We start from the raw sequence: 108,906 nt of genomic DNA, 5'->3' as shown, positions 1-108,906 counted from the left end.
GTGCTCTTCCGATCTGTGGATCTTGGTCGTCCGGCCCCCACGCGACGGGCCGATGGCCTGCGCTTTGCCCCCCCTTTACCGCCGTGGGCGGAGCGATGCGCTTTGACGTAAGTGCTGTCGATGGCTGCCGCTTCGCCCGACCACCCGGCCTTGGCCAAGGCGGCCAGCATCGCYCGCCAGAACCCGCGCCGAGACCACCGGTTGAAGCGATTGTAGACCGTGGTGCGTGGACCGTACTCCGCCGGGCAATCTTGCCAGCGGCAGCCTGAGGTGAGCACATGCAGCATGCCCGAGATGATCTTCCGRTCGTCCTTGCGCTCGGGGCCGGGTTGGTTGACCGGCATGAACGGCTCGATCACCGTCCACTGATCATCCGAGAGCCAGAACAGGTCYRCCATCATCGCCTCCATGCTGAAAACCGCGAACGTGAATCAYAAAACTGCAGCCTCAGCAATATCTTGGTTCGGTTCAGACCCTAGTCATACTCTCCACGACAGGTTGTGAGGCTGATTCATTGGGCTCCTGAGGTGAGCACATGCAGCATGCCCGAGATGATCTTCCGATCGTCCTTGCGCTCGGGGCCGGGTTGGTTGACCGGCATGAACGKCTCGATCACCGTCCACTGATCATCCGAGAGCCAGAACAGGTCCACCATCATCGCCTCCATGCTGAAAACCGCGAACGTGAATCACAAAACTGCAGCCTCAGCAATATCTTGGTTCGGTTCAGACCCTAATGTGACAACGAGCCTTGATCCCCTTTTGATTTTCGCGAGTCACCTCAATAAGTTCTTTTCACTGGGCGACCGTTTTGCTGAAATGAAGAAGCCCTACTATGTGAAGCCACATTGACAACGCGCTACGAGTTTTCATATCTTACTCTTATGCAGATGAATCCTTAAAAATGAGCTCATCAAGCACTTTTCGGCCTTAAATCGCGGCAGATTTATTGTTGTATTGGACAACCGGACTACACCCGCAGGCGGCATAATAAATGATTGAATTGACTGTCATTTATCTGAAATTCAAATTTTTCTATTTTTAGTCAGAAACGATTTCCTAGATTCTGAGGTTGTCACTCCAGCTAAGAATTATATCTTACAAAAGTCTCGCCTACCGTCGCCCCGAGTGGAAGCGGTAACGCCAGCCCTCCTCAAGCCTACGTTCCTCCGCGCTTTCCTCTGGGACAGGTTCCAGACGCAGCAGGATCATCGCGAAGCCGTTCTGCTGGAGATACACCTGCTCGTAGAGGGCCGGCGCGCGGAGGTCGCGCTTCACATTGATCCATAGGTCAGGACTGCACGCGGCGATGTCGCTCGCGATATCCGGCCGATGCGAACTGCTGTGATAGAGCGAGTACAGCGGGACCGGGCTTCCACCCGCGCAGATGATATCCGGAAAGGAGAGGCTGCGGTAGCACCGCTGCACCCGGCCGTTGCCCACCACGACGATGGCGATCCGCTCGGGGTGGTACTGCACGTAGGCCCGCGCCGCCGTCTCCTTACCGACTGCGAAGTCGCGTGCGAGCGTAAGAACCTGCTGCAGATTGGGCTCGCGAAAGGCCGCCATGGCCCCTCGCAGCAGGTGCGGTGGCATCAACACGAGTGTGGCGAAGCGGTTGGCCTCGACTTCCCTGCGCTGCCGCTGGTCGCCCTCCTTCGCATGCACGCGCAGTAGGTCAGAACTCTTGCACAGGAACCGGCCGGGCTGATCCGGGACGTGGTGCGCCATCAGGAAGTGGCCGAGTTCGTGCGCGATGGTGAAGCGGCGACGCGGTTCGCCCCCGCGCTTGGCGAGGATGGTTCCTTCGGACCGCTTCGCGTTGGTGACGAGGCCGCCCTCGAACCCGTCAGCGTTCAGGTCCTCGATCCTAAAGATCCCGAGGCGTGCACACATCTCCTGGATCGGCACGGGCACCGAAAGGTTCGGCTCGGCCTGTAGAATGCGTTTGACGAGGGCCTCCGGCGAGCCCGCGCCCCCGAGGTCTATCCTGCTGGTCGCCATCCACGCAGCGCCTTCCCGTTCCTAAGCCGATTCATCAGGCTGCCACGCACACGTCATTCCGAAACCGAACTGCGGGAAGTTCGTGCAGGCCGTGATCCGATGTCGCCGCGCGCCTTGAGCGGTTGCCCGCTCTTCAAACGCATCCTCCCGGTCGGGGATCATCGCCTTTGGGCAAAAAGTCGCGTTAGTCGAAACGCTGCCATGCATCGCAAACGCTCGGCCTCGCGCGCGTGAGGCGAAGTCCAGCGAGATCCAGCTTTAGCCGACACAAGCCGATACAAAATGTGGGGTGAATTGGGGGTGGTCGCTCGTCGTTGGGCCAAATTCCGCAACGATTACAATGGTTCGGCTTGGTCAAATGGCGGAGGGAGCGGGATTCGAACCCGCGATACCGTTTCCGGTATACACACTTTCCAGGCGTGCGCCTTCAACCACTCGGCCACCCCTCCAGTCTCTCACATCGTTGCCAGCTTTTGCAGCGGCGGAGGTGAGCGAGTGGCGTGCTGTACAAGCCGAGTTCCTCCCGTGCAAGGGACCAGCGTACCGATCCGGTGAGGAAACACGCGATTTTCCGGTTGCCGCCGGATGCCTGTGTCCCATCGGCACCGGGGCGGCCGCGCCTGAGCGCGGCGATTGCGTCACCGATCGAGGATCACGCCTGCCGAGGGCGATGCGTTGAAGGAAGCCACGGGCAGGTGGGATACTGCCTGCTCGGGGGATCGGACTTGCCATTGCCCGGGATCCTACCGGATCGGGAGCGGCGCGAGCCAAAACAGGTTTTCTCGACCTCTACCGTGCCTCGTTAACTCTTCGCTAACCCTGAGCCCGGCAATTCTTGCCGGGTCCGCGTGGGACACGAGGGTTCGAGTATGAGCGAGACGGGCGCCGCCGCGCCGGCTCCGGGGATGAGCGTCTCGCAATTTGCGAGCTTCGCGATCCCGAACCGTGCCAACCTGACCGCGCTTTCGAAGCGTACGGACCTGTTCTTCGCCACCGCCGTGATGGGCATCCTCACGGTGCTCATCTTCCCGCTGCCCGCGTTCCTGCTCGACCTCCTGCTCGCCGTCTCGATCATCATCTCGGTGCTGATCATGATGACGGGGCTGTTCATCGACAACCCTCTCGAGTTCACCGTCTTCCCGACCCTGCTCCTCGTCGCGACCCTGCTGCGGCTGGCCCTGAACCTCGCCTCGACGCGGCTCATCCTCGGCCATGGCCACGAGGGCACGGCGGCGGCGGGCCACGTCATCGAAGCCTTCGGCAACTTCGTGATGGGCGGCAACTTCGTCATCGGTATCATCGTGTTCGCGATCCTGATCATCGTGAACTTCGTCGTCATCACCAAGGGTTCGGGCCGTATCGCGGAAGTCGCCGCCCGCTTCACCCTTGACGCCATGCCCGGCAAGCAGATGGCGATCGATGCCGACCTCTCGGCCGGCCTCATCGACGAGAAGGTGGCGAAGGCCCGACGCGCCGCGCTGGAGGAAGAATCCTCCTTCTTCGGCGCCATGGACGGTGCCTCGAAATTCGTGCGCGGAGATGCCATCGCCGCGCTGCTCATCACCTTCATCAACGTGATCGGCGGCATCATCATCGGCGTCGCCCAGCAGGGCATGCCCTTCGGCGCGGCCGCGAAGTCCTACACGCTGCTCACCATCGGCGACGGCCTCGCGAGCCAGGTGCCGGCCCTCATCGTCTCGACGGCGGCGGGTATCCTCGTCTCCAAGGCGGGTGTGAAGGGCTCGGCCGACAAGGCGCTGGGCAAGCAGCTCGCCAACTACCCGAAGGCGCTCGGCATGTCGTCGGGCGTGATGGTGCTGCTCTCGTTCCTGCCGGGCATGCCGATGCTGCCCTTCCTCGCCCTCGCGGGGGCCTCGGGCTACGCCGCATGGCACTTCGCCAAGATCGCCCGCGAGGCCCCTCCCCTCGACTCCGATGGTGCGCCGATGGACGCCACCGCGGTGGCTGCGGCCCAGGCCGCCAAGGAGGAGACGGTGACCGATCTCCTCAAGCTCGACGACCTCAAGCTCGAAATGGGCTACGCGCTCCTCGCCCTCGTCAACGGACAGGAGGGTCAGGATCGGCTGACGGACCAGATCAAGGCCCTGCGCCGCCAGCTCGCGGCGGAACTCGGCTTCGTCATGCCTTCGGTCCGCATCCTCGACAACGTCCAGCTCGACTCCAACGCCTACGTCGTGCGGGTGAAGGAGATCGAAGCCGGCACGGGGCAGATCTTCCCCGGCCAGTTCATGGCCATGGACCCGATGGGCGGACAGGTGCAGCTGCCCGGCCAGCACATGCTCGAGCCGACCTTCGGCCTGCCCGCCACGTGGATCGACGCCTCCCTGCGCGATCAGGCGCAGCTCAAGGGCTACACCGTGGTGGATGCGGCGACGGTGGTCTCGACCCATCTCACCGAGATCATCAAGGCGCATGTCTCGGAACTGCTGAATCACGTGGAGGTCCAGAAGCTCCTGAAGGAACTCTCGAAGGACCATGCCGACCTTCTCAAGGAGGTGGTGCCCTCGCAGATCGGCACCACGGGTATCCAGCGCGTGCTGCAGTTCCTGCTGGCCGAGCGGGTCTCGATCCGCGACCTCGGCTCCATCGTCGAGGGCATCGCCGAGGTGGCGGGCCATGTGAAGAATCCGCGCGACATCGTCGAGCATGTCCGTGCCCGCCTCGGCCGTCAGATCTGCGCGCAGTACCAGGGCCATGACGGCATGCTGCCGATCATCACCCTGTCACCGGCCTGGGAGCAGGCCTTCCTCGAATCCATCGCGGGCGAGCGCGACGAGCGCTACCTCGCCATGCAGCCGTCCAAACTCTCGGAATTCGTCAACACGGTGCGCGACCGCTTCGAACAGGCAGCACGCATGGGCGAGATGCCGGTCCTCGTCACCTCGGCTCAGGCCCGGCCTTTCGTGCGTTCCATCATCGAGCGCTTCCGCCGTGAGACGGCGGTGATGAGCCAGGCGGAAATCCACCCGCGCGCCCGGCTGCGGACGGTGGGTTCGGTCTGAGGCCGAGATCCGAATTTACCGTGAGCGTCTGCCTGCCGCCGAGTCCGGAGACAGACCCTCCGGACCGGCCCTGAGGCTATAGCGTCGAACTGGCCGAACCCTTGCTCGGTTCCTGGCGGAACTGCCGCCGGACCCGAAGTGAGATGTGTCTGTGAGCGGGGACCTGTCCGCCCGACCGTATCGCGGCGGACGGGCCTCGAGCCGCTTGGCCTCGGCGCTCGGCTTTCACGTGACGTGGTGTGGAGCCGTTTGAGGGACTGTTTCTTTCGTTCTCGCAGCGCTCCACCTCATCCTGAAGCGCCGCCTTGCGGCCTCGAAGGAGACTTCCGGAGATCGCGCTACGACGACCACCGCAGGTCTCCTTGGAGGCCTTCCCTGCGCTTCGGCACCTCAGGATGAGGTGGTCTGATTGGATGATGGACCTTCGTGAGAGTACCCGCTGAGACATCCGATCGAGCGGAGGCTCAGAGCGGCTTCTTCTCCAGCTTCTTCTTGATCCTGGTCGGATCGAGACCGGGCGCGACGACCGGCGGTGCTGGCACGGCCGAGGCCTGCGGCGCTCTGGCGAGGTCGGCGAGGCGTGAGCGCTCGTAGAGCAGGACGACCACCACCGAAATCAGCGCCGGGATCCAGAAATAGAACACCCGGAACACGATGACGGCCGCGATGATCGCATCCTTCTGTCCGGGATCGGTGATCTGCATCGCCGTGATGAAGACCAGTTCGAAGACGCCGAGCCCGCCCGGTGCGTTCGAGACCAAAGCGACGGAGAACGAGGCGAGGAAGATCGCGATGACGGCGATGGGGCCGGGATTCACTGCTTCCGGCAGGGCGAAATATAGGATGCCGGCCGCGCCGAGCAGTTCGAGCGGTGCCGCTAGAAGCTGGCGCCCCATGATCGCCGGGCGCGGATATTCGAGCTTGAACTTGCGGATGTGGAGCGGCGGGAGGCGCAGGATCGACCCGGCGACGTAGAGCGCGACGAAGGCGAGAAGGCCGATGCCGACGATGAGCGCGGTCTTCGGGTCGGTGAGAAAACCGGGCAGGATCCCCTTGAGCCGCGAGAGCAGCTGCGGTTCGATCACCAGGACGACGCCACCGAGCAGGATCGTCCCGAGGAAGAAGGTGAACGAGCACAAAGCCACCAGCACCGCCACCTGGGCGGCCGAGAGGCCCTTGGCCGTGTAGGCTCGGTACCTCACCAGGGCGCCCGAGAAGACCGAGGCGCCGATATTGTGGGAGAGCGCGTAGGTCGTGAACGAGCACACCGCTACGAAGAACCACGAGATTCCGCGCACGCCGAGATGCAGCAGCGCGATCCGGTCGTACCAGGCGAGGGCCGCATAGGCGACGAGGGTCGAGAGCCCCGCCAGGGCCATGCGATGGGGCGGGATGGCGACGATGGCCCCCCATACCGCCGCCATCGATGTGGTCTTCAGCTCCTGGTAGAGAAAGTAGCCGGAGATCGCGATCGCCAGGATGCCGATGAGCGGCCAGGCGAAATCCTTGATTGTCTTCATTGCGAACCGGTCATGCCCCCACAGCCCAGACTACCTGCACGACCGCGCTGAGCATCGCAAGCGAGACGGCCGGCTAAGGCATTCCCCGGACAGATGTCATGTGAACATGACGACTTCGTGCCGCCCGCGCCGACGGATCGCTCAAGCGCGAATGCGGGAGAGGCCGATGCCGTCCATGGCGGCCTGGTCGCGGGCCGCTTCTGCGACGCGTTCGGCCGTGCGCTCGCGATCCTCGAGGATCTCAATCTTCTTGAGCTCCTCGAACGCCTCGCCGAGTTCGGCCTTGGCATCGGTGAGCTGGCTCTCGAGGGCGAGCGCGGATTGGCGCATGTTGTCCCGGCGCGTCGCGGCGGCGCGGGCGTAGGTGGGATAGGCGAAATGGCCGGTATCGGTGATGCCGGCGCGGCCTTCCTCGTAGGCGACCTCGCGGTCGAGTTCGGATGCCATCCGGTTGAAATCGGCCATCATCATCTCGATTTGCGTCACCCGCCGACGCTTCTCGTCGACCTGGAAGCGGCGCAGCCGGATCAACGTGTCACGCGATTTCATATTGAGGGTCCCATTCCACGCCACGCACGAAAGGCCGGTGCTGTCGGCGCCTGAAGCGAATGAGATGACGTTCCGAACGTCACTCAGGCGCTTCCGACGATCGCTGCCAACCGTTGATAACCCTCGCCTATCGAGGTTGCTTCTTCCTTACTCTGACCCAGAAAAGCCTCGATACTTGGCATCAACGCCACCGCCTCGTCGACTTCCGCCGACGCGCCGGCCCTGTAGGCACCGAGCCGGATCAGCTCTTCCATGTCGGCATAGGTGGACAGGATGCGCCTCGCGCGCCTCACGGTGGGCAGATGGACGGGATCGCAGGACCGGGGCATCGTCCTGGAGACCGAGCGCAGCACGTTGATGGCGGGGTAGCGTCCCCGCTCGGCGATGCCGCGCTCCATGACGATATGGCCGTCGAGGATGCCGCGCACCGCGTCGGCCACCGGTTCGTTGTGGTCGTCGCCTTCCACCAGCACCGTGAAGAGGCCCGAGATCGCGCCCTGCCCCGTTCCGGGGCCGGCGCGCTCGAGCAGGCGCGGCAACTCACTGAAGACCGTCGGCGTGTAGCCCTTGGCGGTCGGCGGCTCGCCCGCGGCGAGGCCGATATCGCGTTGGGCCATGGCGAATCGGGTGATCGAATCGATCATGCACAGAACCTGCGCGCCCTGATCGCGAAAATACTCGGCCATGGCCAGGGTGACGTAGGCGGCGTTGCGCCGCATGAGCGCCGGCTCGTCCGACGTCGCCACCACCACCACGGACCGGGCGAGGCCGGCGGGGCCGAGATCGTCCTGCAGGAACTCCTGCACCTCGCGCCCGCGCTCGCCCACGAGGCCGATCACCGCCACGTCCGCCGCCGTGTAGCGCGCCAGCATGGACAGGAGGACGGATTTGCCGACTCCGGAGCCGGCGAAGATGCCCATGCGCTGGCCGGCGCACATGGTGATGAAGGTGTTGATGCAGCGGATGCCCAGATCCAGGGGCGGGCCGACCCTGCGCCGGGCATGGGCCGGTGGCGGGTCCGCGCGCAGGGGGTAGATGGCCGGGCCGGGCGGCAGCGGGCCGAGACCGTCCACGGGTCGACCGAGGGCGTCGATGGTTCGCCCGAGCCAGCCGGCGGACGGACGAATCGCGCCGGCGGCCTCGTCGCGCACCATCGCCGGACATCCGCGACGGACGCCCTCAAGGGATCCGAACGGCATCGCCAGTGCCCGGTCGCCTTGAAAACCGATGATCTCGCAGGGAACGGCGCCCGTGGCGTTCTCGACCATGATGTCGAGGCGCCCTCCAAGGCGCATGGCGCCCACCGGCCCTGCGACCTCGACCAGCAGCCCCTTGATGGCGACCACGCGTCCATAGGTCTCCAGCGTCTCGATTCCGGCCAGGGCGGCCTGGGCCGAGGCCAGATTGAGTGTGGAGGAAACCCGGGGTCGCACGGTCATCTGCGCTTCTCGCAACGTTTCGTTTACCTCCCTCCTTAACACTGCGTATATCGGGCACGAAGCGGTGCGTCGTCATTGGGTGGCGGATGCCTTTCGGTACCGGTCACGATGTGCCGCTTGGGAGTGTCTCTTGAGTTACATGTGACGACAAAGGCAAAGCGATCAAGTGCTTAGCGGAATGTTTTGATGTAATGCATCTGCCGGCTCCTCACCTCGCGGGGCCAAACGACCGATCTTCGGCAGCATCATTTCTCGAGACATTCAAATCTGTGCTTGCCACCGAGAATCAGGTTTTGTTAACGATTAACCATTAGCGTTTCACGTCTATGACGAGGGAGCGTCCGCCACGGGCCGGTGGTGGACGAACGGCGGGGGCTTGCCCGAACGCTGAATACGGCCGGCTGGGCTGGGGACCGACGATGCGGGTACTTCTGATCGAAGACGACAGCGCGACCGCGCAGAGCATCGAACTGATGCTCAAGTCGGAGAGCTTCAACACCTACACGACGGATCTCGGCGAGGAAGGAATCGACCTCGGCAAGCTCTACGACTACGATATCATCCTTCTCGACCTGAACCTTCCCGACATGTCGGGCTACGAGGTGCTGCGCAACCTGCGCGTGGCGAAGGTCAAGACGCCGATCCTGATCCTCTCCGGCATGGCCGGCATCGAGGACAAGGTTAAGGGCCTCGGCTTCGGAGCCGATGACTACCTCACCAAACCTTTCCATAAGGATGAGCTGGTCGCTCGCATTCACGCGATCGTCCGCCGTTCGAAGGGCCACGCCCAGTCGGTCATCACCACCGGTGACCTGATCGTGAATCTCGATCAGAAGACCGTCGAGGTGACCGGCAGCCGTGTTCATCTCACCGGCAAAGAATATCAGATGCTGGAGCTTCTCTCGCTGCGGAAGGGCACGACCCTGACGAAGGAGATGTTCCTCAACCACCTCTATGGCGGCATGGACGAGCCTGAGCTGAAGATCATCGACGTCTTCATCTGCAAGCTGCGCAAGAAGCTCGCCAACGCCTCCTCCGGCAAGAACTACATCGAGACCGTCTGGGGACGCGGCTACGTGCTGCGCGAGCCCAACGAAGGCGAAGAGCGCATCGCCGTCTGATCCTCCTCGCTTCGGAACTCGAAAAAGGCCTCGCGTGAGCGGGGCTTTTTTGTTGGGCGATGGTCGCGATGACGCCCAGTCGGAGAACACGTACGGTTCGAGCGGCTTCAACCCGGTGCAGTTCGTCGCGTGCGGTGATTTTATCCGGCCATGCCCAGCGCTCGATGGAAGAAGTCGATCAGGCAGCGGTTGTAGGAATTCTCATCCTCACCTATCGGATTATGGTCTTGCTCGGATAGGAAGTGCACCTCCGGTGTACGACCGTGCTGCCGCAATCGTGCTTCCAGGCGCCGAGTCATCGAGACAGACCACATCGTGTCTTTCATCCCGTGCGTCAGGAGCAATGGTCCCTCGTACCGCTCGATCTCGATCGGCATCGTCGGCAACAGATCGTCCGAAACTCCCCGCCACGTCCAAGCACGTTGGGCCGGATCCCAACTCTGCCAGCCAGGATCTCCGCTGTCCCGCCAATTCGCACCGATAAAGGCGCCGCAGATGACGTCGGAGGCAGCATGGGCTGCAACGGCATCGGGGAGACCCGGAACTTTGTCCCGCGCCATCAACGCCGTCACGAGCAGGGCGTGTTCGGCACCTCGGGACACGCCGTAGAGGCCGACCTTCCCCGATACCGGTAGAGCACGAAGAGTCGCGAGGACCTCAGCAGTTCGATCGAGGGGCACGTTCAGGATATCGCCCGCATTCCAGGCGTTGCCACCCACGGAGTAGCCGAAAGGGACGGCCAAAAATCCATGTGCAGCCAGTATGGCGGCGGACAGATAGCTGTAACCGGACCAAGCACCCTCAGAGCCGTGAAGCACCATGACGGTGGGGAATGGCCCTTCGCCTGGTGGGCTGTAGCAATGGCCCAGGCCGGGCAGTGGGCGATTGATGATCCTGAGCATCACCATCCGAACCGAAGGAGGAACATACGAGAGCGCATGTCGGTTCATGCCCACAAGATCCGCTCACCAATTTGAGCGAACCGTCCGTCAACGCAATGGACGCGGCGCCCCCGACGGCAAACATGCGTTCGTGGAAACCTCGTTGCCCGGCCTGATTTCATCAGCCGTTCGGGCGAACCTCGCGGTATGAATGCCGCTACCCGAAAGCTCGTATGCGGGCGCACGGCGCGCCGGGGATGTATCGGGGCATCATGCTGGCGCTACGCAGCTTCCTGGCCTCGATCGGCCCCGGCCGGCAGGTCCCCGGGCTACAATCCCACGACTTTCCGCAGCGGAAGCAGCGGCTGCGTGGTCAGGCCCGGCCGTGCGGCGCTTGGCGCCTGGCCGTAGAGCCCGCGATGCTGCGGGTGCGGTACGAGCCGGTCGGTGAGACCGATGACCGTCTCGGCGGCGCCCAGAAGGACGACGCCGTCCGGGGTCAGGCTGGAACTAAGACGTCCCAAGACGTCGCCCTTCGTCGGCGCGTCGAAATAGATCAGCACGTTGCGGCAATAGATGATGTCGAACGTCCCGAGCGAATCGAAAGGATTCAGCAGGTTCAGGGGGCGGAAATCCACCATCTGGCGCAGGCTCGCGGAGATCCGCCATTGCTCGCCCACCTGCTCGAAATGCTTCAGCAGGGATTGCACCGGCAGTCCGCGCTGCACCTCGAAATGGCTGTAGAGGCCGGCCTTGGCCTTATCCAGCACTTCGGTGGAGAGGTCAGTGGCGACGATATCCACCTGCCATCCGACGAGGCGCGGCGCCGCGTCCTGGATCAGCATGGCCAGGGAATACGGCTCCTGGCCCGTGGAGGACGCCGCACACCAGATCCGCAGGCGGCGCTGGGCCGCGCGGCGGACCAGGGCCTCCGGCAGCAACACGTCCCGGAACAGGTCGAAGGGGACGCGGTCGCGGAAGAAGAAGGTCTCGTTCGTGGTCATCGCCTCGACTACCGCGCGTTCCAGGCTCTGGTCGCGCGATGCTTTCAGCATGGTGACGAGATCGTGGAGGGTCGCGAGATTGAAGCGGCGGCAAACCGGCGTGAGCCGGCTTTCGATGAGGTAGCGCTTCTCGGCGCTGAGGGCGAGGCCCGAGCGCGTCTTGAGGTAGCTGCGCAGGAAGTCGAACTCGAGCTCGGTCATGCGCCATGCCCCGTCAGGAGGTTGCGGAGTGCCGGTCCGAGCTCACCGAGCGGCAGGACGGCCTGGGCGAGGCCCGCCTTGGCGACGCTGCCGGGCATGCCCCAGACGGTGCTGGTCGCCTCGTCCTGGGCGAGCACCGGCGCACCGGCATCCGTGAGGGAGCGCGCGCCGTTGGTCCCGTCGGATCCCATTCCGGTGAGGATCACGGCGAGGGCCGCCGCGCCGTAGAGGGCGGCGGCATCGTGGAAAAGCACGTCCACCGCGGGCCGGCAGAAATTCACGACTGGTCCGTCGTCGAGCCGGATCGAGAGGTCGTTCCGGCTTCCCTGCAGGCCCATATGGCGGCCCCCCGGCGCCACGTAGATGCGGCCCGGCTGGATACGCTCGTCGGGCTTCCCTTCCGCGGCCGGCAGGCCGACTCTGGCGCCGAGATGTTCGGCAAAGACCGCCGTGAAGACCGGGGGCATGTGCTGGACGATCAGCACCGGGAACTGGCGCAGGGTGGCGCTGCCGATTTTCTCCAGCACTTCGCCGACCGCGCGCGGTCCGCCCGTAGAGGAACCGATGAGCAGGCAGCGCGGTGGGGTCCCGGTGCGGGCCTTCGGGCGCAGGACGAAGGGTGTCGCCGGTCGTTGAGCCGGCGCCGGGGCGATCTGGACCGCTCCCACGGCAACGGGAGCGGCATGCGATCGTCGCCGGGCACGGGCGGCTCCGAACACGCGGACGCGTTCGATCAGTTCGGCGCGGAACGTGTCCGAGGTGGTCACGCCGCGATTGCTTTCCGGCTTGGCAAGGTAGTCTACGGCGCCGAGGGCGAGACATCGCAGGGAGATGTCGGCGTTGCGCGTCGTCAGCGTCGACATCATGACAACTTGGATGCCCGGGCTCTTGGCGAGAATCAGAGGCAGGGCCTGCGTCCCGTCGAGTTCCGGCATGTCGATGTCGAGGAGCACCACGTCGGGATCGGTGCGCGCCATGGAGTCCAGGGCGATCCGGCCGTTTGAGGCGGTCGCCACCACCTCGAATCCCGCCTCGCCGATCCATCGGGCGACGAGACCGCGAACGACCGCCGAATCATCGGCGATCATGACGCGCACACGAGCGGAGTTGCTCGCGGTGCCTCCCGCGGAGGGAGCGAAGACTGGAACGGAGGCGGCAGCGGCCATGGAACTCTACGCTTCGTCGTGATGACGGGGATTGTTCAGCGACGATCCTGCGAGACCAGAGATCCGCGCCGCCTTCCGTGTCAGGCGGCATCGGCCTCCTGGCCGAATCCCACCTGTTCGAGCTTGGCCGTGACGATGTCGCGGTCGAAAGGCTTCATGATGTACTCGTCGGCGCCGGCATGCAGGGCCCTGGCGATGGCGCCGACGTCGTTCTCGGTGGTGCAGAACAAAACCTTGGGCACCATCCCGCCGGGAGTCTGGCGCAGAGCGCGGAGGAACTCGTAGCCGTCCATAGTCGGCATGTTCCAGTCGAGCAGGATCACGTCGGGCATCGCTTCGATGCAGGCCGTGAGGGCCTTGGCGCCATCCTCGGCTTCACCGACCTTGAAATTCATGGTCTCGAGGATGCGCCGCGCGACCTTCCGGATGACGGCGGAATCGTCGACGACGAGACAGTTCTTCATGGGGCTGTCCTCGATCTGGAAGGTCAGGCGGCGCCAGCGATGTCGCGCTGCGTTCCGAAGGCGAGGAGCGCATCGACATCGAGAATGACGAGGAGCCGGCCATCGAGGCGGTGCACACCGAGGGAGAGATTCCGCCAGCGGGAATCGAGGTTGATCGGCACCGGCTCGTGCGTGTCGCCTCCCAGCTTCAGCACCTCGCCGACACCGTCGACCACGAGGGCGAAAGTTTCTCCGCCCTGCTCGAGCCCGATCGCCATCTTCTGGCTATCGTCGGCACGATCTGGGAGACCGAGACGGCGGCGCAGGCACAGGGCCGTGACCACGCGTCCGCGCAGGTTTAGGAGACCGACGATCTCCGGCGGAGCCAGCGGTACGGGCGTCACCCCGGCGGGGATGAAGACGTCGTGAACCCGGTCGATGGCGAGGCCGAACATGGTGTCGGCGACGAAGACCGTGATGAAGTCGGTGATGGCGCCGGTCTCGACGCCCTTATTGCTGTTGGCGGCCTGCATCATGGCTCAGATTGTCCGATCTCGTTCGAGGGCCAAGTTCAGGCGGCTTTGGGAAGGCTGACGATGTCGACTTCGCCGAGGGCCGAAATCAGCCCGCTGCGATCGAACTTCGCCACCAGATCGAGGATCGAGAGGGAGCGAGCCCGCTCGATGGCATCGATGCCGACCGTCCCGGACAGGCCGATGACCGGTAGCTGGGAGAGACGCTCGTCACCCTTCCGCATGGCGGCGACGAGGTCGAAGCCGTTTCGGCCCGGCATTTCCAGGTCGCACACCACCACGTCGATACGGCCGTTGGCCATCAACGTGGTGAGGGCGGCTTCCGCGCTTCCGGCGGTGATCACGTTGTAGCCTGCGGCCTTCAGGACCGGGCTGAGCATGTCGCGGAAGAAGGCCGAATCGTCCACGAGAAGCAGCGTCGCATTGCGCTTCTCGGGCTTGTGCGCGCCCCGGGCCCAGTCGTCATAGGCCAGCGGGAGGAAGTGGGCGATGTTGATGATCTCGGTGGCGCGACCGCGCAGGACCGCCGAACCGATGAGGTCCGAACGCTCGGCTGCGATCTCCACGTCGAGACGCTCCTCGACGATGTCGATGATTTCGTCGACCACGAGGCCCATGGCGCGTTCGCCGTCCGAGAAGACCACCAGGGCCTGTGTCCCCTCGCTCCTGATCTCGATCGACTGATCGGCCGGGACCAGCGGCATGAGCCGGCCACGGTACTGGATCAGCGGGCGTCCGCCGACCCACTCGATCTTGCTCGCCTCGATTTCCTCGAGCCGTGTCACGAGCGAGAGCGGCACCGCCTTGAAGCTGCCTCCGCCGCCCTTGAACACCAGCAGCGTCGCCTTGGCGTCGGCGGCATCGGTCTCCTCCGGCTCTGCATCCACCGGGATGGCGCCGGTCTGCGTGCCCTGGCTGACCTGACGGGCGATGCCGTTGGGATCGACGATCAGGACCACGGCACCGTCGCCGAGAATGGTGTTGCCGGCGAACAGCGGCAGATGGCGCAGCTTGGACGACATCGGCTTCACGACGATCTCTTCCGTGTGGAAGACCTCGTCCACCAGGATGCCGAAGCGCTGACGGCCGACCTGTGCGACCACCACGAAACCGGAATCGATGCTCTCGGCATTCTCCTTCTGCCCCAGCACCCCGGTGAGGGTCACGATCGGGAGGAGTCGCTCGCGCAGGCGCAGCACCGGCGAGCCATTGATGCGTTCCACCTTCTGGGCGGTGGCCTTGTCGACGCGCACGAGTTCCAGCACGGCCACCTGCGGCACGGCGTAGCGCAGGTCGCCGGCCTTGACGATGAGGGCGGCGATGATCGCCAGCGTCAGCGGGATCTTGATGGTGAAGGTGGTGCCGCGGCCGAGCTGCGTGTTGATGTCGATGACACCGCCGATCAGTTCGATATTGGTCTTCACCACATCCATGCCGACTCCGCGGCCGGAGACGGAGGTGACCGCCTTCGCGGTGGAGAAGCCGGGATGGAAGATGAACTTCGCCACCTGGGCGTCGGTCATCTTGTCGATATCGCTCTGGCTCGCGACGTTGCGCTCCACGGCCTTACGGCGGATGGCGGAGAGATCGAGGCCCTTGCCGTCATCGGCGATCTCGATCGTGATCGTGCCACCCTCGTGATAGGCGGCGAGACGGATCGTGCCACGGGCGGGCTTGCCCGCCGCCTTCCGGTCGGCGGTGGATTCGATGCCGTGGTCGGCCGAGTTGCGCACCATGTGGGTGAGCGGGTCCTTGATGACCTCGAGGACCTGACGGTCGAGCTCGGTCTCGGCGCCGCTCATGATGAGCTCGATCTGCTTGCCGAGTTCCGACGACAGGTCGCGAACCACGCGCGGCAGCTTCTGCCAAGCATTGCCGATCGGCTGCATACGCGTCTTCATGACGCCTTCCTGCAGCTCGGCCGTCACGTGGCTGAGGCGCTGCAGGGGAACCTTGTAGGTCGAGTCGTCGTGGCGGCGGGCGATCTCGAGGAGTTGGTTGCGAGTCAGTACCAGCTCGGAGACCATCGTCATGAGGTGTTCGAGCGTGTCGACGTTGACACGGATGCTCTGGACCTTCGAGGCGCCGCCCTCGGATTCACCGGAGGGAGCGTCCGACCCGTTCTTCCGGTTGGCGCTTTTGGAGGACGAATCCTCGGCGAGCGACGCAGGTTCGAACTCGGGAGCGGTGAATTCGGGCTGCTTCGGTTCGGCCATGGCGACGGGTGCCGGCTCCAGGGGGAGCGGCTCCGACAGGTCGGGACCTTCGGCTTCGAGGAAGGCGCGCTCCAACTCGTCGAGGGAGACTTCGCCGGGCTTGAGCTCACGCACGACGGGGTCGGGGAGCTTTGTCTCGACCACGGGGGCCGGCGCTACGAACGGGGCGGCCGACATCGCATCGAGGGCGTTGATCAGGTCGTCGTCGTTGCCGGTCGGCTCGGTGCCGGTGATCTCGAGATCGCCGAGGATCTGCTTGAGCCGGTCGAGCGTCACGAGGATGAGACTGACGGCGGGGCTGCTGACGGGCATGCCGTCGCGGAACTGCCCCATCAGCGTCTCGGCCGCGTGCGCCAGCGCTTCGAGGCGCGGCAGGCCGAGGAAGCCGCACGTCCCCTTGATCGTGTGAACGAGGCGGAAAATGTTCCGGAGGATCGTCTGGTTGTTGGGATCCTGCTCGAAGCGGACGAGTTCGGCGTCCACGGTATCGAGATGCTCTGCGCTCTCGGTCAGAAACTCACGCAGCAAGTCATCCATTAGAGGCACTCGGTCCAGACGCGCACTAGGTTTGTGCGAGTTCCACCTTGAGGCCGACAGGTTAGTGAAGAGTTTCGAAAGAGAGACAAATTCACAAGTCGCGGCAGGATTTGATTGAGCCCTGCCGCGACAGTCAGGCCCGCGATCAGGCGAGCGAGGTTTCGGGGGGCTCGCTGTCGGAGGGGCGGGTATCTTCGACAGGGGCAGCGGCGGGTGCCGCAGCCGGTGCAACGGTGGCGGCCACGGGCTCGGCGCGGATCGTCACCTCGTCGCCCTCGATTCCGAAGCGGACGTTCATCGCGGCCGCGCGGGCCACGAGCCCGGCATAGAACGGCAGGATGCTGTGGGCGTCCACCGCGCCGTTCTCCGGCGTTCCCGCGATCAGGTCCTCCACATGGGCAGGAATGCGGGCGTGCGACCCCTTCGACGTGATGACAATGGAGGGTGCCTCCCCGTCGCCGCCGACGACCACGTCGATCCGGCCGCCACGGGGAATGGTGGTGGTGGCGATCATGACGAGGTTGAGGAGGAGTTTGACCTTGTTCTTCGGATAGAGCGCCTGCGGTGCGCTCCAGGCCAGCTGGGTCTTCTCGTCGCCGAACATCCCGCGCGAGACTTTCTCGGCATCGGCCAGGTCGATCGACGCGCCCGCGGATCCGGCGGCGCCGAATGCGATGCGGGCGAATTGCAGCCGTGCCGAGGCCTGCTTTGCGCTTTTGCCGATCAGTTCGAGGGCGAATTCCCGCATTGAGGTGTCGCTCTCGTCCTCCAGGACTTCGAGTCCGTTCACGATGGCGCCGACCGGGCTGATGACGTCGTGGCAGACGCGCGAGCAAAGCAGCGCGGAGAGATCGAGGGAATCGAGATCGACGGGGGTCATCGTGCTCTCCGCACAGGGCAATGAAGGGGCCGCGGATGCGGCCGGTCCGTCGGCTTCGAGAGATGAAACCAACCGAGGGCGGCACCGATAGACGGCACAGGATGCTTTGAAAAGCGACGCGAGGAGTGCGTAGTCCGCTTCGGAGCCGACTCTAGAGTCGACAAGGCGCGGCTCGCAAGGCAAGACTTTCCTATGCCCCTCGATCCGCGGATGCGCGACAGCATCGCGACGACATTGACCGACATCGCCTGCGAAGCCGGCGACATCCTCCGACGACATCATGGTGGCGACTGCGCGCACGTGATCAAGCCGGACGGGACTCCGTCGAGCGTCGCCGACATCGCATCCGAAAAGCTGATCTTCGATGCCCTGAGGCAACGCTACCCGACGATTCCCATCGTCTCCGAGGAATCCACTCACGACCTGCCGCCGGCCGACTTGTTCTTTCTGGTCGACCCGCTGGACGGCACGCGCGATTTTCTGGCCGGAAACCCGGATTACAGCGTCAATATCTGCCTGATCGAAGGGAACAGGCCGGTCGCATCGGCCGTGGCGGGTCCGGGCATCGGCCGCGTCTGGGGGGCCGGCGCCACCGCGTTCGAGGCGGCGATCCATCGCGGGCGACCGACGACGCGGAACGCGATCCGGGTCCGGAAGGTACCGGAGGACGGGCTCGTCGCCCTCGTCAGCCGGCGCCACGGCGATACCGAGACGGAAGCCTGCCTCGCGGGACTTCCCATCGGCCAGAGGCGCGGGGTCGCGTCGGCCCTGAAATTCTGCCTCATCGCGTCCGGCGAAGCCGACATCTATGTCCGCTGCGGCCCGACCATGGAATGGGACACCGCGGCCGGGGACCATGTGCTGACCACCGCCGGCGGCTGCGTCATCGTGCCGTCGGGGCGCGAGATCACCTATGGCCATTACGGCATTTTCTACCGTAACGGCCCTTTCGCGGCCCTCGGCGATCCGAGTTATACGGGCCGCCTCGGCCTGCCCGATCGCGGGCCGAGCCTGAGCACGGTCCGCCAGGGACCTGCCGCGCAGACCACGCCCCCGGTGTGAGAAAGCCTTCTCAAGGCGGCGCGCCATCCTCGGTGAGCTTGCGCAGGGCCGGCCATTTCTCTTCCGCCGCCACGACGATGGCCGGTGACGCCACGACCCTCGAACGGTGTTCCCGATTGCGGAACAGGTAGAGCCCCTCCCCCGCCGGACCGGCCAGTATCGCGAAAATCTGCGGGTCCGTGTCCACGATCCGGCCATCGAGCACCCCGATCGGATCGTAGCCGGACAGACGCGGTGCATAGGCGGAGGGTGCATCGCGGAAGGCTGCGAGGTTTCCCAGCCGCGAGAAACGCCAGGTCCGGCCTTTCCAATCCCATTCGAAGGCCGGTTTGCCCGGTACCGGCTCTCCCTCGGGATCAAGGAAATAGCTGACCGCGTCGAACCCATCGAGGGCGATGAGTCCCTGCCGCGCGAAGGAGGCGCAAGGTGCAACGAGGCACGATGCCAGCGCGATTCCTGCGAGGTTACGGCGCGTTAACCCTATCATGCGGTACTTCATGCTCTAATCGACGCTACGCGGGCTCGTGCCTCCGCTTGTCCCGGCTCGGACAAATCCAGCCAGGAGAATGTCGGCGAACGGGACGGATGTCGAACCTTGTGATGGGCGAACATGGTGCTCCGGATGACAGATCCTTCGAACCCCCTCGCCGCATCGGTCGAGCCTTCGCCGCTCGCGGCCCGGCGCCGCGCGCTCATCCTCGGCGCAGCCGCGGCCGTTCTGCTCATCGCGGCGCCCGTCGCTCCGGCGCTGGCCTTCGACGAGCCGCCCCCCGGACGGTTCCGGCCCGCCGAGATCGTGGATAACGGGCATAAGTTCTTCGGCTCCATGTCGCGCGGCCTCGCCCTCACCGTGGAAGAGGCGACCCGGCGCTGGGGCGAGCCCAACGGCTACATCCTCGGACAGGAAGCGTCCGGCGCCATCGTCGGCGGCGTTCGCTACGGCGAAGGCACGCTCTACACCCGCAATGCCGGGCAGCGCCGGATCTACTGGCAGGGACCGTCCATCGGGTTCGACCTCGGCGGCGACGGCGATCGCACGATGATGCTCCTCTACAACATGCCCTCGGTCTCCGGCCTCTACCGGCGCTTTGCCGGAGTCGACGGCTCCGCCTATTTCATCGGCGGGTTCGGGATGACCGCCGTGACGAATGACGGAATGGTGGTGGTGCCGATCAGGACCGGCGTCGGTGCGCGCCTCGGAATCAATGTCGGCTATCTGAAATTCACCCCGAAGCCGACCTGGAACCCCTTCTGATCCCACCCGACTCGTGGGCCTCGACCGGCGGCGGTTCGTCTCGAACCCTTCAAAGGATTGGTCTCGCCTGGGGGAAATGGTCTAAAGACATGCACGTCGCGGTTTTTCCGACCGCGCCAGGGGCTAGGAAGAGCATTCCCGCGTGATCGAAACCGTGATGATCTTCGCGCTCGGCTTCCTCGCGGCGAGCCTGTGCGCCCTCATGGTCCTGCCGGCCGTCAACGCTCGGGCGACCCGCCTGGCCAAGCGCCGGCTCGAAGGCCTCGTTCCCCTTTCCGCCTCGGAAATCGCCGCCGAGAAGGACTATCTGCGCGCGCGGTTCGCCGTCACCCAGCGCCGCCTCGAGCGGAAGGTGGAAGCGGCGCGCTCCAGCCGCCACGCGGATATGGCGGCCATCGGCGCGCGGACCCTCGAGATCGCCGCCCTGTCGCGGAACGTGGAGGAGCGGGAGGCCGCCCTAGCATCGACGCGGGTGAACCTGGACGGCGTCGAGCGCGACCTCGCCACCGCCCGCGCGGAGGGAACCCTCAGCCTCGCCACGCTCGAAGTACTTGAGAACGCCCATCGCGATCTCCTCGACGATCTCCACGTCCTGCGCGAGGCGAGGGCGGCGCAGGCTGAGGCGGCCGCCGATGACGACGCAGGGCAGGATCTGCAGGCGCGCTACTCGGCGCTCCTCGCCGAATGTGAGGCCCTGCGCACGGCAAAGGCGTCTCCCGACGCTGAGATCGCCGCCCTTCGCCAGCGCATCGTTGAGGTGGCTGATTCGCTGCTTCGACAGAACCGGCTTCCGTCCGTCGATGTTTTCGCCATGCCGGGCTCGCAGGCCGGTTCGATTCCGGTGAAGCGGACCGAACCCGTCTGATTCACCGGCGGGTGGAGTGAGGGCCGTTGCAGGCGGCCGGAGGAGTGGCGTAGAAGCCGCGTCTTCATGGGATGACCACCGGCGTGCCTTGTTTCGACCATGCAAAGGCATCATCGGGTTCGTTACATCCTCACTGTCTGAGACGGATCACGTTCCCTATGACTTCCAAGATGACTTCGCTTGCTCTCGCACTCGTGACAGTGTCCGTGTTCTCGTCGGCGGCGGCCTTCGCCCAAGCCGCTCCCCAGACGAAGCGGGGCAACGAGACGCTCAAGAAGTATTGCACCGGCGATTACCTCACCTATTGCGGGAACCTCTCCGCCGACGATCCGGCGGTGGACAAGTGCTTCCAGACCAACTGGACCAAGCTGTCCGAGAATTGCCGCCGCGCTATCGACGCCTATGAGAAGACGGGCGGCAAGAAGGGCTGATCCCCTTCAGTGAGGCCACGGTGCCTCAGGCAGCATAAAGCGTGGCCGTTGCGCTCGCATCAGCGGGAAGCAACGGCTATGATGCCGACGCCCGAGGCTCCGGACCCACGTTGATGTTGTTTCGTTCCCGACTGACGTTGCTCCTCGTTCTGGGCTGCGTGTCCCTAGCCGGCTCTGGCTGCGGCCGACGCGGTGCCCTGCAGGCCCCCGATACGCGGGCTCCGGTGCAATCCTCCGGAGTCGGGCTCGGATCGTCCCCGGTGGTGGATTCCACCGCCGTGGCCGACGGCGACGACCTCGACCCCTCGGCGATTTCCGGCACGCCTCAGGCGATCAAGGAAGCGCCCGTGCAGACATCGAAGGGCGTCAAGCGCGGCTACACCATTCCCAAACAGCCCTTCATCCTCGATCCGCTGCTGTAGAGGATCGCCGGCGGGCTGACCGCCGCGCTCTCCTTTTCAGATGCGCGTTTCAGGATCCGCGTCCCAAGGCCCGTCGATGCACCATTTCCATTATCGCGACGGCCTGCTGGCGGCCGAGGATGTCGATCTGACCGGCCTGGCCGCCGAGGTCGGGACCCCGTTCTATTGCTACTCCACCGCGACGCTCGAGCGGCATTACCGCGTCTTCGCCGAGGCCTTCGCCGGGGACGACGCCCTCGTCTGCTATGCGATGAAGGCGAATTCCAACCAGGCCGTGCTCACCACGCTGGCGCGTCTCGGCGCGGGGATGGACATCGTCTCCGAGGGCGAGCTGCGCCGCGCCCTTGCCGCCGGCGTCGATCCGCAGCGGATTGTGTTCTCCGGCGTGGGCAAGACCAGCGAGGAGATGGCGGCGGCGCTACATGCCGGCATCTACTGCTTCAACGTGGAGAGCGAGCCCGAGCTCGAAACCCTGTCGGAGGTGGCCTCTTCCCTGGGCGCGACTGCTCCGGTCTCCGTCCGGGTCAACCCGGACGTGGATGCCGGGACCCATGCCAAGATCTCCACCGGAAAATCCGAGAACAAGTTCGGTATCCCCATCGGGCGCGCGGCCGATGTCTATGCCCGCGCCGCCTCCCTGCCGGGGATCGCGGTGTCCGGCGTCGACATGCATATCGGCAGTCAGATCACCGATCTCGCGCCCTTCGCCCATGCGGCCGGACTGCTGGCGGAACTGGCGCGCAGCCTAATGGCGCAGGGTCATCCCCTGCATCACATCGACTTCGGCGGCGGTCTCGGCATTCCCTATCGCGAGGACAACGCCCCTCCCCCGGAGCCCGCCGCCCTGGCGGAGATCCTGCGCCCGCACTACCGGTCCCTCGGTCTGCGCCCGGTCTTCGAGATCGGTCGCATGATCGCCGGTAATGCCGGCATCCTGGTCACCCGCGTCCTCTACGTGAAGCGCACGGAGGGCCGGACCTTCGTCATCGTCGACGCGGCGATGAACGATCTGATCCGCCCAACGCTCTACGAGGCCTACCACGCCCTTCGCCCGGTCATCGAGCCCGGTGCCGACACTCCCCGCCTCGTCGCCGACGTGGTCGGACCGGTCTGTGAGAGCGGCGACTATATCGCGCTGGCCCGGGATATCCCCGATGTCGCACCGGGCGACCTCGTCGCCGTGATGACGGCGGGCGCCTACGGGGCGGTCCAGGCCGGAACCTACAACACCCGCCGCCTCGTGGCCGAGGTTCTAGTGAGCGGGGACCGCGCCGCCATCGTCCGGCCGCGCCAGACCTACGACGACCTCATCGGCCTCGACCGCGTGCCCGACTGGCTGCGGTCGGAATAGCCGCGCACCCGCGATGCGGGTGGGCCGATTTGACCCGATCGCCGCGCGCCGCCACCATGCTAGGCTGACAAGGCGGGATGCCGGGAGCATTCCCCGCCTCGGGAGCCCAAACAGAATGGATGAGGCCGACGCGACGACCTCCAAAGCGGCCCAAATGACGACGCCGAAGCCGCCGGCAACCCGAAGCCGGCTCGATCGGCTTGTGTCGCAATCGCAGACCGCCGGGCTGTGGGAGCGGGCATGGCCCCTACTCTGGCGCGGGCTCGCCGTGGTCCTGGCTTTCCTCGCGGCCTCGTGGCTCGGGCTCTGGCTCGATCTGCCGCCGTTCTGGCGGATCGCCGGCCTCGCCGTCTTCGCCTTAGCCTTCCTCGCCGCTCTGGTACCGCTGGTCCGCCTATCCCGTCCGAGCCGCCGCGAGGCACTCGCTCGCCTCGACCGCGACGCCGCCGACGGCACTTCGTCCCACAACCCGGCCTCCGCCATCGAGGATACGCTCGCCGTCGGGACGACGGATCCGGCGACTCAGGCCCTATGGGCGCTGCACCAGCGCCGTGCGGCCGCGGCGGTCGCACGATTGAACGTTGGCCTGCCCCGTCCGGGCATGCCGCGCCGAGACCCCTTCGCCCTGCGCGCGGGCCTCGTCGTGGCGGCGGTCGCCAGCCTGTTCGTCGCCGGCCCGGAATGGCGCCAGCGCATCGGCAGCGCGTTCGACTGGCACGAGGCCGCCGGCCCTGGGCCGAACTTTCGCGTCGACGGCTGGATCGATCCGCCTCTTTATACCCGGCTGCCGCCCCTCGTCGTCACGATGAGCGGGACCGAGCAGCGCCTGCGCGCACCGGTCAACTCCACGCTGATCGTCCGGATCGCCGGCCAAGGCGATGTCGTGCTGACGCCGAATGCGGGATTCAAGCCTCTGCCCGGCAAGGAAGCGCGTCCCGATCTTCGCGAGGATCGCTTCCAGCTCGTTGGCGGCACCGCCGATCTCGTCATCGCCGCGGGCTCCGCGCCCAAGCAGCATCTCATCGTCGAGACCATTCCGGATCTAGCCCCGGAAGTCCGGCGCGTCGGCGCATTAGAGGTCAATGCTCGCGGCACCTTCAACCTGACCTACCGTGCCAAGGACGATTACGGCATCGCCTCGGCCGATGGGATCATCGAGCCCCTGGCCGGCGGTCGCTCCCTGGTTCCGGTGCCGAAGATGCCCCTCGCCCTGCCCTCGGATGCCAGCGGGGACACCGACACGAAGACGCTGGTGGACCTGACCGACAATCCCTGGTCCGGCGCGCGTGTCCGCCTCACCCTCGTGGTGAAGGACGAGGCCGGTCAGGAGGGGCGGACCGAGACGGCGGAGATCACGCTGCCGGCCCGGCCGTTCCGCGAGCCACTGGCGCGCGCCCTGGCCGAGGAGCGCCGGCGCCTCGTCACCGCTCCCGATGAGAGTCGGCGCCGGGTCCAGACCGCCCTCGACGCGCTGATGATCGCGCCGGACCAGTTCACGCCGCAGCCCTCGATCTTCCTCGGGCTGCGCACCGCGTCCCGCCGGCTCAAGGCGGCACGGACCGACGAAGCCCTGATCGAGGTGGCCGACCTGTTGTGGGAGATGGCGCTCAAGATCGAGGACGGCGATCTGTCCGACGCGGAGAAGAGCCTGCGCGCTGCCCAGGACAAGCTGAAGGACGCCATCGACCGCAACGCGCCGGACGAGGAGATCAAGAAGCTGACGGAAGACCTGAAACAGGCCCTCGACAAATTCATGAAGCAGATGGCCGAGCGCCAGCAGAAGCAGCCTCAGCAGCAGGGCGAGAAGGGCAAGTCGCAGCAGAACGCCAAGACCGTCACCCCGGACGATCTGAACAAGATGCTGAAGGACATGGAAGAGGCGATGAAGCGCGGCGACACCGCCGAGGCGCAACGCCTGCTCGAACAGCTTCGCAGCATCCTCGAAAATCTTCAGACCGCCGAGCCCGGATCGAAATCCGACCCGAATGGCCGGGAGATGAGCAAGCAGGCCGAGGAACTCGACAAGATGTCCCGCGAGCAGCAGGCGCTCCGCGACGAGACCTTCAAGGACGGTCAGAACAAGCGTGGCCAGCAGCCCGGGCAGAAGCAGGGCCAGAAACCTCAGCGCGGCCAGCAGGGCCAGCAGCAGAATGGCGACCAGGGTCAGCAGGGCGGCGAGCAGGGCCAGCAAGGGCAACAAGGCCAGAAGGGTCAGAAAGGCCAGAAGGGCGAGCAGGGCCAGGGCGGCGCTGGCGAACGCCAACAGGCCCTGCGCCAGCGGCTCGAGGATCTGCAGAAGCGGATGAAGGAGCTCGGGATGCAGGGCGAGGAAGGCCTCGCCGATGCCGAAGAAGCGATGCGCGACGCCGAAGGCGCCCTCGGCGAGGGCAAGGAAGGCGATGCCGTCGACGCTCAGGGCCGCGCCCTCGATGGGCTCAAGCGCGGCGCGGACGGCATGCAGAAGCAGATGGAGGAGATGGCCCAGGGCGAGGGTGAAGGCGAGGGTGAGCAGGAGGGCGGCGAGAACCCGAGCCAGCAGGGGCAGGCCGGCAACCGCGACGACGATCCGCTCGGCCGTCCGACCAAGGGCCGCGACCTCTCCGACGGCCGTGGCAAGGTTCCGACGGCCGACGAATCCGCGGTCCAGCGCACGCGCCGGATCATGGAGGAGCTGCGCCGCAAGCTCGGCGATCCGAGCCGCCCAAGGGAAGAACTCGACTATTTCGAGCGCTTGCTCCGGCGAAACTGAAGGTCGCGCCCGTTCCGCGGGTGCGATGCCCTGCCCTATGGGCTAGGGAAACACCGGAGCCATATGGGCTTCGTCCCCGCGTTCCGAGCCCGAGCCGTCATGTCCTCGAACTCCCTCGTCCTCGTCGCCTGTCTCGCCGTGGCCGTCGTGCTGTTGCTCGGCCTCGTCAACATGATGCGCGGCGGCAGCGCCAACACGTCCCAACGCCTCATGCGTCTGCGCGTATTGCTGCAGTTTCTGGCGATCGTCTTCATCATGGGCGTGGTGTGGTGGCGCTCCGCCTGAGCCACGATCACATCTCGGTGAGTGTGGCGGACGAGCCTCACACGCGATCTAACACGATGACGGGACGGGATTACTGAGCCGCCGGACTGCCGCCAGCGTATTTCAGCGTGGTAGGAAGGTTCCGTTCACTTTGGATCCGTCATCGATGCAAGCCATCTGTTCTCGCCTGGTCGCCGGCATTCTCGCCCTGCCCGTCGTGTGTTCCGCCCAGGCCGCCGATCTCGGATCGCCGCCTCCCGCCGCGGCCTACGTGACGCCTGTCCAGCCGCTGAGCATCGTCTCCGAGGTGCGTATCGGCGGGGCCGTCCAGGATCCCGGCAGCGCCGAGAAGAACACCAACGCCATCAACGGCGAGATCCTGTTCTACAAGCCTGTGGTGAGCCTCGACCCGTTCTGGCAGGCCTTCGTGCCGCGCCCGACCGTGGGCGGCAGCTACAATTTCGATGGCCGCACCAGCTACGCCTATATCGGTGCGACCTGGACGGTGGACCTTTTCCCGCAGACCCTGAACAACCGGGTCTTCCTCGAAGGCTTCTTCGGCGCGGGCGCGCATAACGGTTATACCGGTCTGAAGGCCAACGCACCGGCGGGCTTCAACGCCCTGGGTTGTAATCCGCTGTTCCGCGAAGCGGCGGCGCTCGGCTATCGTCTGACCGAGCATTGGAGCATCATGGCCACCGTCGAGCACATGTCGAATGCCGGCCTGTGCCACGAGAACCGTGGCCTGACGAATTTCGGCGGCAAGATCGGTTACACGTTCTGAGCCCGACCCCCGGATCTGAGATCGGATAACCCTTGGTCACCCTGAACCGCATCTACACGCGCACCGGCGACAAGGGCTCCACGGCGCTCGCCAATGGCGAACGTCGCTCCAAAGCGGATCTTCGGGTCGAGGCCTACGGGACGGTCGATGAGACCAATGCCTGCATTGGCCTCGTCCGGCTCCATGCCGATATCGTCCTCGACGCGATGCTCGGCCGCATCCAGAACGACCTGTTCGATCTCGGTGCCGATCTCGCCACCCCGGAAAGTGACGAGCCGCCGGCCTACGAGCCCCTGCGCATCGTCGCGAGCCAGGTGAAGCGCATCGAGGCGGATATCGACCTGCTCAACGCCGAGCTGTCGCCGCTGAAATCCTTCGTGCTCCCCGGCGGTTCGGCGGCTTCCGCTGCGCTCCATCTCGCCCGCACGATCTGCCGCCGGGCCGAGCGCCTGACGGTGGCCCTCGCGGCCGTGGAAGGCGAGCGCGTCTCGCCGGAGGCGCTGCAATACCTGAACCGCTTGTCGGACTTTCTCTTCGTCGCGAGCCGCACGGCCAATGCCAATGGAGCCGACGACGTGCTCTGGGTTCCGGGCAAGAACCGCTGAGGCGGGATATCTGGTAGACCGCATACAAGCGAACGTGGATTACGGATCGCATGTGTTCGACGCGGGGCTAGACTGTCGCACTCGTTGACAAGTCTGAAATCCCCCCGTTACGGTCCGCCGCTTCATTCCAAGAGGGTGCCCGGACCTTCGACCGCGTCGAAGGCCCTTCGCGCGCTGCGCCGGCCCTTGCCAAGAAAATCATTGGAGGATTGTGACCGCCATGAAGGTTCTGGTGCCCGTCAAGCGGGTCGTCGACTACAACGTGAAGATCCGCGTCAAGGCCGACGGTTCGGGCGTTGAACTCGCCAACGTCAAGATGTCGATGAACCCCTTCGACGAGATCGCCGTCGAAGAAGCGATCCGTCTCAAGGAGAAGGGCAAGGCGACCGAGATCGTCGCCGTGTCCATCGGCCCGCAGCAGGCGCAGGAGACGTTGCGCACGGCTCTGGCCATGGGCGCCGACCGGGCGATCCTGGTGAAGACCGATGGTCTCGTGGAGCCGCTGGCCGTGGCTAAGATCCTGAAGGCCGTCGTCGAGAAGGAGGCCCCCGGCCTCGTCATCCTCGGCAAGCAGGCGATCGACGACGATTCCAACCAGACCGGACAGATGCTGGCCGCGCTGCTCGACTGGCCGCAGGGCACCTTCGCCTTCAAGCTCGAATTCGGCGAGGGTTCGATTGACGTCACCCGTGAGGTCGATGGCGGCCTGCAGACCGTCACCCTGGCCCTGCCGGCGATCGTGACCACGGATCTGCGCCTGAACGAGCCGCGTTACGCGTCGCTGCCCAACATCATGAAGGCGAAGAAGAAGCCTCTCGAGGAGCTCAGCCCCGATGCCCTCGGCGTCGATGTGACGCCCCGGGTCAAGGTGCTGAAGACCGTCGAGCCGGCCGGACGCAAGGCGGGCATCAAGGTCGGCTCCGCGGCCGAACTCGTCCAGAAGTTGAAGGGCGAAGCCTCGGTCATCTGAGCTTCGTGCTCGCGCATCGGCCGTCGCAGGATGGCCGGCGCCGGCCCACAATCCTTATCCTCGGCCGCAGACCGGCGCGACGCCGCGACGGATGCCAGGCCGCCCCGCAACGAGGTTCGACGCATAGCATGGCCATTCTCCTCCTCATCGAGCACGATAACGGCGCCGTGCGCGACGCCAGCCTGAAGGCGCTCTCCGCCGCTAAGGAGATCGGCGGACCGATCCACGCTCTGGTCGCCGGTGCCGGAAGCCGGCCGGCGGCGGACGCCGCCGCCGCCCTTGACGGAGTCGAGAAAGTGCTGCTGGCCGAGGATGCCGCCTACGACCACGCCCTGGCCGAACCGACGGCAGCGCTGATCGTCTCGCTCGCGGGCGATTACGACGTGATCATCGCGGCGGCCTCCACCACGGGCAAGAACGTACTGCCGCGCGTGGCTGCCCTCCTCGACGTGGCTCAGATCTCGGACATCATGAGCGTTATCTCGCCCGACACGTTCGACCGGCCGATCTACGCCGGCAACGCGATCCAGACCGTCCAGGCCGCCGAGGGCAAGAAGGTCATCACCGTGCGCATGGCGGCGTTCAAGGCCGCCGCCGCCGGGGGATCGACGGCTCCGGTGGAGCCGGTCTCGCCGAGCGCGTCCCCTTCTTCCAAATCGACCTTCAAGGGCGAGGAAATCGCCCAGTCCGACCGGCCCGAACTGGCTGCCGCCAAGATCATCGTCTCGGGCGGCCGCTCGCTCGGCTCCTCGGACAAGTTCAAGGAGCTGATTGAGCCGCTGGCCGACGCCCTCGGCGCGGCGGTGGGCGCCTCGCGCGCCGCCGTCGATGCAGGCTACGCTCCCAACGACTGGCAGGTCGGCCAGACAGGCAAGGTCGTGGCGCCGGATCTTTACGTGGCGGTGGGCATCTCCGGCGCGATCCAGCATCTGGCCGGCATGAAGGATTCGAAGGTCATCGTCGCCATCAACAAGGACGAGGACGCACCGATCTTCCAAGTGGCGGATTACGGCCTCGTCGGCGACCTGTTCCAGATCGTCCCCGAGCTTCAGGCTGAGATCGCCAAAGCCAAGGGCTGATCCCGGGTCCTGGAACCACGACAGGACTTCGCCGCGGGCATCCGCGGCGGAGTTCTTTTCCCATTTAAGCGCTTGCCCGGGCTGCACCTCAGCGAGAAAATGATCTAGGAATTTTGTGCGCCGCATTTCAATTGCGGCGCCAACGCCTCGGTCGCTAGGCGGGCGTTCTGCGGCCGAACCGGCCGCGCCTCAGGGGTGCGAGTTCAAGCGATGGCCATCGAGATCAAGACCGTCGGAATCATCGGCGCCGGCCAGATGGGAAGCGGCATCGCCCATGTCTGCGCCATGGCCGGGCTGGACGTGCGGCTGAACGACCGCGACACCGCCCGCATCCATAGCGGGCTCGCGACGATCGACGGCAATCTGGCGCGCCAAGTCTCCAAGGGCACGATCACCGACGAGCAGAGGCGCAGCGGCGTCGCTCGTATCCTGGCCGCCGAAAGCTACGACGACCTCGCGCTCTGCGATCTCGTCATCGAGGCGGCGACGGAAGACGAGGCGACCAAGCGCCAGATCTTCACGGCCCTGTGCCCGTCGCTGAACCCCGACGCCATCGTCGCGACCAACACCTCGTCGATTTCGATCACGCGCCTCGCCGCCGCCACCGACAGGCCGGAGCGGTTCATCGGCATCCATTTCATGAATCCGGTCCCGGTCATGCAGCTCGTGGAGCTGATCCGGGGAATCGCCACGGCCGATCCGACCTACGTCTCTGCCAAGGCCTTCATCGCCAAGCTCGGCAAGACCTCCACCATGTCGGAGGATTTCCCGGCCTTCATCGTCAACCGCATCCTGCTGCCGATGATCAACGAGGCGATCTATACGCTCTATGAGGGGGTCGGCTCCGTGGAGGCCATCGACACCGCGATGAAGCTCGGTGCCAACCATCCGATGGGCCCGCTGCAGCTGGCGGATTTCATCGGCCTCGATACCTGTCTGTCGGTGATGCAGGTTCTGTACGAAGGCCTGGCCGATTCGAAGTACCGCCCCTGCCCGCTTCTGGTGAAGTATGTCGAGGCCGGCTGGCTTGGCCGAAAGACGAAGCGCGGCTTCTATGATTATCGTGGCGAAGTCCCGGTTCCGACCCGCTGAGAGCAGGCGGAACGTGAAGGCTTAGGCCCCGAGTGGCGGTCGTAGCTCTTCAGGCAAAGACCTCTTGCAAAAGGTCTTCCCAGATCCACCGTGCTTCCCAGCGAAAACGCTACGGCTTCGAAGCGGATGGGTCCGCCGCAATGCCGTAGCGCGCTGTCATTATTGCGGTCGTCAGGACCGACATGACGTCCGGATTATTTCTGGCCGCCATTGGCCGAAGGCTGGGCCGGCGCCGGGTAGGCCGGGTTTCCGGCGGGAACGTTGCCGGTGTTCGCCGATGAGGTGCCATTTCCCGACCCGTTCACGGAACCGGTGACTTGGCCGCGGGAGGCGTCCTGGCTCTGCGAGGCGTAGTCCTTCGGGGAATTCGCCCCCTGCCAGGTCATCAGACCGGTGATGGCGATGGCGAGGAGAACGAGGCTGCCGATCAGGACGTAGAGGACCGGCTTGCCCTTCTTGCCCTGACGCGCGTCCTGGCCTTCGAGTCGTTCTGCCATGGGATACCTTTCGATGCTCGGCCTGGGCGGCCGTCATGTTCAACCTGGGACTAGGATGTCCCATCTGGTGGATTGAACGCGACGGCCGAGCTCCCTGTTCCGAGGTGATCGGTTCCTACGGTGACGACCGACGGAAAAGCCGCACCGGCATCGGGATCGAGCGCTGGTTCAGCGCCCGGTGGTCAGCATGATCTTGCCGAGATGCGTGCTCGATTCCATCAGCGCATGGGCCTCCGACGCCTTCTCGAGGGGGAAAGTGGCGTGGATGATCGGCTTCATCCGGCCATCGGCGAGCAGGGGCCAGATGTCGCGGCGCAGGCCCTCGGCAATGGCCGCCTTCTCCGCCTTCGGACGTGCCCGCAGGGTCGCGCCGGTGAAGGTGAGCCGCTTCATCATGATCGGCGTCATGCTGAAGCTCTCGACCTTGTAGCCCTGCATGAAGGCGATCTGGACGAGGCGTCCCTCGATCGCCAGGGAGGCGAGATTGCGGGCGAGGTAGGGAGCGCCCACCATGTCGAGGATGACGTCGACGCCCTTGCCCTCGGTGAGGCGCTTGATCTCCTCGGCGAAATCCGCCTCGCGGTAATTGATCGCCTCATCGGCGCCGAGCTCCTTGCAGAAGGCGCATTTCTCGGCCGAACCGGCGGTGGCGAACACCCGCGCGCCGTGGAGTTTCGCCATCTGGATCGCCGTGGAGCCGATTCCGCTCGATCCGCCATGGACGAGGAAGCTTTCGCCGGGATTCAGCCGCCCGCGCTCGATGACGTTGCTGTATACGGTGAAATAGGTCTCCGGCAGTCCGGCGGCCTCGATCAGCGAGAGTGGAGCCGGGCGAGGCAGGCATTGCCCGGTCTCGGCAACGGCGAATTCGGCATACCCGCCGCTGATGGTGAGAGCACAAACCTCGTCGCCTATGGCGAAACCACTGACCCCCTCGCCGAGGGAAGCGATCCGGCCGGCGACTTCCAGGCCCGGGATCTCGGTGGCGCCCTTCGGCGGCGGATACTTGCCCTCGCGCTGCTGGATATCGGGCCGGTTGACGCCGGCCGACACCACCTCGATCAGCACTTGGCCGGGGCCGGGCTGGGGCAGCGGTACCGTCTCGACGGTGAGGACGTCCGGCCCACCTGCTCCCGCGAACCGGATCTGGCGCATGGTCTCGGGCAGGTCTGGGCTTGACGTCATCGCATCACATCTCCGGTTGGCGTGACCCGTCATGTGCGGCCGGAGGGCGGGTTGGCAAGGGCGCAGTTGGTAAGCGAGGAATGTCTCAGCGTGTGCCGTACATCCGGTCGCCGGCATCGCCCAGGCCGGGCACGATGTAACCGTGATCGTTGAGGTGACTGTCGATGGAGGCGGTCCAGACCGGCACGTCGGGATGCCTTGATTGGAGCTTGGCGACGCCTTCCGGAGCCGCCAGGAGGCAGACGAAGCGCAGATCCCGCGCACCCCGCTGCTTCAGGAGATCGATGGCCGCGATGGCGGAATTTGCCGTGGCGAGCATCGGGTCGAGGACGAGAACGGTGCGATCGGCGAGGTCGGACGGCGCCTTGAAGTAATATTCCACCGCCTCCAGCGTGTCGGGATCGCGATAGAGACCGACATGGGCCACGCGCGCCGAGGGCACCAGGGACAACATCCCGTCGAGGAAACCGACGCCCGCGCGGAGGATCGGGGCGAGAACCAGCTTCTTGCCGGCGATCTGCGGTGCCTCCATCGCCTGGATCGGTGTCTCGATCGTGACCCGCTCCAGGGGAAGGTCGCGGGTAACCTCGTAGGCGAGGAGCATCCCGATCTCGTTGAGGATCTGGCGGAAGCCCTTGGTCGAGCGTTCCTTCTGCCGGAGCAGGGTCAGCTTGTGCTGGACCAGGGGATGGTCGACCACCGTGACCGTTGCGCGGATCTCCGTGCCGGGACCGTCCGTCTTCGCCATCGCCTTCACCCCCTGAGGAACCGGCCCACCGTGCCATGGACGCCACCGGACAGCCCCCACGCTCTTTTGAACTCTTGCCCTTATGGCCCCCCGGACCATGAAAATCCGATAAAGAAGCGCGGCCATGACGCGGTGGGGGGCGCGTCCCGGTCGTCGGAGCGAGGCAAACAGGGTGGTCCGGATCGTCGATGAAACTTATCCGAAACAGCACGCCCATGAGCAAGTCCGCCCGGAACGACAGGGTCCGCTATCGCGCGACGTTTCTCAACACGCTCGGGGCGTCCCTGGTGATGGTCGGCTTCTTCCTGCCGGGGATGCGGCTCTACGAAGGGTATGACCACCGCCTGTCCCGCGCCGAGGCGTGGAGCGTTTCGCTGCGGTTCTTCCAGACCGAGCCGGGTGCGGTGAGCGTGACGGCGCTGATCCTCGGCTTCTGCCTGCACTTCATCGCCCTGCATCACCTGAAGAAACTCCAGGATTGATCGGGCCGCTGGACGAACGAAAAGGGGCTCCCGGCATCTCTGCCGGAAGCCCTCCGTGACCCCGGATGGGGGATCGGTCAGACGCTCTGCGTCGGGCCGCTCGTGTTGCGCTTGGCCATGAAGGCGTCGAACTGCTCGCGGTCCTTGGCGCGCTTCAGTTCCTCCACGAACTCGGCGAAGGCGCGGCTCTCCTCCTGCAGCGCCTTGCGCTGGGCGTTGAGCCGGTCGAGCTCGGCGCGGCGGTAATCGTCGAAGGCGAGGTTGCCGGTGCCACGCAGATCTGCGGCCTCGAACGCCTGGGCGAAGCGCGACTTACGCATGCCCGCCTGCCAATCCGATCCGCGGCCGATCATGCCGCGCAGTTCGGACAATGCCGGGTAACCCGCCACCTTCCAGGCGATGTAGGCCGCCGCCAACGGCCACCAGTAGAAGAACGCGACGACGACGGCGCCGATCTCGAAAGAGCGGCGGGGAAACGGACCGCTGCGGCAGGCTTTGCCGGTGGCCCAGGGAGAGGTCGAGGAAAAGCTCACGGCTCACAGCTCCGATGTTAATGTGAACCACATTTACTTGCGGATGCGACGTAACGGTTTCAAGGGTCGTTTTCAGGAGAGTGTCAGGCCGAAGATCGGGGGCGTCCCGCGCCATGGACGAGGGCCAGCACTCCGGCGCGAAGCAACTCATACTTGTCCGGCATGCCCGGCCCCTTCGGAAGATGGCCGGAGGCCGAGAGTGTTGCGAGTCCGTGCGAGAGTGCCCAGACTTCCAGGGCGACGAATCGAGGCTCGACCCCGCCGAATCCATCTGGAAACGTTGATTTCAGCGCTTCGAGCAGAAGGTCGAAGGGGCTGGGCCTCGGCGGGGCGTCGGAGGCTGCAGGGTCCGCTGCCATTGGTGCACCACGCGTCTCGAAGATCGCGGCATAATAGCCGGGCTCTTCCTCTGCGAAAGCCAGATAGGCCTCCCCCATTCGGGTGAAGCGCTCCAGTGGTGTTCCTCGTGAGGTGAGGGAGCGTGCCAGGCGCTCGGCGAGGTCGGTGAAGCCACGGCCGGCCACCTCCTCCAGCAGAGCTTCGCGACCCCGGAAATGGCGATAGAGCGCGGCCGGTGTCACGCCGACGAGGCGTGCCGCATCGACCAGGGTGAAACCGCCCACACCACGTTCGGCGATGAACCGGCGCGCCGCTTCGATCAGCGCCTCTTTGAGGTTGCCGTGATGGTAGCTTCGCCGGTCTCCCGGTCCTTCTCGCCAGGGTCGCACTGGATTCCATCCTCGGGCGATCGCCGGCCAGCGGCTGCACCTTTGCCGCGACTCTGCCGGGATGGCCCTCCCCTAACACGCGGAGCGCGCATTTCGACCCTCCTCTGTCTACCCCTGGACAGAGATTTTCGAACGGCGATTGACAGGCACGATCCTACAAAATGTAATGGTATTACATTGCATCATGGATGTCCGATGAGCCATCGCGATCACCGTCTCCCCGTTACCGTCCTTTCCGGCTTTCTCGGTGCCGGCAAGACGACGCTGTTGAACCATATTCTTAACAACCGCGACGGGCGACGCGTCGCCGTGATCGTCAACGACATGAGTGAGGTGAATATCGACGCCGCCTTGATCCGCGAGGGCAGCGCCAACCTCTCTCGCACCGACGAACGCCTGGTGGAGATGAGCAATGGATGCATCTGCTGCACGCTGCGGGACGACCTCCTGGACGAAGTCCGGACGCTCGCGGAAGAAGGGCGGTTCGATTACCTCCTGATCGAAGGCACGGGCATCGCCGAACCGCTGCCGGTGGCGAGCACCTTCTCGTTCCGCGATGAAGACGGGACTGCGCTGAGTGACGTCGCCCGCCTCGACACCATGGTCACCGTGGTCGACGCGGTGAGTCTCCTGCGCGATTACAGTTCGACGGCGTTCCTGCGCGACCGGGGCCAGACCGCGGGAGAGGAAGATGCCAGGACCCTCGTCGACCTCCTCGTGGAGCAGATCGAGTTCGCCGATGTGGTCGTCATGAACAAGGCCGGCGATGTCGGGGCGGATCAGCTCGCTCTGGTCCGCTCGGTGATACGCGGGCTCAATGCCGATGCCCGCATCGTCGAGGCCTCCTATGGCCGCATCCCCCTCGATCGGGTTCTGGATACCGGCCTCTTCAGCGAGGAAAGGGCGCAGGAACATCCGCTCTGGTTCAAGGAACTCTACGGCGCCGCCGATCACGTGCCCGAAACCGAGGAATACGGGATCGGCTCCTTCGTCTACCGAGCCCGCCGCCCTTTCGCGCCCGAGGCGTTCGATGCCTTCACCAAGGCGACGTGGCCGGGCCTCATCCGCGCGAAGGGGCATTTCTGGTTGGCGACACGGCCGGACTGGGTCGGTGAATTTTCCCTCGCCGGTGCCATCGCGCGGGTCTCGCCGATGGGGGCGTGGTGGGCCTGCGTGCCGAAGGCCCGCTGGCCGGAGGATGCGGAGTGGCGCCGTCAACTGTCCCGGAACTGGAGCGAGCCCTGGGGCGACCGTCGCCAGGAACTCGTCTTCATCGGGACGAGTCTCGACCAGGCAGCGATTACCACCGCACTCGACGCCTGCCTGGTCGGTTCCGAGGAGGTGACGCGGTTCGATCCGGCGCCGTACCGCGCCCTGCCCGATCCGTTTCCCGCCTGGTCGCGTGCCGCTGCCTGATGGCATTCTTTTCCCTCAAGGATGCCCGCGCTCGCTCGGCCGCACGGTTGGCCGATGCGGCGAGGCTCAAGGGCGAGCTTCGCCTGGGTCTCGGGCTCGGCGAGGATGACGTCCTCGCCGTCAACGAAATCGCCTGTGGCGAGCCCGGCTGCGCCGATCGCGAGACCATCGTCCTGGTGATGCGCGTCGGCGAGCCAACGCGGGCGCTGAAGATCGCGCGTGGTCTGGAGGCGGTCGAGGCCGACGACATCGCGCGGCTGGGCGAGGAGGAGGACGCCATGAGGCGGGTAGGCGCGGCCCCGCCCAAAGATTCCGTGCCTAGAGTTTGAAAATCGAGGATGCCCGGTCCAGGGCGGTCTTCTTGCCCGTTCGGGCCGATTCCAGCCGCTCGATCTCGGCGCGCAGCAGGGCGATCCGTTCGGCGATCTCGTCGAGGGAGAGGGTGTCGAGGCTTTCGCCGATCGTATGGGAGACCGTGCGCTTCGGCCGGTCCGTGTCGTCGTCGCGCATGGCTTGTCCCCCTATCATCCGGCGCTAGCCTAACGGTCCCATCGCGAAACCGAACGAACGTGCTGCTGAGTGCCGGCATATTGCTTGAGGAATGTCGTCATTTCCGACAGTTCCGGCGCTTTCGAGCGGAAGGTGACCGAGAGGGCCAGAAGCGTGTCGGCATGGTCGAGGCCGGGATAGATCCGCTCCTGCACCGGCACGCGCACCGCGCGCAGCCGCGCCGCGAGGCTTTGGGTATTCTGCGGGCGCACGATGGTGTCGTTGTCTCCGCTGGCGAGGAAGGCTGGAGGCGAATGAGGACCGGCGAAGGTGATCGGCTGCGTCGCTGCCGGATCGGGGGCCTGTCCAAACACGTCCCGCGAGGTGTCCTGGTCGAAAGGATGGAAGTCATAGGGGCCGGACAGCCCGGCCACGGCCCGGATCACCTTCGGGTCGACCCCCACCTTGCGCAGGTAGCGCGGATCGAGCCCGAGCATCAGGGCATTGTAGGCCCCGGCCGAATGGCCCGCGAGAACGATGCGGCGCGGGTCGCCGCCATAGTCTGCGATGTTGTCGCGGACCCAGGCGATGGCGGCGGCACCATCATCGAGGAAGTCTGGGAACCGCACTTCCGGGTAGACTCGGTAATCGGGGATGACGGTGACGAAACCCTGGGCCGCCAGGGCCTGGCCGACGAATTCGTAATCGTCCTTCGCGCCCGATTTCCATGAGCCGCCATAGAAAAACACCAGCACCGTCGCATCCGCCGCGCCGCCGACGGGCGTGAAGACATCGAGGCGCTGCCGCGGATGGGTGCCGAAGGCGGCGCTCTTCTGGGCGAGCCGGCCGCCCTGGTCGCGTGGGCCGATGGCATCGAAGAGGGCGAGGGGCGAACAGGCCGTGACCCCGAAGGCGGCCAGAGCGAGGCAGGCGAGAGTGGCGAAGGCGGCGAATGCGCGGGTCATGCATCTCTCAAACGGGGAAACGAAGACCCGAATGACACGTGCCGCACGGCGGATTCATGACCGGAAAAAGGGTTTTTCGGATTCAGGTGCGCAGCACGATGCAGGCGCCCCCGACCTTGCGGATGCGGCCGCACAGGATATCGCCCGCCGCCCGGCTCTCGGCCGGGATGCGGATCCGGTAGAAGGCACGCGTGCCGCGACTGCGCAGGCGCGTCCCGATGATCATCGGCCGCACCTCGCCGATCACGCCGGCGTAGAGTTTCCGGGTGCGGGAGAAGCTCTGGAGGGCGAGGGATTTCGAGAAGTTGCCGGCGAGCTGAATGCCCCAAGGGGCGGCCGGCCCTTCGTTGCCGCCGAGGGCGAAGCGATCGCCGCGTGAGGGAATCCGCAACGCGGCGGTGACCTGCAGGCAGGTCTTCGGCGCTTCCGCCTTCGATGCTTCCTTCTTGGGGGCATCAGACTCTCCGTCGGCTCCGTTGACGGCCGCGCCTCCGCGCCAATCCTCGGCCGGCGCGCCGGTGATCGCCATGACATAGGCGCGCGTCTCGGCGGGCAGGCCGCCCGTTCCGGCGAGCCAGCCCGAGACCCGGCCGGCGCCGCCATTATAGGCCGCAGCCGCGAGGCCGAGATTGCCGAACTGGCGATTGAGATCGGCGAGGAGATGGGCGGCATGGGGGATCGCCTGTTCGGGATCGAACGGGTCGGTCAGCCCGCGCTCGCGTGCCGTGCCCGGCATGAACTGCGCGACGCCCTGCGCACCGACCGGGCTCACGGCCGTGACGCGAAAACTGCTTTCCCGCCAGATCAGCCGCGTTAGGAACGGCACGGGCAGGCCGCGCACCCTCGCAGAATCCTCGATCAGGCGGCAGAGCGCCTGCTCCACGGTTTCCGTCGCCACCTCGGCCGAGGCCGGTGCGGCGGCAAGGAGACAACAGGCGAGGATCAGGCTGCGGAGGGATGTCACGGGGCGTTTGTAATGCCGTCTGGCGCCGGATCAATCGCCGTTCGCCGATCTCATCGCGCCGCGCTATAAGAACCTCGGCTTCCCCTCTCCGCGGACCCGGTGCCCTCCCCTCGATGACTGACACGCTGCTCGACGTCCAGGACCTGTCGGTCGCCTTCCGCTCGCGTGAGCGTGAGGCGCTGGCAGTGGATCGCGTGAGCTTCACGATTCACAGGGGTGAGACCGTGGCCCTGGTGGGCGAGTCCGGGTCGGGCAAGTCGGTGACGGCACTCTCCATCCTGCGTCTCCTCGATGGCAGCGCCATCCATCCCGGCGGCCGCATCCTGTTCAAGGGACGGGACATTCTGGCCTTGCCGGAGCCGGAGCTGCGCAAGATCCGTGGTGCCGACATCACCATGGTGTTCCAGGAGCCGATGACCTCGCTCAATCCGCTGCACACGATCCAGCGGCAGATCGGCGAGGTTCTGGAGGTCCATCGCGGCCTGTCCGGCCGCAAGGCCCGCGCCCGCATCCTCGAATTGCTCGAACTCGTCGGCGTCCGCGATGCCGAGCGGCGCATGGGCGCCTATCCGCACGAATTGTCGGGCGGCCAGCGCCAGCGCGTCATGATCGCCATGGCGCTCGCCTGCGAACCGGACCTTCTGGTGGCGGACGAGCCAACCACCGCTCTCGACGTCACCGTCCAGGCGCAGATTCTTACTCTCCTGGCCGACCTGCAGAAGCGCCTCGGCATGTCGATGCTGTTCATCACCCACGATCTCGGCATCGTGCAGCGCATCGCCTCGCGGGTCTGCGTCATGCTCGCCGGCCGCATCGTCGAAGCGGGGCCGGTGGACGAGATCTTCGCCCGCCCGAAACACGAATATACGCGGCGCCTGCTCGCCTCGGAGCCGAAGGGGCGCGCGAACCCGGTGGCGGACGACGCTCCGCGCCTGTTGGAAGCCGGCCCACTTAAGGTGTGGTTCCCGGTCCGCGAGGGGCTTCTTCGGCGCACCACCTTCCACGTGAAGGCGGTGGATGGCGTGTCCCTCGCCGTTCGCGAGGGGGAGACGATCGGGATCGTCGGGGAATCGGGATCGGGCAAGACCACCTTGGGGCTCGCCCTGCTGCGCCTCACCGGCAGCGAGGGCCCTATCGTCTTCCTCGGCCAGTCGATCGCCGGGCTCGGCCCCGGACCGATGCGACCGTTCCGCCGCGACATGCAGGTGGTTTTCCAGGATCCCTACGGCTCGCTCTCACCCCGCATGACGGTGGCCGACATCGTCGCCGAGGGCCTCGTTGTGCAGGGGGCGGTGAAGTCGCGCACCGAGCGGCGCGCCGTGGTCGCCAAGGCACTGACCGATGTCGGTCTCGATCCGGCGACGATGGATCGCTACCCGCACGAATTTTCCGGCGGCCAGCGCCAGCGCATCGCCATCGCCCGCGCCATGGTGCTGAAACCGCGCTTCGTCGTCCTCGACGAACCGACCTCGGCCCTCGACCGGTCGGTTCAGGCGCAGATCGTCACCCTGCTCCGCGACCTGCAGAAAGAGCGCAAGCTCGCCTACCTCTTCATCAGTCACGACCTCAAGGTCGTGCGCGCGTTGGCGAACTACGTGCTGGTGATGCAGAACGGCAAGGTCGTGGAGGAGGGCCCGGCGGAGGCCATCTTCGCCCGGCCGCAGACCGAATACACGAAGGCCCTGTTCGCTGCCGCCTTCGATCTCAACAGCGCCACCACCGAAGACGTGGTCCCGGCCTGAACACGACGGGACCCATGGCGCGCGTCTTTCTCATCGTCCTCGATTCGGTCGGCATCGGCGGAGGGCCGGACGCTGCCCGCTACGGCGACGAGGGCTCGGACACGCTTGGCCATATCGCGGAAGCCTGCACCGCCGGAGCGAGCGATCGCGAGGGACTGCGAGCCGGCCCCCTCGCTCTGCCGAACCTGACGCGTCTCGGCCTCGGTCTCGCCGCCGAGGGGGCGAGCGGCCGCATCCCGCCCGGTCTCGAGCTATCCGGTCCGGTCGATGGGGCGTACGGCCATGCCATCGAGACCGCGCCCGGCAAAGACACGCCCTCCGGCCATTGGGAGATCGCGGGCGCGCCCGTCACCGAGGAATGGGGCTACTTTCCCGACAGGGTGCCGGCCTTCCCCACTGCCCTTACCCAGATGCTGATCGAACGGGGCGAACTCTCCGGTATCCTCGGCGATTGCCACGCCGCGGGCATCCCCATCGTCGAGCGTCTCGGGGCAGAGCATGTCCGGACGGGCAAGCCGATCTGCTACACCTCGGCCGACAGCGTCTTCCAGATCGCCGCTCACGAGGAGACGTTCGGGCTGGACCGGCTCTACGAGCTTTGTCGGGTCGCCCGCGAGATCTGCGATCCCTACCGAATCGGCCGGGTCATCGCCCGCCCTTTCCTCGGTTCGGAGAAGACCGGTTTCCGGCGCACCGCGAACCGAATGGATTTCGCCACGCAGCCGCCCGGCGAGACCCTCCTCGATCGCCTGGGCGAGCGGGGACGCTCTCTGGTCAGCGTCGGCAAGATCGGTGACATCTTCGCCCACCGCGCCACGGGCCGCGAGATCAAACCCGCCGGCAACGCCGCCTGTCTGGATGCGGCGCTGGCCGCGTTCCGCACTCTACCCGACGGCGGGCTGGTCTTCCTGAACCTGGTGGATTTCGACACGGAATACGGCCACCGCCGTGATGTGCCCGGCTATGCCGCCGAGTTGGAACGCTTCGATGCGCGCGTGCCCGAGATCCATGCGGTGCTTGAGGCGGGCGATGTCTGCATCGTCACCGCCGACCATGGCAACGACCCGACATGGTCGGGGACGGAGCACACCCGCGAACAGGTGCCGGTCCTGGCCTTCGGTCCCGGTCTTTCCGCCCGGTCACTCGGGCTTAGGGATACCTTCGCGGATATCGGCGCCTCCATCGCCCGCCATCTCGACGTCGGCGAATTGGGACGCGGTACATCGTGGTGGTGATACGGTCCCGCTCATTCCCGGCGGCAGCGAACCTCACACCTCCCAGGTCTCTTCCACTTCCGGCGGGATCGGCCTCGGACGGCGGTCGCTGCCGATGGCGACGAAGGTGAACAGGCCTTCCGTCACCTTCATGGTGGTCTCGCCTTCGCGCTCGCGGCGCCAGACCTCGACCTGGATGCGAAGCGAGGTGCGGCCGACCTTCACGATCCAGGCATAGATGCTGACCTCGTCGCCGACGATGACAGGGCGATGGAAAGTCATGGCATCCACGGAGATCGTGGCGCAGCGGCCACGAGCCCGGCGCGCAGCCACGTTGCCTGCCGCCAGATCCATCTGCCCCATCAGCCAGCCGCCGAAAATATCCCCGGCCGGATTGGTGTCGGCAGGCATCGCGATCGTGCGCACCACGGGGGAGCCGCGGTCGGTGGGCTGGCGCGTCTCGGAAACATCGGTCGACATGGGGTGGTGCGGTCTCCCGTGATCTAGGCCGTGCCGATGCAAGCAGCGCGCCGCCTGTGTCGTCCTGTCACATCCGGCCGATGGCGAACAGGTGGCCCGCTTGCCAGACGGAAGCGATCGTCACCGCCTCATCGCGGCGCTGATCGTCCGGGTCCCCCCTCCTGCAGCGGCAAGGACGGACGCCGCCGCAGCAGTATCACCCCGCTCACCAGCAGCCCGATGCACAGCAGGCCGTAGGGCAGGCCCAACAGCAGCAGGAAGAAGCCGGCGCTCGCCTCGCCACCGCTGGCGCCGTCACTCGGGTTCCAATCGAGTAGCCAGCCGAGGACGCCCGTGACCGCCAGGAGCACGATGCCGTTCAGCAGGATGGCGCCCCCGACGGCGAGGCAGCCCCAGCCGACGCGTCGGCGCTCTTCGGCCACGCGGGCGAGAAGGAGGGTGACGACGATCACAACGGTCGCCTGGAGCCCCACGGTGAGGAAGGGCAGCACGTCGACCGCCGGTCCGGGCCAGGTTATGGCGGCATCCCGTGGTCCAGGCGCGGGCCGGACCATCACGCCCAGGAGGGCGCTCACCGCTGGAACGATCACTCCGCCCATCGCCCAACCCGCGATCAGGCCGAAGATTCCGCTGATGATCCATCGCCGGGTGTTCGGATTCATGCCGTCACTTCCTGCCGCCGCGCGGACACGCTTCGACCCGTCATCGACGGCCGGGCCCCTGTCGGACGTCGCCTAATCGATCCTGCGGGTCCTCGAACCCCTAGCACGATGGTCAAGCTCCAGGCAGGTCAAGCTTGGGGAATCACGTCCGGCGGCGTTGCCGACGGAGACGATGTCCAGCCCGTCGAGGCGGACATGCAAGGTGGAGGGACGCGATCAGTCCGGCAGGGCGAACACGACGAGCGCGTCCCCGGTGCCAAAGCCTGAGCCCTTGGTGAACGAGGCTCCACCGGCCGCCACGGCCACGTATTGCCGGCCCTCCAGCGAATAGGTGATCGGTGGCCCACCGATCCCGGCACCGCACTGGAACCGCCACAGCACCGTCCCGGTCGCGGCGTCATGGGCGTCGAGGTGACCGTCCTCCTCGCCCGAGAACACCAGACCGCCGGCGGTCGCGAGTGTTCCTCCGGAAAGGCGGCTTCCCGCCTTGACCGACCACTCGATCGCTCCGCCCTTGGCGAGGTCGATCGCCGTCAGCGTGCTAAAGGCGGGCTCACCCTTCGCCTCGCTCGTTTCCGTGAAACGGATCTGCGGCCTGCCGGCGGAGGGCGGGACGGTCCTCACCGTGTAGGTGGTCGCGCCGTGCCGAACCTGGGCGTAGGCCATGCTCGTCGTCGGATCGAAGGCGACCGGATGCCAGGAGATCGCCCCGAGGGGACCGGGGCTGACGACGGTTCCGGTCTCGGTGGGCGGTGCGTAGAGGTTCTTCTGCGTGGTCAGCGGCGCGGACTTGCCGAGGAGCGCGCCGGTCGCGCGGTCGTGGACGTAGAGCCAGCCGGTCTTACTCGCCTCAGCCACCGCCTTCACCGGCCCTTGAGGCGTTGCGTAATCGAGCAGGAAGGGCGGACTCGCGACGTCGTAGCCCCATTCGTCGTGGGGGACCTGCTGATAGTACCAGCGCAACTTTCCGGTCTTCACGTCCAGGGCGACAAGGCTCATCGTGTAAAGGTTGTCGCCGGGTCGCGAGAGGCCGAAATTCTGTGGTGCGGGGTTGCCGGTGCCGACATAGATCAGGCCGAGATCGGCATCGTAGGCCGGCGTCATCCAGAGCGAGCCGCCGCCGACCTTCCAGGCCTCCCTGTGCCCGGGTGCGGCCGCCTTCTCGGCGGCGATGTCGCGATTGAGCGGCACCCCATCGGCGGTCTTCTCGACGAAGCCGCCTTCCCAGCCGTCCTCCTTGGTTACGTACCAGCGCCAGCGTTCCTGGCCGGTGGCGGCGTCGTAGGCGGCGAGCCAGCCGCGGCGTCCGTAGCCGCCCTCGATCCCGACCACGGCGCCGCCGTCGAGTCCGCCCTTCTCGTCCTCCACGTGGAGGCCGTAGCCGGCCCCGGCCACGCCGACGATGACGAGCCCGTCGGCCACGAGGGGCGGCATCTTGAATCCGAGACGGCTCGATCCCTGGATCGCGCCGGCTCCGAGCTTGCCCGCGAGATCGGACGCGGTTTCCGACTCGCCTTCCTCCGGGCGGACAGCCTCATGGTCCCACAGGACCTTGCCGGTCCTGGCGTCGAGGGCGATCACCCGCCCGTCCATGGTCGCCTCGAAGACCTTGCCGCCCGAGACCGCGACGCCGCGGTTCGAGGGGGGGCCGAAAATCTTTTCCGTCCTGGCCTTGTGGGTATAGGTCCAGATCACGCGGCCGGTCTTCGCCTCGAGGGCGGCCACGTGGTTCTGCGTGGTGGAGACGTATATTACGCCGTCCACCACCACGGGCTCGGCCTGAAAGTAGCCGGTGATCCCGGTCTGGAAGATCCAGGCGGGGCGCAGCTTGGCGACGTTGGCCCGGTCGATTGTCGCCAGCGGCGAAAAATGCCGGTTCGTATGGTCGCGGCCGAACATCGGCCATTCCTCGGCACGCGCACTTGGAGAGAGCGTCAGCGCGCCGGCCAGCAGGGACAGGGAGGAGGCGCGCGCGATCGTGAGCCGAGATGTCATGCCGCTTCGTCCCTGGTGAATCATCAAAACCCGGCTCAATCGATCACGAGTCGAGCGAGTCGTTCGGCGGCCTCGAGCTGAAACGGAGTATCCGCAGCATTCATGGAGCGGGCGAGATCGGCGGCGCTCTGCCCATTTCCGTCGTGCTTGGCCGGGTCGGCGCCTTTCGAGAGGAGCAGTTCCACCATCTCGGTGCGGTTGAACATGGCCGCCGTCATCAGCGCCGTGCGCGTGCCGGTGCCGGTGCCGTCGATCGTAGCACCCTTCTCCAGCAGCAGCTCGACGATGGCCATGTCGCCCTTAAAGGCGGCGCCGGCGAGCGGCGTCTGCCCGCGGTCGTTGGAGAGCTCGGGGTCGCCTCCGTTGTCAAGGATGAGGCGCGTGGTTTCGACCTGCCCGTTATAGGCGGCCAGCATCAGCAGGCTGTCGCCCTTGTCGTTGAGGAGGTTCGCCGGGAGCCCCTGGGCGAACAGCTCTGCCAACTCGTCCACATGCCCCGCCCGCGCGTATTGAAAGACCCGGCCCGCGAAGGCCAGGGTCTCCGAGTCGAGTTCGGGAAGCGCTGGGGTGGGCGAGGCCGGCATTTCAGATTGCATCGTCACTATCTGTCTCAGGGAATGATCTTTTCGGCCCGCAACCGGCCGAACAGGTCGAGGAAGCTGTCGTCACTGGGCTGATAATCGAGGAAGCCGAGCCGGCGGCTGCGTGCCATGTCGGTGACCACCTCGATCGGCCGGCCGAGATCCGCATCGGTGTGCCATGCGGAGGCGAGACGGTCGAGATCGGACTCGACCAAGCCGTGGCGTTCCGCCAGATCCTTCCAGACAGGTCCGTCCTTCGCCATCTGCTCTTCGAGGGGCGTCGCCGAGCCGGGATAGGGCGCCGGTTCCAGATCGAACCACTCAGCGATGCGGCCCCACATCCACGACCAGCGGAAGACGTCACCATTGACCACATTGAACGCGGTGTTCGCCGCGGCGGGATCCGTGGAAGCCCAGGCGAGGTGACGGGCCAGCAGCCGCGCATCGGTGACGTCGGTTAGGCCGTTCCATTGCTGCGGTGAGCCTGGGAACAGGAACGGACGTCCTGTCTCGCGGCACAGGGACGCGTAGACGGCAAGGGTCACGCCCATGTTCATGGCGTTGCCGAGGGCATAGCCGACGATGGTGTGCGGGCGGTGCACGCTCCAGCTAAATCCCAGGCGTTCGGCGCCGGCGAAGACCTCGTCCTCCTGCGCGTAGTAGAAATTTTCCACCGGCAGGCGTTCCTGGTCCTCGCGGAACGGCGTCTGCGGCAGCGTGCCCTTCCCGTAGGCCTCGAACGGCCCGAGGTAATGCTTGAGGCCGGTCACCAGGGCCACGTGGCGCACCGGCGCCGCTTGCAGGGCGTCGAGGAGGTTGCGCACCATGGCGCCGTTGACGCGGCAATTCTCGGCCTCGGTCGCCTGCCGCATCCAGGTGGTGATGAAGACATGGGTCGGCGCGATGTCGGATAAGGCCGCCCGGAGGGAGTTCGGATCGGTCAGGTCCGCCGTCACCGGGGTCACGCCCTCGATATCCACGGGCCGGCGCGCCAGACCCAGAACGGTCCAGCCCTCGGCGACGAGGTGACGGGCGAGGTTGTTGCCGACGATGCCGCTCGCACCGGCGATGAGCGCCGTACCCTTGATCCTGTCCGACATGCTGTCTCCAATAGAGGTGCATTCCTCCTCCGCCCATCCCATGGAGGGACCGGCCGAAGAGGGAATGTGTCTATCGGAACGCGGGAGGCTGCATGTCGATCCGGCGTGGCTTCACCTTAGGCGACGGGTGTCAGCTCGCCGGTCTCGCTGATCTCGTCGGTATGCACGTCGAAGCTCGCGAGCAGGGCCGTGCTGAAGCTCGTGGAGATCGCCACGTCGGTGGCGTCGCGGCCGCGCGCGATGAGGATGCGGCCGATGCGGCGCTTGTTGTTGCGGGCGTCGAAGGTGAACCAGCGCCCGTCGAGATAGACTTCGAGCCAGGCCGAGAAGTCGCCCGGCGGCACCACGGGCACGCCGATATCGCCGAGATAGCCGGTGCAGTAGCGGGCCGGGATATTCATGCAGCGGCAGAAGGCCACGGCGAGATGCGTGAAATCGCGGCAGACGCCGATCTTCTGCGTGTAGGCTTCGAAAGCCGTGCGGGTGGCGTCCGCCTGCTGGTAGTCGAACTTGATGTGCCGGTGCACGAAATCGTGGATCGCCTGGACTCGTGCCCAACCCTCGGGTGTGGTCCCGAACAGACCCCAGGCGATGTTCGAGAGCTTGTCGGTCTCGCAGTAGCGGCTGCCGAGCAGGAACGGCATGACGTCGTCCGGCAGATCCTGCACCGGATGCTGTTTCGCCTCGGGTACGAGTTCGTCCAGCTCGCCGGAATCCTCGATCGTGAAATCGGCCGACACCGTGATCCGGCCACCGGGGGCGAGGATGCGGGTGCAGACGTTGCCGAACGGATCGAGATAGCTGTGAGCCTCCACCGGCGGCTCGATCGTCATCGTCTCCGGCGTCAGCAGGTCTCCTGCGCGCGAGGGATGGACGTTGAGCATCAGGGTGATCGGCGTCGGGCCGAACGTGTCGTAGCCGATCGTGTAGCCGGTCCGGATTTTCATAAGGTCGCTCGCATCAGGCAATGGGACAGGTGGGATCGCTACTCATTTCCACCCGCCGCCGGCCCGCTCCCGCGGCCTTCGGCCTTGCTCGAGCGAGGGGCGTCGAGGCGGCGACGGTCTGGTGCCGTCATGCTCGCCTCAGCCACCCTCACCGAGGGTGGCACCGTCTCAACAAGCAGGTAGCACACCGGAGGGTTGCCGCCTAACGGTTTGCCGCTCCTCAGGAATGCTCCCCAGCCGCCCTGAGATCGGCGAGGTCGAGGCGGCGGGTGAACATGGTAAGGCCGCCCTCGGCATCGCGCGGCCAGTCCGATTCCGGTCTGTCCCGGTAGAGTTCGACCCCGTTCATGTCGGGATCGCGCAAGTACAGCGCCTCGCTCACACCATGGTCGCTGGCGCCATCGAGGGCGATGCCGGCCTCGTCGAGTCGGCGCAGGGCATCGGCCAGGCTCGCCCGCGTCGGGTAGAGGATGGCAAGGTGGAACAGGCCGGTCGTGCCGGGGGGCGGCGGGCTGCCGCCTTCGCTCTCCCATGTATTGAGCCCGATATGGTGGTGGTAATCCCCGGCCGCGATGAAGGCGGCCTGGGTGCCATAGCGAGCCTTCAGGGAAAAGCCGAGCACGCCACAATAGAAGGCGAGAGCCCGGTCGAGATCGGCGACCTTGAGATGGACATGGCCGATTCGCGCCTGCGGATGGATCGGGTTCGACGTCGTCGTCATGAGGGGTCTCGCTCCTGATTGTCGCGAAGCGATGGGCCGCCCTTTCCCCTTTCGTTCCGCGGGGCCATATTCCACCCATGCCTCCTGCGAACAAACCCCGTGCCTCCTCGGCGAAGGCTTCGAAGCCCGAACTGAAACCGCTCGACGAGCACCTGGCGGCCCTGCTGAGCCCGGCTCTCAACCGCAACCGGCTGCCCGCGGTCGAGGATCCCGCGCCGACGGCTCCGTCGAAGAAGCCCGGCAGGCCCAAGAAAGCCGCATCGCCTCCCGGCGGTTTCGGGGAGGCGCCGCAGGCCGGGTTCACCCTCGGCGACGCGGCCGAGGTCGACCCGCGCCTCGCCCAGGCGCTGGGGATCACGCCGCCGGAGGACGGTCCGGCACCCGAGGCGCTGGCGAATGAGGATGAGGGATCGCTGGCCACCGACGGCGTATCCGCCACGGTGGATGCCCTCTCGCGCCTCCTCACCGAGGGCAACCCGCTGTTCCGGGACGGCAAGACCTGGGCGCCGCATCGTCCGGAGCGGCCGAAGAAGTCCGAAGGCGGCCTCGCCTTCACGTTGAAATCCGAGTTTGAGCCGGCGGGCGACCAGCCGCGCGCCATCGCCGAACTGGTGGAGGGGGTGAACAAGAACGAGCGCGATCAGGTGCTTCTCGGCGTCACCGGCTCGGGCAAGACCTTCACCATGGCCAAGATCATCGAGGCGACGCAGCGCCCTGCCCTGATCCTGGCGCCGAACAAGACGCTGGCGGCGCAGCTCTACGGCGAGTTCAAGAGCTTCTTCCCCGACAATGCGGTTGAGTATTTTGTTTCCTACTACGATTACTACCAGCCCGAGGCCTACGTGCCGCGCTCCGACACGTTCATCGAGAAAGAATCCTCGATCAATGAGCAGATCGACCGGATGCGCCACTCGGCCACCCGCGCTCTGCTCGAGCGCGACGACGTCATCATCGTCGCCTCGGTCTCGTGCATCTACGGTATCGGCTCGGTGGAGACCTACACCGCCATGTCGTTCACGGTGTCGCTGAACGAGCGGATCGAGCAGCGCCAGCTGGTCGCCGACCTCGTGGCGCTCCAATACAAGCGCATCCAGTCCGATTTCGCCCGCGGCACCTTCCGGGTGCGCGGCGACGTGATCGAACTCTGGCCCGCCCACTTGGAGGATCGCGGCTGGCGCATCGGCCTGTTCGGCGACGAAATCGAGTCGATCACCGAATTCGATCCGCTCACCGGGAAGAAGATTAATGACCTCAAGTTCGTGAAGGTCTACGCCAACTCGCACTACGTGACGCCGCGTCCGACGCTCCAACAGGCGATCAAGGGCATCAAGACCGAGCTGAAGCTTCGGGTGGACGAGCTGACCAAGATGGGCCGGCTCATTGAGGCGCAGCGGATCGAGCAGCGCTGCACCTTCGATATCGAGATGATCGAGGCAACGGGCGCCTGCAACGGCATCGAGAACTACTCGCGCTATCTCACCGGCCGCAAGCCCGGCGAGCCGCCGCCGACGCTTTTCGAATACCTGCCCGACAATGCCATCGTCTTCACCGACGAGAGCCATGTCACGGTTCCGCAGATCGGCGGCATGTACAAGGGCGACTTTCGCCGCAAGGCGACGCTGGCCGAGTACGGCTTCCGCCTGCCCTCTTGCCTCGACAACCGCCCGCTCCGGTTCGAGGAATGGGACGCCATGCGGCCGCAATCGGTCCATGTCTCGGCGACCCCGGCGAAATGGGAGATGGAGCAGACCGGCGGCGTCTTCGCGGAGCAGGTCATCCGCCCCACCGGCCTCGTCGATCCGGTCATCGAGATCCGCCCCGCCCGCTCGCAGGTCGACGATCTGCTGGGCGAAGTGCGCGAGGTGGCCCAGGCCGGCTACCGCACCCTGGTGACCACGCTCACCAAGCGCATGGCCGAGGACCTGACCGAGTATCTGCACGAGAACAGCGTCCGCGTGCGGTACATGCACTCGGACATCGACACGCTGGAACGGATCGAGATCATCCGCGACCTGCGGCTCGGGGCGTTCGACGTGCTCATCGGCATCAACCTGTTGCGCGAGGGCCTCGACATCCCTGAATGCGCCCTCGTGGCGATCCTCGACGCCGACAAGGAGGGCTTCCTGCGCTCCGAGACCTCGCTGATCCAGACCATCGGCCGCGCCGCACGCAATGCCGATGCGCGCTGCATCCTCTACGCGGACAACATCACCGGCTCGATGGAGCGGGCCATGGCGGAGACCGAGCGTCGCCGCCTGAAGCAGCTCGCCTATAACGAGGAGCACGGCATCACGCCGCAGAGCGTGAAGCGTGGCATCTCCGACATTCTCAGCAGTGTTTTCGAGGGCGACCACGTCAAGGTGGATACCGGGCTCGCCAAGGACGCCGTCACCATCGGCCACAACTTCAAGGCCGTCATCGCGGATCTCGAGAAGCGCATGCGCACGGCCGCCGCCGATCTCGATTTCGAGGAAGCGGCGCGCCTGCGCGACGAGCTCAAGCGCCTGCAGGCGACGGAACTCCTGCTCTCGGATGATCCGATGGCGCGCCAGGGTGACGTTGAGCGCGACGCGGGCAAATACGGCGCGAAGCGGAGCCGCATCTCGAAGCCGAGCCTCGACAATATGGGTCCGGGCACCGACCGCGAATTACCCGTGGGAGGCGAAGCGCCGCTCTGGGCTGAGCGGCCGAAGCCGCGTTCGACGCAGGGGCTCGGCGGCCAGAAGCCGAAATACAAAGGCGGTGGCGGGCGCAAGCGCGACTGAAACACGCATCGTCGTCGGAACCCCCGGCCTAGGCTCGGGCTTGGAGAAGCATGTGACGGCGGCCCTTCACCTGTCGCCCCCATGCCTCGAACCGACGGAGCAATTCCATGCGCAAGGAACCTTTTATCCGGGCGAGCCTGCTCCTCGCTGCCGGAGTCCTCCTGGTGCATACCGCGCCCGCTCAGGCGATCTCCGATCGTCGCGACCAACCGACGGCTGCCGACGTGCCGTCCGAAACCCGATCGGGCGAGACATCTGGTTCGAAGCCCATCGGCGATGTGAAGCCGCCGAGCGCCATCCGCCCCTCGACGGCTGTCACCGAGGATGACGGGAAGACCTCTCGGACCAACCCGCTCGATCATCTGCCCGCGCGCGACCGCGCCGGGACCGGCGGACGCCGGGAATAGAATTCGCCGTCAAGGCTCGCTGCTCAGGAGGAACGACCATGGGATTACTCGATCAGGTCATCGGCGGTGTGCTCGGCAACGTCCTCGGCGGCGGCCGGGGCAGCGATCACCAGCAAGGCGGCGGTTCCGGTGGCGGAGCGCTCGGAGGCTCCCTGTCGCCGATCGTCCAGGCTTTGCTGATGCTGCTTCTGCAAAAGGGCGGCGGCGGGCTGAGCGACATCCTCGGCGGCGGCCGGGGCGGCCCGCCGGATATGGAGCAAGGCCGGCGCGGGCCGCCCGAACCCTATGAGGAAGGCGACCAGGGCGGGTTCAACCAAGACCCGTACAATGAGGGCCGAGACCGTGGCGGCTACGGCGGCGGATCGCGCGGATCGTCGCCCGAAGGCGACTTCAGCGACCTGTCGGGGATGCTCGACGGACCCGGCGGCGACCAGGGCTCTCGCGATCAGGGGCATTCCTCCGGCGCGGGGTCTTACAGCCGCCTCGACCGGGAGCAGGGCGATGATCTCGGTGGGTTCGACGGGTTGATCGATAAATTGCAGCGCGGCGGTCTCGGCGACGCCATCGGTTCCTGGATCGGGCATGGACAGAACCAGCCCGTGGAGCCGAACCGGCTTGCCGACGCCCTCGGTTCGGACACAGTGAACACGTTGCAGAGCCGCACCGGGCTCTCCCGCGATGATCTGCTGTCGCAACTTGCACAAGCGCTTCCGGGCGTCATCGACGGGCTGACCCCGCAGGGGCGCAAGCCGGCTCCGGAGGAGCGTCGCGGCTGGTAATACCGAGTCAGGCCCGGCGAACAGCAGGTTTGCCGGGCTTCGCAGGCTGACAGGTGGCACAGTAGAAGGTCGAGCGGCCCGATTGCACGATCCGCGCGATGGTGCCGCCGCAGCCTTTCGTGGTGCAGGGCTCGCCGGTGCGGTCATAGACCCGGAACGCATGCTGGAACGAGCCCGACCCGCCATCGGTATGGGCATAGTCGCGCAGGGTGGACCCGCCGGCGGCGACCGCCTCGGTGAGCACGTCGCGGATCATCCGCGCGAGCAACCGCGCTTTCGTCGTCGGCCGCCCGTCGTCTTTCGCCAGGATTCCCGCCGGCAATTCGGGATGCAGCCCGGCGCGGTGAAGCGCTTCGCAGACATAGATGTTGCCGAGACCAGCAATGAGCCGCTGATCGAGGAGAGCGGCCTTCAGCGGCGTGATCTTGTTGCGGAAGAGGAGCGCCAGGCTCTCCGGGCTCATGGCTTCGCTCAGCGGCTCGATCCCCATCGCGGCGAAATGCTTACAGCCGGCGAGGTCAAGGGTCGGCACGAGGTCCATGAAGCCGAAACGGCGCGCGTCGTTGTAAGTGACAGTCGTGCCGTTCGACATCGCCATCACCACATGGTCGTGCTTGGCGTTGCCGAGCGCCCCTTCGAGATAGAAATCTCCCGGCGAGACGTTGCGACCGTCCGGCAAGGCCACGTCGAAGCGCCCGCTCATGCCGAGATGCAGGATCAGGGTCTCCCCGGTGTCGAGACCGGCGGTAAGGTATTTCGCCCGTCGCGCCAGATCGGTCACCGTCGCGCCTTCGAGCCGCTGTGCAAATCGCTCGGGGAAGGGAAACCGGAGGTTCGGCCGGCGCAGGGTCACACGGGAGAACGTCGCGCCCACCATGGCGGGGGAAAGACCGCGACGGACGGTTTCGACTTCGGGCAGTTCTGGCATGGGCGGGGGCGAGGCTCTGGATCGGGGACGGCGCCGACATAACGAGGGCCGGCATCCGCCGCCGATCGTCATGCACCTGTCGAACCCGGCACATGGCGATCCGTGCCGGCTTTCGCTATGACGCTCGCGCAAGAGGATGGTGACATGAGTTCGGCCGAGCGTTCGAAGGACGAGACCAGCACGCATTTCGGGTTCGAGCAGGTTGCGCTCGACGAGAAGCAGGGGCGTGTCGACGACGTGTTCCGCTCCGTGGCGAAACGCTACGACCTGATGAACGACCTGATGTCGGGCGGGCTCCACCGCGCCTGGAAGTCGCATCTCATCTCGATGCTGCGGCCACCGCGCAACCGGCCTTTCCACCATCTCGACGTGGCCGGCGGCACTGCCGACATCGCCTTCCGCTGCTTGGAGGCGGGGGGCCCCGAAACCCATGTCACAGTGCTCGACATCAACGAGTCGATGCTGCGGGTCGGTGCGGAGCGGGCCGGCCACCGCTATGACGGCCGGATCGATTTCGTCACCGCGAATGCCGAGTCGCTCCCTCTGCCGAACGAGGCGTTCGACGCCTACACCATCGCGTTCGGCATCCGGAACGTTCCCCGGATCGACCTGGCCCTGGCCGAGGCACGCCGCGTCCTGAAGCCCGGCGGGCGCTTCCTCTGCCTGGAATTCTCAAAAGTCGATCTGCCCGTCCTCGACCGGATCTACGACGCCTACTCGTTCCACGTGATTCCTCGCTTGGGCGCGAGCGTGGCCGGCGATGCGGATTCCTACCGGTACCTCGTGGAATCCATCCGCAAATTCCCGACCCCTGGTCGATTTGCCGGCATGATCGAAGAAGCCGGGTTCAAGCACGTCACCCACCGGCCCCTGTCCGGCGGGATCGTGGCGATCCATTCCGGCTGGAAGATCTCGTGACGTCAGAGCGATTGTCTCAGATCGGCGCAACCTCGATACACCACCTCATCCTGAGGTGCCGACGCGTAGCGGCGGCCTCGAAGGAGGCTTCCAGATCACGCCGCGGCTTCTGGAGGCCTCCTTCGAGGCCGCTATCGCGGCACCTCAGGATGAAGGTCATGGGTGGGATGAAGCACCGTTCCGAGCTGACCATCCGCCCTGAAAGCATCCCATGCTAGGCGCCATCGTCTATCTCATCCGCGGTGCCGGGGTCGGCTTCGTGCTGGCACGCGAGGGCGGGCTGTCGTTCATCGACCCCACCGAGCTGCCGCCGCATCTTCGCTTCGCCCTGAAGCTCGGGCGGATGCTGGAGCGGCCGGGCCTCGGCGCCGGGGCAGGTCCGCTGCAACGTGCGCTGACCCGGCTCGGCCCTTCCTACGTCAAGTTCGGCCAATTCCTGGCGACGCGGCCCGACATCGTCGGCATGAATGCCGCCCTCGATCTGGAGAAGCTGCAGGACAGGGTTCCGCCGTTCCCACAGGAGCAGGCGATCCACGTGGTCGAAGCCGCCTTTGGCAAGCCGGTCCGCGAGCTGTTCCTGTCCTTCAGCGAGCCTGTGGCCGCCGCGTCCATCGCCCAGGTCCACAAGGCTCACATCCTCGACGCGAACGGCGTCGAGCGGGTGCTGGCGGTGAAGATCATGCGGCCGGGCGTGCGCGAGCGGTTCCAGCGCGATCTTCAGGTGATGCGGTTCATGGCTCGCGTGGTCCATGCCCTGTCGCCGAAGGCGGAGCGCCTGCGCCCGCGCGACGTGGTCGAGATCCTGGCCCGCTCCGTGATGATGGAGATGGATTTCCGGCTCGAAGCCGCGGCCATGTCCGAGCTCGCGCAGAACACAAAGGACGATGCCGATTTCCGCGTGCCGAAGCCCGAATGGGAGCTGACCGCGCGGGACGTGCTGTCGAGCGAGTGGATCGAGGGCATCCGGCTCAATGATCGCGCCGCCATCGTCGCTGCCGGCCACGACCCCAAGGCGCTCGGCCTCGCGGTCATCCAGTCCTTCCTGCGGCAGGCGATCCGCGACGGCTTCTTCCACGCCGACATGCATCCCGGAAACCTGTTCGTCGATGCGAGCGGCACGCTCGTGGCGGTCGATTTCGGCATCATGGGCCGGCTCGGGATGATGGAGCGGCGCTTCCTCGCCGAGATCCTGCTCGGCTTCATCCTGCGCGACTACAAGCGCGTGGCGCAGGTGCATTTCGAGGCGGGTTACGTGCCGGCCCACCATTCGGTGGAGGATTTCGCCCAGGCCATCCGCGCCATCGGCGAGCCGATCCACCAGCGACGGGCCGACGAGATCTCGATGGCCAAGGTGCTGACGCTGCTCTTCGACATCACTGCCCTGTTCGACATGAGCACCCGCACCGAATTGGTGATGCTGCAGAAGACCATGGTGGTGGTGGAAGGCGTCGCCCGTTCCCTGGACCCGCAGCTCGATATGTGGACCGGGGCGGAGCCGGTGGTCCGCTCGTGGATCGCGCGTAATCTCGGCCCCCTCGGGCGAATCGAGGGTGCGGGACGTGCAGCCCTGACCTTGTCCGACGTCGTCACCGACCTGCCCGATCTCGCCCAGCGCCTGCGCCGGATTCTCGTGCGTCTCGACGAGAGCGGAACCGGCGACCGCAAGGCGTTGGAGAGCATAGCCCGCAAGGAGCGTCGCCGGGCGCTGTGGTCCACGGCGGCGCTCTGGGCCATCGCGGTAGGCGCACTGATGATGGCGTTCCGGTAAGGGCCGGGTGAACGGGATGGCGCGGACACCGCTGTTCGTGGCCGCACTGTCATATCCGTTCGCTGTGGACGATCACGACGCGCGGGAGTAGCCCTCCATCATGACCCTCCCCCTCCAGAACCGACGCATCCTGCTCGTGATCGGTGGCGGTATCGCCGCCTACAAGTCGTTGGACCTGATCCGCCGCCTCCGCGAGCGCGGGGCGCGGGTGCGTCCGCTGCTCACGGCGGGGGCACAGGAATTCGTCACTCCTCTCGCCGCTGCCGCCCTCGCCGGGGAGCGCGCCCATACCGACCTGTTCGACCGGGCGGAGGAAGCCGATATCGGCCATATCAAGCTGGCGCGCGATGCGGATGCCATCGTGGTCGCGCCTGCCACCGCCAACCTGATGGCGCGGATGGCGAGCGGAGACGCCTCGGACCTCGCCTCCACGGTTCTCCTTGCGACGACCCTCCCGATCCTGATCGCTCCGGCGATGAATGTCCGCATGTGGCAGCATCCGGCGACGCGTCGGAACCTGGCGACGCTCAAGGGCGACGGTGTCCGAGTGGTCGGACCCAATGACGGCGCCATGGCCGAAGCGGAGTTCGGTCCGGGCCGCCTCGCGGAACCCCTGGAAATCGCCGATGCGGTCGAGGCCATGCTCGGTGAAATTTCGACGGCATCCTCGGCGGCGACCGGGGGATTCGGATTTCTCGCCGGTCGTTCGCCGCAGAAGCCTCTCGCGGGCCGGCGCGTCCTCGTGACGTCCGGCCCGACGCATGAACCGATCGACCCCGTACGATACCTCGCCAACCGCTCGTCGGGGCGACAGGGCCATGCCATCGCCGCCGCTGCCGCAGAAGCGGGCGCGGAGGTCACGCTGATCTCGGGTCCCGTGGCCATCGCCGACCCGAAGGGCGTTACAATCGTGCGTGTGGAGACCGCACGGGAGATGCTGGCGGCGGTGGAGGCCGCCCTCCCCGCCGATCTCGCCATCTTCGCTGCGGCGGTGGGGGACTGGCGCCCGGCGCAGGATCACGCGTCCAAGATCAAGAAGGACGGGGCGGCCGTGCCTCCTCTCTCGCTTGTCGAGAATCCGGACATTCTCGCCACCATCGCCCAGCGCAGTAAAGGACGCCCGACGCTGGTGGTCGGCTTTGCCGCCGAAACCGATTCGGTGATCGCCCATGCCCGGGCGAAGATCGCCCGCAAGGGCTGCGATCTGCTCGTCGCCAACGATGTCTCCGCCGAGGGCGGTGTCATGGGCGGCACCGCCAACACCATCCATCTGCTCGACCGGGAGGGTGGTCTGGAGACATGGCCGACCCTCGACAAGGACGAGGTTGGGCGACGACTGGTGGAGCGCTTCGCCGCGCGGCTCGCATCGTGATGCGGATCAATCCCGCAGATGCCACGTTAAGGCTTGACGAACCCTTCGCACCGCATCATGTGGGCGCAACCGCCGTTGCCCGGCATATGCTCGGCTCGGTGGATCACAGGAACTTTCGAACCCAATGCCCAGCGACAGTAGTCGATGGACCGCGCCGACTTCGGCCGACAGCGTGTTGAGCGCCTGATCGCTTGATCGGGTTCACCCGCGATCGGCCCTGACGGCCGGTCGAACGAGGTGAACTCATGACCTTCCAGACCCTTGCTTTCCGCCGTGCCCGCTCGCGCGCCGCTTCGCCCTCCCGCGACAACAGCGTGGCGTTGATCCTTCTCGTGATGATGACCCTGGTCTTCGCGCCCGTCATCGGCATGCATCTCGTGGCGGCCTTCGCCCCCTCCTCACTTCCTTCGACGATGATGACGCGCTCCACCGGCACGGCGATACCGCCGGGCTGAGCCCGGCGGCCAGATGCACGTGTCAGGATTGCGGCGGAATGGCTGCCGGATCCATATGCATCAGCTCCCAGACGTGGCCGTCCGGATCCTGGAACGAGCAGCCATACATGAAGCCGTAATCCATGTTCGGCTTCCAAGGCTTGGCCCCGGCCGCCAGCGCCTTGGCCAGAGTATCGTCGACCTCCTGACGCGATTCGCAGGAGAGGCAGGTCAGTACTTCGGTGGCCGTCGACGCATCGCAGATGTCACCAGTGATGAAGTCACGAAAGCGAGCTTCCGTCAGCAGCATCACGAAAATGCTGTCTGACACCACCATGCAGGCCGCATTCTCATCGGTGAAGGCTGGGTTGAACGTGAAGCCCAGGGCGCCGAAGAAGATCTTTGAGGCTTCGAGATCCTTCACCGGCAGATTGACGAAGATCATCCGCATGTCTGTCGCTCCTTCTCGTGATTCCGATGGGCATGGTGGGTCGCGAACGGCGATCAGTCCGCTTCCTGCTGCTTGGCCGACAGGGCGGATTCTTCGGCCGTGATCTTGCGGAAGGAGGGGCGATCCTTGATCCGCGCCACGTAGGCGACGATCACGGGTTCTTCCGGGACGAGTTTGAAGGCGGTCATCCAGCCGAGTGCGGCACCCCAAAGGATGTCGGCGGCGCTGAAACGCTCGCCCAGAAGATACGGCCCCTTCGACAGGCCCGCGACCATGCTGTCGAGAACCGCGTCGAAGCTGCCATAGGGGGACATCGCCATAGGGCCAGGCTCCCTTTCGAGAGCGCGGTCGATCACCGCCGGCTCGAAGCACGATCCGTACAGGATCATCCAGCGAAGATAGGGACCGCGCAGCGGGTCCCGGACCGGCGGTGCGAGGCCCTTCTCGGCGAACTCGTCTGCCAGGTAGAGATAGATCGCGGCCTGCTCGGTGATGACTGCATCCCCGTGGCGGATGGCGGGGACCTTGCCCAGGGGATTGATCGCCAGATAGGGGGCCTCGCGATGCTCCCCCGCCCTCATATTGAGGACGTGTAGGCGGTAGGGCGCCTGGAGCTCGTCCAGCAGGATCCGGACGCCAGACGAGCGCGTGTTGGGTGAATGATAGAGCGTGATGTCGGAGGTCATCAATTCCGTTTCGCGTGCGAATCGTGGAAGGCCACTTTCTCCGAAGCCCGGTCCCGGTCAAACGTCGGCTCATCGTCGGACAAAAAAGACAGCCGCCGGATGATCGTGCCGGGAACGAGAGTGCTGTGTCGGGGTGCCCCGTTCAACTGTCGGGGTTGCAGATAATCTGTTCGTAGTCCGATGCAATACTTGCTGTTGGGTGATTTTTGTTTTCGATCCGCGTCTTTCAGCGCGGAACGTCGATGGCTCGACCGAGGGTTCGGCAGCATCGGCGGCGCGGACATTCGCGCCTGTCGCGTTGACGGAATGCCGGGGCGTGTCTATAGAGCGCGCTTCGCTGACAGGCCGCACTCAAGCAGCCCGTCGGCTTCGCCATTGCCCGAACAACCTTCGCGCGTAGACCGACACACCAAGCCCGCGGGCTCGTCGGCATCGCCCTAAATGAACGAGGATGCCCCATGGCCAACACCGTGTCGGCCAAGAAAATGACCCGCAAGATCGCGAAGCGGACCGCTGTGAACCGCTCGCGCCGCAGCCGTATGCGTACCTTCCTCCGCAAGGTCGAAGAGGCGATTTCCGGCGGCGACCAGTCCGTTGCGCTGACCGCCCTGCGGGCAGCCGAGCCCGAGATCATGCGGGCCGCTCAGCACGGCATCGTTCATAAGAACAACGCCTCCCGGAAGGTTTCGCGCCTCGCAGCGCGGGTCAAGGCTCTCGCAGCCTGATCCTTTCCTTCCTCGGATGACGCGAAAGAAGCCCGGCCTCAGTGCCGGGCTTCTTTCGTTTCAGGCTCGGTTCTCCGCCCCGTTCCCGATACTTTTTCCGCACGAGCCTGCCGGATGTCTCGTGGCGGGTGCCGGTCATCTCTCGATGGTCCGGCCGGCTGGTCATCGCTTCAATTTGAGTCGAACCGTTAACCCTACTTGCGAATCTGCCGTGTTGCGGAGTCTAGGAGGGCTGTGTAGATTAATGATCTCTCGTCAGAAGCGGGAAAATTCACACTTAATTCAAACCTATCCGAATCGTCCGCAAGGTTTCGGGCGGCTCAGGACTCGGTGCGGATCAGCGAGACTCTCACGGCACCTCATACAGCTTTCCCCGCAACCCCCGTTGTTAGGAGAACCGTAGCTTATTGTTGATAGGCTCCTCTCATCGGCAAAAGCCTGCGGTGGAAACGTTGACTCCGCCGGATCTCTATGGGTTCCGCGAATTCCTTGCGGGGCATGAAGTCAGTCCAGTGTGCGTACGTTCCGAGCGGCGGCTTCGCCCTCGGCGCGAGGAGAGCGATGATGCATGTCGATGGTAGCGTGGCGGGTAACGCCGAGACCGGCATGGGTGGCGCAGGGGGATCGGACACGGTTGCTGCCTGGGCGCGCGTGAAGCGGCGCCTCCGGGCGGAATTGGGCGAAGACGTCTTCGCCAGCTGGTTCGCGCGTCTCGAATTGGTGGAGGTGGTCTCCGGGACCGCCCGCCTTAGCGTGCCGACCCGATTCCTTAAGAGCTGGATCGAATCCCACTATCTCGACCGTGTCCTGGCTACGTTCCGCAGCGAGGTAGAGAGCGTCTCTCTCATCGAGGTGGGCGTGCGCGGAGCAGGTGCTCCCCCACGGGTCGTTTCGGGTGCGGTCAAGTCTTCGTCTCCCGCGAGTCCCCTCGCCCGTCTCCAGGCCACCAGCAACGCGCAGCCCTCATCCGGCGAGATGACCTTCCCGGCCGAGGCCGAATCATCCTCTCAGCCACGCGGCGAAGCCTCCGGTGACCTCAACGGCGCGCCCCTCGACAATCGCCTCACCTTCGCGAGCTTCGTCGTCGGCCGATCCAATGCTCTGGCACACGCCGCTGCTGAACGCGTGGCCCGTCATGATGGGCAAGGCGCCCTCTACAATCCGCTCTATCTCCATGCTGGCGTCGGTCTGGGTAAGACCCACCTTCTCCACGGCATCGGCCATGCCGCGCGCGAATCCGGCCGCCGTGTGATCTACCTCACCGCCGACCGCTTCATGTACGGCTTCGTCAACGCCCTGAAGACCCAGAGTGCGCTCGCTTTCAAGGAGAAGCTGCGCGCCATCGATCTGCTCATCCTCGATGACGTCCAGTTCATCCAGGGCAAGTCGATCCAGGCCGAGTTCGGGCACACGATCAACTCACTGATCGATGCGGGCCGTCAGGTCGTCGTCGCCTCGGACCGTCCGCCCACCGAACTCGAAGCCCTGGAAGAACGGGTCCGTTCCCGTCTGGCCGGCGGCCTCGTGGTCGAGATTGGCATGCTGGACGAGCAATTGCGCATGTCGATCCTGTCGGCGCGGCTCGCTGCAGTGCGGGTGGCGCATCCGAATTTCGAGGTGTCGCCCACCGTCGCCACCTATGTGGCTCGCGCGATCACTGCCAATGGCCGCGATCTCGAAGGCGCCGTGAACCGGCTTCTCGCCCATGCCACGCTCACCGGCGCCGCCGTGACGATGGAGACGGCAGAGACGGCGATCCGCGACCTCGTTAAGAACCGCGAGCCCAAGCGCATCAAGATCGAGGACATCCAGAAACTGGTCGCCTCGCGCTACAACGTATCGCGTTCGGACATCCTGTCCGAGCGGCGGACCGCCGCCGTGGTCAAGCCGCGCCAGATCGCGATGTATCTGTCGAAGGTGCTGACTCTACGGTCGCTGCCCGAGATCGGCCGCCGTTTCGGAGGTCGCGACCACACCACAGTGCTCCACGCGGTCCGCAAGATCGACAAGCTGATCGCCGAGGACAACGTGCTGAACGACGAGGTCGAGCTCCTCAAGCGGATGCTGCAGGACTGACTTGCGAGATCAGGGCAATGCGGGAGACGTCCTTCCCGCATTGCCCTGGATAGAGCCTTCCGCGCTCTTGCGTTCGGACAGGGCCTTCGCCAAGTTCACCGGCCAAGCCGCCGGCTCCATCCGTCATCGTTTTCGGGGTGGGCGACGTTTTTTTAGAATGACCACGAGTTGTTGCGATGAAAGTCACTGTCGAGCGCGCGGCTCTCCTTCGATCGCTCGGCCACGTGCATCGCGTGGTTGAGCGGCGCAACACGATTCCGATTCTCTCCAACGTGCTCCTGCGCAGCGGGCTTGATGGACTGGAGCTGAAAGCGACCGACCTCGACATCGAGGTGACGGAATCCGTGCCCGCCGACATCGTCGATCCGGGTGCCACCACCGTACCCGCGCATGTGATCTACGACATCGTGCGCAAGCTTCCCGATGGAGCGCAGGTCTCGCTGGAGACGAGCGGCGAGACTGGGCAGATGACGATCCGTTCCGGGCGCTCGCGCTTCTCCCTCGGTGCCCTGCCCGAGGGTGACTTTCCGGATCTCGCCGCCGGCGAGCTCGGTACCAGCTTCGCCATTGGTGCCAGCGACCTCAAGCGCCTCATCGAGAAGACCCAGTTCGCCATCTCCACAGAGGAGACGCGTTACTACCTCAACGGCATCTACCTCCACACGATCGAGGTCGACGGCGCGCTGAAGATGCGTGCGGTCGCCACCGATGGCCATCGCCTCGCCCGCGTCGAGATCGATGCTCCCGAGGGCAGCCGTGGCATGCCGGGCATCATCGTGCCGCGTAAGGCCGTGGCGGAGATCCAGAAGCTGGTTGAGGATGGCGGCGAGATCGTAGAGATCGACCTATCGCCGGCCAAGATCCGCTTCCGCTTCGCCAGCGGCGTGACGCTGATCTCCAAGCTCATCGACGGCACCTTCCCCGACTACCAGCGGGTGATTCCGTCGGGGAACGACAAGTTCCTCACGGTGCAGCGCGACCAGTTCGCCCGCGCTGTCGACCGTGTCTCGACGATCTCGTCCGAGCGCGGCCGCGCGGTGAAGCTCGCCGTGCAGGAGGGCCGCCTTGCCCTCTCCGTCAATAACCCAGATTCCGGCAGTGCCACGGAAGAGCTCGACGTCGATTACGAGGCCTCCGCCCTCGATATCGGCTTCAACGCCCGCTACCTCCTCGACATCACCAGCCAGCTTGAGGGCGATACGGCCCTGTTCAAGCTTGCCGATCCCGGCTCGCCGACCTTGATCCAGGACCGCGAGGGCGCCTCGGCGCTGTATGTGCTGATGCCGATGCGGGTGTGATCGAGGTCGTTTCGCCGATTACCCCAGCAAGTTCGGGCATCGTGGATCCATCTACCGACGGACCGTCCGTCGTCGGTTTGCGCCTCACCCGTGTCATCTGCCGCGACTTCCGCAACCATGCCGATCTCGACCTCGCCGTCGGGAGCCGGTTCGTCGCGCTTGTCGGAGAGAACGGGGCGGGGAAGACCAACCTCCTCGAATCGATCTCGCTCTTCTCCCCCGGCCGTGGCCTGCGGCGCGCGGATCTGTCGAGCATGGCGCGCAATGCCGGCTCGGGCGGGTTCGCGGTCTCGCTCGCGCTCCAACAGGGCGAGGAGGAGCATCGTATCGGCACGGGCTTCGAGCCCGCCGTGGGCGACGGCCGGGCCACGCGTCTGTGTCGGATCGACGGCGAGACGGTAGGCTCCCCCGTAGCGTTCTCCGAGTTCCTGAGGGTGGTCTGGCTGACGCCGGATCTCGACGGGCTGTTTCGCGGCCCCGCCGGTGACCGCCGCCGCTTCCTCGACCGCCTCGTCCTCGCGGTCGACGCGACGCATGGCGCTAGGGTGAACGCGCTGGAGCGGGCCTTGCGCTCCCGCAACCGCTTGCTCGAGGAGCGCCCCAGCGACGGGCAATGGCTCGATGCGATCGAGCGCGAAGTCGCCGAACTCGGCGTCGCAGTGGCGTTGGCGCGGCGCGAGACCGCCGAGCGGTTGGACCGTCTGATCGCCGAGACCCGCAATGACGCGCAGCCTTTTCCATGGGCCGGGCTGAGGCTGGAAGGCGACCTGGACGATCTCGTGGCCGTCTGGCCGGCCCTGGAGGCGGAGGACCGGTTCCGCGCTGCTCTGCGACAGGGCCGCCATCGCGACCGCGCCGCCGGCCGGACTCTCATCGGCCCGCAGGCCACCGATCTCGTGGTCCGTCACGGACCGAAGGACGTGGCCGCCGCGACCGCCTCGACGGGTGAACAGAAGGCGCTGCTCATCGGCCTTGTGCTGGCCCATGCGCGCTTGGTTCAGGCCATGTGCGGCATCGCTCCCGTCATCCTGCTCGATGAGGTCACGGCGCATCTTGATCCGCGACGGCGGGCCGGCCTGTTCGATGCCTTGGCCGCCCTGCAGGGGCAGGTTTGGATGACCGGTGCCGATCCGGCGCTGTTCGCCGAATTGGACGGCCGGGCCGACATGGTTTCGGTCTCCGACGGACGTATCGTGCGCGCCTGAATCACCGCGCGATGAGCCGATCGAACATCTCGTAGTTCACCGGATTGTCTGGACACAGGCCGAACCCGCATTCGGCGAAGGTCGAGCCGGTATTGGCCAGCGCCACGACGAGAAACAGCAGGACCACGGAAAGACCGAGCGCCCCGGCCCGGGTGCCGGGAAGAACCGTTGGCGCCGTTCCGGTGGGCTGCCCAAGGACCGAGATCGTCTCCGAGCGCGACACGGAGGCCTCAGGGGTGAACTGCCGATCCCACAGGCACAGGATGGCGACGGCGACGATCACGCCGGTGAAAGCGATGAGCGCCCAGACATAGAAATGGAGGCCGAACAGGGCCGAGCCGTAGGTCCCGGTTCCGGGGATGATGTGCAAAGCCGTCTGACGGGCGGAGACCGCACCCCCCACCACGGCGCTCAGGATGACGATGGCATAATGCGACGGTCTCGGCCGGTCGCAGATATTGAGGACCAGCCCCAGGCCGACCGCCGTGAAAGCGGCGCGCTGAAGGACGCAGAGCGGGCACGGCAATTCTCCGAGGACGATCTGAAACCAGAACGCCACGAGCAAAATGAGGCTGCAGCCAAGGAGTCCCGCTGCGTTGAGCGCGCGGGCGAGGGACGATGCGGACATTCCGTGGCCTTCAGAAGACGAGCGGCAGGGCGTCGGTGGCGTGCTCGCGGAACAACGCTAGCAACACGCCCAGGGACAGTCCCCAGAGGAGCAAGGCCAGGCCGCGTCTCCCGGCGATCGCCGCCCCCGTGGCGCCAGCGAAACCGAGGAACGGAAGGACCATCATGGGATAAACTCGCCGGTCTTTCATCGGCCCGCGATGACGACCCGCTGACCCTTGCCCATCTGAGCAGACATCTCCTTTCGGGTGACTTAAGATGTGAAGTCTTTGTATGCCCTGTATTGCAACTGTCGACCGGAGCAGGCGTCATTCCCCTCGCGCAGCTTGTCGTCTTTGCCGCCATCTATGCCGCCGCCGTAGCCTCCCCCGGACCCGGCATCGCAGCCCTGGTGGCGCGTGTCCTCGCCGAGGGCACCCGCGGCATCGGTGCCTTCGTCGCGGGCTTCATTGTCGGCGACCTGATATGGTTCGCCGTGGCGGCGGGTGGATTCGCCCTGGTGGCGCAGACCTTCGCGCCGCTTCTCGTCGCCCTGAAATATGCCGGCGCGGTCTATCTCGCTGCCCTGGCGTTCAAAGCCTGGACATCCCGGGTCGGCGTGATCGACGCGGTGCCTCTTCGTGACGAGGGCGCATTGCGTCTGTTCGCGGGCGGCCTCGCCATCACCCTGGGCAACCCGAAGGTGATCCTGTTCTTCCTGGCCCTGCTGCCGACCGTGGTCGATCTCGGCCGGATCGATGCTCTGGGGCTGGCGGAGCTTGGTGCCACCATCGTTCTCGTCCTCGGCATCATCCTCTCCGGTTACGTCCTGGCGGCCGAACGAGCCCGGCGCGTCATGACCTCTGCCAGGGCACGACGACTGCTCAACCGTGGAGCCGGGACGGTCATGGCCGGCGCTGCCGTCGCGATCGCGTCCCGCTGATACGTTCTCGAGATCGAGGTGAGGTGGTGGTCCCGACGATTGACCTCGGGGTTCAGGGCCGTCAAAGCCACCTTCCTGGCAAATGACGGCCTCGACGGCGGCATTGCCGTGCCAAGGATGGCCGGCGCGACGTCCGCCTGCCGCCTTTCCCTGACCGCGATGACGGGCCCTGCATGACCGACCGCCTCGACGAAGCTCGACGCGCCCTTAAGACCACCTTCGGCTACGACGATTTCCGGCCCGGACAGGACGAGGTGATCGGTGCCGTCCTGGATGGGACGGATGTGTTCGCGGTGATGCCGACGGGCTCGGGCAAGTCGATGACCTATCAGCTGCCGGCGCTGGTCGAATCCTCGCTCACGGTGGTCGTGTCGCCTCTGATCGCCCTCATGCACGATCAGGTCCAGCAGATGATCGGTTTCGGCGTCGAGGCGGCGACCCTGAACTCATCGGTGGCGGAAGCGACGTCCCGGGAGACCTGGCGCAAGATCCGCAGCGGCGATCTGCGGCTCCTCTTCGTCTCGCCTGAGCGGCTGATGATGGAAGGGCTGATGGATGCCCTGCGCGGGGCTGGCGTCCGGCGGCTGGCCGTGGACGAGGCTCATTGCGTCTCGCAATGGGGCCATGATTTCCGCCCGGAATACCGCGATCTCTCCAAGGCGCGCGAAGCGTTGGGGAATGTCCAGACCGTGGCGCTCACCGCTACCGCCGATAAGGCGACGCGGGCCGACATCACCGAGCGGTTGTTCCCGGCTGGTCGCGACCTGAAGGCCTTCGTCCATTCCTTCGACCGGCCGAACATCCGGCTGACTTTCACGCCGAAGGACAACCCGACCCGCCAGATCGAGCGCTTCTTGCGCCACCGACGCTCCGAGAGCGGCATCATTTACTGCTCGTCGAGGAAGCGCACGGAGCAACTCGCGGAGGTGCTCGCCAAGGATGGGTTCAACGCCCTCCCCTACCATGCCGGCCTCGACCAGGGCACGCGCATGAAGAACCAGGACACGTTCCTTCAGGAGGACGGGGTGGTGATGACCGCCACCGTCGCCTTCGGCATGGGCATCAACAAGCCGGACGTGCGCTTCGTCTGCCACGCCGACATGCCCTCCAATGTCGAGGGCTACTATCAGGAGATCGGCCGCGCCGGCCGCGACGGCCTGCCCGCCGACACGCTCACGATTTACGGCCTCGACGACATGTCCCTGCGCCGACGGCAAATCGACGAGAAGGACGTGCCCAATGAGCGCCGTCGCGTCGAGCGGCGTAAGCTCGAGGCGATGATCGCGCTCTGCGAGGGGGCGACCTGCCGGCGGCAATCTCTGCTCGGCTATTTTGGCGAGGCGAGCGAGCCCTGCGGCCGCTGCGATCTGTGCCGCAGCGGCATCTCCCTCGTGGATGCCACCGTGCCGGCGCAGAAGCTGCTCTCGGCCATCGTGCGTACGGGGCAGCGATTCGGCGCCGCCTATGTCTGCGATGTCGTCCATGGCAAGGAAACCGACACGATTCGGCGCAACGGTCACACGGCGCTGAAGACCTTCGGCGTCGGTGCCGACAAGCCGCTCCCGGCATGGCGGGCGATGCTGCGCCAACTCTTTGCAGCCGGGGCCGTGGCGGAGAACGACGACGGGTTCGGCGGGCTCTCTCTGACCGAAAAGGGCGAGGCCATCCTGTTCGGCCGTGAAGCGATTCAGATGCGGCCGGACCCGGAACCGAAGGTAGCCGAGCCGCGTGACCGCAAGCGCAGTGGCGCGGCCCGCGAGGATGCGACCCTCGATCTCGATCCGGCGACGGAAGCTCTGTTCCAGCATCTGCGTGGCCTGCGCGCTACCATCGCCCGCACTGAGGGTATCGCCGCCTTCATGGTGTTCCCAGACCGGACCCTGATCGAGATGGCGCGGGCGAAGCCGGTGGATCTCTACGCTCTAAGGACGGTCCACGGCGTCGGGGAGCGCAAGCGCGATGCCTACGGCGAGCGGTTCGTCACAGCCATCGCGGAGCATCTCTCTCATGGGGCCGGGGGCAACGCCTGATGCGAATTCGCACTCGTACGAGGTCGACCTGATCGTGTAGGGACCGGTTCTGGCGCTTCGCTTGCGGGCACCGGCCACCTTCTCCTCCTGCCGCACGGATAAACATCCCATCGCTTCAGAATCACCCGTCACAGATCTCCTTCCGCGCCAGATCTTCTACATGCCCGGTTTCGATCCGCGTGAGCCCGAAACCTATTGGGGCTTGTTTCGGCGCGAGAGCAGACTCACGGCGGCAAGGCGCGACATGGCCATCGCCGTGAGCGACCCGGTGCGGTCGGAAGATGGCTTGCGCCTCGATTGGACGGTGAACGTGGACGGGGCCCCCACGCGCTATACCCTGCTACGCTGGGACGACATCGTCCGCGCCCGCTTTCCGCGATCGAACTGGCGGCGCCTCGTGGAAGTCCCTGCCTTATGGTGGCGCCTCTACCGCAGCGGTTACGTTCGTCGCTTTCGGCGGGAAGCCAAGCGCTTTGCCCGCGTCATCATCGGCGTCCACCAGATCTATGCGGGCATGATCGTCACATCGGTGATCCTAGCGGCCCTGCCGGCTTTGCTCGGACCGTCAGGCTGGCGACCCTGGTTGATCGCGGCGATCCCGGTCCTCTTCTACGCCCTCCTCGCCGGGCTGATGGGGTTGACCCGGGCCAAACCGTTCTATGTCGCCCACCTCGTGGACGACGCCGCATTCACCCACGACCACGCCAGCGGCGCCGAAACGCGCATGTGCCGACGTCTCGATGCCTTCGCCGATGAGATTCGCGCCGCTGACGGCAGAGCAAGTGAGATCGTCGTCATCGGACATTCCTCGTCGAGCTTTCTCGGCGTCGAGGCTCTCGACAGGGTCCTGACGCAGGATCCCGGCTTCGGGCAACGCGGCACGCCGGTTTCTTTCGTTAGTATCGGCAGCGTGATCCCTTGGATCACGCTCGATGCGCCGGCTGGCGAGATGCGCGCGGCGCTTGCGCGGGTGGCGGCATGCCGCGCCATTCGTTGGCTCGACGTGCGTGCGAAGTGGGACTGGCTCTCGGTCCACCAACGCGACGTCCTCAGCGCCTCCGACCTGCCCTCCCCGCCTGCACATCGGCCGGTGGAGATCCATGTCCGCATCACCGACCTCATCGAGAAGAACATCATCGCCCGCCGCAAGTGGAACCTGTTCCGCATGCATTTCCAGTTGCTGATGTCGAGCCTGAACCCACAGGCATTCGATTACGTCGCCTTCGTCGCTGGTCCCGAGCCTATCCACAGCGCCATCGATCGCCTGCGTCTTGCAGGCGAGCCCGCCTCCGAGAAGGTTGTCTGACGGAGCGTTTCCGCGAGTCCGCATGGCCGGACGCCGCTTTGATGAGTTGCCAGCACGGGCGCTTACCCTCTAGAGCCGACCGGACTTGGTGAACCTCGCAAACCCATTCCGAGATCGGGAGGGGCGCGACAGATACCTAAGCGGTCGAGAGGGGTCGCATGTTCCGCAACGATGTTCCGATCACACCGGAGCTGGTACGCCAGCATGGCCTGACACCGGACGAGTACGAGCGCTTCCGCGGCCTGATCGGACGCGATCCGACCCTGACCGAGCTGGGCATCGTCTCGGCCATGTGGAACGAGCACTGCTCCTACAAGTCCTCGCGCAAGCACCTGCGCGGCCTGCCGACCTCGGCGCCGTGGGTGATCCAGGGACCCGGCGAGAATGCCGGTATCATCGATATCGGTGATGGACTGGCCTGCGTCTTCAAGATGGAGAGCCACAACCACCCGAGCTTCATCGAGCCCTATCAAGGCGCGGCGACCGGCGTCGGCGGCATCCTGCGTGACGTGTTCACCATGGGTGCCCGGCCTATCGCGGCCCTGAACGCTCTCCGCTTCGGCTCGCCCGATCATCCCCGTACGCGCCATCTCGTCTCCGGCGTGGTGGCCGGCATCGGCGGCTACGGCAATTCCTTCGGCGTCCCCACCGTGGGCGGCGCCGTCGGTTTCCACCCGCGCTATGACGGCAACATCCTTGTCAACGCCATGGCGGTGGGCCTCGCCCGCACCGACGCGATCTTCTATGCGGCGGCCACGGGCGTCGGGAACCCAATCGTCTATCTCGGCTCCAAGACCGGCCGCGACGGCATCCACGGCGCAAGCATGGCCTCGGCCGAGTTCGACGACGCCTCCGAATCGAAGCGCCCTACGGTGCAGGTCGGCGACCCCTTTGCCGAAAAGCTGTTGCTCGAGGCCTGCCTCGAACTGATGGCGACGGGGGCCGTCATCGCGATCCAGGACATGGGCGCGGCGGGGCTGACCTGCTCCGCTGTCGAGATGGGGGCCAAGGGCGACCTCGGCGTGGAACTTCACATCGAGAAGGTGCCGGCCCGCGAAGAGAACATGAGCGCCTACGAGATGATGCTCTCGGAGAGCCAGGAGCGCATGCTCATGGTGCTCAAGCCCGGCATGGAAGCGGAAGCCGAGGCCATTTTCGTGAAATGGGGCCTCGATTTCGCGATCATTGGGCACACCACCGACACTCTCCGCTTCGTCGTCAAGCATGACGGCGTCACCATGGCCGACCTGCCGATCAAGGAACTCGGCGACGAAGCCCCGCTCTACGACCGGCCGCACATCGCCAACACGCACCAGCCGGTGATCGCGACCGCCGACGTGCCTGCGCCGATCGGCAATGCCGAGGCCCTGAAGAAGCTGGTCGGCTCCCCCGACCTCTCTTCGAAGCGCTGGGTCTACGAGCAGTACGACCACTTCATCGGCGGCAACACCGTGCAGAAGCCCGGTGGCGACGCCGCCATCGTTCGCGTCGAGGACGGACCCAAGGGGCTAGCCCTGACCGCCGATGTGACTCCGCGCTATTGCGAGGCGGACCCGGTGCAAGGCGGCCGGCAGGCCGTGGCGGAAGCCTGGCGCAACATCACGGCGGTGGGCGCCAAACCTCTCGCCATCACCGACAACCTGAACTTCGGCAACCCGGAGAAGCCCGAGGTGATGGGGCAGCTCGTCGGCTGCCTCAAGGGCATCGGCGAGGCCTGCCTCGCCCTCGACTTCCCCGTCGTCTCCGGCAACGTCTCGCTGTACAACGAAACGAACGGCGTCGGCATCCTGCCGACCCCGACCATTGGCGGCGTCGGCCTTCTCGACGATGTCACGAAACACGCCACAATCTCGCTGAAGCGTGACGGCGATATGCTCGTCCTCGTGGGCGCCACGGAAGGCTGGCTCGGCCAATCGGTCTATCTCTCGGTGGTTTCCGGGCGCGAGGATGGTGCGCCGCCGCCGGTCGATCTCGCGGCAGAGCGCCGCAACGGCGATTTCGTGCGCAGCCTCATCGTCTCGGGCCTCGTCGACACCGTGCACGACCTCTCCGATGGCGGGCTTGCCGTGGCCCTCGCCGAAATGGCCATTGCCGGTGGTATCGGCGCGACCCTGCCGGATGCGCCCGCCGGTCTTCCCGCGCATGCCTATCTCTTTGGAGAGGACCAGGCCCGCTACCTCCTCAGCGTCGACCCGGAGAACGTGCCGGACCTTCTCTACAGCGCGAACGCGCAGGGTATTCCGGCCTCCGTCATCGGCTTAGCTGGAGGGCAAGATTTGACCTTGCCCGCGGGCGAAACCATATCCGTCTCGGATCTGCGCGAGGCGCATGAAGGCTGGCTGCCGACCTACATGGCGACCCGGCCTGCCACGGTCTGAATGTCACTCGAAAGGGATTGAGTCCGATGCCGATGGATGCGCGCGATATCGAGGCCATGATCCGTGAAGCGCTGCCCGACGCCACGATCGAGATCAAAGACCTGGCCGGCGACGGCGACCATTATGCCGCCACAGTCATCTCCTCGGCCTTCAAGGGTAAGACTCGCGTGGCGCAACACCAACTCGTCTACGGTGCGCTTCAGGGTCGGATGGGGGGCGTCCTGCACGCCCTTGCGCTCACCACCGGTGTCCCGCAAGATTAGGGGCGATCAACAGGGCGTCCCCATGGACCAGCCGAGCCTGTACGACGACATCGTGAGCGGGACCGAGCAGCAAGCGTCGGCCTTGCGCGCCCTCTCGCGACGCTCCGACCTGTCCAATATGCTGGACTGGGAGAATGTCGCCGAGGAGATAGAGAGCGTGGGGCGTTCGCAGGCCCAGGCCGGTGAAAGCCTCCGCACTCAAAGCCCGGTGCATCTCTTAGAGCGGCTATCCGCGCCACGCACCCTCCCCGTGGAGCATTGGCGCAGGCAGGTTGAGGCCTTCCAGATCGGTGCCCGCGGACGTTGCGAACCTTCCATGTCGCAGCGTATCGACTGGTTCAACGGCTGGGCCGCAACCCAGGAACTAGCCAAGCCGGGACGGACCGCATACGGCGATACGCTGATCTCCAACTTGCCGTTTCAATGCTCCTTAGGCGTGGACGATCCCCTGGTCACCCCATTCGACATGGACGACGCGCTTTTGAGGATCGCCGAAACGACGATCTTGAAATCGCCGGAAAAACACTGACTTCAAGCGCTAGTTCCCCGCCTCAGTCCTGGAAAGGATATTTGCATGACCGACGTCAACGCCGCCATCAAGACCGAAATCGATTCCCAGGACGTCGTCGTGTTCATGAAGGGCACGCCACAGTTTCCGATGTGCGGCTTCTCCGGCCAGGTCGTGCAGATCCTCAATTACCTCGAAGTGCCGTTCAAGGGCGTGAACGTTCTCGACGACATGGCGATCCGCGACGGGATCAAGGCCTTTTCGAATTGGCCCACCATTCCGCAGATCTACGTCAAGGGCGAGTTCGTGGGCGGTTGCGATATCACCCGCGAGATGTTCCAGTCGGGAGAATTGCAGCAGTTCCTCACCGAGAAGGGTGTGGCTGTAAAGGCGACTGCAGTCGCCTGAAGCGACCAAAGTTCAATGTTAAATGTCGATTAAGGGCGCGCGAGCGCCCTTTTTCGTGTCGCTCGCACTTTATCGGGACAAGAGCGCAACGGCCGATTTTACATTGAACCTTGGGCAGGGGGGCCTTGGGCCCGAGGATGAGGGGCGATTGGCTACCCATCCAAGGTCATCGCGGGCCACGTCAGAGGGTCATCGAGTTATGTAGAGTATTAGATAAGGTACATAGAAGGGTGATATTTTTTTGATTAAATCATCAATTTTCAGTATCAATGTGATTAAAAACCAGCAAATTTCAGTGATTACAGGAGTTAATGGGCGATCGGCCATATTTATTATTTGAAAATGATCCGATAATAAATCCTTCTATTTGATGTTTCCTCAATAATCTGAGATTTCTGCCCACGACGATTAGTTAGGTTTCAGTTTCATGCGCCCATGGATGGGGTGAGGCGGCCGACGCTTACTATACTTTTGCAGGAGGTCCCATTCCAGATTGTACGAACCTGTAATCGAGTGTGTTGCCGCACTGCGGAAACTTCGTGGCGATGCAAAATGCAAATTAAGCGTAAACAATCGTGGCGGATGGGAACTTGTTGCCGGAATCCACATTGTCGGTTTATACGCACACAACGACCCATGCGAAGTTCGCACGGCTCAAGGTCCGGTGACCGCAATGCCAGTGTTTGAAGCAAAGAATCTGGATTCAGAATTCGAGGGACAGGCTCTCCTCGCGGCCATTCTGTTCCCCACCCAGGAAGCGCAGGATCGGGCACTGACCCATGGCCGCAACCGCGCTGCACGCGGGTGCGCTATGGCTGATCCCCTCACTATTGAAGCGCGGTATCCGCATTCCCTTCGTGATCCAGAGATCGAAGTACAGCTGTCCTGATTATGCTCGTACTCGATATCGTCCGTCGGCTCACCAAGTTTGGCTGGTGATCAGGCCTTGTTTCGTAACAACCGCCCAGTTCCGCCCGCGTCTCTCGACTGAATCGACCTTGCCGACGCCTGGGATCGTGTCCCCTGGGCCGACCTCCACAAGGCGATGACGACGGTCTTCGATGACGGCCACACCGTTATAGACCTCGCGCACAGCCCATCCATCGATGACAGCCGGTGTCGAAGCTTTTGCCTTGTCGGGAAGGGATCCGGTTTCCGTTGGCTCAGGCTGCTGAGGCTTGGCGGCTTGCGTCGCCGCTACAGGAGCGGCCGGAGCGGGCGCCGCCGCTCGCTTGTCCAATTGCGACGTCAGAGCAGCGATTTTTGCCGTCTGGTCTCGCTCTGTTTGATCCTGCCGGTCGGCGAGGCTCGTGACTTTTGAAACGATAGCCTGTTCGGCCTTGCCGATCCGGTCGTTGAGGGCGGCGGACCGATTCTTCGCTTCGCTGCGGACAGACTCGGTAGCATCCTGCACCTGCGCGAGAACCTTTCCTAGCTTCTCGATTTCGGTCTGTAGACGGGCGACATCCGCCTGGCGGATTTCCAGACGGGATTGGATCTGCGCCAGCCGCTCCGAGGATGGATCGGATTTCGACGAAACGAGGCTCATCGCTCCTGCGCCCAAAGCGAGCCCGATCACGAGGGCCGCCGCCGCCACTCCGCCAAGAAGCGGGGAAATCGATGGCAGTCGCCGACGCTTCTCCGGCATCGGCGCGGGCTTCACCTTGGCGCCGCTAACGGCTTGTTTCAAAAGCGCTTCCGGCGACCGATCGGACTCCGCCGCCCCGATGACCTTATCCGCCATGTCTCAAGCTTCCCGTTTGACCGTGTCACCAATGATTAAGGACGTTTGTTTACCGAAAGGTTACCGTATGGCGGAGGGGAACCGGTATCGATCGTTCGCGGCCGAAAGGGTATAGCGAATTGTTCCGACGGAGCCTTGGGGAACGACACGCATGGTGAGGGCGACACTGGTCGGCAGCTTGGCTGTCTGCGTACTCACGACCCTGACGTCTCTCGCTTTTGCGCTTGAGCCGATGAGGCCGCAACTGCAGCAGGCGGCAAGGCCTTGTCCCAGGCACGGCTCGGGGTTCATTCGCATTCCCGGTTCGGAAACCTGCATCCGCATTGGCGGACGGGCAACGACGGGGCTCGACCTACGCTCCCGCGAAGGCGACACCGCCTCCCGATCGATCGCCGGCGGCCGCCTCGCCGTCGATACCCGCACGGATACAGGTTATGGTCCGGTTCGGACCTATGTGCGGATCGACGCGGGACAGCGTTGAAATGCTGTCAAAGGTTGCGCGACAACACCAGGGGCTGGCTCCGACCCGCCGGCCCCTTGCCATAGGGAGACGGCGGCTGAGACGGGCGTCCATACACGGTGGCCGTTCTCGAGCGATTCATGTCGTCGGCGAGAGACTTGACCAGGCTTTCGGAGACCGTGCGTGCCGTCGCCAGCACGATCTGACTGGTTTCCACCACCTGAGCGAAGCGCCGGTGGGCGGATTTGAGTTCCTCAATGGATTCCGGAGCGAACCGCGCCAAGGCGATGGCATTGGCTTTCGCCACCTCGAGGCTCTGCATGTAGGACGCCCCTAGGGCAGTCTTCCGCTCGGTCTGCGATAGGCCCTGGCGCAGACGCCCGACGCGAACGTGGCCTCCCTCCTCCGAGAGGATGTCCTCCAGCGCCTGCATGGTTTGCATGATGTGCGCGATCAGCGCATCTGCGCCGGCCTTGTCCGCGATGCGAAGAGATTTGGTCTCAGTTGCGGCTTGCATTTCCAGCCTCCTGCATCTTGATCATCTCGCGGTAGACCTGATCGGCGATGCCGACCCCCCCGCTCCTTGCCATTTGACCCGCATATTCCTTGGTCAGCATCGAGCGGTAAACCGCTCCGCCGGTGCCATTGTCGCCGAGGGGGCCATCAGTGCCCTCCGAGGTGGCGAGCCGCTCCAGGGTCTGCTCCAGGAACATCGTCTCGAATTCGTTGGACGCCTTACGAGCCTTGATCTCCGCCGGTGTCTTGGCCGTGGCCGCCGCTGCAAGTTTGCTATTTGCGGACGTCGACGCCGCCTTTGTCGTCTCGTTTTTGAGGCCATTACCGACCGACTTGGCGATATCGCCGACGATAGCCCGGCCAACCCCGATGGCGGCTTTGGCGGCGAGGGGTGCGAACAGCATGGTCATCGCCTCTTGGGTTGGAGGAGGAAGAGAGGGAGGTGCATCACATCACCTCGATATCGGCCTGGAGGGCGCCGGCGGCTTTGATGGCCTGGAGGATCGAGATCAGGTCGCGTGGGCCGACCCCCAGCGCGTTCAGGCCATCCACCAACTCACGCAGGGTGACACCTTCCTTGACCATGGCGAGCTTGTTGCCCTCGCCGGTATCGACCTTGACGCCGGTGCGCGGCACCACGGTAGTCGTGCCGTTGGAGAGCGGCGCAGGCTGGCTGACTTGCGGTTGCTCGGTAATGGTGACGGTGAGATTCCCCTGAGCGATGGCGACGGTGGATACGCGCACGTCGCGGCCCATGACGATGATCCCCGAGCGCTCGTCGACGATGACCCGCGCAGTCTGATCGGGCTCGATCTTCAGCTGCTCGATCTCGGTGACGAGGCGGATCATGTTGCCGTTGTACTTCGCCGGGATCTGCAGGGTGACGGTGGCCGGGTCGGTGGGCTCGGCGGTGTCGGCGCCCATGAAGTCGTTGATCGCGGCGGCGATCCGCTTCGAGGTGGTGAAGTCCGGGTTGCGCAGGGACAGGCGCAGGGAGCGCATGTCGTTCATCTTGAACGCCGTCTCCCGCTCGATCATCGCCCCGTTGGGCACGCGCCCGTTGGTGGGCACCCCGCGCGTGATCTTGGCGGCATCGCCCTCGGCCGAGAAGCCCGCGATGGCGACCGATCCCTGGGCCAGGGCGTAGACCTCGCCATCGGCGCCGAGGAGCGGCGTCACCAGCAGGGTGCCGCCCTGGAGGGATTTGGCGTCGCCCAGGGACGAGACCGTGATGTCGATCCGGTTTCCCTGTGTGGCGAAGGGCGGCAGGCTCGCCGTCACCATCACGGCCGCGAGGTTCTGGGTGCGCATGGTGGCCCCCCTCGTGTTGACCCCGAGCCGCTCGAGCATCGCCTGGAGGGACTGGCGGGTGAAGGGGATGTTGTTGAGGGTATCGCCGGTGCCGTTGAGGCCGACGACGATACCGTAGCCCACCAACTGGTTTTGCCGCACGCCTTCGATGCTCGCGAGATCCTTCACCCGCGACAGGGCGAAAGCCTGGCCGCTCAAGCCGAAGACCAGCGCCAGCAGCGCCGCGACGCAGGTGATGAGTGCCGATTGGAAGGTCCGGGCGGTCGCGATTTGCATGATGCGCTTTGCTGGTCGGCGGGGCATGTCGTGGACGTTGGACATGCCGGATGGTCTGCCAGGACCGTGCCAACCGGATCTGTCGATCAAGCATCTGACAAAAAACACTTATTTTTCGAGATGGCGTTTCCCGTACACAGGTTGGGAACCGCTTTCCCTGCCGACCCGGCAGCTTCTGCCCGGTCGTTTACGGATGATTAACCATCGACGGCGGATTCTGCTGGGCGAAACGATCGTCGTGCCGATGCGCGAAGCAACGCCCTGATTCTCGGAGACGGCTCATGCGCGTCGATAACCGCCTCGTCTCCCACGCCTCGGCCTCTGCCTCGCCCGCCCTGCGCAAGACGGATGCGTCCCCGTCCTTTCTCCTGGGCGGAGACACGGGCGCGGCCACCTCTTCAACCGCAACCGCGCCGACCACCTCCCTGGCGGGGCTCGACGCGATCCTGACCCTGCAGAGTCAGGGCGAGCAGCCCGGCGAGCGCCGCCGTCGCTTTGCCAAGCGTGGCCACGACCTTCTCGACGGCCTCGACCGGCTGAAGGCTTCCCTGGTGATGGGAAGGGTTTCGACGCGTGAACTCCAGGCCATCGCGAGCCGCCTCTCGGAACGTGCAGGGTCCAGCGGCGATCCGCGCCTCGACGGGCTCATCGCCGATATCGAGCTGCGCGCAGCGGTGGAACTCGCCAAGCTCTCGGCCGCTCAAGCCACCTGACGGGGACTACCGTCAGAAGCGGAAGCCTTCTGGCGCTTCAGGTTTCCATCATTTCGCGGATGCGCCCGGCCAGGATCTCCACCGGAAACGGCTTGGTGATCATCTGCATGCCCGGATCGAGCTGGCCGTTGCCGAAGATGGCGTTCTCGGCATAGCCGGTGATGAACAGCACCTTCAGATTGGGGCGGCTTTCGCGGGCCTGATCGGCGAGCTGGCGACCGTTGAGGCCGGGAAGGCCGACATCGGTCACCAGGAGGTCGACACGCTCCTGCGTGAGCAGGATTTTCAGGCCGGACAGGCCGTCCGGGGCCGAAATCGCGCGGTAGCCGAGGTCTTCCAGCACATCGACGATGAGGTCGCGCACCACCCCCTCGTCCTCGACCACGAGGACCGTTTCTCCCGCGCCGAGACGGGCCACCTCCGTGATGGTGTCCGCCGTGTCTGCCTCCGAGACCGCTTCGACTGAGCGGGGCAGGTAGAGCTTCACCGCTGTACCATGCCCGACCTGCGAGTCGATCTTGGCATGGCCGTCCGACTGCCGGGCGAAGCCGTAGATCATCGACAGGCCGAGGCCCGTCCCCTGCCCCAGGGGCTTCGTGGTAAAGAACGGGTCGAAGGCCCGGGCGATGACGTCGGCCGGCATGCCGGTGCCGGTATCCGATACGACGATGCTGACATAGGCGCCCGGCTCCACCCCCGGATGCAGTCGGGCATAGGCGCGGTCGAGTTCGGAATTGCTGGTTTCGATGCGCAGCCGGCCGCCATCCGGCATGGCATCGCGGGCGTTGATGGCGAGGTTGAGGATCGCGTTCTCGAGCTGGTGGGGATCGCACAGGGTCGCCCACAGCCCCTCCCCCATGACGATGTCGAGGGAGATCGTCTCGCCGATCGTCCGGCGCAGAAGGTCTTCGAGGGATGCGATCAGGGCGTTGGCATCGACCAGCTTAGGATCGAGCGGCTGGCGCCTGGCGAAGGCGAGGAGCCGGTGGGTCAGCGCTGCGGCCCGGTTGGCGGAGGACATCGCCGCTTTGGCGTAGCGTTCGATATTGTCCATCCGGCCCTGCGACAGGCGGGTCTGCATCAGATCGAGGGAGCCGACGATCCCAGTGAGCAAGTTGTTGAAGTCGTGGGCGATCCCGCCGGTGAGCTGGCCCACGGCCTCCATCTTCTGGGCCTGACGCAAGGCGTCCTCGGCGAGTGCGAGGGCGGCCGCCTGCTCGCGCTCGGCCGTGGTGTTGCGGCCGCTGGCATAGATCCGCCCGTCCTCGAATGCGCCCGTCCAGGCGAACCAGCGGTAGCTGCCGTCGGCGTGACGCAGCCGGAACTCGAAGGGTTCGGTGAGCGGTTCGGCGACGATGGCCGAGAAGGTCGAGCAGACGGCGTCGCGGTCGTCGGGCTGGGCGAGATCCGCGAAGGACCGGCCGACGAGATCCTCGGATGTCCAGCCGAGAAGGGTCGTCCATGCGGTGTTGATCGCTGCGATCCGGCTGTCCGCTTCCGTGACCATCAGCAGATCCTGCGACAGGCGCCAGGCCCGGTCGCGTTCCTGGGTCCGCTCTTGGACCTCCTGGGTCCGGGCCTGGACCTGCTGTTCCAGCGTCTCGTTCAGGCGTCTCAGCGCATCTTCGGCGAGCGCGCGGTCGGTGACGTCGTGCCCCTCGGCGAAGATGCCGGTGACGCTGCCGTCGGCCTCCGTGATTGGCTGATAGACGAGGTTGAGGATACGCTGTTCGAGGCCACCATCCTGTCCGGCCTGGATCGTTACCGGCATGTTCCGACCGATGAAGGGCCTGCCCGTCGCGTAGACCTGGTCGAGAAGCTCGAAGAAGCCCTGTCCCTCCACCTCCGGCAACGCCTCGCGGACGCCGATCCCGATGATGTCGCGATGCCCGACGAGCTGAAGATAGGCCTCGTTGGTGTACTCGAACACGTGCGACGGTCCGCTCAAGACGCACATGAAGCCGGGTGCGTCCTGGAACAGGCTACGCATGCGGTCGCGCTCCGCCGTCCTCTGCCGGACTTCCGAGAGGAGGGCCTCGTTGGCTTGCCTCAGGGCTTCGGCCGCCTCCTGACGCATGCGAACGGCTTCGGCGAGGACAGCGTTGCGCTCGCGCTCGGCCTCATAGGCCGAGACGCTGGCGAGACTCGACGAGATCTGTCCGGCCAAGAGCTTGAGAAAGCTCAGGTAATCGGCATCGATGGGCCGGTGCGGGTTCAGCCCCACCGTGACGATGCCCAGCGGCGCGCTTCCCCCCTGGCCGACCAGGGGCAGGCTCACCGCCTGCGCGGGCGGCCTCGACCAGTCGCCGGTCGGCCAGTTCTGGGACGGATCGAGATCGACGATCGTCTCGTGTCCCGTCCCGCCGAGCAAGCCCGCGAGGGGGCCAGCGGGATCGATGACCTCCGGCAGGACGGTGTGGCCCGCCGACATCCCGGTGGCGGCGGCGAGACGGGCGAGGCTGCCCCCGTCGTAGAGATGGATGGCACTGAAAGGCAGATCGCGGCGGGCCTCGCCAAGGCTGGCCTCCACCGCCCGCAGGACGTCGGAGCGGCTTTCCGCCCGAGCGAGACTCTCGCCGAGGAGACGCAGGATTCCGAGGCGCCGTTCGCTGATGACGCGGTTCGTCTCTTCGCTGACCGCGCAGAACAGGCCACCCACCGTTCCGTCGTCGGCGAGGACCGGGCTGTAGGAAAAAGTGTGATAGGTTTCCTCGGGATAGCCGTTGCGCTCGAGGAGCAGCAGCAGCCCGCGATCCCAGGTCGCCTCGCCGTCCTCGTAGACGCTGCGGATGCGCGCTTCGATGTCGTCCCAGATCTCGGCCCAGAGGATCTTGGTGGGTTTCGCGAGGGATTCCGGGTGCTTGAGGCCGAGCGTCGGGCGATAGGCGTCGTTGTAGAAGAACGCGATCTCCGGCCCCCAGCCGAGCCACATCTCGAACCGCGAGGTAAGGAGGATGCGCAGGGCGACCTTCAGCGCCTCGGGCCAGCGTTCCGGCGGCCCAAGGGGGGTCTGGGACCAGTCCTTGGCCCGCATCAGGGCCGCCATCTCGCTCGAGCCGACGAAGATGTCCGAATGTCCGGCGATGGGCTTCGGCAAGGTTCGGCTTTCCGGCACTCTCAGGGCCTCGGTTTCGCGCGGCGGGCGAGATCACGCGGCCGGTCCGGGGACCGACGTGAAACGACCCTATAGGTTACGGCGCACCGGCCGCAAACCGGACTCTCCCAATCGTCCGATGGCATTCGCGAAGAGGGCGGACCACCGCCATCCGACGGGTTTTCGACCGCCATGCGACGGGGCTTCGCACCGCCATCCGGCCTGGTTTCCGCCCGAAGGCCAAGGGCGGCGCGTTCGTCTCGGGTGGGCGCCTGGCGGATGCACCCGTTGCGTGTTTGTCGCAGGGGGCACGCAACACCGAATCCGAGGGGGGTAGGACCAACGGGTGCGTTGTAGTGTCGAGCGCCCTCAAGTATAGGCACGCGAAACATCGCCGCGTACCGGCTGTGACGGACTTGCGAAGGGGCGAGGATGGCGACAGTCAAGATCGACGACGGTTACGTGCCGTCCGAGGACGAGCCGTTCATGAACGAGCGGCAACGTGAGTATTTCCGCCGTAAGCTGGTGGGATGGAAAGCCGACATTCTGCGCGAAGCGCAGGATACGCTCGTGGCACTTCAGACCGAAAACGAGAATCATCCGGATCTGGCCGACCGGGCCTCGTCGGAGACCGACCGGGCCATCGAGTTGCGGGCCCGCGACCGCCAGCGCAAGCTCACCGGCAAGATCGACGCGGCATTGGCCCGGATCGAGGACAGGAGCTACGGATATTGCGAGGAGACCGGCGAGCCGATCTCCCTGAAGCGCCTCGACGCCCGTCCCATCGCAACCTTGTCGCTGGAGGCGCAGGAGCGCCACGAGCGGCGCGAGCGCGTCTATCGCGACGAGTAGCGTCGATGGTGTGGCCCATCGAACGGACCTGTCGCGACCGCCGGTGGTCGTGACAGGTTTCGGCGGTCGCCCCTGAAGTTCTAGATCCTGAATACCTCGCCGAGCATTCAACAGAAGCTTGGCCTTAAACGATAATTGCTCGCCCGGAACCTTCGTCCTGTTGTCACGATTACTGATACGACGTCGCGTCGATCAAGGATCCCGACATGGACAATGAAGTTCTGATCCTCGTGCTTGCCCTCGCAACCTTCGCGCTCGTCGTCGGGGTGGCGTTGTGGCAGCGCGCCCGCGTCGCCAAACTCAAGAAAGACCCCGAACGCTCGGCCTTCGTCAACAATCACGGAACTGCACCGCGCCCCAACCGGCCCGGTACCGAGCATTGACCGGGACGGTCCCTCTGGGCTGGTCGACGGGATTTATTCACGCACCGTCGTCGATCTTGCGGGCCGCGCGCGTTCCCTAGCTCGGAAGGCACCGGGTCCACGCCTCTCTTCGACGGCCGGTCCTCTATCCAAGACGGTTCGACCTGAGACGCCGCGCGCTCCCTCTCCTTCCAAGAGAGGGGACCCGTGCTGCCCGCGAGATGTGTGACTATCGTAGCCCGGCATGTGCAGGTTCAACGACGCAGAACCCAAGACCGTCCGGGCGAACTGGCTCAGCCTCAGAACGGCAGCAGGATGTCGACGAGCTGCTGGCCGTAGCGGGGCTGCTGCACGTCGGTGATCTGGCCGCGGCCGCCATAGGCGATGCGGGCCTGGGCGATCTTGGAGGAATCGATCGTGTTGTCGGATTCGATATCCTCCGGCCGCACCACGCCGGCGACGATGAGTTCGCGCACCTCGAAGTTGATGCGGATTTCCTGCTTGCCCTCCACCACGAGGTTCCCGTTGGGCAGGACCTGATTGACGATGGCGGCGATGTTGGTCGTCACCGTCTCGTTGCGCTGGACCGAGCCCGAACCATCGCTCGACGAGGTCGACGTCCCGGCGAGGAGCTTGTCCGGGCTGATCCCGGCGGCGGCCACGGCGGCGCTGCTCTCCAGGCCGAACGCGTTGGGGAGCCCCATGCCTTCCGCGTTGGAGCGGGAGCGCTTCGTCTCGTTGTTCAGGTTGGCCCTGTCGGTGACGTTGACCTTGATCGTCACGAGGTCGCCGATCCGGGCGGCGCGCTGATCCTTGAAGAAGGCGCGCGATCCCGTCCGCCACAGCGAATTGGGTGCGTAGGAGACGGGCTGCACGTCCGGCATGGGCAGGCGCACCGGGCGGTAGCCCGGCTGCGAGGTGGGATCCTCGATGGAGGAGAGCGCCGGGGTGGCGCCGACCTGCGACAGCCGGTCCACCGTGTTGCAGGCGCCCAGGGCCGAGCAGGCCAGCAGGATCGCCGCGAGGGAGAGCGGCGTCTTGATGAGGGGCATGGAACGGACGGTCATGGAGCGATTGGTCATGGGAGCCAGCTTTTCTCGTGAGGATCGGGGCGGTGTCAGCGGCCGGCGTCGAACGCCGCACTGGCCTGGCGGCCGATGCTGGCGGAGGAGCTGACCGAGACGCGGCCGGGGCCGATCACGGTGGCGGCGAGGGTCTTCTTGGAAACGGGATTGGTGACGGTGATCGCCGCGCCCAGACGTCCGTTCTCGTTGGCCTGTCCGCGCAGGGAGAGGTTGAGGCCGGGCGAATCGAACACGATGGTCACGGCCTCGCCGCGCTGGACGAGATCCGCCGGAGCGATGTCACCGGAGCGGAGGATGGAGCCGGCGCTCAGGCTGCGCTGGGCGATCTGACCGACGGCGACCACCGACCCGGCCTGGGCATCCGGGGGCGTCGCCTCGCGGGGGCGGCGCTCGACGGCGACGTCGCCGGCCGTCACGGTGTCGCCGCGGTTGAGCGTGCGGGAGAGGATCTGGACCTCGCGGATTTCCTGCACCAACCCGGCGACGCGCAGGGAGGCCTGGCGCTCGCCCAGGGTGATGAGGGCGGCGACCCGCTTCAGGCGCGGATCGTAGGTGACGTCGAGGGCCGCCGCCTGCCCGTCGAGGTCGAGGGGCGCCAGCAGGACGGTGTTCTCGCCGTCGAGGCGGAGGGCGAGGTTGCGTGGGTCGAGGCCGTAGGCCGTCTCCAGCACGCGCTTGATGGCCGCCTCGATCTCCGTGGGGCCGACACGCCGGGCGGCACGCTGCACCGAGACCTGGTTCCGGCCGCCGGTCTCGATCTCGCCGAGGCCGAGGGGGGCCACCGCATCGGCGATGCGGCGGGCCTGGATCGTCCCCGACGCGCCGAGCGCCGGGGCGCGGAACAGCGGGCGCCGCGCCAGATCCGCCGGCGCCCCTTCCACCAGATCGCCCAGCGTCAGGATATCGCCGCGCGCGGTGACGTCGCCGCGCAGGCGCAGCCGCTGGCCGGGCTCCTCGGCGAGAACCTGGACCGTCATGAAGCCGAGGGCCGCGAGCGCGAGGAACGTGCGCACGACGATGCCGGGCGTGAGCGTGCCGACGCGGCGCGGCTGGGCGGTGGGGATCTGTCTCAGGGCGAACATGGCGCGACGCTTTCGGAGGCGGGCTGAAACGGAGAGGCGAAGCGGGACGGTCAGGCCGGACGAACCGTCAGGCGCGGAACATCTGCGAGGTCGTGGAGAGCATCTGGTCGGCCGCCGTGACGACCTTCGAATTCATCTCGTAGGCACGCTGCGCCGCGATCAGCGACGAGATCTCTGTGACGGCGTTGACGTTCGCCTCTTCGAGATAGCTCTGCTGCAGGTTGCCGAAGCCCTCCGAGCCCGGCAGGCCGTTGATGGCCGGGCCGGAGGCGGCGGTCTCGACGAACAGGTTGTCGCCGATGGATTCGAGGCCGACCTTGTTCACGAAGCGGGCGAGCTGGAACTGGCCGAGATTCTGCGGCGCGGTCTGCCCCGGCACCGTCGCCTGGATCGAGCCCTGCGCGCTGATCGTGACGCTGGTGGCGTTGTTGGGCACCGTGATGCCCGGATCCACGAGATAGCCATCGCGGGTGACGAGCTGGCCCTGGGCCGAGAGGTCGAACGACCCGTCGCGGCTATAGGCGGTGCGGCCGTCGGGCATGGTCACCCGGAACAGGCCCTCGCCGCGGATGGCGACGTCGTATTCCTTCTCCGTCGAGGCGAGCGGCCCCTGCGACATCGTCCGCGCGGTGGAGGTCGTCTTCACGCCCGACCCGAGGGCGAGGCCGGCGGGAAGCTGCGTGTTCTGGTCCGAGGTGGACGAGCCGGCCCGGCGCAGGTTCTGGTAGAGCAGGTCCTGGAAATGGGCCGTCTGCCGCTTGTAGCCGGTGGTGCGCAGGTTCGCGATGTTGTTCGAGATGACCTGGACGTTGAGTTCCTGGGCCGCCATGCCCGTGGCGGCTGCGTAGAGGGCGCGCATCGCCTGGGTTCCTTACGCGACGTCGGCGAGGCGGCGGATCGCCGTGCCCCGCAGCTCGTCCAGGCGCGAGATCACGCCCGAGACCATGGTGTAGGTGCGGTTCACGTCCATCAGCCGGGTCATCTCGATGACCGGCTTGACGTTGGAGCGTTCGAGGGCACCCGATTCGAGGCGGCCGTTGATGCCGGCGGCCACCGGAGCCGCCGCCGACCCGTAGAGGTTGGCGCCCTCGTTGGTGAGCGCCTGCGGGTTGGCGAAGGTCACCATCCGCACGCGACCGCGGATGCCGAGATTGGTGGAGACCGTGCCGTCCGGCCCGATGGAGAGGCCGGTCTCCTGGGCGTTGATCTGGATCGGGCCGCCCTCGCCCTGCACGGCGTAGCCGTCGCTGGTGACGAGATTGCCCTGGGGGTCGGTCTCGAACGCGCCGTTGCGGGTGTAGCGGTCGCCGTTCGGGGTGCGGACCACGAGGAAGGCCTCGCCGCGCACCGCGACGTGGAGCGGATTGCCGGTCTGCTCGATCGGTCCCTGGGCGAGGTCGAGGGCCGTGCCCTGGTCGATGACGTAGGAGACGCGCCGGTCGGGCCGATGGAACGAGTCGGCGCTCGCCACCGGCATCAGGTATTCCTGGAACCGCGAGCTGCGGCCCTTGAAGCCCGTGGTGGAGACGTTCGCCATGTTGTTGGCGATCACGTCGAGCTCACGCTGCAGGGCGACCTGACTGGAGACTCCGACAAACAGCGCGTTCTGCATGGATCGAATAAGCCTTGGGCTGCGGCGACGTTAAGGTTACCCGCACGGGCCGTGCCATCTCCAAAAAATCTAAAAAGATCAGTGAAATCAATATCTTGTGGCGAAGAGAGGCCGGTCGCACCGTCCTCCCGCCGCATCCCCGCGGCAAGAACCACCCGGCAGGTTTTGCCGCCTTAACGAGACGTTAACCGTAACCTTGGATACATCCCTCCACGGGGTCGCGGGGGCTCAGCGCCGGTCGCACCCTGGGACGAGATTCGATGGGGGCGATCCATGGCCAAGAAGCCCAAGACGGCCCCCGCCGCGGACGGGGAGGACGCCGGAGGCGAAGCCCCTAAAGGCGGGAAGAAGAAGATCATCATGATCGGCGCGGCGGTGCTGGTGCTGGCCGGCGGCGGCGGGTTCTTCATGATGAAGAAGAAGGGCGGCGACGATCACGCCGCCGTGGAGGTGAAGAAGCCCCTGGTCTTCCTCGAAGTGCGCGAGATGGTGGTCAACCTCGCCAACGAGCCCGGCCAGGACAAGCCGCGCACGGCCAAGGTGAAGGTCTCCCTCGAACTCAAGGACGCCAAGGTGGAGGGCGAGGTGAAGCCGCTGATGCCGCGCATCGAGGACACCTTCCAGGTCTACATGCGCGAGTTGCGCCCGAGCGACCTCGCCGGCTCGGCCGGATTGTACCGGCTCCGCGAGGAACTGCTCCGCCGGGTCAACGTCGCGATCCATCCGGCACGGGCCGAGGCCGTGCTCTTCAAGGACGTGATCGTCCAGTAACCCCCATCGGTGTCGAGACGGTCATGGCAGGTCCCGAAGACGAGGTCGAAGAGGACGATTGGGCAGCCGCCCTGATCGCGCAGAACGCCGAAGGCGGCGAGACCTCGCTGGCCGACGAGTGGGGCGCGGCGCTGGCCGAGCAGGGCACGAGCACGCATGCGAGCGACGTCGCCGCCGAATGGGCGACGATGATCGAGGACGGGGAGACCGACAATCTCCCCGAACTCGCCGGCAACGACCGCATCCTGAACCAGGACGAGATCGACGGCGTCCTCGGCTTCTCCTTGCGCGAATTGTCGGCCTCGGGCGCCGGCGGTGTCCGCGCCATCGTGGATTCGGGCGTCGTCCAGTACGAACGCCTGCCGATGCTGGAAATCGTCTTCGACCGGATGATCCGGTTGTTGTCGACCAGCCTGCGCAACTTCTTCCAGGACAACGTCGAGGTCACCCTCGACAACATCACCTCGGTCCGCTTCGGCGATTATCTCAACGCCATTCCGCTGCCGACCCTGCTCGGGGTCTTCCGGGCCGATGCCTGGGAGAATTCCGGCCTCGTCACCGTGGAATCGAACCTGGCCTACTCGACCCTCGACCTGCTGCTGGGCGGAAAGCGCGGCGGCTCGGCGACCCGGCTCGACGGGCGTCCGTTCACGACCATCGAGATGCAGCTGGTGCGGCGCCTCGTGGAGATCATCCTCAGCGATCTAGAACTCTCGTTCCAGCCGCTCTCCCCGGTGCGCTTCGGCATCGACCGGATCGAGACCAACCCGCGCTTCGCCACGATCACCCGGCCGGCCAACGCCGCCATCCTGATCACCCTGAAGCTCGACATGGACGGCCGCGGCGGCCAGCTCCAGATCCTGTTTCCCTACGCCACCATCGAGCCGATCCGTGAACTGCTCATGCAGAGCTTCATGGGCGAGAAGCTCGGCCGCGACCACACCTGGGAAAGCCACCTCGCCACCGAGATCTGGCAGGCCGACGCCACCATGGAGGCGGTCCTCCACGAGATGATGCTGCCTCTGAAGAAGGTGCTGTCACTGAAGGTCGGCGACACGCTGATGTTCGACACCAAGCCCACCGACCTCGTCAACGTCCGCTGCGGTGACTGGGCCCTGACGCAGGGGCGCATCGGCCGTGTCGACGACAACATCTCGGTGCAACTCACGCGGCCGCTCCGGCGCTCGCGCACCACGTTCCAGGCCTTCGAGGCCTCCATGAACAACCGCAACGACGGGTGACCCGCGCATGAGCCTCCTCGTCACCCTCGCCGCCGACGTCCTCGTCGCCATCCTCCTCGTGGCCAGCATCGTCTCGTCCGTGCGCCTCAGCCGGCGCATCACCCGGATGAAGGCCGACGAGGCGGCCCTGCGCCAGACCATCGGCGATCTCGTGGTGGCGAGCTCCACCGCCGAGCGGGCGATCATCGGCCTGCGCGCCACCCTCGACGAATGCGACCGGACCCTGGCCGACCGCCTCGGCACGGCGGAGCGCTACGCCGCCGACCTGTCCGCCCACGTCCAGGCCGGCGAGACCGTGATCGCCCGCATCTCCGCCATCGTCTCCCACTCGCAGCCCTCGCGGGTGGCCGTGGTGCCCCCCGTCGAGATCCGCCCCTCCGAGATCCGCGCCGCGCCGGTGGAGGCCGGGGACGCGAAGGCCGCGCCGTCGAGCCCCAACGGTGAGCGCCTCGGCGCCGCCGCCGCCGCCGCCCTCGCCATGTCCGAGCGGGCGCTCGGCCGCCTGCGGAGCCGCGCCGCATGACGACGCCCCGCTCCCTCGTCCGCGCGGGACAGACCCGCCTGGGAAAGCTCCGCACCGGCCGGCCCGGCGCCGCACAGGCGCGTCCCTACAAGCTGCGGCTGATCGATGCGGTGACGCTGGCGGCCTTGGGCCTCCTCGTGCTCAAGCTCGGCGCCATCGCCGTCGACGATCTGGGGCCGAGCCCGGCCTCGGCCGACGCGCAGCTGCCGGAGTTCGCGCGGGTCCTCGCCAAGGCCCGGACCAATTACGAACTGCCGGACCCGCAGACCACCGGGTCCGTGACGCCCAAGGAACCGGAAAAGCCCGCGGCCGAACCGGAGCCGCCCGCGCCGCGCCCCCCACCTCCCCCGGAGCCGATGCCGGCCAGCGAGCGCGCCATCCTCGAAAAGCTCTCGGCCCGGCGCGACGCCCTCAGGCAGCGCGACGAGACCCTGAGCCTGCGCGAGCAGATGCTCGGGACCGCCGAGCGCAAGCTCGAAGAGGGCGTCAAGGATCTCAAGCGCAACGAGGACAGGCCCGACGGCGCCGCCGCGCAGCAGGCCGAGGCCGAGCGGATGGGCCTGAAGAACATCGTCACCATGTACGAGACGATGAAGCCGAAGGACGCCGCCCGCGTCTTCGATCGCCTCTCCCTCGACGTGCTGGTGCCCATCGTCCTGGCGATGAACCCGCGCAAGATGGCCGACGTGCTGGCGCTGATGCAGTCGGAGCCCGCCGAGAAGCTCACCGTGGCGCTCGCCAACCGCGCGCGCGGCCAGACGCCGACGCAGCAGCCCGTCGTCATGGGCCTCGGCCCCAACGAGCTGCCGGCCATCGACCAGGGCGGCCAGGATAAGCGCCGTTGATCCGGGCAAATTCGGCAATGACGAACGGGTCGGATTGCCGGTGGGCGACGAATCGCGATTCCGGCGGGTCCATTGCGCTCGCGGGCCGGGAGGGCTAGGCGGCAGGTCTGATTTCGTTCGAATGCCGGATGCCCGCTCGATGCGTTGGAGACATGTTTTGCCCGTGGTCGGCGTGATCTCGTTCGCCGCGACCACCGCCTGGAACGGTGCGTCGGCGCAGGAGGCCGCGCCGGAGCAGGAGGCACCGGCCGCCTCCGACGCGCCGGCGAAGCCCAAACCCAAGCCGAAGCCGAAGCCCGCGCCGAAAGCCCCCGCCCCTTCCGCCGCTGCGCCCGCCGCCGCCCCGGCCAAGGCCGTCTGGCCGGAAGGCGCCAGTGCGCTGAGCGAGAGCTATGGCGATTGGAGCATCAATTGCTCCCGCGAGAACCAGGTCTCGATCTGCTCGGTGGTGCAGGCCCAGGGCTCGAAGCGCGAGAACCGCCGCGAATTCGCCATCGAGCTGAAGCCGCCCTCGAACGACCGCACGGACGGTCTGATCCTGATGCCGTTCGGGTTCCAGATCGAGGCGGGGTTGAGCTTCAAGATCGACGACGCGGTTCTCGGCAAGGGCGCGCCCTATTACACCTGCAGTTCGGAAGGCTGCCTCGTTCCGGTGAGCCTGCCGACCCTGGCCACCGACACGATGAAGACCGCCAAGAACCTGCTCATTCTCGCCCCGAAGCAGGACGCCACCGAACCCACGACGATCACCGTGCCGCTCAACGGCTTCGGTGCCGCCCTCGCGAGGGCCAGCGCACTCTCGCAGTGACGGCAACAGTCGGGCGACGGAACAGACAGGTAGGAACACGCCACCCATGAAGCAGATCGTGCTCGCCTCGCTCCTGATGGGGAGCCTGACGCTCCCGCTCGCTGCCCAGCCTGCGCCGGATGCGCCCCCGCCGCCGGACACCAAGGAGGAGCGGCAGAAGAACACCGCCGCCAAGCTCGCCGGGCTGCTGCAGTTCGTCTCGGCCTCCTGCCCCGAATCGAAGCCGAACTACGAGACGTTCAAGACGGTAGTGCGGGGCCTCGGCATCGAGCCGGATGCCCTCGCGGGCGGCGAGCTGATCCTGCGGGTCAAGGCCTATGCGGACGTCTACGGCAAGGACGTGCCGGCCAATTGCGCCAAGGCCGTCGCCAATTTTGGAGAAAGCGGCACGATCATTCCCGGGCTCGTCGTCAAGCCGTGAGACAGTGGCGGATACTATGCGGTCGCCTGTCCAAGTCAGCACCCATTCTCAGGGAGCATCGACTGTCGGAAGGATATCGATCGCCCGCGAAAGTTCGAACTTCACTGACACGACGATAAAATTAGCCGGAGATTCTTCGATCCGCGGTAGGAGCACGGGCTGCAGGATAGCCCCTGACTGGGAGCAGCCCAATGCCGACCATCGACGTAACACTCAGCGCTGATTTTGACGAGCTTGATACCATCACGCTCTTACCGACGTTCATCTTCAATGATGACCCGGCAGAGGACATTTTAGAGCGCCTAACAGAACGGCACCGAGCGTTGCTTTCAGCGTTGGTTTGGCATGGCCAGACCGCTTCTCCCCGATGATCTCTGGGATGAGATCGCTCCGCTCCTCCCGCCGCCTCGGCCGCGTCCGAAGGGCGGGCGTCGTCCGATCGAGAACCGGGCCGCACTGACGGGCATCCTGTTCGTGCTGCGCTCGGGTCTGCCGTGGGAGATGCTGCCGGCGGAGATGGGCTGCGGCTCCGGCATGAGTTGCTGGCGGCGGCTGCGGGATTGGCAAGCGGCGGGCGTGTGGGGCCGCCTGCATCACGTGCTGCTGGAGCGCCTGCACGCAGCGGGTGAGATCGACTGGAACCGGGCTTGCCTGGACAGCGCGTCTGTCCCGGCCAAAAAGGGGGGCCTGCCACCGGCCCGAACCCGACGGACCGGGGCAAGCCGGGTACGAAGCGCCACCTGGTCACCGACGCGCGTGGCACGCCGCTCGGCTTCCGCCTGAGCGGGGCCAACCGGCACGACAGCATCATGATGGCAGCTACTCTCGATGCCGTTCCGCCTCTGCGGAGCGGTCGACGAGGGCGACCGCGACGCCGTCCGGACAAGCTCCACGCCGACAAAGCCTACGATGCCAGACCTCGCCGCCAGGAGTGCCGGGCGCGGGGGATCGTGCCGCGCATCGCGCGTAAGGGCATCGAGAGCAGTGAGAAGCTCGGACGTCACCGTTGGGTCGTGGAGCGCACCCACGCCTGGTTCAACCGATTCCGTCGATTGCCCGTCCGCTACGAGCGACGCAGCGACATCTACGAGGCCTTCACGAGCCTCGCGGCCAGCCTCATCACCCTCAACCAGATCAAACGGTTCTGTTAGGCGCTCTTAGTCTTCTTCGATCTCGACACGAGCCGCTACATCATCGAAGGTAGCGGCGGACAGAGTGCCGCCATCTACTATCTCGGCGCATCCGGGCTCGTCGATGTCACGCCGGAGACGGGCGGGTACTTCTTCGACTTCTCCGATCGGACCGGGACGGTGACGATACAGGGCGGTGATTTCGCCGACGTCATCACCGGCGGGTCCGGCATGAACACGCTCACCGGCGGAGGCGGGAACGACGTCCTCAACGGAGGCGCGGCCAACGACGTGCTGCATGGCGGGGCCGGGGCCGACACGCTCAACGGAAACGGGGGAAACGACACGGCTTCCTATGCGGGATCGTCCTCCGGGGTCACGGTCAATCTCGAGACCGGCGTCAACACCGGGGGAGATGCGGAAGACGATACGCTGAACGGAATCTCGCGGATCATCGGCAGCGCGCATGAGGACGTCCTCACCGGGGATGGCGCGGCCAACACGTTGATCGGGGGCAGCGTGTACGATTCCCTCTTCGGCGGGGGCGGCAACGATCGCCTCGTCGTTTCGGGGACACCCACGATCGTCGACGGGGGCACCGGCACGGACATCATGATCGTCACCGGTCCGTCCCTCTTCGCGGACCAGACCTTCGAGAATATCGACAAGGTCTACGTGCGGAACAGCGGATCGGCCGACTTCTCACTCGTCACCAGCGCCCAGACCATCGTGTCGCAAAGCACGGCCGGAAACACCGCGACCATCATCGGCTCGCAGGCTGGCGACCGGATCTATGGCGGAGGCGGAGCCGACATTCTCGTCGGCGGCGCGGGCAAGGACAAGATGTTCGCCGGCTCGGGCTCCAACGCCTTCACCTACCTGAGCGATTTTCCCGGTGGGTTCGGCCGCGACAACATCTATCGCTTTGACGCGCTCAGTGATCGTTTCAACGTGGAAGGGATCGTCGACAGCTTCGCCGAGGTGAGCATCCGCTCGATCAACAAGAACCAAGATACCGAAATTACCTTCGCCACGAGCACCAACCCGGATGACAAGATCATCCTGCACGACGTCCTGTCGTCCACCCTCACGGTGGATAACTTCCTGATCTGAACAGGATCGGTGAACATGGTCGCCGGTTTCGCGTCCCGAAACCTGTGACACGCCAAGCGCAATCGGCCCGTCACCCGATTGCGCAGCATCGGCTCTCCGACCGTCGGCAGGCGTCAGCGTTTCGGTGTCGCGGTGATGGATGCGTCGGGGCAATTCGGCAGGATCGCCTTGCCGACCGTGTTGTTCGGATCGCAGGCTGGGACGGCGGGGGCTCCGCCATTCTCTGCCCGTTCGGTGCGAAGCGCCTCGAAATTCCATACGCCCACCCAGATCACCGCGAGGATCGCGACGAGACCCAGCAGCACCAGGGGCATCAGGCGGCGCATCAGCGCGGCGCCGTCTGCTGGACGGGCGCGGTATGGGCCGTGTCCCCGTTGCGGACGAAGGCGAACAGGATCCCGACCGTGAGGATCGCGACGACGGCGATGAGGACGGGGAAGTAACGGTGCATGGGTCTTCCTGGTTGAGGGTAGCGCTATAACGACGGACACCGTGAAAACGGTTCAGCCCGGCGGACTAGAAAGTTGCCACGAGGGCGACGCCTGCGATCATCAGCACACCGCCTCCGATCCGCCACAGGGTCGCCGGGTGGCGTTCGAAGCCGATCCAGCCGAAATGATCGAGTAGGATCGAGGTAATGACGCCCGCCGTCACCAGCATTCCGAGGAACGGGGCCGCCCCGATCTGGCGGGCCACCATGAGCTGCGCCACGACGATGCCGCCCCCGAGCACACCGCCGAACCAGGCCCACCACGGCACGTTCAGGGCCTGGGCGGCGGACGGCAGGGTCAGCCTGCCCGAGACGAGGCCGACGACGGTGATGCAGGTGGCCGTCCCCGCCGCGACGACGAGGCCGGCGCTCAGGGATCCGCCGAGGCTCTTGGCGAGAGCACCGTTCTGTCCCGCCTGCACGGCGTTGGCGATGCCCGCGAGAAGAACGGCGCCGTACAGATACCACATGGGTTTCCGGCTCCGTCGATGAACTCCTTCATGTAGGGCGGCCACGGCTGGGGGTGGTGCGACATCTGCGGCCTGCCCGTTTCGGGGATGATTTGCCGGTGGTCGGGCGTCTATCCCATACCCTCCGCCCCGAGGGGGATTGTCTGACTTCGCCCCGTCCGGTTCGCGCCGGGCGGGGTCTTTACCGTCGCGGTCTTCGTTCTCCCGTCATGGATATTCCGGGTCGTTCTGGCGTTGGTTCGCCGGATCGACAGGAGAATTCATGAAGACCTTGGCCCTCACTTTTTGCGCGCTCGCCGTCTCGTCGTTCGCCCTTGCGCAGATGACGACCTCCGCCGATGCGCGCTCGCGCCACTCCAAGCGCGGGTTTGGAACGCATAGCCTCTCGAACAACACCGGTGGCCGTCGCGGGCGGGACAGTTCCGCGGCGGGCGGCAATTCCAGCCAGCCCTCACGTCGGTCCGGTGCCGGAAGCGCCGGTGGAGGCAGCGGCGGAACCGGCGGGATGTAGTCCGGAGCCGCCTCCTCGTTCGCCGCCCGGCATCGGACGAGCCGGCCTCCACCCGGCCCGCGACATCGACGCACGAGCCGCCTCGGCAGTGGACATGTCCGTTTCCCGATGTGGCAAATGTGGGATGTCACATGGTAAGGTAGAAGACTTCCTCCCAAGGAAGATCCTTCTGAACACCTCCCCGCCCGGCACGAGCCGGCGCGGGGCTTTTTTTGTTCGGGCATCGGCGGAAGGCTATCGTTCCGGGGGGACCGAAGGGGCGCGCAGTTTCGAGACATCGCGCCCAGCGGGCGTTAGGCGGGCGTTAGCCTCGACAGTGGAGACTCGCCGGCGGTGTAGCGTGTCGCGGGAATCGGTTTCGAATTCTCCGCGCAATCCGGTGTGGCGTAACCTGCGATGGGAATGGGGGCCGAAATCGCGAGACGACGGCGCCGGCTCATGGCGGGCTTCGTCGCAACCTCGATCCTCGGCGGGACCCTGATCTCGGGCAGCGAGGCCGAGGCGGCACGCCTCCTCACCCTGAAGGCGAACCAGGTCGGGCGCTATGCCCGGATCGCCATGACGTTCGATTCGGCGGTTCCGGTGAAGGCCCGGATCTCCGGCCTCGTCCTGCTGGTTAATTTCGGTGAGCCCAGCACGTCCGCGCCCGAGAAGATCGCCGGCGAGATCCCCGATTTCGTCACCATGGTCCGGCGGGACCCCGACGGGACCGGCCTACGCATCGCCCTGCAGAAGCCGTATCGCCTCAACGTCCAGACGGCGGGCGAACACGTCTTCGTGGACCTGCTGCCCGAAGACTGGTCCGGGCTCCCCCCTCCGCTGCCGCCCGAGATCGTGGCCGAACTCGTCCGCCGGGCGCAGATCGCGGAAGCCGCCATGCGTGCGGCCAAGCCCATAATTGAGCCGAAGCGCCTGCCCCTCGAACTCTCGCGCCTGCCGACCCTGACCCGGCTCAGCCTGCGGCTCGCACCGGACACGACCGCGCGGTTCGACGAGGCCGGATTGGCGACGCGGCTGACGATTTCCGGTGCCTGGCGCATCGACGACCTCGCGCCCCGTGGGCGCACGAAGCCAGCCATTGAGGCCTTGAGCGTCGAGAACGACGGAGACGGCGCCCGCCTGCTGGTGACGCCCGCCGCCGGCTACGAGATCCGCACCGGACGGGACGAGGACGGCGTGACGCTGGACGTCTTCCGCAAGGCCGCGCCCCCGGATGCCAAAGCTTCGGATATCAAGCCATCCGCGGCGGACGCGAAGGCCGCGGCGGGGGACGCATCGTCCAAACCCGCGATGGCGCCGGTGAGCGCCGCGCAGGCCAAACCCGCCGGCATCCCGGCGCCCACTCTCCCGCAGAAGACCATCGTCCTGCGCCCGGCCGGACCCGGCCTCGCCTTTCCGTTCCAGCGCCAGCCGGCGGCGGCCCTGTTCGAGCGAGCCGGCATCGCCACCCTGGTGTTCGAGACGCCCGAGACGGTCGCCGTCCCCCCCGGAGATCCGGTCTTCGATCTCGTCAGTCAGCCCCGGCGGCAGGGTGCCTTCGTCTCCCTGAGCTTCAAGGTTCCCCGCGAGCGGCTCCTCGATCTCGTCCCCATCGGCGATGCGGATGCGCCCACCGGCTGGGAACTCGTCGCCGGTGAGAACCTGTCGGCGAGCGAAACGCTGTCCGCGATCCGCAACACGGAAGCGAGCGGCCGCATCGGCATCGGCATCCGCTTGCCCCACCCCGGCGGGGCGACCTGGATCGAGCGGGGCGGCGAGCGGATCGGCGTGGTGACCGGCTATGGCCCGAAACCCGCCGGCATCCCCAAGCGACAGGCCTTCGTGGACTTCGAGCTTTTGCCCAGCCGCCAGGGCGTGGCCGTCCTCGCCAAGGCCGACGATCTCCTCGTGCGGCCGGACATGGACGGCGTCGTGATCGCCCGTGAGGGCGGCATGGCGGTCTCCGGGGTCGCGCGCCCGGCCGAACCGGCCCTCACCGCCGTGAGCGACCTCGCCATCGAGCGCCAGCCCTGGGACGCGGCGCGGAGCGGCAATATCGGCGAGAACCTGCGGGAGCAGTTGAACGCGGTGGTCGACGCGCCGCGCCCGGCGCGCGGGCCGCTTAGGCTCGCCCTGGCGCGGGGCATGCTCGCCAACGGCCTCGGCCTGGAAGCCCTCGGCGTCCTTCAGGTGGCGGCCAGCGAAGATCCGGTGATGGCCGGACAGCGAGAACTGGCGATCCTCACCGCCGTGGCGAACATCCAGATGGCCCGCTACGCCGATGCGCGGAAGGCCCTCGACTCCGAATTCCTGCGGGCCGACCCGGAAGCGCGTCTGTGGAAGGGCTATGTCGATGCCAAGGCGGGGCGCTGGCCCATCGCCGATACGGCGTTCAGGGACACGGCGGGCATTATCGAGCGCTATCCCGACGACCTGCAGAGCCTGCTTCGCTCGGCTGCGGCGGAAGCCGCCATCGAGACCGGCGACTGGGCCACCGCGAGCCAGCAGATCACCACCGCGCTGGCGCGCGCGGCCGACCGCTCGGTTTCCGACCGCCTGGCTTTCCTGCGTGCGCGGATCGACGAGGTGACGGGCCAGACGAGCGCGGCGCTCGATACCTATCTGCGATTGTCCGACACGGCGGACCGGCCGACCGCCGCCGTGGCGACCCTACGCGGCACCGTCCTCGCCCATGCGCTGGGCAAGATGCCGGTGGCCGAAGCCATCGAACGGCTGGAAACACTCCTCCTCACCTGGCATGGCGACGAGATCGAGCAGAAGACGATCGCGGGCCTCGCCAGGCTGAACATGGAAGCCGGGCGCTGGCGCCAGGCTTTCGCCGCCGCGCGCAAGGCGGATGCGCTGGCGCCCGGATCGGCGATCAGCCGCGAGCTCCACGACAATGCCCAGGACCTGTTCGACGACCTCTTCCTCACCGAGAAGGGGGCGCGGATGTCCGGCGTGGAGGCGCTGGCGCTGTATTTCGATTTCAAGGATTTCGCGCCGATCGGCCGCCGCGGCGACGAGATCGTGCGCCGCCTCGCCGACAAGCTGGTGGAACTCGACCTGCTCGATTCGGCGGGTGAACTACTGCAGCATCAGGTCGATCACCGTCTCACCGGCCCGGCCCGCGCCGGCGTCGCCGCGCGGCTGGCGACCATCCGGATGATGGACGAGAAGCCACTCCAGGCGCTTCAGGTCATCGACGCCACCTATCAGCCCGAACTGCCCGAGGATCTGCGCCGTGCCCGCGCGCTCATCCGGGCGCGCGCCCTGTCCGACCTGTCGCGCACCGATCTCGCCCTGGAGACCATCGAGGCGGAGACCGGCGCCGACGTGGAGCGGCTGCGCGCGGACATTCTCTGGAGCGGCCGACGCTGGCGCGAGGCGGGCGAGGCGCACGAGGCCATGGTCGGCGAAGCCTGGCGCCTGCGCAAACCCCTAGACGATGCCATGCGCTCCGACATCATCCGCTCGGCCATCGCCTACGGCCTGTCGAACGAGTCCCTCGGACTGGAGCGCCTGAGGGCGAAGTTCGCCGAGCCCATGGCCGAGAGCGCTGACGCCCGCACCTTTGCCCTGCTCACCCAGCCGAACGCGGTGCGGAGCCAGGCATTCCGCGAGATCGCGCAACGGGCCACCAAGGCGGAGACCCTTCAGGCTTTCCTGAAGGAATATCGCAAGCGCTACCCGGAAATGTCGGTGCCGCAACCGGCGAATGCCGGTGGCGTGCAGGCCGAGGCCCAGGGCGGCGAGCCCTCACCGAAGGGCTGAGGCCCGCTTTCCCGCGCCGGAACGAGGCATCAGCGCCGGAACATGACGGGGCCGTTCATGCCCGGCCAGTCGGAATAGCCGTTGGCGCCTCCGCCATACCAGTACGCCTTCGGAGCCTCGGCGAGCGGTGCGCCGGTGCGAAGCCGCTCCACGAGATCGGGATTGGCGATATAGGGCCGGCCGAAGCTGAAGAGGTCCGCCCTCCCCTCGGCGAGGTCCTTCTCGGCGAGTTCGAGCGTGTACTGGTTGTTGCCGATATAGGCGCCCCGGAAACGCTCGCGGATCTGGCCGAAATCGACCTCGTCCGGCACGTCGCGGGTCTGCTGGGTCACGCCCTCGATCGTGTGGACGTAGAGCAGGTCGAACCCGTTCAGGGCGTCGATATAGGCGCCGAAGGTCGCCTTCGGATCGCTGTCCAGCGGCGTCTTGCCCGGCTCCGTGGTGGCCGGCGACAGGCGGATACCGACGCGCTTGCCGCCCCAGACGTCCGTAACCGCCTTCACCACGGCGAGGGGGAAACGCAGGCGGTTCTCGATGGAGCCGCCATAAAGGTCGGTCCGCTTGTTGGTGGAATCGCGCACGAACTGTTCGAGTAGGTAATTGTTGGCCGAATGGATCTCGACACCGTCGAACCCGGCGCGCTTCGCATTCTCGGCGGCCTTCCGATAATCCTCGACGATGCCCGGGATCTCGTCCGTCTCCAGGGCGCGGGGCGTCTCATGCGGCTTCATGCCGGATTTCGTGAAGGCCATGCCCTCGGGCTTCAGGGCCGAGGGCGCCACCGGTGACTGGCCGTTCGGCTGCACGTCGGGATGCGAGATGCGGCCCGTATGCCAGAGCTGCAGGAAGATGCGCCCGTCATTGGCGTGAACCGCCGCGGTGACCGGCTTCCATCCCTCCACCTGCGCATCGGTCCAGATGCCCGGTGTCAGGGCGTAGCCGACCGCCTGGGGCGAGATGTTGGTCGCCTCTGAGATGATGAGGCCGGCATTGGCGCGCTGGGCGTAGTAATCGACCGCGAAATCCGGGGGGATGCCCTCGTCGGAGGACCGGCTCCGGGTCAGCGGCGCCATGACGACGCGGTTCTTGAGGGTGAGGTCGCCGAGGGTGAAGGGTTCGAGGATCGGGCTCATGAGGCGGAAGCATCCTTGGGGAGAGACGTCGGTGGAAGGCGGTGACGCCCTCCGGTGCTGACCTCACCCGATCTGCCCGAACCATCCGTGTTCGGTAGCGCGACGGCGAAGGACCGGGGTGAGGCGGGATGAGCGGGAAAGCCCGCTTCACCACGCCTTGTTCCCCGCCCGGCCGAGCCTTCGCGACGCAGGCCCGACCTCAATATCCCCTGGCCGCAATGGATTCCGACCAGTTCACCGCGCGGCGGGCCATGCTGATGTGCTGGCGCTCGTACATGCGGCCCTCGACCTTGATGGCCCCGCGCTTGGCGTTCTCGGGCTTGTCGAAGGCCTCGATCACCAGGGTGGCGCGGCGCACCTCTTCCTCGGTGGGGGCGAAGGAGGTGTTGGCTGGCTCGAGCTGGTTGGGATGGATCAGCGTCTTGCCGTCGAAGCCGAGGTCGCGTGCCTGCCGGCACTCGGTGCGACACCCTTCGATGTCGCCGATATCGTTCCATACACCGTCGAGGATGGTGAGGCCTTCCGCGCGGGCGGCGGCCAGGGTGAACATCATCCAGGGTAGCATCGGCACCCGGCCGGGCACGAGCTGCGCCCAGGTGTCCTTGGCGAGATCGTTGGTCCCGAGAACGAAGCAAGTGAGCCGGGTGCGCCGGTCGCGCCGCGCCTTGGCGATGTCTTGGATGTTGAGGATCGCCGCCGGGGTCTCGATCATCGCCCAGACGTCGATGCTCTCGGGCGCATCGAGGGCTTCGAGATGGTTGGCGATGCTCTCCAGCACCGCGGGCGAGGACACTTTCGGCATCAGGATGGCGTCAGGCCGGGCTTCGATCGCCGCCTTCAGGTCGGCTTCGCCCCAGGGGGTCTGCGGAGCGTTGACGCGGATCACGAGCTCCCGGTCCCCGTATCCGCCGCCCTTCACCGCCGCGCAGACCTGCTCGCGGGCCAGAACCTTCTCGTCCGGTCCCACCGCGTCTTCGAGATCCAGGATCAGGGCATCGGCCTGCAGGGTCTTCGCCTTGTCGAGGGCTCTCTGGTTCGAGCCGGGCATGTAGAGGACGCTGCGGCGCAGGCGGAGATCGGACATGAACGCATTCCAGTGACGATGCGGCGGAGCTTAATGCAACACGGCTGCCGGGACAGCCCTGCGGATATAAAATGCGTGTCGATGACCCGCGTTTGACCGGCGCGGGCGTGGCCTCTGCAGCGAAATGCCGATCACGCCGCATCGCCACGAGGGCCTCGCGGACATCCACCGGGTTCGCGGAAATCCGGCCCGGCCCATGCGCGGATAGGGAATCATGACGCCTTCGACGGAAAACCGCCCCTATACGGCCACGCGAGAGGGTGTCCGGCTCGCCGTGCGCCTGACGCCGCGCGCGAGCCGGACCGGCCTCGACGGCCTCGTGGAGGGCGCCGACGGACGCGTCTGGGTCCAGATGCGGGTCGCCGCACCTCCGGTGGAGGGGGCCGCCAACACGGAGCTGATCGCCGCCCTCGCCGAGGCCCTGGACCTGCGCCGGTCCGACATCCGCATCGTCACCGGGGATACGGCGCGACAGAAGATTTTGGCGCTCAGCGGCGACCCTGCACTGCTCACTTCACGCCTCGAGGCCTGGATCGCCGGGGCGGCCAAACGGCGGTGAGGTCAGAACAGGCGGCTTCCGTCCGGCACGGCATGGTCGGGGCGGAACAGGACGACGGCGCCGTTCGTGTCGGCAAAGCCCAGGGTCAGGACCTCCGAAAGGAACTTGCCGATCTGGCGCGGGGGGAAGTTCACCACCGCGGCGACCTGGCGGCCGACCAGATCCTCCGGCCGGTAATGCTCGGTGATCTGGGCGCTGGAACGCTTGGTGCCGATGGTCGGCCCGAAATCGATGACGAGCTTGAGCGCGGGCTTGCGCGCTTGCGGGAAGGGCTCGGCCGAAACCACCGTGCCGATCCGGATATCCACGGCCAAGAAAGCGTCGAAGCTGATCGGCGCCGCCGCCGGGGCCGCCGAATCGTGGTTCACATGCATGGTCCGCCTCCCCGGTTCACGCCGTGCGCAGGGTCCGCCGCCTCTTGTCGGCCGAAAACCATTGCATGAGGGCGACCATGACCAGGATCGTGCCGAGATAGACGATGACCTGCAGTCCCGTCGGGCGGTCGGTATAGCCGACGAGGGCGTGGAGCACGCGGCCGACCATGCTGCCCTCGGACAGGATGTTGGCGGTGTTCCAGAGCGGCCGGTCGAGCACGGTGATGAGCCCGGCATTGGTGAGGAACTGCGCCGCTTGCGCGGCGAGGCCGGCGGCGAGGAAGATGATGAGCGCGCTGGTGACCGAGAAGACGTAGCGGGTGGGGATCGCGGCCAAGCCGAAATAGCTCACCGCCGATATCAGGACACCCGCGCCGACCCCGGCCAGCGCCCCGATCTGCAGGTCGGGGCCGGACGTGCCCGAGGCGACGAGGCCGTAGAGGAACAGGACGAGCTCCGCGCCCTCGCGCAGGATCGCCGCGCCGACGACGAAGGCCAGGGCGGCGGATGTGGTCTCGCCCCGGCGCACGGACTCTCCAGCCGCTTTCAGTTCGCCGGCGAGCTCGCGTCCGTGGCGGCTCATCCAGGTGTTGTGCCAGATCAGCATGACGACGGCTGTGGCGAGGACGGCGGCGTTGAGGATGTCCTGCCCTGCGCCTTCGAACGCGTCGGAGATCGCTTCGGCGAAGAGCGCCACGAGGCAGGCGCCTGCGAGCCCGCCGACCACGCCGAGGCCGATCCAGCGGCCGCGCCCGGCGATGCCGCGCGTGGCCGCCAGCACGATGCCGATGATGAGGCCGGCTTCGATGACCTCGCGGAAGGCGATGACGAATGCTCCGATCATGCGGAGATTTCCTTCGATGTCGCGGGCGAGCGGTGCGAGCGCCCTACCAGATCCAGAACAGAAGCACCCAGCCGGAGACCGACAGGGAGGCGGCGGCGGCGATGCAGGCCGTTGCGCCCGCCCGGCGCCATCCGCCGGTGGTGAGCCCCGCCACCTGCCAGGCGAGCCACGCGCTCCACAGGCTCGCGCCGATGAGCAGCCCGGCCCGCATCTCGGCGACGTAGGGAAGCGGAAGCCCCTCCCCGCGCAGGAAGGTGACGGTGAGGGCCGAGAGGCCGAGGAAGACGCCGCATCCCGCAATGGGGATCAGCGTCTGCGTCAGGTGGTGGAAGCGCGACGGGGACCAGGGGCCGAGGCAGCGCGTGGCGAGGGCCACGAGGGCGGAGAGACTCACCCCCAGGACGATCGTCGCCGCACCGATATAGGCCAGCAGCAGGCCGCCATCGAGCAGGGTCATGACGTCGTTGTGCTCAGGGTAATTGGTGAGCACGAACCACGGCAGGGTGGTCTCGAGTGGCCAGACCATGCCGTGATCGATGAACCAGGTGGCGAGCCATTGCTTGGCGTCGATGAACCAGGGGCTCGACGACCATTGAAAGGCGCCGGCCGCGAGGCCCATCATGCCGAACAGGATCAGGACCGTCTGTTCGAGGCTCGGCTCGGTGCCGGCCACATGGACGATCTCGTAGGCGGGGGAGCGCCGGGCGAGGCGGACCGCGCCGCGATAGCCGCTGCAGCGCCCGCACATATGGCAGGAGCCGGCCCCGCGCATGGTCTTCACCGGCACCAGGGGCGCGCAGTTGAAGGCGGCCCCCTGCGGCTTGTCGGAGGCGGCCCAGGCGGGGCGGTCCACCTGGAAGCTCACCGGGGCGAGCTTCGCCAGCACCGCGAAGACGCCGTTCACGGGGCAGAGATAGCGGCACCAGACGCGCTTGTTGCGGCCATAGACGAGGCCCACCGCGATCGCCGCAACCGTCGAGCCGCCCAGAACGGCGAGTACCGGCTTCGGATAGCCGTAGACGCTGACCATCTGGCCGTAGACGGTGGTGCCGGCGAACGCGATGAAGGGCCAGCCGCCCCAGGTGATCCAGCGCGGCACCGCGCGGCCGAGGCTCCAGCGGCTGGCGAATTCCGTGAGCGTGCCCTCGGGACACAGGACCCCGCACCAGGCCCGGCCGACCAGCACCATGCTCACGAGGACGAAGGGCCACCAGATGCCCCAGAACGCGAACTGCGCGAGGACGGTCAGGTTGTTCCAGAGATGGGCGGTGCGGTCCGGCAGGGGCAGGAAGGCCGGCACGGCCACGAGGACGAGATAGACCGCCACCACCGCCCATTGCACGCTGCGGATGATTCCGCCGTGGCGCTGGAGCCAATGGCCGAGTTCCGCGAGGCGCTGGTCGATCCAGGCTTCACGCAGGTCCGTCGAGACGCTCGCCGCCATCGGGCTACTTCGCCACCAGCTTGGCTTTGGCTTCCGGATGGAAATCGTCGAACACGTCGTAGGTGCCGGGGTCGAGGGTGCGGAACACGATGGCCGAGGTCGCGCCGGCGGCCAGGGCCTTCTCGCGCTTCAGTTCCATGCTCTCGAACTCCACCGGCGAGGCGCCGGTATTGGTGATCTCCAGCTTGAAGCGGGTATTGGCCGGCACCTCGATGATCTCGGGGACGATCGTCCCGTCTTTCATCTCGACCTTGATGACGGGCATGTCGTTCGCCCGCGCGGCGCCGATGCCGGCTGCCATGAAGGCACAGGCGAAGGCGAGGACGAGGCTGCGGACGCGCTGCATCACGGTGCTCAATACGCGCCCTTCTTGCCAGTGCCAGCGAAGGTGAAGTCCTGGATCAGGTCGAAAGGCTTGAACCACTCGGCGACACCCGTCTCCTTGTCCACGTGGCGGCCGAAATGCTGGTTCTTGCCGGGGGGGGCCACCGTGAGCTTGAGCCGGTAGCGGCCGGGGCCGCTCAGCTTGACGTTGTCGCCGTAATGCGGGCCGTCATTGGCGACCATCGGCATCAGCGAGCCGCTTACCTTCGGACCCGTCGCGGCCTCGCTCTCCAGCTTCGTCAGTTCGAAGCTGACGTCGAGGGAGGGCAGCCAATCGCCCTCGGCGAACCCGTTGCGGTTGTCCTTGGCCGCTCGGATGTCGGCTTCGAGGTGGATGTCGGATTGCGCGGCGGCGCGCATCATGTCCGGCGGGTCCATCTCGATCGGCTGAAGATAGACCGCCGTCACCTCCAGCCCGTCCTTCAGCATGGGAGGGCCGATCGGCGTCTCCTTGGCCGAGGCGAAGCCGGTGCCCAGGGCCGCGAAGGCCAGCAGGGAGGCGGAAATCAGGGCGGAGTGAGTGATCTTGCGCATCGTCTCTAGCGCGTAAACCAGCGCTCAGCCGATGCAAAGGCGCTTCTTTGCCGAATCGATATATCAGAACAATTCCAATGTGTTGCGCCCGCCCTTGGAACGACCGACGAAGGGCGGTCCGACGGCCTCTATGCCGCACCGCCCTCCCGAACGGCGACCGGGCCGCAAGCCGAGCCGGCCGGACGAACCGCCCGTTAACGGTGGCGCGACCAGTATCGTCGTCCCGTGGTCCTGCTGGCACGCAAGGTCGGCCGGAGACATCAGCGCCCATGGCGACCGCACTCGTAGCCCTCGTTCAGCAACTCGACCGCACCATGGCGGGGGCTTCGACGGAGCGCCGCGAGTCGATTCTGAATAATCTGACGTCTCTCTTTTCCGAATACGCGCCGCGTCTCGGCGCCGATCACGTCCGCGCCTTCGACATGGTGATGTTGCATCTGGCCCGGTCGATGGAGGAGGTCGCCAGAAGCGACCTGTCGCGCCGCATCGCCCCGATCGCCAACGCGCCGCCGCGCCTGATTCGCGACCTCGCCTTCGATCCCGCCGCCGCCGTATCCGTCCCGACCCTCGAAGTGGCGACGCTGCTGACGCTCGACGATCTCACCGCGATCGCGCGGGTCTGCGGCCAGCCCCAGCTCCTGGCCCTGACGCGTCGCAAGACCCTCATCGAGCTCCTCACCGACATCATCGTCGAGCGGGGCGACGCGACGGTATCGCGCGCGGTGGCTGGCAATCCCGGCGCGCGATTCTCCCTCGATGGCTACAGGCAGCTCGTGGGCCGCAGCCTGTCCGATCCGGAACTCGCCGCGCGGCTTCGCGACCGCGACGACGTACCCGACATCCTGGCGCAGGAAGGTGCCCTGTGGCACGGTATGACCCCGCCCTCTCCGGACGATCCGGCCCGCGCCATCTTCGCGGCCGAGGTGTTCGTGGGCGCCCAGTTCCGCCAGGGCGAGATCACCGAAACCGTCATCGTCGGCTGGCTCGATTCGGGCCGCGAGACGGAAGCGCTCGTGGCGCTCGCTCGCCTCGCGGGGGTGCCCAGCGCCATGGCCATCGAGGCCTATCACGCGCCCTCCTACGAGCCGCTGCTCTACCTCCTCCGCTCGGTGCGCTTCGGCTGGAAGATCCTGAAGCTGTTCATGGCCTCGAAATCGGATCGGGAGACGCCGCCCGAAGTGATGCGGGGGATGACGGAGGCGTTCCAGGCCCTCTCCGTCGCCACGGCGCAGCGCGTCGTCCGGATGAACGCGGCCCGACGGCAGATCGACGCCGACCATGACTAACCGCCTCGCATGCGCTTGGCCGCACGGAACCGGTGCCGCGCCGAACGGGCGGCGAGCCCTCACCTGTCTGACGACGTTCTAAGAAGTCGCTCTCATGCCTCAGCTACGCAAAGACATCAGGACCAGTTTCGAGCATGCCCGGCAGAAGGTCGAGGCCTATGCCTCGGCCAGCGAGGACTTGTCCGGCGAATTGCGTCGCTGGACCGATTCGACCCTCCGGTTCATCGAGCCCGAGGCCACGATCCGAACTCTTCACCGCATCGTCCTGGAAAGGGCCGACGATCTCGCCGGTCTGATGGCGGAGCGACCCCGGCCCCGCGACTCGTCCATCGCCACGGCCAAGAGCCACCTGACGGCTGCGTTCGAGGATCTGGAGGATGCCATCCTGAAACACGGCATCCTCACGCCGGCGGGCGAGAAGGTCGGCCTTGGAATCGCCGGCAGGCCGATCTGAGCGCTTCGCCTCCGGCCGGGTCTCGACGCGTCAGCGAGAGACGGGATCGCCCGCCATGGCCTTGGCCTCTGGCAGCAGGGGCGATGCGGGCGTGGGGGATTGCAGGCGGCTCCGCAGGGCCGCGCCTGCGCGCAGCACGACGAGGACGAGGGACGCCACGCGGATATGGCGGGGCAACTGCTTCGGCCCGAGGGGGCGGTAGACCAATTTGGGGCTGACACGCTCGATCTCGGCGACGGCGAGGCCGACGAGGGGCTGCTGGGCGATCCGGCCCGCATCCGCCGCCGGGATCGCCAGTCTGCGCGACCAGGCCCGCGTGGTGGCGAGACGCCCCGTGGCGTGGAGGCGGCGCAGGCGACGGCGCCACAGGTACCGGTAGAGGGCGCGCGGCACCGCTTCCATGCGGGCGTCGCAGAGACTGTCGGGGATTTCACAGCGTGCCCGGATCGTATCGGCCACGCCGCCCGGCGCCCGGCCGACCAGACGCCCCGACACGGTGACGACCACGTCCTTGGCGTGCCGGACCCGGAGCCCGTGCTGGAGCAGGGCCGCCACGAAGGCGCCGTCCTCGCCGAGCGGGATCATCGGCATGCCGCCCACGAGCCGGTAGGCCGAGAGCCGGACGGAGAGCGTGGCGCCGATCGTCGTGCGGTGGCATGGCCAGGGATCGTGCGGATCGTGGTCGATCCGCGCTTCCAGCTCCGTCAGGAGATCGCTGTAGGCGTCCTCCAGCTTGCCGCGCGCGCGCAGGGATTTGGGCAGGGCCGCCCATTCGGCCTCGTCGATCTGGATGCGCCCGGCCACCGCGTCGGCGCCGGCATCCAGGGCCGCGAGGTTGCGGGCCACCCAATCTGTGGGGACGCGGCTGTCGGCGTCCGAGGTCAGGATGGTGCCGGCCGTGCCGTCGGGGCCGATCCATTCGGCGGCGGCATCCATGGCGGCGCGGCGCGCCCATCCGGCATGGGCGCCCTCGAAGGTCACGCACCGGACGCGGACGGGGATCGACATCGTCTGCGCGAGGTCCGCGACGATCCGGTCCGTGCCGTCGGTGCAGTTGTTGAGGAACAGGTACAGGCCGAGGCTGCCCGGCCGCACGCCTTCCTGCGCGTCGATGGCGCGAAGGCACGCCTCGATCCGCTCGACCTCGTTGCGGACCGGGATGGCGATGACGGTGTCCGGGGCGGCGTTCGGAAAGCGGGGCGACGTGTCGATCCCGGGGGCGACGTCGGCGAGGGTCGAGTAGGGCACGGGGGACTCCGATGGGGCGGCGCGGGCCAAGCCCGCTTCCGTTTCCCGGCAGGTGAGAGGGCCGGACCTTATCCATCGAAGCTGAACGGCAGCCGTCCGGTGCGACGATCAGGCGCCCGACGGTTTCGCGAAGGTCCGCCGTGCCAGGCCCGGATAGGCCAGGGCCTGGCTGGCACCGCGCGCGGCCAGCAGCGTCAGGAAGGCGAGCCAGAGGCCCATATTGCCGAAGCCGCCCGCATGGGCGAGGCCGATGGCGACGGCGTAGATGCCAGTGGCGGCGATCATCAGGTTGCGCATCGCCCGCGTCCAGGTCGAGCCGATATAGATCCCGTCATAGGCGAAGGGCACCGAGGCCACGAGGGGCGCGAGGGCGGCGGGGACGAGATAGGCGCGCGCCGTCTCGCGCACCTCCGGGCTCGTGGTCACGGTATCGATGAAGGCCGCCCCGAAGGCCAGGAACAGCGCCGCCACCGCCAGGCCGAAGGCGACGCACCAGACCAGACTGAGCCGCGCCGCCCGGCGGAACCCGGCCTCGTCGCGGGCGCCCACCGCCTGCCCGCACAGGGTTTCGGCCGCCGTGGCGAACCCGTCGAGGAAGAAGCCGCCGATGAGAAAGAGATTCCACAGCACCGCATTGGCCGCCAGGACCACGTCGCCCGAGCGCGCGCCGAGGGCCGAGAACAGGGCGATGGCGCCGACGAGGAGCAGGGTCCGGATCATCACGTCGGCATTGACGCTGAGCATGCGCGCCAATGCCAAGGGATCGCGAACGACGCGGAACGGCACCGAGAACGGCCGCGACCCGAGCCGGGCCAGGAGAAGGAGACCGAGGGCGGTCCCGGCGGCCTCGGCCAGGAGGGTGGCGATGCCGGCGCCCGCGACGCTGAGATCGGCCCACAGCACGAGGACGAGGGTGAGCGCGATGTTGACCAGGTTGATGGCCACCTGCAGCAGGAGGCCGAGATCCGTCCGCCCGCGCCCGAGCACCGAGCCGAGGATGGCGTAGTTCGCCAGGGTGAAGGGTGCCGCGAAGATGCGGATGTGGAAATAGGTGGCCAGCCCCGCGATCACCGCCGGGCTGGCGCCGCTGAGCGCAAAGGCCCCGGCCGCGATCGGCACCTGTGCGGCGACGATGACGAGCCCGACGAGGAGGCCCGCCGCCAGGGAGCGCGCGAGGATACGGTCGACCTCCCCGGCATCGCGCGCGCCCACCGCCTGGGCGGTGAGCCCCGCCGTCGCCATGCGCAGCGAGCCGAACGACCAGAACACCGCATCGAAGATCACCGCCCCCAGCGCCATGGCACCGAGAAGCGCGGGATCGCCCAGCCGCCCGATCACCGCCGCCCCGACGAAGCCGAGGAGCGGGGTGGTGACGTTGGCCAGCGTCATCGGTAGCGCCAGAGCCAGGATGCGGCGGCTGGTGGCCGGAACCGGCGTCACCCCGAGGGCGGAATCGGCGGTGGCGGTCAGTGACATCCGCACCCGCTGCCGCAGCTTCCCTCGCCCTTCGGTGGCTCGCTTTTGGCAGGGCCGGCGGCCGGACGCCGGGCGGCGTCGCGCACGAGGCCGCGCTCTTCGAGTTCGGACAGGTACGTCGCCCACCGGTTCCGGTATTCCCGGCCGAGATCGTAGAGATAACCCCAACCGAACAGCCCGGTATCGTGCATGTCGTCGAAGGTGAGCTTCACCGCGTAGTTGCCCACCGGCTCCACCGAGAGGATCGCCACGTCGCGCTTGCCGCCGATGACCTTGCGCTCGGAGGGCGAGTGGCCCTGCACCTCCGCCGAGGGGCTGGACACGCGCAGGTACTCGGCGGGCAGGGCGAACTTGCCGCCATCCTCGAAGGACACGTTGAGCGTGCGCTTGTCGCCGGACAAGCGGATCTCGGTGGGCCACCGCTCCGGCGGAGCGACCTGCCGGCCGGTGGAGTGGGGATCGGCGTGATGCTGGCTCATGCGAGAAATCTCATGCCCGAAAGCGGGTGGGATGCAATATATGTGTAGAGCGCAGGGGGCATGCGTCCGAGTATGCTTGCCCTATCCGCCGTCGCGCCTCATATGCCGGACATGCTAGGTTCACCGCGCGACCACGCTCCGGAAGTCCCCCCAGGCCCGAGTCCCGAGTCCCCCATGGGTGTTGCCTTAGCCGAACGCGTCGCATCGAAGGCACCCGCGCCTTTGATAGACCCCTTCCAGCGCGCGATCACCTACCTTCGCATCTCCGTGACGGAT

Annotated in this window: 113 protein-coding genes, 1 tRNA gene and 2 pseudogenes (1 of these 116 running past the window's edge); 59 read left to right on the top strand and 57 right to left on the bottom strand. The window is 66.4% G+C overall.

Going from position 1 to position 108,906, the window contains the following annotated elements:
• The 4 genes and pseudogenes from ASF26_RS19890 to ASF26_RS19880 all read right to left on the bottom strand — a co-directional run.
• A pseudogene (locus ASF26_RS19890) lies at nt 1-398 on the bottom strand (IS5 family transposase); the annotation flags it as partial.
• Nucleotides 399-514: 116 nt separating this feature from the next.
• A pseudogene (locus tag ASF26_RS22280) lies at nt 515-655 on the bottom strand (transposase); the annotation flags it as partial.
• Nucleotides 656-1,112: 457 nt separating this feature from the next.
• A complete protein-coding gene (locus tag ASF26_RS19885; protein WP_056258157.1) occupies nt 1,113-2,003 on the bottom strand; it encodes an ImmA/IrrE family metallo-endopeptidase in 891 nt (296 codons plus the stop codon).
• 359 nt (nt 2,004-2,362) lie between these two features.
• A tRNA-Ser gene (locus tag ASF26_RS19880) sits at nt 2,363-2,452 on the bottom strand.
• 420 nt (nt 2,453-2,872) lie between these two features.
• On the opposite strand from ASF26_RS19880, the gene flhA reads away from it, so the two are divergent.
• On the top strand, nt 2,873-5,026 hold the full coding sequence (gene flhA / locus ASF26_RS19875) for a flagellar biosynthesis protein FlhA (RefSeq protein WP_056258154.1): 2,154 nt from the start codon (nt 2,873-2,875) through the stop codon (nt 5,024-5,026).
• A 464-nt stretch (nt 5,027-5,490) separates the two neighbouring features.
• On the opposite strand, the gene ASF26_RS19870 is transcribed toward flhA, so the two are convergent.
• The 3 genes from ASF26_RS19870 to fliI form a co-directional block, all read right to left on the bottom strand.
• The gene (locus ASF26_RS19870) at nt 5,491-6,546 is read right to left on the bottom strand and encodes a lysylphosphatidylglycerol synthase domain-containing protein (RefSeq protein ID WP_056144318.1); all 1,056 of its coding nucleotides are present in this window, start codon (nt 6,544-6,546) and stop codon (nt 5,491-5,493) included.
• A gap of 141 nt (nt 6,547-6,687) precedes the next feature.
• Nucleotides 6,688-7,095: a flagellar export protein FliJ gene (gene fliJ / locus ASF26_RS19865; RefSeq protein WP_018042684.1), complete on the bottom strand. Its 408-nt coding sequence runs from the start codon at nt 7,093-7,095 to the stop codon at nt 6,688-6,690.
• 83 nt (nt 7,096-7,178) lie between these two features.
• Nucleotides 7,179-8,534: a flagellar protein export ATPase FliI gene (fliI, locus tag ASF26_RS19860; protein WP_018042683.1), complete on the bottom strand. Its 1,356-nt coding sequence runs from the start codon at nt 8,532-8,534 to the stop codon at nt 7,179-7,181.
• Nucleotides 8,535-8,953: 419 nt separating this feature from the next.
• Between fliI and ASF26_RS19855 the strand changes: the two genes are divergently transcribed.
• On the top strand, nt 8,954-9,655 hold the full coding sequence (locus tag ASF26_RS19855; RefSeq protein ID WP_018042682.1) for a response regulator transcription factor CtrA: 702 nt from the start codon (nt 8,954-8,956) through the stop codon (nt 9,653-9,655).
• A 140-nt stretch (nt 9,656-9,795) separates the two neighbouring features.
• Here the strand turns inward: ASF26_RS19855 and ASF26_RS19850 are convergent, their stop codons facing one another.
• From ASF26_RS19850 to ASF26_RS19820, 7 genes are all read right to left on the bottom strand, one after another.
• Complete coding sequence (locus ASF26_RS19850) at nt 9,796-10,605, bottom strand: acyl-CoA thioester hydrolase/BAAT C-terminal domain-containing protein (RefSeq protein ID WP_244476004.1); 810 nt, start codon at nt 10,603-10,605, stop codon at nt 9,796-9,798.
• 260 nt (nt 10,606-10,865) lie between these two features.
• Nucleotides 10,866-11,741 (bottom strand): protein-glutamate O-methyltransferase CheR, encoded by an 876-nt coding sequence (locus ASF26_RS19845; RefSeq protein ID WP_056258151.1) that lies wholly within the window; start codon nt 11,739-11,741, stop codon nt 10,866-10,868.
• Entirely contained in the window at nt 11,738-12,907 is a 1,170-nt protein-coding gene (gene cheB, locus ASF26_RS19840) for a chemotaxis-specific protein-glutamate methyltransferase CheB (protein ID WP_056258147.1), read from the bottom strand. Before cheB ends, ASF26_RS19845 begins: the two co-directional genes overlap by 4 nt.
• Before the next feature lie 80 nt (nt 12,908-12,987).
• Nucleotides 12,988-13,371, bottom strand: a complete 384-nt coding sequence (locus tag ASF26_RS19835; RefSeq protein ID WP_018042678.1) for a response regulator — start codon at nt 13,369-13,371, stop codon at nt 12,988-12,990.
• 23 nt (nt 13,372-13,394) lie between these two features.
• Nucleotides 13,395-13,883, bottom strand: a complete 489-nt coding sequence (locus ASF26_RS19830; protein ID WP_056258243.1) for a chemotaxis protein CheW — start codon at nt 13,881-13,883, stop codon at nt 13,395-13,397.
• Nucleotides 13,884-13,921: 38 nt separating this feature from the next.
• Nucleotides 13,922-16,636, bottom strand: coding sequence for a hybrid sensor histidine kinase/response regulator (locus tag ASF26_RS19825; protein ID WP_056258145.1), 2,715 nt, complete (start codon nt 16,634-16,636; stop codon nt 13,922-13,924).
• 145 nt (nt 16,637-16,781) lie between these two features.
• Nucleotides 16,782-17,516 carry a histidine phosphotransferase family protein gene (locus ASF26_RS19820; protein ID WP_056258143.1) on the bottom strand — a complete coding sequence of 245 codons (735 nt, stop codon included), beginning with the start codon at nt 17,514-17,516 and terminating at the stop codon, nt 16,782-16,784.
• Between the two features lie 192 nt (nt 17,517-17,708).
• Between ASF26_RS19820 and ASF26_RS19815 the strand changes: the two genes are divergently transcribed.
• Nucleotides 17,709-18,578 (top strand): 3'(2'),5'-bisphosphate nucleotidase CysQ, encoded by an 870-nt coding sequence (locus tag ASF26_RS19815; RefSeq protein ID WP_056258133.1) that lies wholly within the window; start codon nt 17,709-17,711, stop codon nt 18,576-18,578.
• 10 nt (nt 18,579-18,588) lie between these two features.
• Here ASF26_RS19815 and ASF26_RS19810 read toward each other — a convergent pair whose 3' ends face one another.
• On the bottom strand, nt 18,589-19,065 hold the full coding sequence (locus ASF26_RS19810) for a YHS domain-containing (seleno)protein (protein WP_244476003.1): 477 nt from the start codon (nt 19,063-19,065) through the stop codon (nt 18,589-18,591).
• Between the two features lie 135 nt (nt 19,066-19,200).
• Here ASF26_RS19810 and ASF26_RS19805 point away from each other — a divergent pair, with 135 nt between their 5' ends.
• The 12 genes from ASF26_RS19805 (at nt 19,201) to ASF26_RS19750 (ending at nt 30,445) form a co-directional block, all read left to right on the top strand.
• On the top strand, nt 19,201-19,833 hold the full coding sequence (locus ASF26_RS19805; protein WP_056258240.1) for a DUF1134 domain-containing protein: 633 nt from the start codon (nt 19,201-19,203) through the stop codon (nt 19,831-19,833).
• Between the two features lie 142 nt (nt 19,834-19,975).
• Nucleotides 19,976-20,698 (top strand): hypothetical protein, encoded by a 723-nt coding sequence (locus tag ASF26_RS19800; RefSeq protein ID WP_056258118.1) that lies wholly within the window; start codon nt 19,976-19,978, stop codon nt 20,696-20,698.
• A 158-nt stretch (nt 20,699-20,856) separates the two neighbouring features.
• The gene (locus ASF26_RS19795) at nt 20,857-21,129 is read left to right on the top strand and encodes a hypothetical protein (RefSeq protein WP_056258115.1); all 273 of its coding nucleotides are present in this window, start codon (nt 20,857-20,859) and stop codon (nt 21,127-21,129) included.
• A 113-nt stretch (nt 21,130-21,242) separates the two neighbouring features.
• Nucleotides 21,243-21,551 carry a hypothetical protein gene (locus ASF26_RS19790; RefSeq protein WP_056258111.1) on the top strand — a complete coding sequence of 103 codons (309 nt, stop codon included), beginning with the start codon at nt 21,243-21,245 and terminating at the stop codon, nt 21,549-21,551.
• A gap of 76 nt (nt 21,552-21,627) precedes the next feature.
• A complete protein-coding gene (gene lysA, locus ASF26_RS19785) occupies nt 21,628-22,902 on the top strand; it encodes a diaminopimelate decarboxylase (protein ID WP_056258106.1) in 1,275 nt (424 codons plus the stop codon).
• 154 nt (nt 22,903-23,056) lie between these two features.
• Entirely contained in the window at nt 23,057-25,651 is a 2,595-nt protein-coding gene (locus ASF26_RS19780) for a TIGR02302 family protein (RefSeq protein WP_244476009.1), read from the top strand.
• Between the two features lie 99 nt (nt 25,652-25,750).
• Nucleotides 25,751-25,936, top strand: a complete 186-nt coding sequence (locus ASF26_RS19775) for a twin transmembrane helix small protein (protein WP_056258238.1) — start codon at nt 25,751-25,753, stop codon at nt 25,934-25,936.
• A gap of 145 nt (nt 25,937-26,081) precedes the next feature.
• Nucleotides 26,082-26,699, top strand: coding sequence for an acyloxyacyl hydrolase (locus tag ASF26_RS19770; protein ID WP_056258101.1), 618 nt, complete (start codon nt 26,082-26,084; stop codon nt 26,697-26,699).
• A gap of 32 nt (nt 26,700-26,731) precedes the next feature.
• A complete protein-coding gene (locus ASF26_RS19765) occupies nt 26,732-27,304 on the top strand; it encodes a cob(I)yrinic acid a,c-diamide adenosyltransferase (RefSeq protein ID WP_018042664.1) in 573 nt (190 codons plus the stop codon).
• A gap of 220 nt (nt 27,305-27,524) precedes the next feature.
• The gene (locus ASF26_RS19760) at nt 27,525-28,274 is read left to right on the top strand and encodes an electron transfer flavoprotein subunit beta/FixA family protein (protein ID WP_056258098.1); all 750 of its coding nucleotides are present in this window, start codon (nt 27,525-27,527) and stop codon (nt 28,272-28,274) included.
• Nucleotides 28,275-28,402: 128 nt separating this feature from the next.
• Nucleotides 28,403-29,353 carry an FAD-binding protein gene (locus ASF26_RS19755; RefSeq protein WP_056258094.1) on the top strand — a complete coding sequence of 317 codons (951 nt, stop codon included), beginning with the start codon at nt 28,403-28,405 and terminating at the stop codon, nt 29,351-29,353.
• A gap of 210 nt (nt 29,354-29,563) precedes the next feature.
• On the top strand, nt 29,564-30,445 hold the full coding sequence (locus ASF26_RS19750; RefSeq protein WP_056258090.1) for a 3-hydroxybutyryl-CoA dehydrogenase: 882 nt from the start codon (nt 29,564-29,566) through the stop codon (nt 30,443-30,445).
• Nucleotides 30,446-30,639: 194 nt separating this feature from the next.
• On the opposite strand, the gene ASF26_RS19745 is transcribed toward ASF26_RS19750, so the two are convergent.
• The 3 genes from ASF26_RS19745 to upp all read right to left on the bottom strand — a co-directional run bounded on the left by ASF26_RS19745 (nt 30,640) and on the right by upp (nt 32,875).
• On the bottom strand, nt 30,640-30,942 hold the full coding sequence (locus tag ASF26_RS19745) for a hypothetical protein (protein WP_018042660.1): 303 nt from the start codon (nt 30,940-30,942) through the stop codon (nt 30,640-30,642).
• Between the two features lie 168 nt (nt 30,943-31,110).
• Entirely contained in the window at nt 31,111-32,127 is a 1,017-nt protein-coding gene (locus ASF26_RS19740; protein WP_056258085.1) for an NAD(P)H-quinone oxidoreductase, read from the bottom strand.
• A gap of 85 nt (nt 32,128-32,212) precedes the next feature.
• Nucleotides 32,213-32,875: a uracil phosphoribosyltransferase gene (gene upp, locus ASF26_RS19735; RefSeq protein WP_056258082.1), complete on the bottom strand. Its 663-nt coding sequence runs from the start codon at nt 32,873-32,875 to the stop codon at nt 32,213-32,215.
• A gap of 215 nt (nt 32,876-33,090) precedes the next feature.
• Here upp and ASF26_RS19730 point away from each other — a divergent pair, with 215 nt between their 5' ends.
• Nucleotides 33,091-33,357: a hypothetical protein gene (locus ASF26_RS19730; protein ID WP_018042657.1), complete on the top strand. Its 267-nt coding sequence runs from the start codon at nt 33,091-33,093 to the stop codon at nt 33,355-33,357.
• A 77-nt stretch (nt 33,358-33,434) separates the two neighbouring features.
• Here the strand turns inward: ASF26_RS19730 and ASF26_RS19725 are convergent, their stop codons facing one another.
• Together ASF26_RS19725 and ASF26_RS19720 are read right to left on the bottom strand one after the other, a co-directional pair.
• Nucleotides 33,435-33,890 (bottom strand): DUF2852 domain-containing protein, encoded by a 456-nt coding sequence (locus ASF26_RS19725; RefSeq protein ID WP_056258079.1) that lies wholly within the window; start codon nt 33,888-33,890, stop codon nt 33,435-33,437.
• Nucleotides 33,891-33,973: 83 nt separating this feature from the next.
• Nucleotides 33,974-34,618 carry a TetR/AcrR family transcriptional regulator gene (locus ASF26_RS19720; RefSeq protein ID WP_056258074.1) on the bottom strand — a complete coding sequence of 215 codons (645 nt, stop codon included), beginning with the start codon at nt 34,616-34,618 and terminating at the stop codon, nt 33,974-33,976.
• 195 nt (nt 34,619-34,813) lie between these two features.
• Between ASF26_RS19720 and zigA the strand changes: the two genes are divergently transcribed.
• Together zigA and ASF26_RS19710 are read left to right on the top strand one after the other, a co-directional pair.
• Nucleotides 34,814-36,034 (top strand): zinc metallochaperone GTPase ZigA, encoded by a 1,221-nt coding sequence (gene zigA, locus ASF26_RS19715; RefSeq protein ID WP_056258071.1) that lies wholly within the window; start codon nt 34,814-34,816, stop codon nt 36,032-36,034.
• Nucleotides 36,034-36,363 carry a hypothetical protein gene (locus ASF26_RS19710; protein ID WP_056258065.1) on the top strand — a complete coding sequence of 110 codons (330 nt, stop codon included), beginning with the start codon at nt 36,034-36,036 and terminating at the stop codon, nt 36,361-36,363. Before zigA ends, ASF26_RS19710 begins: the two co-directional genes overlap by 1 nt.
• On the opposite strand, the gene ASF26_RS19705 is transcribed toward ASF26_RS19710, so the two are convergent.
• The 3 genes from ASF26_RS19705 to ASF26_RS19695 form a co-directional block, all read right to left on the bottom strand.
• The gene (locus tag ASF26_RS19705; protein WP_018042652.1) at nt 36,353-36,544 is read right to left on the bottom strand and encodes a DUF1192 domain-containing protein; all 192 of its coding nucleotides are present in this window, start codon (nt 36,542-36,544) and stop codon (nt 36,353-36,355) included. The genes ASF26_RS19710 and ASF26_RS19705 overlap by 11 nt on opposite strands.
• Before the next feature lie 29 nt (nt 36,545-36,573).
• Complete coding sequence (locus ASF26_RS19700; RefSeq protein ID WP_056258055.1) at nt 36,574-37,488, bottom strand: alpha/beta hydrolase; 915 nt, start codon at nt 37,486-37,488, stop codon at nt 36,574-36,576.
• Nucleotides 37,489-37,570: 82 nt separating this feature from the next.
• A complete protein-coding gene (locus ASF26_RS19695) occupies nt 37,571-38,434 on the bottom strand; it encodes a lytic transglycosylase domain-containing protein (protein WP_056258234.1) in 864 nt (287 codons plus the stop codon).
• Nucleotides 38,435-38,565: 131 nt separating this feature from the next.
• On the opposite strand from ASF26_RS19695, the gene ASF26_RS19690 reads away from it, so the two are divergent.
• A complete protein-coding gene (locus ASF26_RS19690) occupies nt 38,566-40,194 on the top strand; it encodes an ABC transporter ATP-binding protein (protein ID WP_056258049.1) in 1,629 nt (542 codons plus the stop codon).
• A 14-nt stretch (nt 40,195-40,208) separates the two neighbouring features.
• Entirely contained in the window at nt 40,209-41,429 is a 1,221-nt protein-coding gene (locus ASF26_RS19685) for a phosphopentomutase (RefSeq protein ID WP_056258045.1), read from the top strand.
• 33 nt (nt 41,430-41,462) lie between these two features.
• Here ASF26_RS19685 and ASF26_RS19680 read toward each other — a convergent pair whose 3' ends face one another.
• From ASF26_RS19680 to ASF26_RS19650, 7 genes are all read right to left on the bottom strand, one after another.
• Nucleotides 41,463-41,888, bottom strand: a complete 426-nt coding sequence (locus ASF26_RS19680) for an acyl-CoA thioesterase (protein ID WP_018042647.1) — start codon at nt 41,886-41,888, stop codon at nt 41,463-41,465.
• A gap of 128 nt (nt 41,889-42,016) precedes the next feature.
• Entirely contained in the window at nt 42,017-42,550 is a 534-nt protein-coding gene (locus ASF26_RS19675) for a hypothetical protein (RefSeq protein WP_056258042.1), read from the bottom strand.
• A gap of 216 nt (nt 42,551-42,766) precedes the next feature.
• Nucleotides 42,767-44,545: a PQQ-binding-like beta-propeller repeat protein gene (locus tag ASF26_RS19670; RefSeq protein ID WP_244476002.1), complete on the bottom strand. Its 1,779-nt coding sequence runs from the start codon at nt 44,543-44,545 to the stop codon at nt 42,767-42,769.
• A gap of 35 nt (nt 44,546-44,580) precedes the next feature.
• Complete coding sequence (locus ASF26_RS19665; RefSeq protein ID WP_056258036.1) at nt 44,581-45,141, bottom strand: ankyrin repeat domain-containing protein; 561 nt, start codon at nt 45,139-45,141, stop codon at nt 44,581-44,583.
• 14 nt (nt 45,142-45,155) lie between these two features.
• Nucleotides 45,156-46,214, bottom strand: a complete 1,059-nt coding sequence (locus ASF26_RS19660; protein ID WP_156463057.1) for an SDR family oxidoreductase — start codon at nt 46,212-46,214, stop codon at nt 45,156-45,158.
• Nucleotides 46,215-46,342: 128 nt separating this feature from the next.
• On the bottom strand, nt 46,343-47,173 hold the full coding sequence (locus ASF26_RS19655) for a transglutaminase family protein (protein ID WP_056258029.1): 831 nt from the start codon (nt 47,171-47,173) through the stop codon (nt 46,343-46,345).
• Nucleotides 47,174-47,393: 220 nt separating this feature from the next.
• Nucleotides 47,394-47,894, bottom strand: a complete 501-nt coding sequence (locus ASF26_RS19650; RefSeq protein ID WP_056258023.1) for a VOC family protein — start codon at nt 47,892-47,894, stop codon at nt 47,394-47,396.
• Between the two features lie 77 nt (nt 47,895-47,971).
• Here ASF26_RS19650 and uvrB point away from each other — a divergent pair, with 77 nt between their 5' ends.
• From uvrB to ASF26_RS19635, 3 genes are all read left to right on the top strand, one after another.
• Nucleotides 47,972-50,659, top strand: coding sequence for an excinuclease ABC subunit UvrB (uvrB, locus tag ASF26_RS19645; protein WP_056258021.1), 2,688 nt, complete (start codon nt 47,972-47,974; stop codon nt 50,657-50,659).
• Between the two features lie 107 nt (nt 50,660-50,766).
• Nucleotides 50,767-51,066: a hypothetical protein gene (locus ASF26_RS19640; protein ID WP_056258017.1), complete on the top strand. Its 300-nt coding sequence runs from the start codon at nt 50,767-50,769 to the stop codon at nt 51,064-51,066.
• 38 nt (nt 51,067-51,104) lie between these two features.
• Nucleotides 51,105-51,845 carry a YidB family protein gene (locus tag ASF26_RS19635; RefSeq protein WP_056144233.1) on the top strand — a complete coding sequence of 247 codons (741 nt, stop codon included), beginning with the start codon at nt 51,105-51,107 and terminating at the stop codon, nt 51,843-51,845.
• A gap of 7 nt (nt 51,846-51,852) precedes the next feature.
• On the opposite strand, the gene mutM is transcribed toward ASF26_RS19635, so the two are convergent.
• Entirely contained in the window at nt 51,853-52,773 is a 921-nt protein-coding gene (gene mutM / locus ASF26_RS19630) for a bifunctional DNA-formamidopyrimidine glycosylase/DNA-(apurinic or apyrimidinic site) lyase (protein ID WP_056258014.1), read from the bottom strand.
• 144 nt (nt 52,774-52,917) lie between these two features.
• Between mutM and ubiE the strand changes: the two genes are divergently transcribed.
• From ubiE to ASF26_RS19610, 4 genes are all read left to right on the top strand, one after another.
• The gene (ubiE, locus tag ASF26_RS19625; RefSeq protein WP_056258230.1) at nt 52,918-53,691 is read left to right on the top strand and encodes a bifunctional demethylmenaquinone methyltransferase/2-methoxy-6-polyprenyl-1,4-benzoquinol methylase UbiE; all 774 of its coding nucleotides are present in this window, start codon (nt 52,918-52,920) and stop codon (nt 53,689-53,691) included.
• Nucleotides 53,692-53,902: 211 nt separating this feature from the next.
• Nucleotides 53,903-55,459, top strand: a complete 1,557-nt coding sequence (gene ubiB, locus ASF26_RS19620; protein WP_056144224.1) for a 2-polyprenylphenol 6-hydroxylase — start codon at nt 53,903-53,905, stop codon at nt 55,457-55,459.
• Nucleotides 55,460-55,559: 100 nt separating this feature from the next.
• On the top strand, nt 55,560-56,831 hold the full coding sequence (locus ASF26_RS19615; RefSeq protein ID WP_056258011.1) for a phosphopantothenoylcysteine decarboxylase: 1,272 nt from the start codon (nt 55,560-55,562) through the stop codon (nt 56,829-56,831).
• A 245-nt stretch (nt 56,832-57,076) separates the two neighbouring features.
• A complete protein-coding gene (locus ASF26_RS19610; RefSeq protein WP_056258007.1) occupies nt 57,077-57,286 on the top strand; it encodes a hypothetical protein in 210 nt (69 codons plus the stop codon).
• Between the two features lie 22 nt (nt 57,287-57,308).
• Here ASF26_RS19610 and ASF26_RS19605 read toward each other — a convergent pair whose 3' ends face one another.
• Both ASF26_RS19605 and ASF26_RS19600 read right to left on the bottom strand, forming a co-directional pair.
• Nucleotides 57,309-57,716: a VOC family protein gene (locus ASF26_RS19605; RefSeq protein ID WP_056258003.1), complete on the bottom strand. Its 408-nt coding sequence runs from the start codon at nt 57,714-57,716 to the stop codon at nt 57,309-57,311.
• A 53-nt stretch (nt 57,717-57,769) separates the two neighbouring features.
• Nucleotides 57,770-58,402 carry a glutathione S-transferase family protein gene (locus ASF26_RS19600; RefSeq protein ID WP_056258000.1) on the bottom strand — a complete coding sequence of 211 codons (633 nt, stop codon included), beginning with the start codon at nt 58,400-58,402 and terminating at the stop codon, nt 57,770-57,772.
• A gap of 458 nt (nt 58,403-58,860) precedes the next feature.
• Here ASF26_RS19600 and rpsT point away from each other — a divergent pair, with 458 nt between their 5' ends.
• The 4 genes from rpsT (at nt 58,861) to recF (ending at nt 63,706) form a co-directional block, all read left to right on the top strand.
• Entirely contained in the window at nt 58,861-59,127 is a 267-nt protein-coding gene (gene rpsT / locus ASF26_RS19595) for a 30S ribosomal protein S20 (RefSeq protein ID WP_018042629.1), read from the top strand.
• Between the two features lie 564 nt (nt 59,128-59,691).
• The gene (gene dnaA / locus ASF26_RS19590; protein ID WP_056258228.1) at nt 59,692-61,203 is read left to right on the top strand and encodes a chromosomal replication initiator protein DnaA; all 1,512 of its coding nucleotides are present in this window, start codon (nt 59,692-59,694) and stop codon (nt 61,201-61,203) included.
• 176 nt (nt 61,204-61,379) lie between these two features.
• Complete coding sequence (dnaN, locus tag ASF26_RS19585) at nt 61,380-62,501, top strand: DNA polymerase III subunit beta (RefSeq protein ID WP_056257997.1); 1,122 nt, start codon at nt 61,380-61,382, stop codon at nt 62,499-62,501.
• 41 nt (nt 62,502-62,542) lie between these two features.
• Nucleotides 62,543-63,706, top strand: coding sequence for a DNA replication/repair protein RecF (recF, locus tag ASF26_RS19580; RefSeq protein ID WP_200925967.1), 1,164 nt, complete (start codon nt 62,543-62,545; stop codon nt 63,704-63,706).
• A 1-nt stretch (nt 63,707) separates the two neighbouring features.
• On the opposite strand, the gene ASF26_RS19575 is transcribed toward recF, so the two are convergent.
• Nucleotides 63,708-64,334 (bottom strand): disulfide bond formation protein B, encoded by a 627-nt coding sequence (locus ASF26_RS19575; RefSeq protein WP_056257989.1) that lies wholly within the window; start codon nt 64,332-64,334, stop codon nt 63,708-63,710.
• 10 nt (nt 64,335-64,344) lie between these two features.
• Complete coding sequence (locus ASF26_RS23220) at nt 64,345-64,500, bottom strand: DUF5993 family protein (RefSeq protein ID WP_018042624.1); 156 nt, start codon at nt 64,498-64,500, stop codon at nt 64,345-64,347.
• A 116-nt stretch (nt 64,501-64,616) separates the two neighbouring features.
• On the opposite strand from ASF26_RS23220, the gene ASF26_RS19570 reads away from it, so the two are divergent.
• The 8 genes from ASF26_RS19570 to ASF26_RS23560 all read left to right on the top strand — a co-directional run bounded on the left by ASF26_RS19570 (nt 64,617) and on the right by ASF26_RS23560 (nt 73,037).
• Complete coding sequence (locus tag ASF26_RS19570) at nt 64,617-65,255, top strand: LysE family translocator (RefSeq protein WP_244476001.1); 639 nt, start codon at nt 64,617-64,619, stop codon at nt 65,253-65,255.
• 173 nt (nt 65,256-65,428) lie between these two features.
• Nucleotides 65,429-67,285 carry a DNA helicase RecQ gene (gene recQ, locus ASF26_RS19565; RefSeq protein WP_056257984.1) on the top strand — a complete coding sequence of 619 codons (1,857 nt, stop codon included), beginning with the start codon at nt 65,429-65,431 and terminating at the stop codon, nt 67,283-67,285.
• Between the two features lie 160 nt (nt 67,286-67,445).
• Entirely contained in the window at nt 67,446-68,591 is a 1,146-nt protein-coding gene (locus ASF26_RS19560; RefSeq protein WP_056258221.1) for a hypothetical protein, read from the top strand.
• Nucleotides 68,592-68,749: 158 nt separating this feature from the next.
• Nucleotides 68,750-70,969 carry a phosphoribosylformylglycinamidine synthase subunit PurL gene (purL, locus tag ASF26_RS19555; protein WP_056257982.1) on the top strand — a complete coding sequence of 740 codons (2,220 nt, stop codon included), beginning with the start codon at nt 68,750-68,752 and terminating at the stop codon, nt 70,967-70,969.
• A 26-nt stretch (nt 70,970-70,995) separates the two neighbouring features.
• On the top strand, nt 70,996-71,232 hold the full coding sequence (locus ASF26_RS19550) for a BolA family transcriptional regulator (RefSeq protein ID WP_018042619.1): 237 nt from the start codon (nt 70,996-70,998) through the stop codon (nt 71,230-71,232).
• Nucleotides 71,233-71,254: 22 nt separating this feature from the next.
• Nucleotides 71,255-71,761, top strand: a complete 507-nt coding sequence (locus ASF26_RS19545; protein ID WP_056257978.1) for a DUF29 family protein — start codon at nt 71,255-71,257, stop codon at nt 71,759-71,761.
• Nucleotides 71,762-71,806: 45 nt separating this feature from the next.
• Nucleotides 71,807-72,148 carry a Grx4 family monothiol glutaredoxin gene (grxD, locus tag ASF26_RS19540; protein ID WP_018042617.1) on the top strand — a complete coding sequence of 114 codons (342 nt, stop codon included), beginning with the start codon at nt 71,807-71,809 and terminating at the stop codon, nt 72,146-72,148.
• Between the two features lie 493 nt (nt 72,149-72,641).
• Complete coding sequence (locus tag ASF26_RS23560) at nt 72,642-73,037, top strand: hypothetical protein (protein ID WP_244476000.1); 396 nt, start codon at nt 72,642-72,644, stop codon at nt 73,035-73,037.
• Nucleotides 73,038-73,067: 30 nt separating this feature from the next.
• On the opposite strand, the gene ASF26_RS19535 is transcribed toward ASF26_RS23560, so the two are convergent.
• Nucleotides 73,068-73,892 carry a hypothetical protein gene (locus tag ASF26_RS19535; protein WP_056257975.1) on the bottom strand — a complete coding sequence of 275 codons (825 nt, stop codon included), beginning with the start codon at nt 73,890-73,892 and terminating at the stop codon, nt 73,068-73,070.
• Between the two features lie 151 nt (nt 73,893-74,043).
• On the opposite strand from ASF26_RS19535, the gene ASF26_RS22270 reads away from it, so the two are divergent.
• Nucleotides 74,044-74,373 carry a porin gene (locus tag ASF26_RS22270; protein WP_082477713.1) on the top strand — a complete coding sequence of 110 codons (330 nt, stop codon included), beginning with the start codon at nt 74,044-74,046 and terminating at the stop codon, nt 74,371-74,373.
• 7 nt (nt 74,374-74,380) lie between these two features.
• Here the strand turns inward: ASF26_RS22270 and ASF26_RS19530 are convergent, their stop codons facing one another.
• Genes ASF26_RS19530 through ASF26_RS19520 form a run of 3 tightly spaced genes read right to left on the bottom strand, consistent with a single transcriptional unit; the run spans nt 74,381 to nt 76,458 of the window.
• Entirely contained in the window at nt 74,381-74,869 is a 489-nt protein-coding gene (locus ASF26_RS19530; protein ID WP_056257966.1) for a hypothetical protein, read from the bottom strand.
• A complete protein-coding gene (locus tag ASF26_RS19525) occupies nt 74,853-75,272 on the bottom strand; it encodes a rod-binding protein (RefSeq protein WP_056258219.1) in 420 nt (139 codons plus the stop codon). Before ASF26_RS19525 ends, ASF26_RS19530 begins: the two co-directional genes overlap by 17 nt.
• Before the next feature lie 43 nt (nt 75,273-75,315).
• Entirely contained in the window at nt 75,316-76,458 is a 1,143-nt protein-coding gene (locus ASF26_RS19520) for a flagellar basal body P-ring protein FlgI (RefSeq protein ID WP_200925968.1), read from the bottom strand.
• Between ASF26_RS19520 and ASF26_RS22850 the strand changes: the two genes are divergently transcribed.
• Nucleotides 76,454-76,720 (top strand): hypothetical protein, encoded by a 267-nt coding sequence (locus tag ASF26_RS22850; RefSeq protein ID WP_156463053.1) that lies wholly within the window; start codon nt 76,454-76,456, stop codon nt 76,718-76,720. The two genes, ASF26_RS19520 and ASF26_RS22850, sit on opposite strands and share 5 nt — an antisense overlap.
• A 16-nt stretch (nt 76,721-76,736) precedes the next feature.
• Complete coding sequence (locus ASF26_RS19515) at nt 76,737-77,168, top strand: flagellar assembly protein FliX (RefSeq protein WP_056257960.1); 432 nt, start codon at nt 76,737-76,739, stop codon at nt 77,166-77,168.
• Between the two features lie 37 nt (nt 77,169-77,205).
• Here the strand turns inward: ASF26_RS19515 and ASF26_RS19510 are convergent, their stop codons facing one another.
• Nucleotides 77,206-80,265: a PAS domain-containing protein gene (locus ASF26_RS19510; RefSeq protein WP_244475998.1), complete on the bottom strand. Its 3,060-nt coding sequence runs from the start codon at nt 80,263-80,265 to the stop codon at nt 77,206-77,208.
• 429 nt (nt 80,266-80,694) lie between these two features.
• Between ASF26_RS19510 and dksA the strand changes: the two genes are divergently transcribed.
• Together dksA and ASF26_RS23215 are read left to right on the top strand one after the other, a co-directional pair.
• On the top strand, nt 80,695-81,114 hold the full coding sequence (gene dksA / locus ASF26_RS19505; RefSeq protein ID WP_018042608.1) for an RNA polymerase-binding protein DksA: 420 nt from the start codon (nt 80,695-80,697) through the stop codon (nt 81,112-81,114).
• A 206-nt stretch (nt 81,115-81,320) separates the two neighbouring features.
• On the top strand, nt 81,321-81,497 hold the full coding sequence (locus ASF26_RS23215) for a hypothetical protein (protein ID WP_200925966.1): 177 nt from the start codon (nt 81,321-81,323) through the stop codon (nt 81,495-81,497).
• A 278-nt stretch (nt 81,498-81,775) separates the two neighbouring features.
• Here the strand turns inward: ASF26_RS23215 and flgH are convergent, their stop codons facing one another.
• From flgH to flgF, 4 genes are all read right to left on the bottom strand, one after another.
• Entirely contained in the window at nt 81,776-82,528 is a 753-nt protein-coding gene (gene flgH, locus ASF26_RS19500; RefSeq protein WP_056144728.1) for a flagellar basal body L-ring protein FlgH, read from the bottom strand.
• Between the two features lie 65 nt (nt 82,529-82,593).
• The gene (gene flgA, locus ASF26_RS19495; protein WP_056257957.1) at nt 82,594-83,643 is read right to left on the bottom strand and encodes a flagellar basal body P-ring formation chaperone FlgA; all 1,050 of its coding nucleotides are present in this window, start codon (nt 83,641-83,643) and stop codon (nt 82,594-82,596) included.
• 67 nt (nt 83,644-83,710) lie between these two features.
• The gene (flgG, locus tag ASF26_RS19490; protein ID WP_018042604.1) at nt 83,711-84,502 is read right to left on the bottom strand and encodes a flagellar basal-body rod protein FlgG; all 792 of its coding nucleotides are present in this window, start codon (nt 84,500-84,502) and stop codon (nt 83,711-83,713) included.
• Nucleotides 84,503-84,514: 12 nt separating this feature from the next.
• The gene (flgF, locus tag ASF26_RS19485; protein WP_018042603.1) at nt 84,515-85,255 is read right to left on the bottom strand and encodes a flagellar basal-body rod protein FlgF; all 741 of its coding nucleotides are present in this window, start codon (nt 85,253-85,255) and stop codon (nt 84,515-84,517) included.
• 273 nt (nt 85,256-85,528) lie between these two features.
• Between flgF and fliL the strand changes: the two genes are divergently transcribed.
• From fliL to ASF26_RS19440, 9 genes are all read left to right on the top strand, one after another.
• Nucleotides 85,529-86,026, top strand: coding sequence for a flagellar basal body-associated protein FliL (fliL, locus tag ASF26_RS19480; protein ID WP_056144178.1), 498 nt, complete (start codon nt 85,529-85,531; stop codon nt 86,024-86,026).
• 23 nt (nt 86,027-86,049) lie between these two features.
• Nucleotides 86,050-87,267: a flagellar motor switch protein FliM gene (gene fliM, locus ASF26_RS19475; RefSeq protein ID WP_018042601.1), complete on the top strand. Its 1,218-nt coding sequence runs from the start codon at nt 86,050-86,052 to the stop codon at nt 87,265-87,267.
• Nucleotides 87,268-87,274: 7 nt separating this feature from the next.
• The gene (locus ASF26_RS19470) at nt 87,275-87,790 is read left to right on the top strand and encodes a DUF6468 domain-containing protein (protein WP_056144174.1); all 516 of its coding nucleotides are present in this window, start codon (nt 87,275-87,277) and stop codon (nt 87,788-87,790) included.
• On the top strand, nt 87,787-88,635 hold the full coding sequence (locus ASF26_RS19465) for a hypothetical protein (RefSeq protein WP_244475997.1): 849 nt from the start codon (nt 87,787-87,789) through the stop codon (nt 88,633-88,635). Before ASF26_RS19470 ends, ASF26_RS19465 begins: the two co-directional genes overlap by 4 nt.
• Nucleotides 88,636-88,774: 139 nt before the next feature.
• Nucleotides 88,775-89,443 (top strand): invasion associated locus B family protein, encoded by a 669-nt coding sequence (locus ASF26_RS19460; protein WP_156463052.1) that lies wholly within the window; start codon nt 88,775-88,777, stop codon nt 89,441-89,443.
• A gap of 46 nt (nt 89,444-89,489) precedes the next feature.
• Nucleotides 89,490-89,864 carry a hypothetical protein gene (locus ASF26_RS19455; protein WP_056257951.1) on the top strand — a complete coding sequence of 125 codons (375 nt, stop codon included), beginning with the start codon at nt 89,490-89,492 and terminating at the stop codon, nt 89,862-89,864.
• 191 nt (nt 89,865-90,055) lie between these two features.
• Entirely contained in the window at nt 90,056-90,235 is a 180-nt protein-coding gene (locus tag ASF26_RS22845; protein WP_156463051.1) for a hypothetical protein, read from the top strand.
• A protein-coding gene (locus ASF26_RS22265; RefSeq protein WP_085984211.1) for an IS5 family transposase occupies nt 90,210-91,015 on the top strand; the annotation gives its coding sequence in 2 pieces (ribosomal slippage) (nt 90,210-90,546 and nt 90,546-91,015; 807 coding nt in all). The genes ASF26_RS22845 and ASF26_RS22265 overlap by 26 nt, the downstream gene beginning before the upstream one ends.
• Before the next feature lie 159 nt (nt 91,016-91,174).
• The gene (locus ASF26_RS19440) at nt 91,175-92,107 is read left to right on the top strand and encodes a calcium-binding protein (protein WP_082477712.1); all 933 of its coding nucleotides are present in this window, start codon (nt 91,175-91,177) and stop codon (nt 92,105-92,107) included.
• Nucleotides 92,108-92,220: 113 nt separating this feature from the next.
• Here ASF26_RS19440 and ASF26_RS19435 read toward each other — a convergent pair whose 3' ends face one another.
• From ASF26_RS19435 to ASF26_RS19430, 3 genes are all read right to left on the bottom strand, one after another.
• The gene (locus ASF26_RS19435) at nt 92,221-92,433 is read right to left on the bottom strand and encodes a hypothetical protein (RefSeq protein ID WP_244475996.1); all 213 of its coding nucleotides are present in this window, start codon (nt 92,431-92,433) and stop codon (nt 92,221-92,223) included.
• Nucleotides 92,433-92,558 (bottom strand): hypothetical protein, encoded by a 126-nt coding sequence (locus tag ASF26_RS23715; RefSeq protein WP_280136368.1) that lies wholly within the window; start codon nt 92,556-92,558, stop codon nt 92,433-92,435. The genes ASF26_RS19435 and ASF26_RS23715 overlap by 1 nt, the downstream gene beginning before the upstream one ends.
• Nucleotides 92,559-92,623: 65 nt before the next feature.
• Nucleotides 92,624-93,067: a DMT family transporter gene (locus ASF26_RS19430; RefSeq protein WP_056257945.1), complete on the bottom strand. Its 444-nt coding sequence runs from the start codon at nt 93,065-93,067 to the stop codon at nt 92,624-92,626.
• Between the two features lie 262 nt (nt 93,068-93,329).
• Here ASF26_RS19430 and ASF26_RS22260 point away from each other — a divergent pair, with 262 nt between their 5' ends.
• Both ASF26_RS22260 and ASF26_RS19425 read left to right on the top strand, forming a co-directional pair.
• Nucleotides 93,330-93,578 carry a hypothetical protein gene (locus tag ASF26_RS22260; protein ID WP_082477711.1) on the top strand — a complete coding sequence of 83 codons (249 nt, stop codon included), beginning with the start codon at nt 93,330-93,332 and terminating at the stop codon, nt 93,576-93,578.
• 438 nt (nt 93,579-94,016) lie between these two features.
• On the top strand, nt 94,017-97,331 hold the full coding sequence (locus ASF26_RS19425) for a hypothetical protein (protein WP_082477710.1): 3,315 nt from the start codon (nt 94,017-94,019) through the stop codon (nt 97,329-97,331).
• Nucleotides 97,332-97,360: 29 nt separating this feature from the next.
• Here ASF26_RS19425 and ASF26_RS19420 read toward each other — a convergent pair whose 3' ends face one another.
• Nucleotides 97,361-98,464 carry an alkene reductase gene (locus tag ASF26_RS19420; RefSeq protein WP_056257938.1) on the bottom strand — a complete coding sequence of 368 codons (1,104 nt, stop codon included), beginning with the start codon at nt 98,462-98,464 and terminating at the stop codon, nt 97,361-97,363.
• A 199-nt stretch (nt 98,465-98,663) separates the two neighbouring features.
• On the bottom strand, nt 98,664-99,548 hold the full coding sequence (locus tag ASF26_RS19415) for a CoA ester lyase (protein WP_056257933.1): 885 nt from the start codon (nt 99,546-99,548) through the stop codon (nt 98,664-98,666).
• A 214-nt stretch (nt 99,549-99,762) separates the two neighbouring features.
• On the opposite strand from ASF26_RS19415, the gene ASF26_RS19410 reads away from it, so the two are divergent.
• Nucleotides 99,763-100,107, top strand: coding sequence for a DUF167 family protein (locus ASF26_RS19410; RefSeq protein WP_056257928.1), 345 nt, complete (start codon nt 99,763-99,765; stop codon nt 100,105-100,107).
• A 2-nt stretch (nt 100,108-100,109) separates the two neighbouring features.
• Here the strand turns inward: ASF26_RS19410 and ASF26_RS19405 are convergent, their stop codons facing one another.
• From ASF26_RS19405 to ASF26_RS19385, 5 genes are read right to left on the bottom strand one after another with little or no spacing between them, the layout of a single operon-like run.
• Nucleotides 100,110-100,481, bottom strand: coding sequence for a tRNA-binding protein (locus ASF26_RS19405; RefSeq protein WP_056257924.1), 372 nt, complete (start codon nt 100,479-100,481; stop codon nt 100,110-100,112).
• Between the two features lie 16 nt (nt 100,482-100,497).
• Nucleotides 100,498-101,325 carry an FTR1 family protein gene (locus tag ASF26_RS19400; protein WP_056257914.1) on the bottom strand — a complete coding sequence of 276 codons (828 nt, stop codon included), beginning with the start codon at nt 101,323-101,325 and terminating at the stop codon, nt 100,498-100,500.
• A 43-nt stretch (nt 101,326-101,368) separates the two neighbouring features.
• Nucleotides 101,369-102,769, bottom strand: coding sequence for a 4Fe-4S binding protein (locus ASF26_RS19395; protein WP_056257910.1), 1,401 nt, complete (start codon nt 102,767-102,769; stop codon nt 101,369-101,371).
• Nucleotides 102,770-102,773: 4 nt separating this feature from the next.
• Nucleotides 102,774-103,070 carry a cupredoxin domain-containing protein gene (locus tag ASF26_RS19390; RefSeq protein ID WP_244476008.1) on the bottom strand — a complete coding sequence of 99 codons (297 nt, stop codon included), beginning with the start codon at nt 103,068-103,070 and terminating at the stop codon, nt 102,774-102,776.
• Between the two features lie 53 nt (nt 103,071-103,123).
• Nucleotides 103,124-103,687, bottom strand: a complete 564-nt coding sequence (locus ASF26_RS19385) for an iron transporter (RefSeq protein WP_056257903.1) — start codon at nt 103,685-103,687, stop codon at nt 103,124-103,126.
• A gap of 269 nt (nt 103,688-103,956) precedes the next feature.
• Between ASF26_RS19385 and ASF26_RS19380 the strand changes: the two genes are divergently transcribed.
• On the top strand, nt 103,957-104,973 hold the full coding sequence (locus ASF26_RS19380) for a DUF2336 domain-containing protein (RefSeq protein WP_056257895.1): 1,017 nt from the start codon (nt 103,957-103,959) through the stop codon (nt 104,971-104,973).
• A gap of 94 nt (nt 104,974-105,067) precedes the next feature.
• Nucleotides 105,068-105,427, top strand: a complete 360-nt coding sequence (locus tag ASF26_RS19375) for a hypothetical protein (RefSeq protein ID WP_056257891.1) — start codon at nt 105,068-105,070, stop codon at nt 105,425-105,427.
• Between the two features lie 30 nt (nt 105,428-105,457).
• Here the strand turns inward: ASF26_RS19375 and ASF26_RS19370 are convergent, their stop codons facing one another.
• The 3 genes from ASF26_RS19370 to ASF26_RS19360 all read right to left on the bottom strand — a co-directional run bounded on the left by ASF26_RS19370 (nt 105,458) and on the right by ASF26_RS19360 (nt 108,630).
• On the bottom strand, nt 105,458-106,639 hold the full coding sequence (locus ASF26_RS19370) for a glycosyltransferase (protein ID WP_056258208.1): 1,182 nt from the start codon (nt 106,637-106,639) through the stop codon (nt 105,458-105,460).
• A 144-nt stretch (nt 106,640-106,783) separates the two neighbouring features.
• On the bottom strand, nt 106,784-108,151 hold the full coding sequence (locus tag ASF26_RS19365) for an MATE family efflux transporter (RefSeq protein WP_056257887.1): 1,368 nt from the start codon (nt 108,149-108,151) through the stop codon (nt 106,784-106,786).
• Nucleotides 108,142-108,630: a DUF971 domain-containing protein gene (locus ASF26_RS19360; protein WP_018042577.1), complete on the bottom strand. Its 489-nt coding sequence runs from the start codon at nt 108,628-108,630 to the stop codon at nt 108,142-108,144. The genes ASF26_RS19365 and ASF26_RS19360 overlap by 10 nt, the downstream gene beginning before the upstream one ends.
• 174 nt (nt 108,631-108,804) lie before the next feature.
• On the opposite strand from ASF26_RS19360, the gene moaA reads away from it, so the two are divergent.
• Nucleotides 108,805-108,906, top strand: the start of a protein-coding gene (gene moaA, locus ASF26_RS19355; protein ID WP_056257884.1) for a GTP 3',8-cyclase MoaA. 933 nt of this gene lie beyond the right edge of the window; the window shows 102 of its 1,035 coding nt (coding positions 1-102); its start codon is at nt 108,805-108,807; its stop codon lies beyond the right edge, outside the window.

It is taken from the genome of Methylobacterium sp. Leaf93 (genome assembly GCF_001422345.1).
Lineage (GTDB): Bacteria > Pseudomonadota > Alphaproteobacteria > Rhizobiales > Beijerinckiaceae > Methylobacterium > Methylobacterium bullatum.
The sequence above is the reverse complement of the archived record's forward strand: the minus strand, read 5'-3'. Positions and strand labels throughout refer to the sequence as shown.

Bases quoted from the DNA above. Each gene is read 5' to 3' on its own strand.
- ASF26_RS19775 (WP_056258238.1), top strand. From the start codon at position 25,751: ATGTCCTCGAACTCCCTCGTCCTCGTCGCCTGTCTCGCCGTGGCCGTC.
- zigA (WP_056258071.1), top strand. From the start codon at position 34,814: ATGAGCCATCGCGATCACCGTCTCCCCGTTACCGTCCTTTCCGGCTTT.
- ASF26_RS19710 (WP_056258065.1), top strand. From the start codon at position 36,034: ATGGCATTCTTTTCCCTCAAGGATGCCCGCGCTCGCTCGGCCGCACGG.
- ASF26_RS19745 (WP_018042660.1), bottom strand. From the start codon at position 30,942: ATGGCAGAACGACTCGAAGGCCAGGACGCGCGTCAGGGCAAGAAGGGC.
- recQ (WP_056257984.1), top strand. From the start codon at position 65,429: ATGACCGACCGCCTCGACGAAGCTCGACGCGCCCTTAAGACCACCTTC.
- ASF26_RS19815 (WP_056258133.1), top strand. From the start codon at position 17,709: ATGCCCCTCGATCCGCGGATGCGCGACAGCATCGCGACGACATTGACC.
- ASF26_RS19850 (WP_244476004.1), bottom strand. From the start codon at position 10,605: ATGAACCGACATGCGCTCTCGTATGTTCCTCCTTCGGTTCGGATGGTG.
- ASF26_RS19680 (WP_018042647.1), bottom strand. From the start codon at position 41,888: ATGTCGACCGATGTTTCCGAGACGCGCCAGCCCACCGACCGCGGCTCC.
- ASF26_RS19855 (WP_018042682.1), top strand. From the start codon at position 8,954: ATGCGGGTACTTCTGATCGAAGACGACAGCGCGACCGCGCAGAGCATC.
- ASF26_RS23215 (WP_200925966.1), top strand. From the start codon at position 81,321: ATGGACAATGAAGTTCTGATCCTCGTGCTTGCCCTCGCAACCTTCGCG.
- ASF26_RS19755 (WP_056258094.1), top strand. From the start codon at position 28,403: ATGGCCATTCTCCTCCTCATCGAGCACGATAACGGCGCCGTGCGCGAC.
- ASF26_RS22260 (WP_082477711.1), top strand. From the start codon at position 93,330: ATGAAGACCTTGGCCCTCACTTTTTGCGCGCTCGCCGTCTCGTCGTTC.
- ASF26_RS19640 (WP_056258017.1), top strand. From the start codon at position 50,767: ATGCGCAAGGAACCTTTTATCCGGGCGAGCCTGCTCCTCGCTGCCGGA.
- ubiE (WP_056258230.1), top strand. From the start codon at position 52,918: ATGAGTTCGGCCGAGCGTTCGAAGGACGAGACCAGCACGCATTTCGGG.
- ASF26_RS19690 (WP_056258049.1), top strand. From the start codon at position 38,566: ATGACTGACACGCTGCTCGACGTCCAGGACCTGTCGGTCGCCTTCCGC.
- ASF26_RS19790 (WP_056258111.1), top strand. From the start codon at position 21,243: ATGTTGTTTCGTTCCCGACTGACGTTGCTCCTCGTTCTGGGCTGCGTG.
- ASF26_RS19670 (WP_244476002.1), bottom strand. From the start codon at position 44,545: ATGACATCTCGGCTCACGATCGCGCGCGCCTCCTCCCTGTCCCTGCTG.
- ASF26_RS19530 (WP_056257966.1), bottom strand. From the start codon at position 74,869: ATGCAAGCCGCAACTGAGACCAAATCTCTTCGCATCGCGGACAAGGCC.
- ASF26_RS19835 (WP_018042678.1), bottom strand. From the start codon at position 13,371: ATGAAGAACTGTCTCGTCGTCGACGATTCCGCCGTCATCCGGAAGGTC.
- ASF26_RS19410 (WP_056257928.1), top strand. From the start codon at position 99,763: ATGACGCCTTCGACGGAAAACCGCCCCTATACGGCCACGCGAGAGGGT.
- ASF26_RS19650 (WP_056258023.1), bottom strand. From the start codon at position 47,894: ATGACGACGACGTCGAACCCGATCCATCCGCAGGCGCGAATCGGCCAT.
- ASF26_RS19405 (WP_056257924.1), bottom strand. From the start codon at position 100,481: ATGCATGTGAACCACGATTCGGCGGCCCCGGCGGCGGCGCCGATCAGC.
- ASF26_RS19365 (WP_056257887.1), bottom strand. From the start codon at position 108,151: ATGTCACTGACCGCCACCGCCGATTCCGCCCTCGGGGTGACGCCGGTT.
- cheB (WP_056258147.1), bottom strand. From the start codon at position 12,907: ATGGCCGCTGCCGCCTCCGTTCCAGTCTTCGCTCCCTCCGCGGGAGGC.
- ASF26_RS19435 (WP_244475996.1), bottom strand. From the start codon at position 92,433: ATGCGCCGCCTGATGCCCCTGGTGCTGCTGGGTCTCGTCGCGATCCTC.
- purL (WP_056257982.1), top strand. From the start codon at position 68,750: ATGTTCCGCAACGATGTTCCGATCACACCGGAGCTGGTACGCCAGCAT.
- flhA (WP_056258154.1), top strand. From the start codon at position 2,873: ATGAGCGAGACGGGCGCCGCCGCGCCGGCTCCGGGGATGAGCGTCTCG.
- ASF26_RS19395 (WP_056257910.1), bottom strand. From the start codon at position 102,769: ATGGCGGCGAGCGTCTCGACGGACCTGCGTGAAGCCTGGATCGACCAG.
- ASF26_RS19665 (WP_056258036.1), bottom strand. From the start codon at position 45,141: ATGCAATCTGAAATGCCGGCCTCGCCCACCCCAGCGCTTCCCGAACTC.
- flgA (WP_056257957.1), bottom strand. From the start codon at position 83,643: ATGTTCGCCCTGAGACAGATCCCCACCGCCCAGCCGCGCCGCGTCGGC.
- lysA (WP_056258106.1), top strand. From the start codon at position 21,628: ATGCACCATTTCCATTATCGCGACGGCCTGCTGGCGGCCGAGGATGTC.
- ASF26_RS19575 (WP_056257989.1), bottom strand. From the start codon at position 64,334: ATGTCCGCATCGTCCCTCGCCCGCGCGCTCAACGCAGCGGGACTCCTT.
- fliM (WP_018042601.1), top strand. From the start codon at position 86,050: ATGGCAGGTCCCGAAGACGAGGTCGAAGAGGACGATTGGGCAGCCGCC.
- ASF26_RS19700 (WP_056258055.1), bottom strand. From the start codon at position 37,488: ATGACCCGCGCATTCGCCGCCTTCGCCACTCTCGCCTGCCTCGCTCTG.
- ASF26_RS19605 (WP_056258003.1), bottom strand. From the start codon at position 57,716: ATGCGGATGATCTTCGTCAATCTGCCGGTGAAGGATCTCGAAGCCTCA.
- ASF26_RS19515 (WP_056257960.1), top strand. From the start codon at position 76,737: ATGCGCGTCGATAACCGCCTCGTCTCCCACGCCTCGGCCTCTGCCTCG.
- flgF (WP_018042603.1), bottom strand. From the start codon at position 85,255: ATGCAGAACGCGCTGTTTGTCGGAGTCTCCAGTCAGGTCGCCCTGCAG.
- ASF26_RS19425 (WP_082477710.1), top strand. From the start codon at position 94,017: ATGGCGGGCTTCGTCGCAACCTCGATCCTCGGCGGGACCCTGATCTCG.
- ASF26_RS19560 (WP_056258221.1), top strand. From the start codon at position 67,446: ATGCCCGGTTTCGATCCGCGTGAGCCCGAAACCTATTGGGGCTTGTTT.
- ASF26_RS19390 (WP_244476008.1), bottom strand. From the start codon at position 103,070: ATGGCAGCCGGCATCGGCGCCGCGCGGGCGAACGACATGCCCGTCATC.
- ASF26_RS19820 (WP_056258143.1), bottom strand. From the start codon at position 17,516: ATGACCCCCGTCGATCTCGATTCCCTCGATCTCTCCGCGCTGCTTTGC.
- dnaA (WP_056258228.1), top strand. From the start codon at position 59,692: ATGCATGTCGATGGTAGCGTGGCGGGTAACGCCGAGACCGGCATGGGT.
- ASF26_RS19545 (WP_056257978.1), top strand. From the start codon at position 71,255: ATGGACCAGCCGAGCCTGTACGACGACATCGTGAGCGGGACCGAGCAG.
- ASF26_RS19465 (WP_244475997.1), top strand. From the start codon at position 87,787: ATGACGACGCCCCGCTCCCTCGTCCGCGCGGGACAGACCCGCCTGGGA.
- ASF26_RS19535 (WP_056257975.1), bottom strand. From the start codon at position 73,892: ATGGCGGATAAGGTCATCGGGGCGGCGGAGTCCGATCGGTCGCCGGAA.
- fliI (WP_018042683.1), bottom strand. From the start codon at position 8,534: ATGACCGTGCGACCCCGGGTTTCCTCCACACTCAATCTGGCCTCGGCC.
- ASF26_RS19470 (WP_056144174.1), top strand. From the start codon at position 87,275: ATGAGCCTCCTCGTCACCCTCGCCGCCGACGTCCTCGTCGCCATCCTC.
- ASF26_RS19870 (WP_056144318.1), bottom strand. From the start codon at position 6,546: ATGAAGACAATCAAGGATTTCGCCTGGCCGCTCATCGGCATCCTGGCG.
- ASF26_RS19750 (WP_056258090.1), top strand. From the start codon at position 29,564: ATGGCCATCGAGATCAAGACCGTCGGAATCATCGGCGCCGGCCAGATG.
- ASF26_RS19635 (WP_056144233.1), top strand. From the start codon at position 51,105: ATGGGATTACTCGATCAGGTCATCGGCGGTGTGCTCGGCAACGTCCTC.
- flgH (WP_056144728.1), bottom strand. From the start codon at position 82,528: ATGCCCCTCATCAAGACGCCGCTCTCCCTCGCGGCGATCCTGCTGGCC.
- ASF26_RS19740 (WP_056258085.1), bottom strand. From the start codon at position 32,127: ATGACGTCAAGCCCAGACCTGCCCGAGACCATGCGCCAGATCCGGTTC.
- ASF26_RS19830 (WP_056258243.1), bottom strand. From the start codon at position 13,883: ATGCAGGCCGCCAACAGCAATAAGGGCGTCGAGACCGGCGCCATCACC.
- ASF26_RS19845 (WP_056258151.1), bottom strand. From the start codon at position 11,741: ATGACCGAGCTCGAGTTCGACTTCCTGCGCAGCTACCTCAAGACGCGC.
- flgG (WP_018042604.1), bottom strand. From the start codon at position 84,502: ATGCGCGCCCTCTACGCAGCCGCCACGGGCATGGCGGCCCAGGAACTC.
- ASF26_RS22845 (WP_156463051.1), top strand. From the start codon at position 90,056: ATGCCGACCATCGACGTAACACTCAGCGCTGATTTTGACGAGCTTGAT.
- ASF26_RS19685 (WP_056258045.1), top strand. From the start codon at position 40,209: ATGGCGCGCGTCTTTCTCATCGTCCTCGATTCGGTCGGCATCGGCGGA.
- grxD (WP_018042617.1), top strand. From the start codon at position 71,807: ATGACCGACGTCAACGCCGCCATCAAGACCGAAATCGATTCCCAGGAC.
- ASF26_RS19430 (WP_056257945.1), bottom strand. From the start codon at position 93,067: ATGTGGTATCTGTACGGCGCCGTTCTTCTCGCGGGCATCGCCAACGCC.
- ASF26_RS19760 (WP_056258098.1), top strand. From the start codon at position 27,525: ATGAAGGTTCTGGTGCCCGTCAAGCGGGTCGTCGACTACAACGTGAAG.
- ASF26_RS19525 (WP_056258219.1), bottom strand. From the start codon at position 75,272: ATGCTGTTCGCACCCCTCGCCGCCAAAGCCGCCATCGGGGTTGGCCGG.
- dnaN (WP_056257997.1), top strand. From the start codon at position 61,380: ATGAAAGTCACTGTCGAGCGCGCGGCTCTCCTTCGATCGCTCGGCCAC.
- ASF26_RS19375 (WP_056257891.1), top strand. From the start codon at position 105,068: ATGCCTCAGCTACGCAAAGACATCAGGACCAGTTTCGAGCATGCCCGG.
- fliL (WP_056144178.1), top strand. From the start codon at position 85,529: ATGGCCAAGAAGCCCAAGACGGCCCCCGCCGCGGACGGGGAGGACGCC.
- mutM (WP_056258014.1), bottom strand. From the start codon at position 52,773: ATGCCAGAACTGCCCGAAGTCGAAACCGTCCGTCGCGGTCTTTCCCCC.
- upp (WP_056258082.1), bottom strand. From the start codon at position 32,875: ATGGCGAAGACGGACGGTCCCGGCACGGAGATCCGCGCAACGGTCACG.
- ASF26_RS19705 (WP_018042652.1), bottom strand. From the start codon at position 36,544: ATGCGCGACGACGACACGGACCGGCCGAAGCGCACGGTCTCCCATACG.
- ASF26_RS23715 (WP_280136368.1), bottom strand. From the start codon at position 92,558: ATGCACCGTTACTTCCCCGTCCTCATCGCCGTCGTCGCGATCCTCACG.
- ASF26_RS19730 (WP_018042657.1), top strand. From the start codon at position 33,091: ATGAGCAAGTCCGCCCGGAACGACAGGGTCCGCTATCGCGCGACGTTT.
- ASF26_RS19885 (WP_056258157.1), bottom strand. From the start codon at position 2,003: ATGGCGACCAGCAGGATAGACCTCGGGGGCGCGGGCTCGCCGGAGGCC.
- ASF26_RS19770 (WP_056258101.1), top strand. From the start codon at position 26,082: ATGCAAGCCATCTGTTCTCGCCTGGTCGCCGGCATTCTCGCCCTGCCC.
- ASF26_RS19420 (WP_056257938.1), bottom strand. From the start codon at position 98,464: ATGAGCCCGATCCTCGAACCCTTCACCCTCGGCGACCTCACCCTCAAG.
- ASF26_RS19400 (WP_056257914.1), bottom strand. From the start codon at position 101,325: ATGATCGGAGCATTCGTCATCGCCTTCCGCGAGGTCATCGAAGCCGGC.
- ASF26_RS19615 (WP_056258011.1), top strand. From the start codon at position 55,560: ATGACCCTCCCCCTCCAGAACCGACGCATCCTGCTCGTGATCGGTGGC.
- ASF26_RS19360 (WP_018042577.1), bottom strand. From the start codon at position 108,630: ATGAGCCAGCATCACGCCGATCCCCACTCCACCGGCCGGCAGGTCGCT.
- ASF26_RS19655 (WP_056258029.1), bottom strand. From the start codon at position 47,173: ATGAAAATCCGGACCGGCTACACGATCGGCTACGACACGTTCGGCCCG.
- uvrB (WP_056258021.1), top strand. From the start codon at position 47,972: ATGCCTCCTGCGAACAAACCCCGTGCCTCCTCGGCGAAGGCTTCGAAG.
- fliJ (WP_018042684.1), bottom strand. From the start codon at position 7,095: ATGAAATCGCGTGACACGTTGATCCGGCTGCGCCGCTTCCAGGTCGAC.
- ASF26_RS19675 (WP_056258042.1), bottom strand. From the start codon at position 42,550: ATGAATCCGAACACCCGGCGATGGATCATCAGCGGAATCTTCGGCCTG.
- rpsT (WP_018042629.1), top strand. From the start codon at position 58,861: ATGGCCAACACCGTGTCGGCCAAGAAAATGACCCGCAAGATCGCGAAG.
- ASF26_RS19455 (WP_056257951.1), top strand. From the start codon at position 89,490: ATGAAGCAGATCGTGCTCGCCTCGCTCCTGATGGGGAGCCTGACGCTC.
- ASF26_RS22850 (WP_156463053.1), top strand. From the start codon at position 76,454: ATGATGCGCTTTGCTGGTCGGCGGGGCATGTCGTGGACGTTGGACATG.
- ASF26_RS23220 (WP_018042624.1), bottom strand. From the start codon at position 64,500: ATGATGGTCCTTCCGTTCCTCGGTTTCGCTGGCGCCACGGGGGCGGCG.
- ubiB (WP_056144224.1), top strand. From the start codon at position 53,903: ATGCTAGGCGCCATCGTCTATCTCATCCGCGGTGCCGGGGTCGGCTTC.
- ASF26_RS19610 (WP_056258007.1), top strand. From the start codon at position 57,077: ATGACCTTCCAGACCCTTGCTTTCCGCCGTGCCCGCTCGCGCGCCGCT.
- ASF26_RS19460 (WP_156463052.1), top strand. From the start codon at position 88,775: ATGCGTTGGAGACATGTTTTGCCCGTGGTCGGCGTGATCTCGTTCGCC.
- ASF26_RS19415 (WP_056257933.1), bottom strand. From the start codon at position 99,548: ATGTCCGATCTCCGCCTGCGCCGCAGCGTCCTCTACATGCCCGGCTCG.
- ASF26_RS19780 (WP_244476009.1), top strand. From the start codon at position 23,057: ATGACGACGCCGAAGCCGCCGGCAACCCGAAGCCGGCTCGATCGGCTT.
- ASF26_RS19600 (WP_056258000.1), bottom strand. From the start codon at position 58,402: ATGACCTCCGACATCACGCTCTATCATTCACCCAACACGCGCTCGTCT.
- ASF26_RS19385 (WP_056257903.1), bottom strand. From the start codon at position 103,687: ATGCGCAAGATCACTCACTCCGCCCTGATTTCCGCCTCCCTGCTGGCC.
- ASF26_RS19810 (WP_244476003.1), bottom strand. From the start codon at position 19,065: ATGATAGGGTTAACGCGCCGTAACCTCGCAGGAATCGCGCTGGCATCG.
- ASF26_RS19825 (WP_056258145.1), bottom strand. From the start codon at position 16,636: ATGGATGACTTGCTGCGTGAGTTTCTGACCGAGAGCGCAGAGCATCTC.
- ASF26_RS19550 (WP_018042619.1), top strand. From the start codon at position 70,996: ATGCCGATGGATGCGCGCGATATCGAGGCCATGATCCGTGAAGCGCTG.
- ASF26_RS19380 (WP_056257895.1), top strand. From the start codon at position 103,957: ATGGCGACCGCACTCGTAGCCCTCGTTCAGCAACTCGACCGCACCATG.
- ASF26_RS19805 (WP_056258240.1), top strand. From the start codon at position 19,201: ATGACAGATCCTTCGAACCCCCTCGCCGCATCGGTCGAGCCTTCGCCG.
- ASF26_RS22270 (WP_082477713.1), top strand. From the start codon at position 74,044: ATGGTGAGGGCGACACTGGTCGGCAGCTTGGCTGTCTGCGTACTCACG.
- ASF26_RS19795 (WP_056258115.1), top strand. From the start codon at position 20,857: ATGACTTCCAAGATGACTTCGCTTGCTCTCGCACTCGTGACAGTGTCC.
- dksA (WP_018042608.1), top strand. From the start codon at position 80,695: ATGGCGACAGTCAAGATCGACGACGGTTACGTGCCGTCCGAGGACGAG.